The following is a 90,828-nucleotide window of genomic DNA, read 5'->3' on the forward strand; positions in this document are numbered from 1 at the left end:
ATGAACCATCATATTCTTTTGAAACATTCATAAAGAACAGTTCTTCTAAAGCTACGACACTGGGCAAGCTCGTAATGTCTCAGCTTGCATCCATCACAAATCTTCTTACTTTTATGGAAGATGAAAGAGGGAAAGTTGGTCTTTCTGTACATCTTACGGGTATAGATGATTCTTCTCTTGAGAGTGAGGAGAGTGTGAGAAGCCTATTGAAAAGCGAAAAAATAACATTTTGGTGGAATAATAAGAAGTTCTTATAGAATAGAAATAGCGACAATATATGCAGAAGAAAGCTTTAGTTTATACCATAGTTGTAGTGGCTGCCATAGCTTTGGGAGTGGCAGGTTTTATCCTTCTGAGACAAAATAATGAACTCAAGGAGTTCAAAGAGCAGATGATACTGGATAGACAACTTCTTGAAGAGGAGTTTAACGATCTATCTATGCAGTATGAAGGATATAAATTCACAGTGAGTAATGACTCCCTATTGAAAAAACTTGAGGGTGAGCAAGCAAAAGTACAGCGCTTGATGGAAGAGTTGAAAACCGTTAAGAGCAATAATGCAAAACGGATTGGAGAACTCAAGAAGGAGTTGGAAACACTCCGAAAGATCATGCGACACTATGTACAGCAGATAGACTCGTTGAACAAAGCAAATACGGAGCTTAAAGAAGAGAATACCAGAGTCCGCCAGAAGATATCTCAAGTAACTACCACTGCTCAGAGACTTCAAGCCGAGAAGACTGCCCTGAATGAGCAGGTTCAAAGAGCCAGTAAGCTTAGTGTTTCGTATATTGCAGTCTCTTTATTGGATAAGAAAGGTAAAGAGACCAAAAAGATAAAGAAAGCTGCTCAAATTCGTGTTGTTGCAAATATAGATCGTAATGTAACGGCAGAAGTAGGAGAGAAGACTATTTATGTTCGTATTTTGAAGCCTGACGGAGAAATACTGACTCTGCATGATGGCACTTTTGCTTATGAAAATGGAATGCTTGAATATTCTATGAAAAGAACTATTGAGTATGATGGTGAACCGGTTCAGGTAACTCTGTTTTGGGATATCAGTGAATATCTCTTGGAGGGTAATTATAGGGCAGACATCTTTTCGGATGGTCATTTGATAGGTAAGAAAGCATTTAGAATAGAGTAAAACATTTTCTTATGGAAGTATTCGATGGAGGATGGGGATTTTTTCTCATCTGTATAGTATCCCTTGTTACTATATCTAATCCTTTGGCTGTTATGCCGTTTTATCTTTCTCTTACAAATGGGTTAACCCAAAAGGCTAAGGGGCGAGTTATCGTAAAGGCTATAACAGCTTCTATTGTAACACTCTTGTTTTTTGCATTTCTTGGACCTCTTATGTTTAAGGTCTTTGGAATATCCATAGATGGCTTTCGTATTATTGGAGGAATTATCTTTTTTAATCTGGGATATGCAATGATGAACGATGCCGGCAGTAGGAGAAACTCTAAGCTTGTTGAAGATCACGATACGGAAAAGCAGGAGGATACCGATAATATCTCTATAATTCCATTAGCCATTCCTATTTTGTGTGGTCCCGGTATGATGACCAACGGAATTTTACTTCGAGAAGAGGCAGATACTAATGGAAAGGTAATAATATTGGTCGGGACTATCATACTGTTTTATATTTCGGCTGGTCTGATCTTAAGAACATCAGAACGCATAACTGTTTGGCTTGGAGAAACCGGGAATAAAGTTCTCTCTCGAATTATGGGCTTGATATTGATGGTGATAGCTGCGGAATTTATTATAACAGGTGTTAAGCCGATTTTGACTGAAATTATTAGAACAGCTGTTGGCAGCTGATTTTGTGAATAGAGTCTTATGCAAGAGTTTAAGAATATTGTCCCCACAGAAAAAGAGCATCCAAAGACCCCATGTTATGTCATGGAGGAGGAGAAGCTACGTTATAATCTTTCCCTCATAAAAGATGTTGCCCAAAGAAGTGGAGCAGAAATAATATTGGCATTCAAGGCTTTTGCTCTTTGGAAATCTTTTCCAATATTTCGAGAGTATATCAAATCAAGCACCGCAAGTTCCATATTTGAGGCTCGGATGGGGTATGAATATATGGGATCTTCTACATATACTTTTGCTCCTGCATACAAAGAGGATGAATTCGATGAGATTTTGAAATATAGCGATCATATTGTCTTTAACTCGCTATCTCAGTTTCAAAAATTTTATCCTCTTGTGCAAAACTATGGAGGAACACACTCTTGTGGTATTCGCATCAATCCGGAATATTCTACGGTAGGGACTGATTTATATAATCCTTGCGCTCCGGGTTCAAGATTGGGTATATTATCCTCTCAGTTGCCTCAAGAGCTTCCCCAAGGTATAGACGGCTTTCATTTTCATTCCCATTGTGAGAGTAATTCTTATGATTTAGAGGAAACTCTCAAGCACGTGGAGGAAAAGTTCGGAGAATATCTTCCTCAACTAAAGTGGCTCAATATGGGAGGAGGACATTTGATGACTCACGCAGAGTATGACGTTGAACATTTGATTACGCTGTTGCGGAGGTTCAAAGAAAAATACCCGAATCTAACTCTTATTTTAGAGCCGGGAAGTGCTTTTGCTTGGCAAACCGGTTACTTGAAGACTCAGGTATTGGACGTCGTTGAAAATAGTGGAATAAAAACTCTTATCGTAGATGCTTCTTTCACCGCTCACATGCCGGACTGTCTTGAGATGCCGTATCAGCCACGTGTCCGTGGAGCAGAGATTGGCGCATTCCCGGAGAAAGGATATGTGTATAGAATAGGGGGCAATAGCTGTTTGAGTGGAGATTTTATAGGAGATTGGACTTTTTCTCAAGAAGTTAAGATTGGAGATATTGTCTTGTTTGAGGACATGATTCATTACACTACTGTAAAGACGACAATGTTTAATGGTATTCCTCATCCAAGTATTGCTATTAAGCATACAGATGGCACGTTTGAGATTTATCGCTCATACGGATATGAAGATTACCTGAATAGGATGTGTTAGGCAGTTAAGAAGATATTAAAGGCAAAAAGGGATAGAGTTATGGGATTATTTGGTTTTTTTTCAAAGGATAAGAAGAAAACTTTGGATGAGGGTTTGGAGAACACAAGGTCCAACGTCTTTTCTAAGATCGGTCGTGCAATAGCCGGAAAAAGCACGGTTGACGATGAGGTCTTGGACGAACTGGAAGAAATCTTGGTAACATCTGATGTTGGAGTAGAAACCACTCTGAAGATCATCAAACGTATAGAAGAACGCGTTGCTCAAGACAAATATTTTGGAACCAACGAGCTGACCAAAATACTTAGAGGAGAAATAGCTGCTCTATTGGAAGAGAACAATTCCATGGATGGCGAAGCATTTTCTCTTCCGAAGGAAACAAAACCCTATGTTATAATGGTAGTGGGGGTCAATGGTGTTGGAAAAACAACGACGATAGGGAAGTTAGCATACCAATTCAAGTCTGCAGGATATAATGTCGTTCTTGGTGCAGCGGATACATTTAGAGCCGCCGCTGTTGACCAGTTGGTTATTTGGGGCGAAAGAGTGGGAGTGCCTGTTGTCAAGCAGCAAATGGGTTCGGATCCTGCTTCTGTCGCTTTCGATACACTCTCTTCTGCAAAAGCCAGTGGAGCAGACGTCGTTATCATAGACACAGCCGGCAGACTTCATAATAAGGTCGGCTTGATGAATGAGCTTACCAAGATAAAGAACGTCATGAAAAAAGTTGTACCGGATGCTCCTCATGAAGTTCTTCTCATTCTAGATGGTTCCACAGGTCAAAATGCGTTTGAACAAGCAAAGCAGTTTACGGCTGCAACGGAAGTGAATGCTTTGGCTATAACAAAGTTGGATGGAACAGCCAAAGGAGGCGTTGTAATAGGTATTTCAGACCAATTTAAGATACCTGTAAAGTACATAGGATTGGGAGAAAAAGTTACCGATTTGCAGCTTTTCCGTAAGAAAGAGTTTGTGGACTCTCTCTTCGGTGAATAACTCTCAAGGAGTATATAAGAGATTCAATTTGAATGAGAAAGAATAGAGTAGATATCATAACACTGGGATGTTCTAAAAATCTCGTAGATTCGGAGCTGTTGATGCACCATTTTATTACGGTGGGGTATCAGGTTTTTCACGATCCTGAGAGGGTTTGTGGAGAGATTGTTGTCATCAATACTTGTGGATTTATAGGAGATGCCAAGGAGGAGTCTATCGAAACTATTCTTAGAATGGTAGAGGCAAAGAAACAAGGAGCCATAGGACAGCTTTATGTCATGGGTTGCCTCTCTGAAAGATACAGGGAAGAACTGAAAAAAGAGATCCCGGAAGTCGATGCGTATTATGGAAAGTTCGACTGGAAAGACCTCGTCGGAAATCTTACCAAGGCTTTTCATGTCGATGCTTCCGGTCTTAGGAAGATTACTACACCACAGCATTACGCTTATGTGAAGATTTCGGAAGGGTGTGATAGAGCTTGTTCTTATTGTGCCATTCCTCTCATCACCGGTAAGCACAAGAGTAGGAGTATAGATAACATCATAAAAGAAGTTACATCTCTTACTGATAGTGGTGTAAAAGAAATTCAGCTCATCGCTCAAGATCTTACTTATTATGGAAAGGATCTTTACAAGAGAGCTGCTTTGGCAGACTTGCTAAGAGAGCTATGTACCATAGACAGACTGGAGTGGATACGTTTGCACTACGCCTATCCTACACAGTTCCCTTTGGATATTTTGCCGGTTATGGCAGCAGAGGATAAGATCTGCAACTACTTGGATATCGCTTTGCAACACGCTTCAGACAATATGTTGAAGATTATGAGAAGAGGTATCTCGAGAAAAGAAACAGAAGCTCTTCTAAGTCGGATTCGGCAAGAAGTTCCGGGTATTCACATCCGTACTACAATGATGGTAGGACATCCCGGAGAGACAGAGTCGGATTTTGAAGAACTCTTGGATTTTGTCGCTGCACAAAGATTTGAACGAATGGGAGCTTTTGCATACTCCCACGAAGATGACACATACTCTTGGAAGCACTATAAAGACGATATCCCCTTGAAGATAAAGAAGGATAGACTATCCAAACTAATGAAGTTACAAGAGGGTATTGCTTTTGATAATGCTCAACAGAAAGTAGGACAACAGCAAAAGGTCATTATAGACAGAGAGGATGCAGAGTATTATATCGGTCGTACAGAGTTTGACTCTCCCGATGTCGATCCGGAAGTACTAATCTCCAAGCAAGGATGCTTGTCTGTTCCTTTGGATATAGGGCAGTTTTACAAAGCTGATATTGTGGACACTATAGGTTTTGACCTTATAGCAGAGATACGAAACAAAACATAAATTGAAATTGTGGCATGAACACATACGGGAACGAATCTCGCCTCATATGCTTATGGGTGCACTGGCTTCAGACTACGCTTCTTGATGGAAATCCTTTTTGTTGGGAAGGTGTAGGTACTCTCTATGTGAAATGCGAAGATGAGTACATCGGTGTTTTAGAAGATACGCCTTACCTTTTTCCTCCTCGTATTGCTCTTGTTTTCGAGCCGGCTGAAGAGCTTATCTCTTTTCTTCAGAAGAGAGACTTGTCCCTTCTCTCATCATACTCTCAACATCATACGGCTCAGCTGCTTTCCGAGATTTACTCTACATTCTCTTGCAAAGAGTTTGCCCTTGATCTGGAAGAACACTCTCGCTCTTTCTTGTCTCTGCTTTTAGAGGGGAAAAGTGCGTACCAAGAGGGATTTGGTACACTCTCTCTGCGTAATGCTTCTGAGGGTAGCACTCTTGATTTCTCCCCTGATGCCTCTTTTGTCGAGCGACTTCAAAAACCTTTTGAGGCTTTTGAGCCAACCATACTAAAGTCTGCCTCTTTATTCCCCGATCTTTATATCAAAAAGATATCCGATATTCATATCGAAACACCGGTTCAAACTTTTTCTATTCCCCAATTTATACCGGAAGAGAAAAAGGTTGAAAGCGGTAGTTTCGATATTTCTGTTTTAGGGCAAAAAGATACACCCTCTTCTTCGGAACAAGGGATTGATGTTGTACCGGCTGTGCAAAACAAGAAGAAATGGTCTCCTGCCTTTTTGTTTATTCCCATACTCCTTCTCTTGCTTGGAGGTATTATGTTTTGGTATCTGAACTCTCATAAGGAGACAGTCCCTGAAACGCTTCCCGCTCCTCTTCCACAAACAGAGGTGGTAGAGGCTCAAAAGGTAGATGCCGAACCGGAAGAGCAGACAGACAAGATGCTTCCTCTTGCTGTGGAGACAGTAGAAAGAGGCACCACTTTAAGTGGATTGGCACAGAAACATTATGGGAATGTTATCTTTTGGGTCTGCATCTATATGGAGAACTATTCTGTCATATCGGATTACAATAATGTCCCTCTCGGACAAGAGCTCAAGATACCTCCTTTGGACAAGTACAAAATGAAAGGAGATAGAGCAGAGGATATATCCCGATGCAGAAGAATCGAGTACCTTATCTACTCCTCTCAGTACAAGCCCGGCGATGAGAATAATCTCTAAAATAATTACTCAAACTACAACACACAATATCTAAGACCGTATCCATGTTTACTCCGGAACATTTTCTTCTCGTAGGATCTTCACTCATCATATTAGGACTCATTCTTAGTCGAGCCGGCTTCAAGCTGGGCGTACCTGTACTGCTTCTCTTTTTAGGAGTTGGTATGTTGGCAGGAGAGGAAGGACTCGGGATCAGTTTTAACGACACCAAGATAGCACAGTTCGTTGGAGTGATGGCTTTAACGGTAATCCTTTTTTCAGGAGGTATGGATACCAACTTCAAGGATGTAAAGCCTCGTCTGAAAGAAGGAATATCTCTGGCTACGGTTGGGGTCTTGCTTACAACTCTGCTTACAGGAACGTTCATATACTATCTCTTTCAGCTTGAGTTCATGCCCATCCATCTTACCTATGTACAATCTTTGCTTTGTGCTGCGGTAATGTCCTCTACGGATTCTGCTTCTGTATTCTCTATCTTGAGGACGAAAGAGATTACGCTGAAACAGAATCTCCGTCCCACACTGGAGTTGGAGAGTGGAAGCAATGACCCTATGGCATATATGCTTACAGTGATACTTATTCAGCTGGCTTCGTTAGGCGATATAAGTACTTTTGAAGCAGTGTTTGACTTTTTCAGACAGTTTATCATTGGTGCTTTTGTCGGTTGGGGAATGGGAAAGATAGCCGTTTGGATGGTCAATAGGATCAATCTCCCCAATCCTTCTCTATATCCCATTTTGTTATTGGCATTTTCGGGGCTGATCTTTGCTTCTGCATACGCATTTAAGGGCAATGGATATCTGGCTGTTTATATCGGAGGGCTCATCGTAGGAAACTCTAAACTCAAGTTTCAGAAGTCTGTCAAAGGATTTTTTGATGGTTTCGCATGGCTTTGGCAGCTTATTATGTTCCTTACGTTGGGGCTGTTGGTCGTTCCTTCCGAACTCTTCCACGTTGCCATCCCGGCGATACTCATTGCTCTGTTCCTAATATTTCTTGGGCGTCCTATTGCTACATTTTTGACCCTCTTACCCATAAGAAGCTCTTTGAGTAATAAGGCAAGGCTGTATGTCTCATGGATGGGTCTTCGTGGTGCTGTCCCCATCATCTTTGCCACCTATCCCTTGGTTGCAGAAGTTCCTAATGCCACTACTATCTTCAATGTGGTCTTCTTCATTACTCTGCTTTCCCTCATTATACAAGGCTCTACCGCTACATGGATGGCAGAAAAGCTCGATTTGGTGGATGAACCGGTGCAGAAACGAGTATTTGATGTAGAGCTTCCCGAAGAGATCAAGAGTGCACTAAGCGAGATTATTGTTACGCAAGAGATGTTGGCTTATGGCAACACTCTCACAGATATACCCCTTCCACGCCATACACTTGCAGTGATGGTATTGCGTGGAGGACACTATTTTATACCAAGCGGAACTACCGAACTCCAAGTGGAAGACCATATCCTGCTCATTTCGGACGATCAGGAAGCCCTGTTGGCATACTATGAAGAGACCGGAATAGCTCCGTATAGAATGGAAGTAAACGAATAACGTTATGACCAGATCTACTTTACTTGCACTTTTTCTCTCTTTTCTCTTTCCTTTTTTCTCCTCTTCTGTTTCTGCTCGGAATAGCAAAGGGAAGTTTGTCGTGGTCATAGATCCCGGGCACGGAGGCAAGGATGCCGGAGCATTGGGAACCATTAGCAAGGAGAAAGATATTGTTCTCAAAGTAGGACTAAAAGTAAGAGAGCTTCTACGTAAGCAGGATCCCGGCATCGCTGTTTTGATGACTCGCTCCACCGATGTATTTATCGGTCTCAACGAGAGGGCAGACTATGCCAATCGTAACCATGCCGACCTTTTTGTCTCTATACATGCCAACTCCGTAAAGTCCAAGTCGGCACGAGGAATAGAAACTTATACTCTCGGTCTCGCTCGCTCGGAAGAGAATCTTCGTGTAGCAATGAAAGAAAACTCCGTTATCCTCAAAGAGGATGACTACAAGACAAAATATGAAGGTTTCGATCCCAACTCCACGGAGAGCTATATCATGTTCGAGTTCATGCAGAATAAGAATATGGAAAGCTCCATAAAGTTGGCTCAGAACGTGCAGAAGAATTTGGTTGTTGGAGGACGTAGGGTAAATAGAGGGGTTAAGCAGAATATCTTTCTGGTTTTGCGCCGTACATCCATGCCGAGCATCCTTATAGAGTTAGGATTTATATCCGATCGGCAAGAAGAGAGCTACATGAACTCCTCAGCCGGTATAGACGAAATGGCTCGTTCCATATCCTCTGCGGTGATCAAGTATAAGCAGGATTTAGATAAAAAGCTTTCCGCTCAGTCTGCGCAGTCTGCACCACAGCCGCCTGCGGAAGAGGTGAATGCTTCTACCAAAACATCTGTTCACGCAGAAACACAGAAAGCATCCGCTCCGGAAGGGGAGAAGAGATACCGCATTCAGATCCTTACTCATTCCAAAAAGATAGATCCGTCAGATGCTCGCTTCAAAGGGTATGGACAGCATCTCAAATGTTATCGGGATGGCGACCAATACAAATATACTCTTTACGACTTTGCCTCTCAAAAAGAGGCTTTGGAGCAACAAAAGAAGCTGAAGAAAGTTTTTAATGGCTGTTTTATCGTTACCTTTGTCGGAGATAAAAGGGTAGATTAGAATTATCGTTGTATTTATATTAAGCAAAACTGTATGGAAACACTCAACAAGAAGTCGCAGTTGTTAAGAATCGGAATTGTAGGACTCATTGCATTGGTCATTCTCTATTTTGGACTCAACTTCTTAAAGGGACTGAATATATTCAGTCGGGAATACGTGTACTATACCAGTTTGCAAAATGCCAAAGACGTTACCGTATCCACTCCCATCCTCATAGACGGATACCGGGTAGGCTTGGTTACGGCTGTGGAGTACGACTACAAAGACTTCACAGGTACAAAGGTCGAAATGTCCATAGATAAAAATCTGAAGATACCCAAGAGCAGCTACGTCATAGTCAAGGGTAACCCTTTAAGTGGAGCCGAGCTGGTGATTGTTCGCACCGGTACTACCGATTTTCATCAACCGGGTGAGAGGCTGAACAGTAAAGCCACAACGGATATTCTTTCTCAGTTTACCGACGAGCTTCTTCCTAAGTTGGCAGGGACGATCAACAGGATAGATACTCTTCTCATGGGTATTCATACCATTATTGACAACGGGAATATTCCCGAAACACTTGGTGAAATACATGCCACCTCTATCAACCTGAACCAAACCGTACGCACGCTCAGGCTCTCCATAGACAAGCATCTGCCCGGAATGATGACCGATTTCAGAGCCGGAGCAGCCTCCATAGCCGGCATAACATCCAAGCTCGACAGCCTCGACTATGCCGCTACTTATGCAGAGCTTCAACGTACCGTAGAGCAGCTTCATCAGCTTACCCGGAGACTTCAACAGCCCGACAATACACTCGGACTACTTCTCACAGACAAAAGACTCTACGAACAGCTCAACCGCGTAACCCTCTCTGCCGACAGTCTTCTTGTGGACATCAAGGCAAATCCCAAGCGTTATGTGAAGTTCTCTCTCTTCTGACAACAGGAGATCGAGCTGGTTCTTTCTTAGGAACAATCTTTTAAGGATATATAAAAAACCGATTCGATTTTGGTCGAATCGGTTTTTTTATTGTCGGGACAGATAAAAAGATACCTTTGAAAAGGTCTCAAAAAGAGGATCTGTCCGCTCTATTACAGCCATTGAGCCATGAAAGCATCCATCTCTTCTGCCTTCTCTTCCAGCCTTTTGAAAAACTCAAACTGAGCCAAAGAGCGTTGCAGATTATGCTTCGGACTCTCTATCTTGTAGTAAGTATCACCATTGATATAGTCTGTCAAGAAGCGCACGGTCTGCATATAAGTAAGCAGTCTTCCGCCATAAGGGAGCAGGCGGATCTCCTGAGGCGTTAGAAATGCCTGCGCACTCTCCATATATCCACGAGTGTAAGCCTCGAATATAGGCATATTGACGCCGATCTTCTCAAGCTCCGGCTCATCCTCTCTGCCTGTATTCACTGCTGTACGGATGAAGTCGCCTATATCGGAAAGAACAAATCCCGGCATAACCGTATCGAGATCCACCACGCAGAGCACCTTCTTTTCATTCTTATCGAAAAGGATATTGTTCACCTTCGTGTCGCAATGGTTCGTACGCATCGTGAGCTTACCCTCCTCATACAGTCTCTCTTGAATGCACATCTTTTCGGCACGGCTTTCAAGCTCATCCACTAACCACTGTACCTCCGACAGTCTGCCCGCTTTATCCTCTTTCACCGCATCCCTTAGCTGACCGAGGCGAAACGTCATGTTGTGGAAGTTTGGAATGGTATCGCCCAACACTCCGGCAGGAATATCCGCAAGCATCGCCTGGAACTCGCCGAACGCTTTACCTGCTTCGTAGGAAAGCTCCGGAGTAACAGCCTCGTAGCTCACGCTGTTCGGAATAAAGAGGCACACGCGCCAGTAGCTCTCGCCATCGAAATGATAGTTTTTGCCATCTTTGGTACGGAAAAATGTCAGCACCTTTCTGTCCAAATCTTTCTCTCCTCGCTCCGACAGTTTCTTGCGGATATGCTCCGTAACTGCAAAGATATTGTTCTGAAGCGTCTCCACATCCGTAAAGATCAGATGATTGATACGCTGTAAAATATACTTGAACTCTCCATCGGACATCCTCACTCCGAGAGTGTCATTGATGTGTCCGTTACCTACGGGCACCACTTCCACAACCTCTCCTTCGATAGGAAAGTGCTGAAGAATAGACGCATAGTCGGCTCTTGTATTCGTCATAAATAGAAGGGTTTATAAGGGTTTACTAAATCTTTTGTGTCCATAAACACGTGATCGTAAAGATACTATTTTTTCTCCGTATCTCTTCCTGCATTTTCCTACGGCACTTCTTCTTGCTTTTGTCTATCCTGCAACACTCCCTACCACCGAATCCCATATCTTCCTCATGGCATTGCTTCCTGCTTTTGTCTATCCTACAACATCCCCTCTACCGAATCCCATATCTTCCTCACGGCTCTCAATCTCGCTTTTGTTTCCCTTACAACACTCGCCACTACCGAACTCCATATTTTCTTCACGGCATTTCTTCCTGCCGTATAGCCGTTCAGAAGTTCCGATAACCCTGTTCACATCTTTCGTTAAACGGGATAAAGAGTTCAAATCACGCCTTGACTTCCAAAACTCACGCCTTGATTTCTCAAAACCCAATCTCGATTTCCAAAAATCTACCCTTGATTTTTATACCCCATGTCCTGACTTCCGCAATTATTTACTTTTAGACCTATTTTTATTCTTGATAAAGAATATTTATAAATACGCTTATGCCATCTTTTCATCATCAAACATCATAAGACCATTCCTTTTTATCTCTTTCCTAAACTGTATTTTCCCTCTTTTGCGAGCTGTTATTCTCTTTATCTGTTTTGTTATTAAATGATTAAGACATTCTTTTATCCTTTTGGATAAACTTCTTGTGAAGCAAACCGAACGATCTTACAATCGTCGTTATGATCATCTTATTGTTTTATAACATAGATTGGAATATTAGTGTTTATTGACTATATTTGGAAGGGAAGAAAATTTCAAAAACCAAACAATATAACATGAGAATAGAATTAAACATACGAGGGAACGACACTCTTATCCCTTTTACCCACCAGCCTTGGCTTGTCGGAACCATACACAAATGGCTGGGAGAGAACGAATGGCACGGGCATACATCTCCTTTCAGCTTTTCGCGTCTGAGTGGCGGACGGGTAGATAAGGAGAAAAAAGGGCTTATCATAGGGGAGAGAGCCAAACTGACCATAAGTGCTCATCTGCCCGACTTCCTTTCCAAACTGATAGAGGGCATTCGGAAAGATCCTTCTATGTTTAAGGACTTGGTCGTACAAGAGATAGTATTGATAGAAGATCCGGATCTTTCCAATAGAGAACTATTCTTCCCCCTAAGCCCTATCTTTCTGAAAGAGAGGCAGCCTGACGGAACGTATTCTCACATTCTCTTCGGAGACAAGCAGGCTAATGCTCTGCTGACAGACAATATCCGAACAAAACTTCAAGCAGCCGGTATAGAAGATAAGGAGGCTACTGCCGAGTTCGTAACACAGGAACAGAATGTGCAGGTGATGCTTGTGGAGTATAAGGGGATAAAGAATAGAGTGAACTGGTGTCCGGTCAGGATACAAGCCAAACCGGAGTCAAAGCTGTTCCTTTGGAACGTTGGTTTGGGACACTCTACCGGTATAGGTTTTGGATGTATTAAGTAAAAGAGAGAGGATAGAGCTATGGTATATTATGTAGTAACCTATTCAGGACCTTTCGGTTTTATAAAACCATGGTCTGCAGTACGTGATGGACTTACATATAGTCAGCAGTTTCTCTCACCTTCCACACTTGAAGGGATAGAGAAGAAACTCTTTCCGGAGCTGTTGGGAAGCAAAGGAATCGAGAAAATCGTGAGATATAAACTATCCTATTCCGATATATCGGTACAGCAAGAGAAAGTGCAGACTCGTGGTTGGGAGAAGAAGACAAAAGAGAAGTGCTTCGTTAGAGGGTTGTCTATTTTGAATAGAGGTGTTCTTCTGTATCCTGTCCTAAAGTTGGCTTTCAAATGCGAAGAGGATGCGAGAAGAGCATCCACACAGCATCTTTGTCTCTGTCGGAATGAAGATGTTCTAATGCCTTCTGCGGAGATAGAACAGATGGAAGAGTCCGACTTTAATGCTTTGAAAGGGTTTGAACTCCGTTTTGGAAAAGAGGACGAAACCGCTTTTATGGTCGGATACAATAGATATGACAATCTCAGCCCGTCCTATGGAAGTCTTGAGATTGACGGTAACGCCGTATTTGATATTCAATGAGTAGCTCTCCCCAAAATATACTTGCAAAACAGAAGACGCCGTATCGAACGGTTACTTTGACCGAACATCTTAGGCAAGTTGCTACTATGGCGGAGGTGTTTGCCAATGCTTGCGGATTGGATCCTGAGTGTGCAAGGCTCGGAGCCATCCTGCATGACATAGGAAAGACCAGCCCTCTGTTTCAACGTTCTTTGTGTCCGGGATATCTTCATGAGCCGGGAACGATAAGGTTTCGCCATGAAATAGCGTCTCTATTTTTCCTTTCCATAATAGAGGAGAGCAAGAGAGATGCCCTGATAGAGATGATTGTGGCTCATCATAAATCTGTGGAAGGAGATGTCGGAGGTAAAGGACTTATAGATCTTGATGGTAATTATCGCAACTGTTTTGACTTTCATGCGAAAGATTTTTCAGAATGGATGCCTGTCGCCATGGAGATACTTTCAGAGCTTGGACTGCCTAAAAGATCTGTCTCTCCGGAAGAAGCAAGAGAGTTGTACGACTATACTGTGGAGTATTGCGAAAATCTCAAAAGAGGTTACTCGGAATGGAAGGGATTGCTTATGGCTGCAGACCATTTGGCTTCCGCTCTTGATGAGGGAACAGAAAAGGTGGCGGAAAAACTTTTTATTACTCCGGATCTATCTTTTTATCACGGAAGAGAGAGCGAACTTTATCCTTTATCCCGAATATCGACGGAGGATAAATCTCCTCATACCATAGTAACAGCACCGACCGGAGCAGGAAAAACAGATTTTCTTCTTAGACGTTGCAAAGGAAGAGTTTTTTATACACTTCCTTTTCAAGCCTCTATCAATGCCATGTATGACAGAATCTCGAACGATCTGAGCGATACCGATGCACAGATATCTCTGCTTCATGCGGCATCCATATTGGAGAAAGGAGAGGACAATGAGTGGCAAGAGCGAATCTTGCAGAGGCATCCTGGAGCATCCGTAAAAGTGCTTACCCCACACCAAATTGCAGGACTGGCTTTTGGCATTAAGGGCTTTGAAGCTACGGCTCTTGATATAAGAGGATGCGATGTGATCCTGGATGAGATACACACTTACTCCGGAGTAACTCAATCCATAGTGTTGAAAATAGTAGAGGTATTGGTGGAACTCGGATGCAGAATCCATGTAGGAACAGCAACGATGCCAAGCTCTCTTTATACGGCAGTTCGCTCTCTTCTTAAAGGAGGAGTTTATGAGGTAAAGCTGGAACCTGAACTGCTTTCAACCTTTAACAGACATGTTGTCCATAAAGTAGAAAATCTCTCTGAAGCCAAACCCTTGTACGAGGCTGCATTTGCACGTGGAGAGAAAGTGCTGTTTGTCTGCAATACGGTAAAGAGAGCGCAAAATCTCTACATGGAGCTGGTGGATGAGTATGGAGATATTCCGAGAATGCTTATCCACAGCCGATTTAAGAGAGGAGACCGAAAGGAGTTGGAACGAAGGCTTAGAGAGGAATTTAATACGATGTCCGGTGCTTGCTTTGTGGTCTCTACACAAGTGGTGGAAGTAAGTCTTGATATCAGCTTTGATATGATGGTTACCGAGTGTGCGCCCATAGATGCTTTAATACAGAGGTTTGGTAGAATAAACCGAAAGCGTACATCTCTTAATATGCCCAAGAAACCGGTGATTGTCCTCTCTCCGGCTAAAGATAAACGGGAGAGCCTTCCCTATGATCCGGAGATACTAAAGCGGAGTTATGAAGCCCTGCCCCATGAAGAGGTCTTGGAAGAGAAAGCTCTGCAAGAGCTAATAGATATTGTCTATCCGGAGGTTGTCCCGATAAACATAGATATGCACACGATATATGAGGAGGGTGTTTGGAAGATAAGAAAGCTGAGGCACTATCCTAAATCGGTCCTTTTGGATATGTTGGAGATAGACTCTGCAACGTGTGTCATAGAAGCTGATGAGGAAGAGTATATCACAACATCGTACCTGAAAGCGGCATCCAAAGAGATACCTCTTCCTTATAATAGCATTAGGTGGAAGGAGCTCAGACAATTGGATGTCAGGATGAAACCATTTCTAATTCCTGATAGAGCTTACGATGAGGAGCTGGGAGTATTGTCGGAGTTTCTCTCTCCGGAGTTTTATGAAACATTCAAAATACTATAGATAACGCTATGATTACATCTGTAATAGGTAAGATATTTTTAGAAGCGTACAATGAGAAGTATCAAAAAAAATATGATGCTTGTACTTTTTTTGAAGAGATCTATTATCCGCTATTCTTCGATCACGACAAGTACATGATGTCGGCAGGGAACTCTCCTTTGGAAAATCCTAAATTGAGTTGGGAACCCATGTTGAAAGGAGAGAAACCTTACCAAACACCGGAAGAAAGACAGGCACGAAAGGAGAGATTTTTTGCAAAAGTGAGTGAAAGAGTTCCGGATGCTTCTATTGCGATAGGGTATCCGTCTGTGGATTTTGTTTCTACCACATCGGGGCAGGTCTGTGTCGATCTTGATCGTGTAGAAGAAGAGGAAATTTTTCTATCGTGGATTGGAAGTGGTCTTGGTGTTACCGTTAAGGGAGGACAGACTATTCTTTTTAACCATAAGACCATACTTTTGGATATTTATGAGGGATGGGCGGTTTATAGAGAGTTACTGAATAGAACTCCTTTTTTGAGAGGCAATCAGATAAATACTTGGAATGGACAGTGGTTGGCTTACAGATACAGCAATGACTACGATGAGGAGTTCAAGACAATTCCTCCTCATGCTCTGGCAGAAGCCAAAGCCCCGATAATGGAGATACAAACTCAATCGTGGACCAATGTTCTGCTAGGTATTTGTAAGAAGAATAAAAAACCTCAGATGCTGGGATGCATCTACAATGTAGGGCAAACCAACACCACGATAGGGTTTATACCTTTTGTGCTATCCCAAATAAGAAGACCATACGAGCTGTATGAAAAACTTTATGGTCCTGTTGGAGAAAAAGCAGAAGCCTATTTCGGAACGGCTTTTGGCTTTGGTAAGGCTTGTCAGCAAGGCTTTATAGGAATAAAAGCATTGGAGCCAAAAGGTCTAAGAGAGGTGATGGCTAAAGGCAAGATCCCTTCTATAAAGGCGGATAATGAGGATACAGTAATTAAGTTTAACACATATATAACATGGATTGTAGCTATGCTGAACAATGAAGAATTGTGGGAAAAATCCCAAGAAATTGCCAATGCTCTATTGGATTATGAGAGGGAGACGAAGAATGCAAAAACTACTCGAAAAAGACAAGTAGAGGCTGTAGTCGGTAGTTTGAACAAGAAGAATTTTATATCAAATCTTACTGAGATAGTGGAAACAGCCACCGAGACAGAGGCTTTAATCTCTGCTGCTGCTCTGGTTAATGGCATGCCTGCTGATAATGTGCCTTACTTTCTTACTCTCATACGTTTTCATTATGCGATAATAAATAACTCAAAACAATAATCAATCATGACACCTTTTATTTATTTACGTGCTCTCAAGCATGCCGAACACACTGTTTTCTGTGTTTCTGATGGTCAGAAAGAGTATTATGATCCTCAATTTGGTCGGTCTGTTGCTTATTCCAGTGGTCAGCAAGTAAAGAGATCCATCTTGGAATCTTTGACGGATATGCTGAATGTTCAGATGGCGCCGATCACTTTCAACTATAACATTACGAAAGATAAGAATCTGGAAAATAAAGAGCCATGGTCTCCTTGTGATCCGACCTATATAGATCAACTCATTGGAGGTTGGATGCGTGCAGGTGATGGAGTAACCAAAAAGCGCAGAAGTCCTTTATCTATTTCTGCTATGCGTCCACTACATCCTCTTCTTTGCTCTGTCGTTCGAGAAAATCTCACTTTCGACAGAAGCGACAGACCGGATAATCATCCTGTTAATGTACGTGTTGCCGGTAGTGAAACACTTCTTTCCAAAGAGGAGATAGAGGAGTTTTTGGAATCTAATGGTCGTACACTTTCTCGTCGAAACTGGATCCCGGACAATAAAAGAACCACCGGGCTGTTCGTTTATGATATTGCAATAGACTTGCGTACACTGTTTTCTGTATCGATCAATCAACATGAACCGGAAATAGATAAGGCAACGATAGAGAAGTTGGAAGCAGAGGGATGGGTAAGAAGCAGGAATGTATTTGGAGAATGTCTGGTACTTCCGAAGGGTAAAAGAGATGAAATAATCCCGGCTCTTGCTTTCGCCTTGATAGATTGGCGTATAACTTCAAATCAGGCTCGCACATTCAGTCTTATGGAAACATTGGCAGTTGCTATAAGCGATAATGCAAACACACTTGCTGCTGCTATTCGTGCCAAACTGGTGGATGATTCCGGAGAAAAACTAAAGGCAAAACCTATCATAGATGATAAAGCCGGAGCCGAGCTATTTGTGTCTCTTCCTTGTGCCAGCTATGTTGTAACGGAAATTGAATCTCCAAATGCTTTGGAAGAAGCACGAAAAGCCTTGATAGATAAAATGATGGCTTTTGATTACGAAAATCAGAAATAAAATCCTTAAATACCTCTCTTGAATTTAATATCCACTATTCAAGAGAGGTGTTTTCTTATTTCTTTTACATCTATCTGTCTTATGAATTTTATCACCGGTACTCATTTCAACTACTATTTAGTCTGTCACAGAAAGCTATGGCTATTTTCTTCCGGGATCACTATGGAGCATACATCGGATCTTGTGTACGAAGGAAAGTTGATTCATGAGAATAGCTATCCGCAACGATCCTTGCGGTACGAGGAGTTGGAGCTTGATGGCATAAAGATAGACTACTACGATGCTAAAAACAAAGTGGTACATGAGATAAAGAAATCGGATAAAATAGCACCTGCACATAGGCTTCAGCTTCTTTACTATCTCTATGTCCTCGAGCAGAATGGAGTGGTCGGTGCAACCGGGATATTGGAATATCCGAAACTCAGACGGCGCGAGGAGGTTTTGCTAACGGATATGGACAGAGAGCAGATACGGGAGATTGGAGAAGAGATAGAAAGAATAATAGAGAGTAAAGAGTGTCCTCCTGTGATATCATCTAAGATATGTAAGAATTGCAGCTACTACGATTTTTGTTTTTCCGGGAAAGAGTCAGAGCAGTTATGAAGAAAAGTTATTATCTATTCAATCCGGGAGAGTTGTCAAGGAAGGACAATACTCTTCGCTTTACTCCCATCGAAGAAGATGGCAATGGTATTGAGCATTTCGGACAGCCTCGATACATTCCGATAGAGGGCATAAACGATCTTTTTGTCTTTGGTTCTCTGAGGGCAAATAGCAGTTTATTCAACTTCCTTGGACAGAATGGCGTGGATGTTCACTTCTTTGACTATTACGAGAACTACACCGGATCTTTTATGTCAAGAGACGCTTTGCTTTCCGGTAAGATGTTACTGGCACAGACCAAAGCTCATCTGGATTTTGAGAGACGCCTGTCGCTTGCCAAAAAGTTTATAAAAGGAGCTGCTTTCAATATGCAGAAGAATCTCAGCTACTACAATAACAGAGGGAAAGATGTGCAGGATATCATAGATCAGATCGCGGCTCTTGCTTCACATTTGAATGCTGCGGACTCCATCGAAGCCGTTATGGGCATCGAGGGAAATATCAGAATTGCCTACTATGAGGCTTTCAATACCATCATAGATCATTTTGAAATGGGAGCAAGAAGCAAGCAACCACCCAGAAATGAAGTGAACGCCCTTATCTCTTTTGGTAATATGATGTGCTACTCTCAGTGTCTGAAGGCGGTACATCAGACGCAACTCAATCCCACCATCAGCTTCCTCCACACTCCCGGAGAGCGACGATACTCTCTCTGCTTGGATATCTCTGAAGTCTTCAAGCCGATACTTGTGGATAGGACGATATTTAAGGTTTTGAACAAAAGGCTCATTCAGGAGAGACATTTCGATAGAAAGCTGAACAGATGTATTCTTAATCCAAACGGGAAGAAGATTTTTGTCCAGGCTTTTGAGGAGAGACTTTCCGAGACCATCAAGCACAGAAGATTGGGGCGTTCCGTCAGCTATAAACATTTGGTAAAGTTGGAGTGTTATAAACTGGCAAAAGATCTGCTTGATATAGAGGAATACGAACCATTTAAGATGTACTGGTGATGTATGTGATCTTGGTATATGATGTGGGAGAAAAGCGAGTAGCAAAGATGCTGAAGCTGTGTCGGAAATATCTCAACTGGATTCAGAACTCCGTGTTTGAGGGAGAAATCACTGAAGTAAAGCTTCTCGAACTCAAAATGGAAGCGTCTGATATAATGGACGAAGAGGAGGACAGTGTTATCATCTTTTCCTCCCGACAGCACCGCTGGTTGGAAAAAGAGATAATAGGAAAAGAGAAAGCCTCTGTGGATATTTTCTTATGACACGGCTCAATGTCTGTTTCTGCTCTTCTTTTACTCTATTATTGTAGTTTTCGGAAAGGGATTGCAGGTGTTGATTGTCATAGAATAATAAATTCTCGAATGCTATTATGGTTTTCTGTTATCGGATTTGCTCAGCCTTTTATTCGGGATTATAGCCTTTTAGATAGCTTTTGCTTTCTGTTTTTATCTGCTTTTCTCGTAAATTTGAGAGTATCAATTGCACTTTTGCGGAATTAAAACTTCCTTGCTTCCCATTTGATTTATAATTATTTTTACTTTCAATTGTACCTAAGGGGAATTAAAACTGCTCTTTGCATCTTGCGTCAAGCATCGAAATTCTCTCTATCAATCGTACCTTAGTGGAATTAAAACATGAGCATAGGACGGTTTATGCTCCTGAAAGGGCTTGCTATTAATCGTACCTTAGTGGAATTAAAACTATCGTCTTTTACAGAACAACTTTGAGGAAATGTTACTATCAATCGTACCTTAGAGGAATTAAAACGCGAGATATGCGTTCGTTGCAAAAGTTCTTCTTGCTCTATCAATCGTACCTTAGTAGAATTAAAACGCAATCTAATCTGTAATCCTGAAAAGCTCCACGCCAATATCAATTGTACCATACAGAATTGAAATGGAGAGAGGGTAATGTCTGTATGATTGCTTTAATTCTTCTTGACTATACCCTCAGCAGTTCCAAATTTTCTTTGCATCCCCTTGGTCGTGTTTGCAAGGCTGTTTTTATCGGTGTTTTCATTCCCAACATCAAGATGTTTAATCTTTTAGAGCTGTGAAGAGAGTATTTTTGTACTTTTGTATGACCATATTTGAGAGTGGTATCGGTATCTCTAAAAATGGGAATAGTATGAAGTTAAGACAGATATTTTTTGTGGTAATCTTTCTGTTCGGATTGCTTTCCTGCTCCGGAAACAGGCAGGCGAGCAAGACTTCCGAAGCGGTGCCTGTGGAGGCTATGTCGGATATGGCTTCCTCGGTAAAGAGCCTGGCGATAGATGCGGATGGCAGCGATGTCAAGTGGACCGGCTATAAACCGACCGGTAAGCACTGGGGGGAGGTGAAGATAGCGAGTGGAGAGATCCGGATAGACCCTAAGACTCTTTTGGTACTTGGCGGTAAGATTGTGCTCGATATGAATAGCATAGAGGTGGACGACTTGGATGATAACTCTCCGGATAAGGTCAAACTGGAGACGCATCTGAAGAGTGAGGACTTTTTTAACGTGAAAGAGTTTCCGGAAGGTCTCTTTGAAGTTACCGGCAGTGAGCCTATCGAAGGCTCTAAAGCTCAGATGTTGTCCGGTAATCTGACCCTGAAAGGGGAGACGCTGAATGTCTCTTTCCGTGTAACCGTAACCAAAGGAGGTGAGGGCGAATATGAAGCCATGAGCGAGACCATCGTATTGGATCGTACAAAGTGGGGGATTAACTATGCTTCCAAAAACATCTTCAAGGATCTGAAAGATAACTTTATTGATGACCATTTCGAGGTTGTTCTGGAGATAGAAGCAAGATAGACTTTGTAGTAACCACTTTTAGTGAGGAGAAAAGAAATAGCGAGGAGAGTGTTTAAGATTTTTGGACACTCTTCTCGTTTCTGCTTCCTGCCGGGTCGGACTCTTTATTTTTATATATTCCATCCCATTTATCAGCCCGGATTTCCCCTGTTTCTATTTGGGTCGAAGCTGTTGTTTTTAGAGCAGAACCGAAATGTTAAATCGGCTTGTTTTATTTACACTTATTTGCTTTCAGGGATAGGAAAAAAGCTGAACAGATTAGGTTTTTCAACTAAACGTGTTCAGATTTTTTCTAAACACGTTTACTGTTTTCATTAAACACGTTTACTGATTCCTCTGAATACTTTTAATGGATTGCTTAAACGTATTTAGAATTTTTCTTGAAGTGTTGATTATCAGAGAAATAGCTGTTTTAACGGTTTTTGAACGGGATTTTATATGATTTTATCATTAAGAAATATTTATAGTTTGCTTGTTGGTTTTTAACGAATATTGGCTCAAAAACAGCCCTTGAAAACGATCGGAGGGCAGTTGAAACTTATTTCCGAGATTTTGTGTATTGCCTTGTTTTCCAGAGTGATATGGTCTGCTCAAGATTTTGAGAGAATAAACTCAAGAGAAAGAAGAGAGTCTTGGAAGAGGAAAAACAGCCTTCTGTTTTTATATAAAAGTACACATGAAAAAAGCTCATCTTTAAGGAGAATATCCCCAAAGATGAGCTTTCCCATTGGTTATACGAGTCTTTTTTCTGATCAGTATCTGTAAGTGACGCCTAACAATATTTGGTGAGACATCTGTTTCATATTACCCCCCTTGGATGGGAAGACATAAACGTTGTTGTCTGCCTTGTAGGAAGATGAGGTGAACGGATATGCCTTAGCCGAACGAGTGTTGTTTACATACGCCAAGTCCAGAGAGAAACCATTCTTGAATGCGTAGCCGATACCGAGTGTGTAGTACTGATTTTTTCCTTTGGTCAGGATAAAATCGGACATTGTTCCGGATGTTCCGACATCTTCTTTGAGTCCGTTTTCGTCTTCACCCAGTACATCAAGATCTTTAATCGGGTTGGAGTAGATGGCCGCTCCTCCTCGAATAGAAAGCTGACGTGTAGGTTTAAGTTCCAAACCGAATCTATGGCTTGTTACCGCTCCGTAATACTCTTTGATGTATTGGTTGTTGCTGTTTTCGACACCGTTGTCAAACTTCAGTCTGGTCGAGCCTGCATTGGAGTAGTCAAAGTCATACGTCACGGCTCCATAACCTCCCAAGTAAATCATGGCACTGGCTGTGATGACGCCGGGTCTGATCAGAGAGTATTGGGTGTAGTAGTCTTTGGGTGTGCTATAACTGAATGGGCCTTTATCTTTGTCGTATCTCCAGTTGAAACTTCTGGCTTCTGCGATATACTCATCCTTGAGTGCCAAGACTTGCGGAGTAAGATAAGAGACGCCGATACGACCGAAATCACCAAGACTTATAAGTGCTCCGAAAGTGGCACTGACGCCTTGACCGGAGGTGTTGAGGTGGTTGCTGATTTCGAGATAGTCGTTAGAGGCAGCTCCTTTGTAGTCGCTGTAGTTGTCCGTATAAAACTTATTACTATCGAATGCCTCGCCATAGTAGGTTTTCTTATTGTAGTTGATGCTGTGCAGTCTGAGCGTTGCTCCGAAGTGCAGATACTCTCCGGAAGAGAACCCAAGAGAGAAGTCGAAAGACTTATCCGCGCCTCTCTCCTGAACTTTAAGCGTGGAGTGGTCGGGAGCAGAGCTCAGATTCTCGTAGATGAACGTGCTGCGATAACGGTCTGTACCATCTACGTGTTCTATGAGACCTGCATTCTCGGCAAAGATCGGAAGCCATTCGTAGCCGGAGTTATAAGGATTGTTTTTCTTGGTATCCTGAATGGCAGCAGGAGGTATCTTGTATGCCATTCTCGCCGCATAGTCGGCAATGGAGACCGGCATACCGTCTGCTTCCATGCGATAAGCGCGTCCGAACTCTTTGTCTCTGTTGTAAGAGAATGAGAGATTCACACCACGACCCAATCTGGTCGAGGGTAGCACAAACGTAAAGTTGTTCAAGGCTCTCGGCCTGTGAGTGGTAGAGATACCGGTCTTGGTATTCATACCCCACTCGGTAGCAGTGTTGAGATTGCCAAATCCGAATGTTCCGTGTATGATGTGTGAGGTGTAGAGGTTTACACCAGCGGGATTGATCCGTATGGCAGAAGGGTCTGCTCCCAATGCTCCGACAGCTCCACCCATACCCATGGATCGGGCTGTACCATTGAGAGCACGCTCTGTAAGGTTTTGAGCATCCCGCTCATTCTGTGCCTGCAAGCCTGAGAAGGAGCATAAGACAAGCCCCAATCCCAGCATTCCTTTGATGCTATATGATACTATTCTTTTCATCAGTGTTTCTCTTTGTTGTGAAAGACTATAAGATCAAGACGCTTTATCTTCTGCCGCGTCCGCCTCCCGAACCGCTGCCGGAGTTGTGATTTCCTCCTCCGGAAGAAGAGTTGGATGAACCTGAACTGCTACTGCGTACAGAAGATGAGTTGGACGACGATGAGGACGAACCGCTTCTGTTGTAGTAGTCGTAAGAGGATCTTGATCGGTTTTCATAGCTTCCGTAGTTGCTGCCACGGTTATAGTCTGTTGCTCCCGAACGTCCACTGTTGCGATACACTCCTCCTCTGCCACTATTGTAGTTAGGGTCATTTCCGCTGCGATACCTGTCGAGCGTGCGACCATAATCCTGACCATAGCGTGAACCTAAGGAAGAACCATCGGAGCTGTATCTGCCTCTTATGTTATTGTTGCTGCCATAGCCGGAACGTCCGGTATAGGAGTGCGTTTTAGGAGTAGAGTAGTAGCCTCCGTATCCATAGTAATCGTATCCGTAGCTATAATCGTAGAAGTAGTGCGGACGATATGGGCGGTAGTAGTAGCCACCCCAATAGTCGTAGCCGTAATACGGACCACCCCAACCCCAATAATGGTGTCTCGGATAGCCCCAGAAGTCCCAATAGGAGTCGTACCAAGGATAGTAGTATCCGTAATATCTGTAATATGGATAAGGATATCCCCAGTCTCTCCATGGTCTGTAACCGAAGGAGATGTTTATGGAGACATTGTTATAGTCGTCGTAGCCGTAGTAGCTGTCTGTCCATGGGTTGTAACGGACATCGTCCACGATATAAACATCGGCATCGCTTAGCACTACCGTGTTGTCCGAATGGAATCTTTTGATTCTCTTGGAGTATTTTCCGTTTGTTTTCGGACGTTTTCCTCCTTCGAGTCTGTCAAGATTGGCTTCCATCTCTTCAGATGAAATGCCTTCCCATCCCTTTCCTCTTCTGTTGTAATAGTCTATGAGATCGCTCTCGTAAGTCTCTTCTTTCTTGAGTTGCAACAGCCTTGCTGCTCGCTCTTCTTCCAGCTTTTTCCTCTTTTCTGCTTGTCTTTTGAGGTACTCAAGATGTTCCTTCTCTTCTCTTTCTTTGAGTTTTTTCATTTGAGAAGGAGTAAGATAGGCGTCATCTTCATACTGGGCAACAGCAACCGAGCTACCCAAAAAGGCCGCCAACAGGGCAACAAGTAAAAATTTCGTCTTCATGGTTGTTACTGTTTTTATGTATTGTTTATTGATTATCTTGTTTCTTTTTGGTGGATAAGTGGGCTGTTTTGTGCCTCTTTTCCGCACGAAATATAGTGATTATTTCCGAGAAACCCTTGATTCCATCTATTTTAACCTGCTTTAGACAAGGCAAGGTATTATTTTAATGAAAAGAGTGAAGCAACAAAAAACACTCCCGAAAAAGTACTTGCCTCTTTTCGGGAGTGTTTTTAGGTTTTTATTCTTGGAAAGACCAATAATCGACGTTTCTTGCTTGATCTATTAGAAAGCAAAGTAAGTCAAGATAGCAACAAGCAGAGCCAAGATAGCGTAAAGCTCAGGGAACACTGCCATAACAAGGCTGGATACCATAACATCGTGGCCGGAAGCCAATCCCGCGATACCGTTGGCACACACTTGCGCTTGTCTGATAGCAGAGAAGAGAGCCACTACACCAAGAGCAAGCCCTGTGGCAAGGATAGCCCATGCTTGTACAGAGGTGATAGCTTCTGTAAGGAATCCTTTTGCAAAGAAGAATGCCAAGAAACCGTAGATACCTTGAGACGATGGAAGGGCGGATAGTGTAATGTATGAAGCCATCTTTGTAGGGTCTTTTTTCATCGCTCCTACCACTGCATTACCTGCGATTGTAATACCGACGCTACTTCCAATACCGGAGAGGATTACCATGAAGGCTATACCGAGCCATCCTAACATCAAATTCATTTCCATGAGATAATCGTTTTATTTAAGTGTTTATTATTTTGTTTTTATCTGTAATATCTATTTGTACAAGAAGATTTCTTACTGTACTTCTTCCGTATTCAGCTTTTGAAGAGGCTTGTACTCGACTCCTCCTCCCTCATAATCGGAGTTATTAAAGTACTCTACGAAGATGAGACGTATCGGGTGTACGAATGCTCCGATGAGACATAAGCCAAAGTTGATGGCATGACCGAGAGCCAATATAATAAGCATCGGCAACCATTTAATATATATAGGTAGTCCCCCGGTAACCTGCATGGCAAGATCGTTGAACACACCACCGAGAATACCTCCGGCAAGTCCGATCGCAAATAGACGGATATAGGATAGAGTGTCTCCTAATAGCCCGGAAGCTGTATTGTAAGCCGTCCAAACTGCACTACCGACATTGATGAGCGGATTTTTACCGGGAGAGTTGAAGAAGACAATGAATATTCCGAAGAGTGCGAGGAGTCCATATACGGCATAAGTTACCCACTGAGGAAGCTCTATCTTCAGCAACGGAAGAGAGAAAAAGAGTACTCCGGTGAGTATCAGAAATGCCCATGCAAACTGCGATACGGAATATTTGAGTCCTTTTTGCTTGGTCGTTTTTACCGCCTTTATGACTTTCGCAAAGATGATCTGTACCAATCCCAAAGCAATAGCAATGATCATGATATTATCTTGCGATAGGAAGAAGGCTTTGAAAGGAGCTAAGAATGGAATATTGACATACTGCACGCCAAAGAATGTTCCCATGAAGAACGACACTATAATGGTTGCTCCTCCAAGATATTGCAGCATAGTCATCATTGCCTGCTTGTCCGGAGAAGACTTTCTTTTTATTAGTGTGGCTGCAAGAAGCAGGATTATGCCATAACCTCCATCCCCAAAACACATTGCAAAGAACAGCATGAAGAATGGTGCTACAAACGGAGTGGGATCAAGCTCGAAGTAGTTGGGGAATGAGTGCATCTTGATGATCGGCTCAAATGCCCTTGCAAAGAAGTTGTTCTTAAGCTTGATGGGTACTCTTTCTCCTTCCTTTATTTCTATTTCTGCAAAGGCATAACCCTCTTTATCCAGAGCACTCTCCATTGCCTCTGCCTTCTTTTGAGGCAACCAGCCTTCGAGTACGACGAGCTGATCATCAAAGAGAGATACACCTTGAAGACGGGCATCATCTATCCGATAAGTCTCTTCGAGAGAGAGTTGATATGCTTGAGCAATCTCTTTGTGTTGTGCTAATGCCGAGAGTTTAAGTTGTTCCTCTTTTAATCTGACCGAGAGTGTTTCATTTTCTGCTTCAATATCCGAGATGCTTCTGTTCGGTACATCCAACAGACTACTTTCGGGAAGATCTCTCGTGGTAAGCTCTTGTAGAGAAAGTGTTACAAAGTAAAAGAGCCTTTGAGCATCCCCTATAAATACCGCTCCAAACAGATCTTCCCACTGTTCGTTATAGGCATTTGCCGGCACTGTCCAGAATTGAAGCTGAAGACCGTCCTTTCTGAATTTTTCTACGATGCTTGGATCAAAATCTCCCCAGACAGAGAGAGAAGATATGGTCTCCTTGTTTGCCGCAATCTTTTGAGAAAGCTGTTTGATCTGCTTTTGAGCCTCCAAGAATGTGGCAACATACTCTTCACCATTTTGTGGCACGACAAAATCGGAATGCCGGGCTTGCTGTTCATCTTTGGCTTCAGCTTTCCGGATGATCTCCAACTGGGTAAGAATGGTTGCAATCTCCTTTTTCTTTCCCAAAAGAGACTTGATATTTTCTATCTCATCTGTATTCCGATTCTGGAGGATATGAACCACTCCGAGTGATTTCAGCCGTTCCAGAAACGCTTCGTGTTCTTTCCTGTAGATGAGGAAAGAGTATTTACTCATAGGTACTATCATACTGCTTTCACCTCCTCTTCTGCTTTACGTTCTAAGTTTGCCCGCATGATTTTTTGTGCTGCCTTAGCCAAAGATTCTTCGTCTTCCAGATACCTTTTGATCTTCCTTATGGCATCTTGATAGCCCGGAATCTGTACCTTCTCAAAGAGATTTACTTTTTGAGTCGTTTTCTTTCTGGCATGTTCGAGCAGATTCATCTTCATGCGTTCAAATTCTGCCTGTATCCCCACTGTTGCAAGCTCCTTGACCAGAGAGAGACCCTCCATAAACCATGCAGGATGAGCAGCAAGGCTAAATGGTTTTACATTGAACTCGACATCCGATAGCAATGGAATGACCACACCTGCAATCTTTCTTGTCGCCATCTTCACATCTTTTACTTCCAAGAGTGAAGGGTCCAGTTCATTCCAAAGAGCCTTCATGTTGTCATACGTTCCGAGACGCATTTCCAACTCATTCTCAAGTCTCTCTACTTCGTCCTTGGTTCGCTTCACTTCCATACGCAGTGCACTCTCCTTGCTTTTTATTGTAGGAAGAGCTCGCACACGCACTTTGAGTTGCTTCTCCTGCTGTTGTAGTGAGGTCTTATTGTATTGGAATTTAATAGCCATTATCTCTTACTTTGAGGGCCAATACTTATCTACCAAATCTTGACGGATGTTTACCTCTTCCGGTTTGAAGTATTGAGAGAAGAGCCCCCAAGTAGTATCCAACATTTGGGTATTGTTCAAGTTGACGTCTATCGCCAACAAGTGGCGAGAGTAATCCTTGGCAAAGTCGAGCGTTCGAGAGTCATACTCGGTAAGGTCAAAACCGTTTTCCAACTTGGTCTGTGCATTGGAAGCATCGGAGTATAGACGTACAGCGGCGTTCATCACCTGAGGATGATCTTCTCGTGTTTTCTTTCCGATTACAAGCTGTTTTAGGCGAGAAAGACTCCGGAATGGGTCTACGATAACCTTTCCTACCTGAGTGTCCCTACGGAGATAGAGCTGTCCCTCGGTGATGTAACCGGTGTTGTCGGGAACGGCATGCGTAATATCTCCTCCCGATAGCGTTGTAACCGCAATGATGGTGATGGATCCTCCGTCAGGGAACTGTACTGCCTTTTCGTAGATCTTAGCCAAATCCGAATAGAGAGAACCCGGCATCGCATCTTTGGAAGGAATTTGGTCCATCTTGTTGGATACGATTGCAAGAGCATCGGCATAGTTTGTCATGTCCGTTAGCAGTACCAACACTTTCTTGTGCTCCTCTACTGCAAAATACTCTGCTGCCGTAAGAGCCATATCCGGAATAAGTACACGCTCAACCGAAGGGTCTTCTGTCGTATTGATAAAAGAGATAATACGATCCAGTGCACCTGCATTAGTGAAAGTGTTTTTGAAGTACAGGTAGTCGTCATTCGTCATACCCATTCCTCCAAGAATAATGAGATCACTTTCCGCACGAAGTGCTACCGTAGCCATCACTTGGTTAAAAGGTTGGTCAGGGTCTGCAAAGAACGGAATCTTTTGCCCTGTTACCAGAGTATTGTTAAGGTCGATACCGGCGATACCTGTGGCAATCAGTTCGGATGGCTGTTGCCGGCGAACAGGATTTACCGAAGGGCCTCCGATCTCCACCTGTTTACCTTCAAGCTGAGGACCGTCATCTATTGGTTCGCCATAGGCATTAAGGAAACGTCCGGCAAGAGACGGGCCCACTTTGAGCGATGGAGAGTTTCCGAGGAAAACCACTTCCGCATTGGTCCGAATATCTTCTGTGCCACGGAAGACCTGAAGAGTAACCTCATCGTCTTGTATCTTCACTACTTGAGCCAACTTTCCATCTATTGTTGCCAGCTCGTCATACCCTACATCCTGTGCCTTAATGGAGCAGGTTGCTTTGGTTATCTTCGTAACCTCTGTATATATTTTCTGGAATGCTTTATTCGCCATCGTCTTGAATCTTATTTAAGAGTCTTGTCATTGATAACACTCTGTAGTTCTACCTCATACTTCTTAAAGCTCTCATCTTGGAACTTTGCGTAGTTCATCTGCTTGAGCATATTGATGAGCTTTTTGAAGAATGCCGATACATCGTTGAAGTCTTCATAGTCGTATTCCCCTCTACAAATGTTTACCACGATCTCCAACATATATTTCTGTCTTTGCAGAGGAGTGATACAGTCTATCGAGTCGAAAGCATCCTGTTGGAGCAGAACAAAGTCTATGAGTTCGGATTTCCAGAATATATCGTGATACTCAACCGGCACACCATCGTCTCCGAGAATGTTTATCTGTTCGGCTATCTCCTTACCACGTTGCATTCTGGTACGGCATTCGTGTACCATTTTGAGCCACTCTTTTCCTGTTATAGCGGAGATATACTCTTCAAATTCCGGGTATTCCAGATACTTCGAGTAGGAGTCTATCGGATTCACGGCCGGGTATCTCTTCTTGTCCGCACGGTCTTGTTCGAGGGCATAGAAGCATCGAGCCACCTTCTTGGTATTTTCCGTTACAGGCTCTTTCAGGTTACCTCCGGCAGGAGATACCGTTCCGATGAATGTAACGGAGCCGCTCTCGCCATTCTTCAGCTCCACATAACCTGCACGAGAGTAGAAGTTGGCAATGATGGCAGAAAGGTCCATTGGGAATGCGTCCGGTCCCGGAAGCTCTTCCAAACGGTTAGACATTTCACGAAGAGCCTGTGCCCAACGAGAAGTAGAGTCTGCCATCAGAAGCACTTTAAGCCCCATCGCCCGGTAATATTCCGAGATAGTCATCGCCGTATATACGGATGCCTCACGAGCCGCTACCGGCATGTTGGATGTGTTGGCTATGATGATGGTACGCTCCATAAGCTTTCTTCCTGTGTGAGGGTCCACCAGTTCGGGAAACTCTTTGAAGATCTCCACCACCTCGTTGGCACGCTCACCACAAGCAGCTATCACCACTATATCCGCCTCTGCCTGCTTCGAGATGGCGTGTTGAAGTACGGTCTTACCTGTACCGAAAGGACCGGGGATGAAGCCTGTACCCCCTTCCACCATCGGGTTGAAGGTATCTATGATACGTACTCCTGTTTCAAGGAGCTTGTATGGTCTTGGTTTGTTCTTGTATCCCGGTACGGGCAGCTTCACGGGCCAGCGTTGTACCATCGTTACCTTATGCTCGTTACCGTCTTTGTCTTCAAGCACGGCAATAGTATCCGTAAGTGCATAAGTTCCGGCAGGAACGATGCTCTTCACGGAGTAGATACCCTTAAACACGAAAGGCACCATTATTTTATGGCTCTTGTAGCTCTCGTCCACTTCTCCAAGCCAAGACGCCGCTTCAACCTCATCACCTGCTTTGGCAATGGGGGTAAACTCCCACTTGGAATCCATTTCCAACGGTGGAGTATAATCGCCTCTCTTAAGAAAGACACCCTCCATCTTGTCCAAATCATTCTGCAAACCGTCAAAATTCTTGGAGAGAAGTCCGGGTCCGAGTTGCACTTCAAGCATATGTTGTTCGAAGCGAGCCTTATCTCCGACTCTCATACCGCGTGTACTGTCGAAGACCTGAACATAGGCGTTCTTTCCAATGATCTTGATAACCTCGCTCATCAGTTCGGTTCCCCGCACTGAGATATAGCAGATCTCATTTTGAGCCACCGGTCCATCTACCTCTATCGTTACGAGGTTAGACACAATGCCTCTTACTATCCCGGTTGTTTTCATGCGAATATGTTCTATCGTGTAGGTATTTATACTTTTTCTGTTTGTTGATTATCGGCAACGCTTTTCGACTTGTTTTTTGTGCTCTCCACAAAGTTTGCAAGCTTCTGTTTGCCATCGCTGTTGAGCGAACTTATCAGGGTTCGGAATGCTATTTCTCCCTGTTCTTTGTCCAGTGTAGTCCATCGTTCTATGATTCGGGTCTTGAGAAAATAGACCATCATAGCCTCTATGGAGAAGGTGTCGGAGAATACAACCTCATCGAGGAACCGCCAGCGGATCGTGTCCAAGTGGCGTTCTCTCGTGTACAGATTGCTCTCTTCCGCTACTTTTATGATCTCTTGAAGCGTGTCGCTTCCGGGTAAAAACTGCAGATCTGTCCAGGAAGAGAGGCGGAGTATCTCTGTCAAAGGAGAGGCTCCGACCAGATAAGACGAAATATCCAATCCGAACTTCTTGGCAGTGGTTGCCGCCATGATATTTGCTATATGGGCGTTCAGATCCACCCACTTCTTTACAAATCCTATTGCCTTCTTGCGGATATGGTCGTAGTATGCCACGGCAAGAAAATCTTCCGCAAACCCTTTGGCTCCATTCTGTTCAAACTTGCCCTCCAGATACTCTTCGACAAACCGAACCATATATGCCGGTACATTTTCGGGTATCGGAGTTGGCTCATCGTTCTCCTCGTCTCTGCACTCCTCTACGGCACGGATCAGCGTCCTGAGCGTATCTTCTCCGAGGGTAACCGGCACGGTCGGGATCTCTGTGGGAAGCCCTTTGAGCAGCTTGATGAGAGTCTTGTTGTCCTCCTGCAGAAAGAGCAGCTCCATCTGCCGAATGTCTCTTTTGGAAAACTGAGGACGCATCATCCCTTCCCACAACTCAAGCGAAGAGTAGGAAAGAGAGGTTTGTTCCTGTTTAAGTCCGGGTAGCTCCGCACCTAATGTATAGTAATGCGCCATTTCGCAGTCCTATGCTTTTTCCGGGAAAAGTATGGCACGGAGTCTCGGTCTGAAGAACTCTCGGAAGTACGCTTCAAGTTCCTCTTGTCCGATGACCATTTTGTAGCCTTGTCCTTCCGGCTTTAGTTCGAATGAGTGTGGTTTACCGTTGATGCTCTTGATGCTTACGCCCTTGTTCAGAGTCTCTTGTGCATGAGAAGCAAAGTAGGCTTGCAACGCATCCGCATCGGCTGTGGATATTTCCATGTTGCCTTTCGCGCTCCATGCTTTCACCATTTCCACTATGAGGTTGTATATCTTATCCGGTGTTCCGGCAGCGGCAGCCACTCCGGCAGATATGGCAGAGTCGTTGAGGATACCTGCCATTTCGCTTTTAAGAGAGTCTATCGCACGTCTTGCAGCCATCACTATCTCGGCTGTTGCTGTCTCTTTCTCCTTCACGGCATCTTGTTGTGCCTGTTGCAGTATAGCATCAGCCTCTTCTTTTGCCTGTTTTAGGATTTTCTCTTTTTGAGCTTGTGCGCTGTTCAGAATCTCTTCTGCTTCTTTCTTCGCTTTCTCTACACCATCGGCGTAAATCTTATCAGCCAAAGATTGAACTTTATTGTCTATAGAAGTCATAAACGGATATGTAATAGTTCGTAATGTTTGGTTTTCCCTAAGGCGCAAATTTAGCTTTTTCTTCTTGAAAGTAAAAATATTTTATTCGCTATTTTGAAAAACCTTAAAGAGCCTGTCTCACAAGAGGATTTTTAACATCTGTTTTTCCTGTTATTCGTTCTTTTTCCGCTCCTTCTTGCCTGCTTTTTTATTTTCAAACTCTTAGGATAGAGCCGTTTATTACTTTGGAAGGTCTCTTTATGTCGTTTTGTCCCGGTGTGCGAAAAGAGGGAATGAAAAGGAGTGAAGTAATAGAAAATCGGGCTGAATCTGTTCGGAAGTTGTACTGAATATGTTTAGAAATTATATTGTTCACGTTCAATGGTTGAAATCGGGTTTTGGTTTGTGGCATTCAAGCCTCGATTTGCAGGGGGCAAACGCCGATCTCTGCCATTCAAGTCTTGAGGCTCATTTTTGAACCTGTTAAGAGTGAGAAATAAACGTGTTTAAGACCTTTTTTATAAGGGTTAATTTCGGGATTCTCTTTCGTTTATGGAGATTTCGCCACAGACTCCATTAAAATTTATTACCTTTGCCTTGTTACAATTGCCCTTGCGCATGTATCAGACAGGCATAATAAAATAAAAATATAGAGATGTTATCCATAAAATATCTTCACGAAAACAGAGAAGAAGCTATCCGAAGACTTGCCGTTAAAGGCTTTAAGGGAGAGCAGATTATAGACGAACTTTTGGGTCTGGACAACGACCGACGCGACTCTCAACGCCGATTGGATGAAAATCTTGCCGAACAAAACAAGATTTCAAAATCCATAGGCTTGCTCATGAAAGAGGGCAAGAGGGATGACGCGGAGGTGGCAAAAGCACAGATCGCTTCTCTAAAAGAGGGCAGTAAGCAGATGGAAAGCAGGAAGAAAGAGCTGGAAGACCGGATTCTGAACCTGATAGTCCAAATCCCGAACTTGCCCGCGGACATCGTTCCGGAAGGTACAAAAGCAGAGGACAATGTATGCGTGAAGGAGGGCGGATGCATGCCCCATCTTACGGATGAGTGCAAGCTGCCTCACTGGGAAGTGGTGAAGAACTACGACTTGATAGACTTCGAGGTGGGTGTAAAGATTACCGGTGCAGGATTTCCTCTCTATAAAGGATATGGCGCAAGGCTGCAAAGAGCCCTCATATCTTTCTTCCTCGACAGTGCAAGAGAGGCAGGATATTTGGAGGTAATGCCTCCTTATGTGGTGAATGAAGATTCTGCTTACGGGACAGGTCAGTTGCCCGACAAAGAGGGACAGATGTACCATGCCCAGACAGACAATCTCTACCTTATCCCTACGGCGGAAGTTCCGGTTACGAACATCTTCAGAGATGTTATCTTGGAAGAAAAGAGTCTGCCCGTATGCCTTACAGCCTATTCGGCATGCTTCCGCAGAGAAGCCGGTAGCTATGGAAAAGATGTGCGCGGACTCAACAGACTGCATCAGTTTGACAAGGTGGAGATCGTTCGGGTAGACAAACCGGAACACTCTTACACCTCTCTTCAAGAGATGGTGGACTATGTTCAGTCTTTGGTGGATAAGCTCGAATTGCCTTGGCGAATCCTTCGTCTGTGTGGCGGAGACATGAGCTTTACATCTGCTCTTACTTATGACTTCGAGGTCTTTTCCGCTGCACAGGAGCGTTGGTTGGAGGTGAGTTCGGTCTCGAACTTCGAGAGCTTCCAGGCAAACAGACTCAAGTGCCGGTACAGAGACGCCGAGGGCAAGGTGCAAGTGGCACATACACTCAATGGTAGCGCATTGGCTCTGCCACGAATCGTGGCAGCATTGTTGGAGAACAATCAGACGCCGGAAGGCATTCGCATTCCGAAAGCTCTGGTTCCGTACACCGGCTTCGACATTATTCCATTGCCGAAAGAGCCGTCTCCATTTTAACTAAACGGATTTGAATGACAACAAAACTATCACAACGCTTTATACTGCTGTTTATCCTCCTTTTTACCTCTTCTTTCGCCTTGGCGCAGGAGAAGAAGGGAGCGGATCACTACGGATTTTATAAGGGAGAACGCTTGGAGTATGAAGTGAGATTCAAGTGGGGGATCATAAACGGACGTGCCGGTCTTGCCTCTGTTTCTACAAGAGAACTGGGTGGAGGCAAGCAGTGGTTCCGGGAACTGCACTTTCAGACTACGGGCATGATATACTCGGTCTTCCCTATGAAAGATACGCTCTCCACGCTTTATAACTCCAACTATCAACCTCTTCGCTGGGAGAAAAGGGTGAGGGAAAACGGCTACTATCTGATAGATGAGATTCAGTACGACTATTCGCCTCGCTTCACATCCATTCGCAGCAAGAGATATACACTCTCCGAAATGAAGGTGGACACACTCTTCAGCGTGCCCAAAGAGCGGATGGCTCTTGATATGGTTGCGGCTTTCGGATTTATTCGTTCGGAGGATATTCCTCTGCCCGATGGCGTTTCGGGAAAGTTCAGAGGCTACAACTTCTACGTTCCGATAGGTAAAGACCTCGTCCCGTGTAGGGTTGTGGTGGTGAGCCGAGAAGTGATCTCCATGCCGTGGTCTCCTAAAGTGCCTGCAATAAAGATGGTGCTCAGCATCAACGATGAAGCGTTCACCGGAAAGAATGATAACGTCGAGCTGTGGATTTCGGAAGATAAGTACCGAATACCGCTCATGGTAAAAGCCAAGCTGAAGCTGGGTGCGGCACACTGTATATTGCAGAAACATCCTCATCTGTAACTTTATCCCGATAGATATGAATCCGATCCAAATGCCCCTTGTCGTAGCTCCGATATTTGAGCAGTACTATCCGGAAGAGACGCTTTGCCGGCAGATCCTTGTGGAACATTCGTATAGAGTGGCACAGAAAGCTCTGGAAATAGCCGGGCTTCATCCGCATTGGGATCTCAACTTGGAGTTCATAGAAGAAGCCGCATGGCTGCACGACATTGGCGTGGATGCCTGTCACGCTCCCAAGATAGGCTGTTACGGGGAGAGACCTTATATTTATCACGGACTGGTCGGGGCGGAACGCCTTAGAGCCGCAGGCTTGGAAGCTCATGCGCTGGTGGCGGAAAGACATACGGGAACAGGTTTATATCATCACACCATCCTGCAACGAGGCTGGGACTTTCCTGTGGATAGGGTTTATGTTCCTCAGAGTCTGGAGGAGATTATTATCTGTGTGGCGGATAAGTTTTTCTCTAAAACCGAGCCGACGGAAGAGAAGTCGTACGAACAGATTTTGCGTGGACTTTCTCGCTTTGGTGAGGATGATGTGATAAGATTTAAGGCTTGGTATAAGATGTTGTTCGATACCGGAACTTCTGCCGAGGCGGTAGAGGTGTGAGACTGCTGCCGGTAAGATGAACTTCTATCTTCTCGAAAGAGATAGATAATATCCCGAAAGATAAAGTGTTGAGGCTTATCTTTCGGGACATTATTTTTATTTCTTCTGTTCTTGTATAAATCTTTTCTCCCAACGTGAAAACTTTGACATGAAAAAATAGGCAGAAGGAATGCTCAAAATCATTCCAACGAATCCTATGACAGAGTAGATAATGAGTTCTTGCACAGAGAGAAAGTTGCTATCTGAAAATATGATAAATGTATAGATGCAGTATGGAAGAGTGAGTAGGGAAGTAGCGACCACCGGAATATATCGTCGGTAGATAATCCATTGGGCTATGTGGATAAGGATATGGATGAAATATGCCATAAATCCGATAAACCAGAGTTCGGGAAGATTGAAATACAGCCCAAAGAATGTCGTGCAAGAGAGAAACAGAAACTCGTGAAAGACACCCACGGCAAAGGTTGAAGTGGAAAGCTCTGTGTAACCACGTGAATGGAGATAGCGGTAAGGTTTGTTGAAATGTTGCTTTAACACCTCTCTATTCTTATCTATCCATGATCTGAATAGAATTATTTCCTCAAAGTCGTGAATCATAAAGATTATGGGAAGCAGTGCCATGAGTAGTTGGAGTTGAGTGAACATATTTTTTCGCAGTTTATGGAGGCTTAAAAGTCTTGGCTATTAGCTTTGTCTCTCTTGTTTTGATGGTGCTTGTCATGTAAAGTTAGCCTTTATATTTTATACTTTAAGAGCTGTGTCTTAAAAGGTATAAAAGTGCCGTAAGAGGGAGTATATTCTTCTTTTTCTTCGACAGAGTGGGGGTAATGTGTTGCCGAATTAAGGAAAAGTTGTTACCTTTGTCCGGCAATTGAGTGCGGGGTGTAGCTCAGCCCGGTTAGAGTACACGTCTGGGGGGCGTGTGGTCGCTGGTTCGAATCCAGTCACCCCGACATAAAAGCATCGAAGATAGTATCTGCTACTCTTCGATGCTTTGTTTGTATGCAAATCTGTAAGGCGTAGACTTAAGAATATTTGCAATAGCCGTGTCAGCTAACGGCTATTGATATAGAAGCAAAAAGGTAATCCGAAGCAGTGTTCGCACTACTTCGGATTACCTTTTTGAAGAAAATGAGGATGGAAAGAGTTTTGATTACTTGGAGAGGAGCTTATCCACAGCTCTTTTTATCTGCTTCATGGCTTGCTCCAACCTTTTTCTTGTTGTGCCTATATTGAGTCGCATCCAGCCCTCGCCGCCTGTCCCGAATGTGATACCGGGGTTGAGCATCACGCCTGCATCTTCAAGAAGGAAGCGGTTAAGCTCCTCATCCGAAAGGTTCAGTGCCTTAAAGTTGATAAAGATCAGGAATGAAGCTTCCGGTTCGATCATCTCCAGCATTGGGAGTTGAGAGGATAAGAACTCACGGACATAAGCTATATTCTCTTGTATATAGCGTAGTGTGTCATCAAGCCACTCCTTACCATTATTATAGGCGGAAGCGATTGCCGGAAAAGCACAAGAGTTTCCGATCTGAAGACCGCTATTCTCAAGATAAGGGAACAGACGTTGTCTCAGATCAGGTTCAAGCACTATAAGCTGAGAGCCAACAACGCCCGGCATGTTGAATGCCTTGGATGGAGCTTGCAGGGTAATAACGCATTGGGCAGCTTCCGGGCAGGAAAGAACCATCGGTTGATGTTTTTTCGGGGTAAATGTAAGGTCTGCATGGATTTCATCGCAGATGATCATGACATTATGCTTACGGCATAGCTTGACGACCTTGGCGCACTCTTCCTGACTCCAGACACGGCCTCCGGGATTGTGCGGATGGCACCAGATCATCACTTTGGCAGATTTCAACTTTTCATCCAGCAAGTCAAAATCTACCTCAAATCTGTTGTTCTCAAGCTTCAAAGGTGCTTCCACGAGAGTGCGTTCGGTGTTTCGGATGACTGCCGAAAAGGGAGGATAAACAGGCGGACAGATAAGCACGCCGTCCGTTTTATCTGTCAAGAACTGCAATAGCTTGTATATCCCTGACACAATACCCGGAGTATAGCAAAACTCTTCAGGCGATACCTCCATGTTGTATTGGTTTTTCATCCAGTTGATGACCGCATTTTTATACTCATCTGTCGGGATAGAGTAGCCGAGGACAGGGTGTTCCAGCCTTTTCCTTATAGCATCCAGTACAAAAGGAGGAGTGGCAAAGTCCATGTCCGCAATCCATAGAGGGATCACTTCATGCCCTTTCGGAATGAATGGTGCAATAGCATCATATTTTGTACATCCGCTGTTTTTGCGGCAGATGTCTGCATCTATATTGTAGGTTTTCATTTTTTAGAATATTGAATAGTAAGATTTTTTGGGAAAGTAAAGATACAATAACTCCCTCGCTTTTCCAATTACGGCCCCTCGTAACCCCTTCTCTCTTTGGAAGAATATAAAAAAACATCTATATTTGCACCAAACAACACAAAATGTGCAATATTGAATCATGATTCAGCAGAACTTTATAGAGCTATACGAGAATAGCTTCAAAAAATACTGGAATCTTCCTGCGATAACCAACTATAATAATGCCACCACATATACTTATGCGAATGTCGCCAAGACCATAGCTAAAGTACATCTGTTGTTAAAGGAGGCAGGCGTTCAGAAAGGAGATAAGATCTCACTGATCGGAAAAGACTCGGCGGAGTGGTGTATGGTATATCTCGGAGTGATTACCTACGGTGCGATCATAGTGCCTATCCTTCAAGACTTTCATGCGAATGATATTCTGCATATCATCGAGCACTCAGACTCCAGAGTGGTATTCGTTTCGCAGTCTCACTACAAGGTTATGGAGCCGTCCCGGATGGGGGCTGTCAGTGTAGTTATAGATATAGATAGTCTGAAGCCATTGGAGGAGTTTTCCATCAATAAGAGTCTGGTCTCTCTTGATGTCGAGGCTCTTTTTCGGGAGAAATACCCCAACGACTTCACAAAAGAAGATATAGCGTATCCGCACATCAGTAACGATGAGGTGATGTTGATCAACTATACTTCCGGCACAACGGGTTACAGCAAAGGTGTGATTCTTACTGCGAACAATCTTGCGGGCAATGTAACGTATGCCAACTACCTTAAGCTGATGTTCGAGCAAGAGAGAGTGCTCTGCTTTTTGCCTATGGCTCATGCTTATAGCTGTGCTTTCAACTTTCTTACACCCATGCAATGCGGTACTCACATCTATGTTCTCGGTACGACTCCAACGCCATCCATCTTGGTTAAAGCCCTGAAAGATGTGAAGCCTCATCTTATTATCAGCGTTCCGCTAATCCTTGAAAAGATATACAAGAACGTTATCACGCCGAAGATCGGTAAGGGGGCAGCAAAATTTCTTATCAAGACTCCGCTGTTATCTTCTATTGTTTACAAGAAAGTTCGAGACACGTTGTTTGAAAACATGGGAGGTAATTTTCGTGAGTTTATAGTGGGAGGTGCCGCTCTGAACGAGGAAGTTGTTGCTTTTTTGAAAAAGGCTAAGTTTCCATTCACGGTAGGATACGGCATGACGGAGTGCGCTCCTCTTATCTCTTACGAACATCACCAGAAGTACGTGGCAAACTCTTGCGGCAAGCCGTTAAAGGAGATTATGGAGGTGCGTATATTTGAACCGGATTCTGCCACAGGCATTGGAGAGATACAGGTAAGAGGTGAGAATGTGTGCAAGGGCTACTACAAAAATGCGGAGGAGACAGAAAAACTCTTTACTGCAGACGGATGGTTGCGTACGGGAGACCTCGGATACATGGACAGACAGAAAAATATCTTTATCAAAGGACGGAGTAAAACGATGCTTTTGGGTCCGAGCGGACAAAATATATACACGGAGGGTATAGAAGCCAAACTCACCATGATGGAGTATGTAGGGGAGACACTGATCGTGATGAACAGCTCTCAAAAGCTTGTCGCTCTTATCTATCCCGATGTGGAAAGAGTGCAAAAGGAAAAGCTTACCACCGAACAGCTGGAGCAGATCATGAAGCAAAATATCGCTCATCTGAACGAACAGCTTGCTTCATACGAGCAAGTGGCAAGCTTTGTACTGCGTGACGAGGAGTTTGAAAAGACTCCGAAGCGTAGCATCAAGCGATTTCTATACACAGATATACTAACTAACCCATAAACCGTCAAAATCTTTTCTTTTTCGTAGATCGTTCTACGAATTTACATGAACAAATCTATGTTGTTTTTCAAGAGCATCTAACAGGTCTGTGAAGAGTGTTAGGTGCTCTTTTTTGATGGGAGCTTTTATATAAAAACGGGTGATCAGGGTCGGAACTCGACACTCTCATTTTCTTCTCCATTTCCGGATGAAAATCTTGAATTGATGCTGTAATCTTCTTGTTTTCAGGCTTATATGGAATATCTCGAATTCAGAAATTTTTTCCTCCCGGACGGATTGAGGGGCTAAATTATGGTTAAAAAACAGTCCTTTTGAGGGGTTTGATTGTTAATGAAAATCAATGCAGAAATCTGCCTGAAAACAGCCAAAAATAGAGAAGAATGGGTAATATACTAATATTCAGCGTTATAAGTGAAAATTCTAAACACGTTAATCGAATCCGGTAAACGTGTTCAATGAAATTGGTAAACGTGTTTATTGAAAAATTAAACACGTTAAGCCGAAAGAATATGCTCGTTTAGCATTTTGGCTTAACAGGTATCGAAATTAGTGTTAATGAAATGGGGCTGTTTTAACACTCTGTCCACCCTCTGAAAGCAAGGGGTCTGATCAAAATAGAGAGCGGAAATTTTGGAGTGGTCGGACGGGATGAAATATATAAAAACAGAGCTTTGTCCGAAGCGATATTCCGAACAGTTTTACCTCCGAACTTTAAGGCGGGAATGGGCGAAAGCGAAGATCACCATGAAGCAGACCGCCGGCACCACAAAAGATACCCTTACAGCCCACTCTCCGATGCTGTTTTGGAGATCTATTATGGCGGCTTGGAGTGGAGGGATTAAAGCACCACCCCCTATTGCCATCACCAAAAGAGCTCCGGCTAAGCTTTTATCCCTATTCACCTCTTCCATGGAGACGGAGAAGATTGTGGGGTACATCAGAGACATACAAGGCGATATGGCTACGATCGCAAACAGCCCGAATGGGAATGGCAGAAGCATTGCTCCGATGAGCAGAGGGATGGCAAGAGCCGCATAGAAACGGAGTAGAGCCGGGGCGGAATACCTTTTCATCAGAGAGGTATTGACAAACCGGAACAGGCAGAAAAGGATCATTGCTGCGATGTTGTAGCCTTGCGCCCGTTGCTCTGCCACGGATCGTGTAAGACCTTCTTCCATAAAGAAGAAGCTGCCATAGTGAATGATGTAGGTCCAGACCATTATCTGCGCTCCCACGTAGAAGAATTGAGCCACAACGCCTCTCCTGTAACTTGGGATGGATAGCAGTGTCCGGATGCGTTTGAAGAGCGGTTCACCCCTCTCTCTGCTCCTTGTTTGCCCCTCTATCTTAGGGAGTTTGGCTACATAAAAGAGTAGCAGCATCACCAGCACGGCAACGGTAACACCCAGGTAAGGCATCACTACAATCCACAGCTCCGGATGGGTCGAGGTCTCGGTGGAAGTGCTTACTTCTGCCAGCCTGCCCTGAATAAAGTAGATTGCCACAAACATTCCCGTCAGCGAACCTACGGGATTGAAGCTCTGAGCGAGGTTGAGTCTTCGGGACGCACTACGGCTCTCTCCCAACAAAAGGATGTACGGATTGCACGAGGTTTCCAGAAAGGAGAGTCCGCAGGTGAGAACAAAGTAGGCAAGTAAAAAGATATAGAAGTTTTCCGAAAAGGCGGCAGGCAGGAAGAGAAGTCCTCCAAGAAGATATATCCAAAGCCCCATTCGTATGCCGGAAGCGAAGTCCCGCTTGCGAATATAAAAGGCTGCCGGAAGTGCCGCCACCATATAGCCCATGTAGAAAGCTACCTGAATGAGCGAGCCATGCAGGGTGGAGATGGAGAAGATATTGGAAAAGACCTTTACCATAGGGTGGGTAAGGTCATTGGCAAATCCCCATAAGGCAAAGCAGAGAGTAACGATGAGAAAAGGGATGAAATAGGATTGTCCCTCTTTTCGGAAGATAGAGCCTGCTTTCATGACCGCTTACATTTCGGAGAGCTTAAAGAATAGCTCCGTCATTTTCCACTTTTCGGCAGATGAGCTGCCGGGGTTGCACTCTTGGAACTGTCCCATCAGAGCCTCCCACTCTTCCTGTCTCGGCATGGTGGCAAGCGTGGCAAAAGCCTCGTCCCAACAGAATCCTTCTTCGGCTTCTACTATCATCACGAGCCGATTGTCGGCTATGTATATCTCCATCTCCTCTATCCCGATGGCTCTAAGCCCCTCCACCACTTCGGGGAATATCTTTCCCTTGGTGTGCCACTGCTTATAGGTGCGGATGAGGTCGGGGTCGGGCTTTAATGTTAATATCTGTACGTATCTCCGGGTATGCTTCATGGTGGTTTCGGGATTCAGAATAGTTTTAGAATGATCAGCTCGTAAGGAGAGATCGTAAGGTTTTTCAGAGCGGAGTCGGCATATAGAGAGGTTTCACTCTCTATCTCATACACTTCAAACTGCGGGGTTTGCGGGACGGATTCCGGGTGTTTGTGCCGAAATCTTGTGATGTGCAGATGCTTGTACTCTCGCTTTGTGTTCTTGAGGTTGATCTTATAGATGAGTTCGTGACGAGTGGTATTCACCGCCTTTATATAGCACTCTCCATCATCGGCAGAGGATGTACAGGAGAGATGGAGGTCGTCTATGGTGTCGGGTATCACCTTTTTCTTGGCAGAGGGATGCAGTTTGCTTCCGCTGTTTGTGCTTGTCCGGAGGAGCAGTTCATACAGACTGCTGCCCTTGGAAACCCCTCCGTGCGTGTAGAATAACGGAAGTAGATTCCAGCGAAATCTGTCCGCAAAGAGAGGAGAAAAGGCTATCCCTTTGACCTGCTCTCTTCTTTTTTCAAGCTCGATTATCAACAACATTCTGTCTACAAGCTGAGGCCACCGAACCTGTTCGTTTTCCAGAACGGAGGGAAAGGAGATCTCTCCGTAAAGTTCCGGCTGTCTCATATAGACCAAAGAGTCTCGTTCCGGAGGGAGAGAGGCTATAAAGCTGTCGGTATGCTGTATCTCCTGTGTGGTGTGGGCGAATGAGAAGTTGGGTGTAGGCCATATCTCCAACACTCCACCCGGTATAAGCTCCACCCCGGTCGAGTCCGGCGAGAAAGCATTGTGCATCAAAAGGAATCTTCGAGTGTACTCCTCTCCACGCATACCGCTACCAAATACAATCTTCGGAAGTGATGTTTTGGAGAGAAGAGAGGTATCGGGCGGAATGAGAGAAGTGGTATTTTCGGATATGTACTTTATTGTTTTCCTCAGCTTTTCGGTTCTGTTGGGCAGTTCGGATACGCTCTCATGTCGTGGTAATGCCTTTATGGAAGTGATACCGGAGTTGACAACGTACAGAGGCATGCTCTTTGTCTCCTTGCTCAAAGAGAGGAAGTGAGAAAGCAGAAATTGTTTGGGGAACTCGTTGCCCTGCAATGTCCAAAGAGAACGGGATGAAGAGTCGGACGCCCAATCGTAATAAGTCTCTTCATAATAGCCGTCTGCCAAACCTCCTCCGGGGAATGAAGTGAAAGAGGGATTGAGTTGCTTGAGCAGCTCTAACGAGCCTTTCGGGAGGGCGTACTCCTGCTCTTTGTTGTACCCGAAGGCAAAGAGAGATACATCGTCAAGCTCTACCGCACCGGTTGTCTCTATTACAAGGTATGCACTATCTGCCGAAAGATCTGCTTTAAGCTCTTTGGAGAACGTGCCGAACTTATCCCCCCCTTCGCACATAGCTTCTATGGGAGAAGAGATGCGCAGTGAGTCTCTATGCTCTATGTAGCAACGCAGTGTCACGGAGCTGTTCAACCCACGAGCTTTGAACCGAAGTGTCATCCGGTCATCAGCGGCAACGGAAAACTTTGTATCGGCTCTGTTGGAGAGGATACGGCAAACACTCTTAACGGAATCCGAGGCTATCGGAACCGCTCTCATAAGATGATTTTGCTCTTTATCCGATACAAGGTCGAGCCTGCCCTTTTCTACTTCCCAGCCCGTACACACTCCCTGCTCCGGGTAGGGCAGTGTGTAGCCGTTGGGAGTAGTCAAACTCTTTTCCACCGAGCTGTATCGGCAAAGGGGAGGAACGTATGCTCCAAGATTGAAAGAGGAGTTGTAGATGAGATTATAATCCAGTGCCGCTCTCTCTCCACTGCCTTCATTGGTAAATACAACACCGTAAGAAAGTGCTGTGGCAGCGGCAATGGGGGAGTTGAAGTCTATTTCGATTTCTCCCGTAACCTTTGGAGAGGTTTTACAAGAGATGAGCAGAACACAACAAATAAAGAGAACCGCCGATCCCTTTACGGCTATGGTCTTCAGAGCCATAACCAAAGATTGTCGGCGGTTCTCTTTTATCTTCATTGTCAGAAGAGATAGGTCGGATTATATACCGAGTTCGGACTTTATCCTTTCCACCTTGGCACGAGCCTCTTGGCGGATAACTTCAAGATCTGATCCTTCTTTTACCTTCAAGTGTACCTCTATGTAGTACTTGATCTTCGGTTCTGTTCCGGAAGGACGTATGGATAGCTTTGTGCCGTCAGCCGTTCTATATTGTAGAACATTGCTTGTGGTCGGCATATCGAGAGTGAATTCCTCGTTTTGTTGAAGTAGTCTTCCCTTCAGGTCTACGTAGTCCAGCATTTCGGTTACAGGTGATCCATCTATGGTGTTCATAGGTCTCTCTCTGTATCCTTTCATCATTCCTTCTATCTCCTCAGCACCGGATTTACCTTTGCGGACAATGGAAACGCCCACTTCGTAAGAGAATCCGTAAGCGGTATAGATGTGATCCAGAAGTTGGTAGACAGTCATACCTTTCTCCTTTGCCCACGTTGCTATTTCGGCAAGGATGGCACAAGCAGAGACGGAGTTCTTGTCCCGGCAGAAGTCTTCCCACAGATAGCCGTAGCTCTCTTCGCCTCCGCCGAGGTACTCTTTCTTGCCCTCGTTTTGTCTTATGATGTCTGCTATCCACTTGAAACCGGTATAGCTGTCGTACAGTTCCACATTATTTGCTTCGGCAATAGTGCGGATAAGATCGGTTGTAACTATCGTCTTTACGATGTATTGGTTATCCTTGAGCTGTCCGCTCTCTCTTCGTTTCTCTATTGCATAGTAAGCATAGAGCAGACAAGTCTGGTTACCATTGACCAGTATCCACTCTCCGTTGTTGTCCTTAATAGCGGAGCCTATGCGGTCTGCATCGGGATCCGATGCCAAAACAAGGTCGGCATCCACCTCTCTTGCCTTGTCCAACGCCATCTTCAAAGCGGCAGGCTCTTCCGGATTGGGAGATACAACGGTAGGGAAATCTCCGCTGATAACTTCTTGTTCAGGTACCGAGATGATGTTTTTGAAGCCGAAAGCACGAAGCGCAGCCGGTACAAGTTTCTGTCCGCAACCATGGATAGGAGTGTAGACAATCTTCATGTCGCTGTGCGCTCTTACCGCATCGGGAGAGAGAGAAAGAGATGCGATGGCATTAAGGAACTGCTTGTCCATATCTTCTCCCAATATCTCTATCATGTCGGCAGGACCATCAAACTTTATCCCTTTCACGTCTCGTATCTGATTCACCTCTGCTATCGTGTTCTTGTCATGCGGAGGAATCATCTGCGCACCATCGCTCCAGTATGCCTTGTAGCCGTTGTACTCTTTCGGGTTGTGCGATGCCGTGATCATCACGCCGCTTTGACAGCCGAGTGTGCGAATGGCAAAAGAGACCTCCGGAGTAGGACGAAGATTTTCAAACAGGTAAACCCTTATGCCGTTTGCCGCAAATACCCCTGCCGCTATCTCTGCAAACTTACGAGAGTTGTTGCGGCAGTCGTGTCCTATGACCACCTTAATTTCGGGAAGAGATGCAAACTCTTTTTTCAGGTAGTTGGATAGCCCTTGTGTGGCAGCACCTACCGTATATCTGTTCATGCGATTGGAGCCTACGCCCATTATGCCTCGCAGCCCTCCCGTACCAAATTCGAGGTCTTTATAGAACGACTCTATGAGCAATGTTTTATCTTCTGACTCCATCATGCGGCGCACTTCCGCTTGTGTTTCCGCATCGTATCCGTCCGTGAGCCATTGCTGAGCTTTACTCGTGACGAGTTGGAGTAGCTGTTCTGTTGCCATAATCTAAAGAAATTATTGTATGTGTTTCATGTTATGTCCGTCCTGCAAAGATAACGAAATAGAGAGAGCGTACCAAAATGAAGGTAGAGGATAGCCTCTCTTGTTGTCTATATTATCTGTTGGCTTGGATGAGTCTCTCCGGTGAAAGGAACCATTTCTTTAAGTCTTCCCAAAACTATGATAAAAAAGAGGCACCACTTCAATTCCGTTTGAAGAACAAGTCTCTCCAAAAAGAAGAATATTTCGGAAAAACAACGGCTGGTTTTCTCTCTTTTGGGGAACTCGAAAATGGGGGAAACGGAGAGGCTATTTTTATATATTCCATCCCGTTGAAAACAGCTCTCTGATGGTCGCTCTCTATTTTGATCGGAGGGGTTGTTTTTAGAGCACGATCGAATTGTTAAATTCGCCTCATTTTATTAACGCTATTTTCGATACAGGTTCACTCAAAACGATAAAGCAGTATATTTTGTCGGCTTAAAGTATTAAACGAAACCGGTAAACGTATTTACCGATTTCATTTAATACGTTTACCGGATTCAATTAAAGTGTTTAGAAAATTTGGTTAGTTTGCTGATTATTAGTGATTTATCTGTTTTCTATGCTTTTTGGGCACTTTTTGAGTCATTTTGTCTTTATAGAATGTTTACAATGAATACTCCAAAATTAAACTCTATTAACGCAAAAAAGGGGCTTGAATGAGACCAAGAGGAGGGTTGACTCCGTTTTTGAGATTTTCTGTATTAGTTTGTCTTTCAGATTATTGCTTTCAGAATAGAGATCTTTATCCTTATATTGCTCTTGGCATCGCTCTCTTTTTTTCTCTTCCACGAGGTTGAAAATGAGGAGAAACGGCACTCCGTTTTTATATAAAAGTGCACGCTGAAATGACTCTGTTTTTTGCCGTTTCGAGATGAAAAATAAGGGCAAAAAATAGCTCTGTATGATGGGGTGGAGGAGTGTCCTCTTTTCCCAAAATCATACAGAGCCTTATCTCCGAAAATCCTATAAACAGGATCTTCCGATGCTATTTTATGTCTGCACTCTGACCGTTATAGATGGCGCTGATCTCCTTTTCGTACTTCTCTTGTACCACACGGCGTTTTACTTTGAGTGTATTGGTCAGCTCGCCTGTCTCTATCGAGAACGGCTGCGAAAGGATATGGAAGCGTTTGATACGCTCGAACGATGCAAGGCCTTGTTGGGCTTGCTCTATGCGACCTTCGATAAGAGTGTGTACCTCTTCTATCTTTGCAAGATCTGTTTCTGACAGATCTTTGTTCGGCACTTGGCGCTTGTCCAGTGCCGTGCGCACCGCACTCCAGTTGGGATACACCAATGCGCTCACATAGGGTCGGTTATCCGCAATCACAGTTATCTGCTCTATGTATCTGTCTGATGATAGCAAGCCCTCTATCTGTTGAGGGGATATGTACTTGCCATTGGCAGTCTTGAAGAGGTCTTTGAGCCGTTCTTCAAAGAATATGGTCTGCCCTTCCATGCGTCCTTTATCTCCTGTTTTGAACCATCCGTCGGCTGTAAAGGCGGCTTCTGTTGCTTCCGGGTTTTTATAATATCCGGGTGTTATTGTGCCTCCCTTTACTAAGATTTCTCCCGTATCGGGGTCTATCTTTACCGAAACACCGGGCAGTGTCTCGCCGATAGAGTCCAGAATGTATCTCTTTTGAGGGTAGAAGCAGACGGTGGCTGAGGTCTCACTGAGCCCGTAACCCACTACGATCGGAATGCCCATGGATTGAAGATATTCGTTGATCTTGATAGGGAGAGCCGCTCCCGCCGTTGGGAAAAGTTTTCCATGCGAGAGACCTATTGCTTTTCTTACTGCACTAAAGCCGGTTTTATTGAAGAAAGCATACTTGATGGCAAGCAATGGAGGAGGAGTGAGCCCGTGTATCTTGTATTTGAGATTGTACTCTTTACCTATCTCAAGCCCTCTTCTCAAGATTTTTTGGACAAATGGAGAGGCGGTCTCTATCTTTTCCTGTACTCCCATATACACCTTTTCCCAGAATCGTGGAACGTTGCAGAGGAAGTGCGGTTCTACTTCTTTGAGGTAGGTCAGAATCTCTTTCGGTTTGTCGCAAATGGCTATGCGTACTCCACGTTGCAGGCAGAGATAACTCCAGAGCTTCTCGAAGATGTGAGACATCGGCAGAAAGTTGATAGACCAATGAGAGTGTCCCATATCCGGTATGCGGATGATGTGCCCTTCGAGAGCTATTATAATGTTGTTGTGAGTAATGATTACTCCTTTGCTTAGTCCGGTTGTTCCGGAGGTGTATATAAGGGTCGCAATATCCGATCGAAGTGCTTTGGATCTTCTTACCTTGACTTCAGCAGCTGCATTGATGGTATCTCCGAGCTTCAGGAAGTCCGAAAAATAGAGTGATGAACTATCTTCCGGATGAAGGCGCACACTGGTTTCAAACACCACAATCTGCTTTAGAGAGTCTATCTCTTTCAGCATCTTGTAAGCAATGTTATACTGCATTTGGTCACCGACAAAGAGTATCTTGACTCCGGTTTGGTCAAGTATAAACCGAAGTTGCTCCGGAGCGGATGTAGCATATACGGGCACACATATTCCACGTATGCTGTATATTGCCAAATCTGCATAGACAACCTTGTCTTTGTTCTCGGAAAAGACTCCCACGCAATCTTGAGGAGCGACTCCAAACTCTATGAGACTTTGTGCCGTTCTCTGTACATAATCGCTAAGAGTAACCCAGCTGATCTTACTCCATTTCCCATCTTCCGAACGCACTTTAAGGGCTGCATCGGAGCCGTATTTCTGTGCTTGTATCGGAGCTAACTCTGCTAAATGGTGTATCTTTTCCTGTGCCATGTTTCTTTTTTCTTGTCTTTATTGGAAGATCACTCTTCTGTTTTTAGTCCGAAAAGCCTTTATTTCTTACGGAAGATATTGGCTATAATGAGAATGATACAAGCTCCAATGAAAGACATAACGAACTGTCCCCAGTTACTACCGCTTGTTTGGATATCCAACAGACTGTAAACCAAACTTCCGACAGCCCCGCCTACAAGACCGAGCAGAGTGTTTATGAATACTCCGAAAGAACGATCACGGAACAATTTGCCTGCTAAGAATCCGGCAACACAACCAATAATAAGTGATAAAACAAAACTCATAACCTGTAATGTTTTTGTGTGTTTTTAATAATAAGATAGCTCCAATCGGAGACCTCTACTGTACAAATATAATATAAAATAGTGAGATATCGGGGATTATTTAAGGATTGCAGAGATCGTTCCTTGCGATGTATCCACAATCTTGAACCCGAATTTTTCTGAAATTGTCTCCAATTTTTTTAGGTTGTCAGGCGTACCATTCCAATGGATGGGTGCAAAATATCGGGTGGTGGTTACCGTTTGGAGAAACTCTTCCAACCCTTGAAGATAGTTGGGACCCAGGCGAAGATCGGTAGGGAACAGGAGCAGGTCCATGGGATAGAGCTTATCGGCAGAGAGGTTTGCAAGCTCTTCTTTATATGCAGCCGCATACAGAGAGCGATAGTATTCGTTGGCTTCTTGATCCCAATGCCAATGGTTGAGATCGCCGGCGTAGAAAATTGTAAATCCATCCCGTAATCGGAGGTAAAAAGAGCCGCCTTCGTCTGTCGAGCCGTACACTTTCAGGGATAATCCAAGCCTTTTCAGAGCATACTCTTCAAGGATGGAGAGAAATATCACATCGTCTATCCGATCTGCGGGTACACTCTCTCGTACCTGTTCGCAAAAGATATAAGTGGGGTGGAAAGGCGTTAGCAGATTGAACATATCCCGGCTATAATGATCGTGATGCGAGTGTGTGCAGAAAACAACAAGAGGCTTCTCATGAGAGAGAAGCCCCATTAGCGTGGGAGTTGTTTGGGATGAGTTGTAGAAGTCGAAGAGCAGAAAGCTCTCGTCTGTCTCTATCAAACAGGTGCTGTGAGCTATAAAGTGAAGAGTCTTCATCTTAAAAATGTGTTGTTACTTCTCGTTTGCCACTTTCCATGCACCGTCTATCTCCAAAGGGTAAGGCGCGGTAATCTCTACGTCCTTGCCGGATATCGGATGAGTGAATGAGATTGTGCGTGCATGGAGACCGATACTCCCTTTTGGTCCGGATCGCTTCGCTCCATACTTCAGATCGCCTCTTATGGAAGATCCGATGGATGAAAGCTGGCAGCGGATCTGGTGATGTCTGCCGGTGAACAACTTTACTTCCAACAGCGTAAAGTGTGTACCCTGCTTTAATGTCCGGTAAGCAAGAACAGCTTCCCTGGCTCCGGGGCTGTTCTTACTTACGACATAGGATTTGTTTTGCTCTTCGTTCTTTTTGAGATAATGCACAAGCTTGGGATTCTCTTCCTGAACGGGAGGTTGCTCTACCAGTGCATGGTAAACTTTGCAAACCTTATCCTCTCTGAAAAGTTGATTGAAACGAGAAAGTCCTTTAGAGGTTTTGGCAAACAGCACAACACCGGAAGTGGGTCTGTCCAATCTGTGAATCACCCCCAAGAAAACGTTTCCCGGCTTATTGTCTCTCTTTTTGATGAAGTCCATTATCATATCCGGAAGAGTGGTATCTCCCGTTTTGTCGCCCTGAGTAATATCTCCGGGCTTTTTGTTTACCGCAATGATATGGTTGTCTTCGTAGAGAATCTCAAGCTTCATTACACTTATCTTTTAGATCAGATCTCCATCCCTCCGCAAACGGGAAGCACTTGACCTGTAACGTATGAGGATAGATCGGACGCGAAGAATACTACTGCGCCTGCAATATCTTCAGGTTGACCGGCTCTCTTGAGAGGCAATCCTGCAACCCATTGCTTCTTTGATTCTTCCGGAAGTTCGGCTGTCATGTCTGTCTCTATAAAGCCCGGAGCGATGACATTGACGCGGATGCCTCTTGAGCCCAACTCTTTTGCCACACTCTTGGAAAAGCCTATCAAACCGGCTTTAGAGGCTGCATAGTTGGCTTGTCCTGTATTCCCGGAAATTCCTACCACTGATCCGAGATTGATGATACTGCCTTGACGCGCTCTCATCATAATGGGAGTAACGGCGTGAGTAAGGTTGAAAGCAGATTTTAGGTTCACGTTCAGAACATCGTCCCATTGCGACTCTGTCATTCTCATGAGCAGTCCGTCCTGAGTGATACCGGCATTATTGACCAGAATATCTATCTTACCGAAGTCTTTCATAACCTCTTCCACCAACCGGTGAGCCGCTGTAAAGTCTGCCGCATCCGAGGCATAAGCTTTTCCTTTCACGCCAAGATTTGCTATTTCTTGCTCTACCGCTTCGGTATTGGCGTTAAGGCTTCTACCTGTAAAAGCGACACTTGCTCCATGTTTAGCCAGTTCGATTGCAATACCTTTACCTATACCTCTACTGCCACCGGTAACTAAAGCTACTTTTCCTTCTAAAAGTTTCATCTGTTTATTGGTTTTATTGTTGTGTTATTTCTGTTACTTGTAGTTGCCACACAGCCCATTCATGAAGAGTTTTCGGAGGTCGATGAGATGGTTTTTCATCTCTTCGTTGTCCAGACTAATGAATCCTTTTATAAAAGGAACCTCTAACCCCTTGAAAGCACTCTGTATAATGTATGCCATGTACTTTACATCCCGTACCACATATATCTTTTTATCCACACCTTCTTGCAGGATCTTCTCTATCAGTCTGCGCTCTTTGATGTCAAACTTCAAGCGAGTACGCTCCACAAGCATGATGTCTCTAAAGAAGTCTGCATCCAAAGAGCCGTTTCGCTTGACGATATTATCTATCGCCTGAAAGCGACGAAGAGCAAACCGGACCAGCTTATCTTGGGGAGGAAGATCTATCTCCGAAAACTCTCTAAGCTCTTCGTAAAGGGTGTCCAACTCTGTCTGCACCACAGCTGCAAATATCTCCTCCTTACTTCTAAAGTAGGTATAGAGAGTTCTTCTTCCTTTTTTTGCCGCTTGAGCTATGTCGTTCATGGTCGTTGCCTCTACTCCAATCTTCGCAAAAAGCTGGCGAGCTGTTTCTACAAATATCTTTCGTGTCTTTGATAATGCCATATCGGGAGCTGTTTAAGATAGATTAGAATTGTTGCATTTTGCATAATCTTGAGTAATGACCCTCAAGAGCAAGAAGCTGTTGATGTGTGCCTTGTTCCACGATTTTTCCTTCACTCAAAACGCATATAATATCGGCTTTCACAATTGTAGAGAGACGGTGAGCGATCACTACGGCTGTACGTCCTTTCATTAAGTTTTCCAATGCTTCCTGCACCTGCTTTTCGGAGGCGGTGTCAAGGGCGGAAGTGGCTTCATCCAGTATCAGCAGTTGCGGATTTTGAAGCACCGCTCTGGCTATGCTCAAGCGTTGCCGCTGCCCGCCGGACAGCTTTCCTCCTCTGTCGCCGATATTGGTGTGATACCCTTCTGCCATTTGAGAGATAAACTCATGGGCATTGGCAATCTTTGCAGCCCGCTCCACCTCTTCCTGTGTCGCATTAGGCACACCGAACGAAATGTTATTGAAGACGGTATCATTGAACAGAATAGCCTCCTGATTCACATTCCCCATTATCGAACGCAGGTCTGCCACCCGGAGCTGACGTATATCCTTGCCATCTATCTTTATGGAGCCTTCCGTTACATCGTAAAAGCGTGGTAGAAGATCCACGAGCGTACTCTTTCCGGAGCCGCTTTCGCCGACGAGGGCTATGGTTTTCCCTTTCGGTATCTCCAGGTTTATGTCTTGAAGCACCCACGATTGCCCGTAGCGGAACCAGACCTTATCAAACTTGATACTCCTGTCAAACGTAATCTCTTCCGGAGTTGCAGGGTCTTGTATAGGGTTTTCTGCGTTGAGGATAGAGTCTATCCGCTCTAAGGATGCCATGCCTCGCTGTACGGCATAAGCTCCTTTTGAAAGTTCTTTTGCCGGATTGATAAGATTATAGAAGATGATAAGATAGTAGATGAATGTCGCTGCTTCGAGAGAGTCGCTGCCTTCAAGAATAAGCGTACCACCATACCACAATACGATGGCTATCGTTGCCGTGCCGAGAAATTCGCTCATCGGATGAGCCAATATCTGGCGACGAGTGATGCGTATAGAGGTTCTCCGGAAGGTGTTATTAAATTCACCGAAACGTCTGTCCATCTTATCTTCTGCACGGAAAGCCTTAATAATGCGTAAGCCGCTCAGCATTTCTTCAACCATGCTCATGAGGAGTCCCCACTGTTGTTGTCCTAATAGGGAGGTGCGTTTCAGCTTCTTGCCTATTCGTCCCATGATATATCCGGCAATGGGAAGAAGTATGAACACGAAGAGGGTAAGCTGCGGAGAGATCACGATCATGCCTACGAGGAATATCGTGATCATTATCGGGTTCTTCAGCAACATATCCAAAGAGCTCATCACAGACACTTCCACTTCGTTCACATCACCTGCCACGCGTGCAATGATGTCTCCTTTGCGCTCTTCGCTGAAAAAGGAGAGCGGAAGAGAGAGCATCTTTCGGTAGAGTTGGTTTCTGATGTCCCGTACCACACCGGTGCGGATTGGAAGAAGTGCATACCCTGCAAGATAGGAGGTGCCAACCTTTAGAGCCGTCATTACCACAAGAGCCACTCCGAGAACTATCAGCGTATAGGAGCCGCCTTGGGTCTCTATCATTTGGGTCAGATAGTAGTTGAAGTTGTGTTTAAGTATTTCTGCCCCCTCTTTCAGACCACTCATAGAGCCAAGGCTGAGCTCGCTCCATGATCTCATGTCATACACTCCGGCGTCCAGCTTAAAGAGTATGCGCAGGATGGGCATGATGAGTGCAAAGGTGAAAAGATTGAGGATGGCGGATATGATATTAAGAAGAATACTCATCACCAAGTACCACTTATAGGGTGGCACAAAGCGTTTTATGAGTCCGATAAATTTCTTCATCTCTGCTGTTTTGTGGATATGAATAACAAAGATAACGATTTTTATCGTTAGGGATGTCCCTACACAGGACCATTTCAAAAGGATAGAATACGAAAAAAACTCAATCTCCTTGATGCGGAAATTGAGCTTCTCGATTTGTCGGGGTACCAGGATTCGAACCTGGGACCCCCTGCTCCCAAAGCAGGTGCGCTAACCGGACTGCGCTACACCCCGATAAGACAAGATCGTGAGACCCTTTTGTCTTTTGCTCTGCAAAGGTAAGACAACTTTTTTATTCTCGCAAGAGTCGGAGCGAAAAATCTCTTCATCTCTCTCCGCTTTCTTCAATATCGCTATCTTTGAAGCGTAAGAAGAGGCAATTTCCCCTTGATAAACAGAAATTAAACGGCAATTATCATGAATACGATAGGCACACATTTTCGTCTTACGACCTTTGGAGAGAGTCACGGCGCAGCCATTGGAGGCGTTATAGATGGCTGTCCGGCAGGAGTGGCACTGCGCTTGGATGAAGTGCAGGAAGCTTTGGACAGGAGAAGACCGGGCGGTTCGGATCTTACCACGCCCCGTAAAGAAGAGGATCGGATAGAGTTTCTTTCCGGACTCATGGATGGCATCACCACAGGAGCGCCTATCGCTTTTCTTATCAGAAATTCGGATCAACGTTCCGGTGACTACTCTTCTCTCGAACAGGTTTACCGCCCTTCTCATGCCGACTATACCTACACAGCCAAGTATGGTGTACGGGATCATCGTGGCGGAGGACGCTCTTCCGCACGAGAGACAGCCGTTCGGGTTGCTGCCGGAGCCATTGCAATGCAGATCCTTAACGATATGGGGATAGAGATAGTAGCCTATACGGCTTCTCTCGGAAAGGTCTCCATGCCTCAGATTTACTTGGATTTTGTGATGAAAGAAGAGGTGGAGGCTCATGCCGTGAGAACGCCCCTCTCCCAAACTGCCCGTGAAATGGAAGAGGAGATAAAGGCTGCAAGAGAGGAGGGAGACAGCGTTGGAGGTACTATTGCCTGCATTATTCGGGGAGTTCCTCCCGGATGGGGAGCACCTTTATATGATAAACTGAGTGCAAAACTCTCTTCTGCGATGCTCAGCATAAACGCTTGCAAGGCATTCGAGCTGGGAGACGGCTTTGCCGGATGCCATGCCAGAGGAAGCGAGCAGAACGACTCCTTTGTGCCGTGTCCGCACTCTCCTCGTGGCATAGCCACGCTTTCCAACCACTCCGGAGGTATTCAGGGAGGTATTTCCAATGGAGAAGTGATCCGTTTCAGAGTAGGATTCAAACCGGTTTCAAGTATTTCAAAGAAACAGCAGAGCGTGAATAAGGCCGGAGAACAGGTGGAGATCGAAATTGCCGGACGGCACGATCCGTGCGTCTTGCCTCGTGCAGTCCCTATCGTGGAGGCTATGGCTGCTCTGGTTTTGGCGGACTCTTACCTCGCTTCTTTGGGAGACAGACGGGAGGGATAACGCCTTGATGCTCCTTTTTCCCACTTTAACTCTTTTGGGGAGGATATTAGTAGCAGCATGGTCTCAAGGTAAAAAAGAGTGAGGAATAGGTCGTCAATACAGAACCATCTGTATCGTAACGGATGCGGAACAGGCAGAGATTCAAATTCTAAACATTGCCGTAAATGACAGATCACTTCTCGGATATGGCTGTTGCAGAGAAAAAATAGGGAATTGGTGTTGTGAGTTCAAATCTTTTGACTTATCTTTGCACAGCAAACGGCGAGATAGCTCAGATGGTTAGAGCGCATGATTCATAATCATGAGGTCCCGAGTTCAATTCTCGGTCTCGCTACTTCTTTAGAAGGTGTCGGAGAACATCTCGGTGGATGACGCTTCGACACCTTTTTTGTTACCCTCTTTCCGCTTCTCCAAACAGGGTGTCCGGATGCGATAAACAGCTCTTCCGGAGAGTTTTGGTGTGTCCGGACTCTTCTGATTTCTGCTTTCTTTTTTCTCTTTACGGCAAGAGGGTCGGGTGTGATGCTTGATGAAAAAAGAGGTAAAAGGGTTAAGAAGTTTTGCCGATACGGTTCAATAAAAGGCGTAAAGCGGTTAAAATTTTTGGATAGAGGTTCGACTTCCACAAAACAAGGCTTGGTCTCTAAAAATCAAACTACGATTTTTGGAGACCAAGCCTTGTTTTTATCCCTTGTATCTGTTTAGCGAAACTTTTGAACGGGTTTAGCCCTTTTTCCAAAAAGGTTAAAAGGAGTTTGCATACCGCTTTGGCGGTTATCGGCCCTGCTTATCCACTATCATGGTTTCACCTTTGATGTTTTGGCAGACGGGAACGACATCCCAAATGCTCTGCTTCAGGCAGTAGGCGGCATCTTCTTCCAGCCCGAGAGCTTCGAGGCGAGCGTAGTGGTCGGTAGTGGAGAGATAGAGAGCCAACTCTTCATTGTGATCGTTCCAAATGGTGTTCATGGATCTTATGGAGTCCGATAGCGGAGTGAGGTCGGCAAGTCTGCTCAGAGAGCTGTACAGCGCACCGGCAAACAGGGAGTCTTCCAAGCTCATCTTGTCTCGCCATCCGGCTGCAAGTATCAGTACCGTTCCGGAGTGTCGGGCAAGGTAGCGAGCGAGGGCTTCGATGTTGATAAATGCTCCGACCAGTACTTCTTCTTTTGCTATCTTCATCGCTTCCGCCAAGGCGTGAGTGCCATTGGTGGTCGTGAAATATATGAATCTGCCTGCCACCAAATGGGGCTGATACTCGCAGGGAGAGTTGCCGCACCGGGCAAAAGAGCATCTGCGTGCGTCTCTCTCCGCGCCTACAATCTCTCCCATTGCGGCTTTGGCTTCTGCCTTTTCCAGAGAGTCGAGCGGATAGACCGCCTTTGCACCATTGCCCAACATCGTTATGATGGTGCTGCTTGCACGCCAAACATCCACGACAACCACTCTATCCACACCTTCCGAGTAGGGCGGGAGCAGAAGGGGAGAGATGCAGAGGTCTATTTTGATTTTGTTTCTCATCATTCGTTTTTGCAAGAAAAAGCCCGAAGCAACTCTGTGGGAGAGTCTTCGGGCTTTGGATATAAGATCGGATCAGACCGATTTTAGTCGTTATCAATAGAGACAATCTCCACACGTCTGGCTTGTGCCGGAGTGGAGGAAACACTGTCTATGCCGCCCATGTAAGCATCTATGCGAGATGGTGATACGCCTTTATCCATGAGGTAACGCTTTACGGCTTCTACTCTCTTTGCGGAGAGAGCGTTGTTTTTAGCCAGATTTCCCTCAGGAGAAGCATATCCGTTGAGGCGGATGCGTTGGTCGAGATAGGTTTCCAGATAGGTAATCACCTGCTGCAGAGCTGTCTCGTACTCTCCGGAAATCTTGTGAGAACCTACGGGGAAGAAGATCTTGTGAGAGATGCGCGGTGTTCTTGCCTGTGCCACTTGGATATACTCCACAATGGTATCCTTAGGAAGATTTTTGGCATCAATCGTAAGCTCTACCTTTGCGGCTCTCTGATCTTGAGGTGATGCAGGAGCAGAAACCCTCTCTTCCACCAACGGAAGAGCTGTTTGGGGTTTCATCCGGCTCTCTTCTCTGAGTATCGGAGGCTCCACTACCGAACGAGGAGGTTGCGGAGCAGTGTTTACGATAACAGGTGCCGATGACGGCAACACAGCAGGAGCAGCACCGGACTCCGGTAAGATAAGTGTCTGGAGGACTTGCGGAGGCAGCTTGCTGTTGTTGGCTACCATTAGAAGTAAGAGCCTTTCAAGGCGATCCAGGCGAGCCTCAAGGTGTCCGCTGTAACTCTTTGCCAACGCTTCGTCTATCATCTTACGCTTGAGAGCCTCTATTTTGGTGCGCATCACAAGAGCATCCAACTCTCTTTGAGATTCGATGGAGTCTCTTTCGAGGGCGGCGGTTACAAGCTCCGTAACCAGGATTTCTGCCTGTTGGCGTGAGATCGGGATAAGCTTTTCTCCCTCTCCCGGACGTAGTACACTGGTCTTGCGAACCTTCTCTTTAGACTCTTTTTTGTGTACAACCTCCTTCTTCTGTGCCCATACAAAGCCGGGCACAGAGAGAAGAAGAATAGCTGTTATAAGTATTTTTCTCATAATCTAACATCGAATTTTGGGGTTAGAATACGAAGCGATATCCTACTGTAATCTGGTTGTTTTGGAATAAGTTGCGTGTAGAATAGTCCACGAAGATAGAGTTCTCGCCCACCTTAAGGTTGGTTCCGAGTATGATGTTACTACCGGCTCTCATCGTGTCGTATTGCTTAAACAGTCCCAATCCAAAGCCAATGTAAGGTTGGATAGGCGAATCTGCAGGAAGCGATATATTGTATATCACATTACCGGAAAGACCATAACCGGTCTTTTTGCCCAATGCTATGAACAGTTCGGGAACGAAGTCAAAGTTGGTATCGCTCACTTGCAGGTAAGCACGGAGACCAATATTGGCTGAAAGTTGTTCACCGAAGTTTACTCCGACGATAGGTGCCAAAGTGTTGTATCTGAGGAATGCGGTTTTGGTGGAAGTCTGATAAGCGTCTCCCTCCATTGACTTTGAAATCACTCGGCGTCCCTCTTTGGCATTTGGTTGTGCCGCATGTTCCGGATTGATGATTACCGGTTGGGCTGGAGCAACAAGCGGTGTGGACTGTCTCGGTTGCGTAGGCATGATGACCGTTGTAGAGGGTTGCGGCTGCACGTTGGAGCGGAGAAGTGTGTCGTAGTTTCTGTCCATCTTCTCTATGAGAGCCTTCAGTTCGGCTACCAAAGCATCGTTGGAAGATGGTGCCATACCTCTTTGATCTTGACGGAGAGCCGATAGAACCAAAGCAAAATCTGCGTCCGAAACAGCGTGGCTTCTACGTGATTTTCTTTGTGTAAGTACTTTCTCTACTACTCTGTCCACAAGCTCTTCAAACTCGCGAGCCGTCATTGTTTCACTGCTTCTCGGTTGAGATACGGTTTCTATCTTCTTGCTTGTAACGCTCTTTTCTTCCAAGACCTCTTTGCGTTGCTCCATAAGTGTTTCCACTTGTGCGTCATCTCCTGCCTTTAGAGCTTCTGCAAGCTGTTGGTTGATAGCGGCAAGCTTGTCTTCATACTCGGCACGAAGTGCATTGATCTCAGCATTGCTTCTCTCTCTCTCTCTTTCCAAAGCAGAGCCGTAAAGCGTAGAAGCACTCTTGACAGGAGCACCAAGATTGATGCGTAAACCTGCTGTGTACATCATGTTGGCTTTTACTTGAGAAGGCGTAACGATCTTTTCGGGAGAAACATCCTGCTTGGACATCAAGATGGCATTGGCTGTACCGTAAAGAGCAAAGTAGCGAGAAAGAGGTATTTCTATACCTGCTCCTGCCTGTGCAAAGAGATTGTTTTTGTTGAAATCGGTTTGATTGATTTCCTTTTCATCTTTTCTTGCATCAAGATAGCCGGCACCAAACTGCAAGTAAGGTACAACGCCGCGAGGCTGATTGAGGCGTGCAATCACGTTAGCCCCGTACATGCGCAACTCTTTATTGAACTTCGTGGAGAGTTTTCCCGGTTCCTCTGTTGCCTGATAGTAGTAACCACGTATGCCGACAAGGGAAGAGAAGTCTATTCCGGCAGAACCTCCCACAAACCATTGGTCTTTATACGGGAAGTTTTCATTGAAGTCCATGAAGGCTACACCCGGTTCAAGAACAAATTTGAGTCCGCGTGCAAAACCTCCTGTATAACTGTCACGGACACGTCTGTCCAAGGATGTGTTCAATCTTGGATTGGATCCGCCAAGGTATATATCCAGGGATGCAAGAGCGGAGTAGTTCTTCAAAAACTCGTTCTTATTCTGTGTATGCGGATTCAGATACGCATTCGTCGGGTCCATATTGAACAGCAACTGCTTCGCTTCCAAAGAGAAAACCACGCGCGGGGAGATATTCATCTTGAGACCTGCACCCAAAGAGGCATAGATCTGTTGCTCTTTATGCGCTCTGGCGTCCGTGCCTTCTGTCAATGGGTTATAGTCGAAATACTGAATACCGGTCCCTGCCAATATATAAGGAGAGAACGATACGCCGGAGAATATATTGAGCTTGGCTTCTCCTCCAATGCGTGTAATATCCAACGAGTGATTAGGTAGCTTTTCTGCAAGATTATCTGCAACATTCCAATTGAGACTCTTGAGTTTCCCTTTGAGGTCAAAAGATTTTTCAGCAATAGCTCTCAGTTCGAAATGCGGACCAAATCCAAATCCGGCACGAAGCCCATAGAACATATTGTTTTCAAGATTGATATTTTTATTCCACCACTGGTACTCGATCAAGGGAGAAACGGTTACGCTGACGTCTCTTACCTGAGCATTTGTAATTCCAAAAGCGGAAGCCCCAATCAGAAGGGCAGTCAGTAGATGTTTTCTTTTCATGGTTATAAAATTTAGAACATTACGAATGTGTTTATCGTAGTAGATAACTCCTTCAGTATAGTACAAAGATAGTAAAAATATATAAAAGGAAAGCGGTATTCTTAAATTAAACACCGCTTTTCCTCTTTTTATATACAGAAACCTCTCTCGGTTTTGAGCGTTTTATCAGATTCTTTCCAATACAATCCGGATAAGGTTTTGTAAAGATTGTTTATAGTCGACATTCATTTTTTGAGCCTTTCTTCCTGCTATTATACAACAGACTGTGAGGACATTGTGTCCCAGTACAGCCCCTATGCCGGCAAGGGCAGAAGACTCCATTTCAAAGTTTGTGATGATCCGGTTATTCCATGAAAATGCCTGAATCTTCCTGTTTAGATCCGGGTCTGCAAGTTCAAAGCGTAACTTTCTACCCTGTGGAGCATAAAATCCGTTTGCGGCAATGGTAACGCCTTTTAGTATATCATCTTTACAGATTCTGTCTACAAGCGGATCCGGAGCCTCTACAACGTATGGAAGAAGTCCTTTTATTTTCCAGTCCAATTGTTTCATAAGCTCTTTTTCAAACGCCAAATCGCAAACTTGATCCCGACCGGCATAGAAGTTCAATACGCCATCAAAACCTATTGCATACTTTGCCGCCACGTATGTCCCTATCGGAGAGATGTCCTGAAGCCCTCCGGATGTTCCGATACGTATGATATCGAGCTTGCGAAATTCATCTTTAACCAAACGGGTATCAAAGTCCACATTAGCCAACATATCGAGTTCGTTCATTACGATCTCTATATTGTCTCCACCGATTCCATGGGACAAGACTGTGATGCGTTTGCCTTGATACTTTCCGGTAATCGAATGAAACTCCCGGCTGCTAATATTACACTCAATATCTGTAAGGAATGAAGCGATGTTGTCTACACGTGCCGGATCTCCGCAGACAATGACTTTATCTGCAAGATGTTCGGGTTTCATGTGCAGGTGGAATATGGATCCATCGCTGTTTATGATCAGTTCCGACGGCGGAATAGGCTGCTTACTGTTGTTAAGCATCTTTTTCGTGATTTTTGGGTTTAACATCAAGCGGTTTCGCTATACTCTCTCTCATGGAAGTGTCAGCCTGAATATTTTTCAAGTGATAATAGTCCATGATACCGAGATTTCCGCTTCTGAATGCTTCGGCGATGGCTTTGGGCACTTCTGCTTCTGCTTCTATCACCTTCGCTCTGGCTTGTTGGGCAAGAGCTTTCATCTCTTGTTCGCTTGCCACAGCCATGGCTCTACGCTCTTCTGCCTTTGCTTGTGCGATGTTCTTGTCCGCTTGAGCTTGGTCCATCTGCAGTACCGCACCGATGTTTCGACCTATATCTATATCCGCTATATCTATGGAGAGGATTTCAAAAGCCGTTCCGGCATCGAGACCTTTACGAAGAACCAGTTTTGAGATAGAGTCCGGATTTTCGAGGACACTCTTATGGCTTTCGGATGAACCGATAGAAGAGACGATACCTTCGCCTACACGAGCCAAAACGGTCTCTTCTCCAGCTCCCCCTACAAGTTGTTTTATGCTTGCACGAACGGTTACACGAGCTTTGGCAATGAGTTGGATACCATCTTTAGCCACGGCTGTTACCGGAGGAGTATCTATCACTTTCGGATTTACAGACATCTGAACCGCTTGGAAGACATCTCTACCGGCAAGGTCTATTGCGGTAGCCATTTGGAATGGGAGGTCTATGTTTGCCTTGGAAGCAGATACCAGAGCATGTACCACCTGCTCTACGTGTCCTCCTGCAAGGTAGTGGGCTTCGAGTTCATCGCGTGTGAGTTGGAGGTCTGCCTTGTGCGACTCGATCATCGCTCTCGTTATCACATGAGGAGGAACATTTCTGATGCGCATCAGAAAGAGTTGCAACAGAGAAATTCTCACTCCCGACACACGTGCGGATATCCATAGCAGCACAGGGAAATAGATAAGAAAAATGGAAAGGAGGATGATAGCCACAAAGGCAACCCCTATCCAGAGATAAAATGTTTCTTGCATAGTTATATGATTTATATGTTGAGTTTTTAATGTTGATCGGCTATTCTTCTGACGAGGATCTTACCACTTTCGAGGCGTACAATCTCCACTCTTTCGTTTTCATCTATCAAACCTTCGAGCGATGTAGCCTCTACAATCTTTTCCGTATCGTCTAAGAGAATGTTTCCGGAGAGAGCAAGTCGGCTTGTGGTCTTGCCTGTCATTCCCACTGCAACGCTTCCTGCTTCATTCGGACTCTTACCTTCTATTTTAGAGCTAAGCCCTATCTTATCCAATGTTTTCGTCTTCGATATCCAGTATGCGCCAATGAAGAAGAGCAGCAGGCTGAGAAACAGCAGCGATAAAGCCACTATCGGAGAGATGGTATAGGAAAAATAGAGCAACCATATAAGCAGTGCCACAGAGAGTGTTCCGGCTATGCCCCAGCCCGGAATGAAGAACAATTCTGCCAAAGCCAGTGCCACCGCAAGCAGCGTAAACAGCAGCAGAATAAGAATAGTGGTTACAGGAAGTATCATGATCTTTGTATTTTGGTGTGGTGTTTATATTACGATTCTATGGAAGATATTATCATGTTCTTCAAGGATTTGAGTCTCTTTTGCAGCTCTTCCCTTTTTCCCTCCAGATGGAGAATGGATTGGCTCAAGCTCTTATATCGGGGACTCTCTTTGGAGATCGTTTTATACTCTTCCCTCAAACGCTTTAGCCGTTCGGCATCGGTCTGCATCTCTCTCAATGTCCTGCTGTACTCTTGTGTCAGCTTAGAGTGTGAGATATATACCGCTCTTCCGGATGCTGTGTAAAACAGAGGTTGTTCGGACTTTGAAGTATCATTGTAGCTCTCTCTCTTTTTGCCCGAAGCCTCTCTTAACGATACTCTCCGGTCGCTCCAAGATATACGCTCCATCATTCGGTGTTCTCGGAGTGTTGCAAAATCTGTATCCGGAGAAGCCGACTTTGTTTCGGATGGTCTGAAAGCATATAATATATATGATGGTTCTCCTTCATCCTTCAAGGTGTTTCTGTTGGAGAGGAAGAATGCGAAGTCGTTCTCTTCATCATTCATGTAGGCAATGTCGTCCGCATAGCCGGTGAACGGCATCGGGAGCTTTTGAGAACGCAGAAAGCTGTTATCGCTTTCGCGGAACATGGTTACATACAGATTGCTTCTGCTCCCCGGAATGGTATCCTTATAGGAGTAGTAGAGTGTCTGTCCGTCAGGCATCAGACATAGCCAGGAGATCTCTCCATCGGTGGGAAGACCTTCGGGTACAGAGCTATATCCGGTGTCTCCACTCTCTTTGTCGGGAGACTCGAACCAGACTACCACTCGGTCTGTCCCCGTTTCGGGATTTCGTTCCACTTTCCACGTCCGGTAGTCTCCGTGGATATGGAAAGACTTTTCTCTGAACGAAACACTCTTAGCCCCTGTTTGGGCAGCCAATATTTCCGGCAAAACGTCTCCTATTTCCGAGGCAGAAAGATGCAGCGTATCTATCAAAGAGAGTATCTTGATGCTTTGCAGCGCTCTCTTTTCCTGTTCGATCATCCGTTCTGTCTCTTGAATTTTCTTTTTGATGGCGTCGGAAGCTCTTCTGTTCTTCTTTATATCGGTCAGCTGAGCTTCTGCCTGTGCGAACAGATGACTTTTCACAAGGATCTGTACCACATCCAGACGCTCCATCGGTTTCCTTTTCAAGGAGGGCAGAAGCTTTAACCCTGCCTCTGCGGCTTCGTCTACCCGCCCTTGTTGAGCAAGAGTCTCTATCTGATCGAGCGTTTGAGCATTCATGCTCATCGGTGTAAGGAATAGCAGCCCCGACAGCAAGAGCAATGCCCAAGCCTTTATACCTGTTTTGGCTGAAGCATTGCCTATGATATTTGTTTCTATATTTTGTCCTTTCATAGCTTTCCAAAGTTAATTAAATCTTTTGAAGAATAGAGCTATTTTGCCTCTTCATTTGGTGAGGCAAAAGCTCATGTCTGCTCTCTTTACCCTGTGCCTCCATATAGAAGAAAGGGTATCGAAGACAGTGCTCCGATACCCTTTCCGGTTATTTATGAGGAAAAATCTTTTTCTTATCCCAGATAAGACTTCAGAAGGACACTTCTATTGCCCTGTCTTAGTCTGCGGATGGCTTTCTCTTTAATCTGCCTTACGCGCTCTCTTGTAAGCCCGAAACGCACACCGATTTCCTCCAATGTCATTTCCGGACAACCGCCTATTCCGAAGAACATCTTGATTATATCGCTCTCTCTTGGAGTGAGTGTCGAAAGAGCTCGTTCTATTTCCAACGATAGAGAGTCGTTAATCAGAGTTCGGTCTGCATTAGGAGCATCATCATTCACAAGTACGTCCAGCAGGCTGTTATCCTCTCCTTCCACGAAAGGCGCATCTACAGAAAGCTGTCGTCCGTTTATTTTCATTGTTTCGTTTACCTTGTCTTCCGACATCTCCAGTGCTGCTGCAAGCTCTTCGGATGATGGTTTGCGCTCGTGCTCTTGCTCGAACTTCATCACCGCTTTCTGAATCTTGGAGATATTGCCGACCTGGTTGAGAGGCAGACGAACTATTCTCGACTGTTCTGCCAATGCTTGAAGAATGGATTGGCGGATCCACCACACGGCATAAGATATAAACTTAAAACCTCTGGTTTCATCGAACTTCTCTGCTGCTTTGATCAAGCCTAAGTTCCCTTCGTTGATAAGGTCGGGAAGGCTCAATCCCTGGTTTTGGTACTGTTTTGCCACAGACACAACAAAACGAAGATTCGCTCTCGTTAGTTTTTCCAATGCGGCTTGGGAGTTTTCATCATTGCGATGAATGGCTTGCGCCAACTTTACCTCCTCTTCCACCGTGATAAGTTCTTCGCGTCCGATCTCTTGCAGATACTTGTCCAAAGAAGCACTTTCACGATTGGTTATAGACTTCTGAATCTTGAGTTGTCTCATTATCTAATGATAGTTATACGTAGTAGGGGAAAATTACTGCAAAGGTAGTAAATAACGAACAATTAACCAAAAGCAAAATGGCAGTATGGATAAACCTCTTTTTCTACCGAACCGGAGCTTCGGATCATTGTGGAAAAAACATTCCGAACATTGGTTTCAAGCTCTTGCAATGAGGAAGAAGAGCCTTTTTGCACTCCTGAAAAAGATAAGCATGAACGGGGAAAACGCCTGTTTGAAGGGTGGCAAATTTCTGCTTATGCCGTTTAAGAAAAGCTTTTATATCCGTTCGGAAACTGTTTTTAATCCGTTTACAAATCTGTCCGAACAGCTAAAGATCTTCTTTTCAAGGTTTGACTTGCAGAGGTCGTGTCTCTGTTTTTGGAAGTCAAGTCTTGTCTTGTGGAAACCAAGGCGTAATTTTCACGAATTTAGACGAGATTTCCGGAAAACAGCAGAAGATGGCAACATTTTGAAGCGTTTGGCAGAACCTCCGAACAGGGCAAACTACTTTTGTGATCGCATTAACCATAACTTCAAAAACAGAACAATCATGGCAGAGTACAGAATGAGAGAGATGCCCGACCTGGGCAAGACCGGCAAGCAAGTGAAATACCCCAAAATGGTCATCATACAACAGCTTGGATTGGAACATCTTGCAAAAGAGATCAGTGAGAGTTCGAGCTTCACTCCGGGAGATGTGAAAGGAATCGTTACCGCTCTTTCACAGAGCATTGCCCGCCTTATAGCGCAAGGCTTTTCCGTAAAGGTGGATGGTCTGGGTACATTTTCCGCTTCTTTGGGACTGAAAGAGGGAACAGAGCCGGAGAGTGTTGCCGGTAAACGAAATGCGACAAGCATAGAGATGAGGGGTGTTAATTATCGGGCAGATAAGGAACTTATACGGAGAGGAAACAATATCTGCTCCTTGAAACGAGGGCATAGCCGCATCTATACGGATGCTTCCACCGGAGAGGCAGAGCGTCTTGCTGCTGCGCTGAAACATATTCGGGAGGAGGGTTTTCTGAAAGTAAAAGTCTATGCCGTCCTTACCGGACTCTCGGCTTCTACCGCAGGACGGGAGCTGAAAGCCTTTGCGCTCTCCGGCAGACTGCGATGCCGAGGACAGGGGTCGCATATCTACTACCTCTCTCCTGCGGAAGAATAGGTCTCTAAGATGCGGATGCTTCTACATTTGTGCGTATAAAAAAGCTCTCTCACAAAGCCGGCGTCTACCATGGAGGTGGACAAACTTTGTGAGAGAGCCGTCTGTCTTGTCAAGGATCTCTCTTTCCTGAACCTCTAAAGGTTTAGGAGAGATCTATTGCAAAGTATTTTCTTTCGCCATTAGGCTGCAACCCTTTGATGAACAGTACTTTGTCCGAAGAAGATGAAGCGATTACCTCGTTCACGATACGCTCCATGTCTTCCGGTGTCTGCACTGCAACATTGTTCACGGAAAGGATGATGAAGCCTTTGCGAATGCCTGCCTTGCTGAGTCTGCCGTCGTCCACGCCGGCAACTTCCACGCCGAAATCTATGCCGAGGCTCTTTCTCTTTTCGGCAGAAAGTGCTCTGAACGCAGCACCAAGCGAGTCGAAAGAGGCTTTTCTTACCACTTCCGTGTTGCCTTTGCTGTTTTTAAGGGCAACATTCAGCTCCATGCTCTTGCCTTTTCTATCTATTCGGAGCTTCACCTGATCGCCCGGACGATATTTGGAGATCTGCTCTTGCAGTTCGGAGATACTGCGAATCTTGGCACCATTAACCTCTGTGATGACGTCTCCGACCTGAACACCTGCCGCTTTGGCCGGGCTGAAATCGGCAAACTCCTGCACTACCGCTCCCTCGGAAACCTTGAGACCGAACTTCTCTTTAGAGTCCGAATCTATATTGCTTCCGACCACTCCGAGTATCGCACGCTGTACCGCTCCATACTGCTTGAGGTCTGTAACCACCTTGGAGGCAATGGATACGGGAATAGCAAAGGAGTAGCCGGCAAACTGTCCGTTTTGAGAGTAAATCATGGTATTGATTCCCACCAACTCTCCTCGTGTATTGACGAGAGCGCCACCACTGTTACCGGAGTTTACCGCTGCATCCGTCTGGATGAACGAAGAGATTTGCTGAAGATTGCCGGAAGGCATACCGTTTCGTCCCTTCGCACTCACGATGCCGGCAGTTACCGTAGAGGTCAGATTGAAAGGGTTTCCGACAGCCAATACCCACTCTCCCACTTTCAGTGCTTCGGAGTCTCCGAACGGGATTACAGGCAGATCTTTGGCTTCTATCTTGAGAAGAGCCAAATCGGTAGCCTTGTCCGTTCCGATGATCGAAGCGTTGTACTCCTTGTTGTCATTGAGTGTGATGGTGAGCTTGTTCGAGCCTTCTACCACGTGGTTATTGGTTATGATGTATCCATCGGAAGATATAATCACTCCCGATCCCATGGAATAAGAGGGTTGTGGCTGTATTCGACGAGAACCTTGTCCCGGACCGAAGAAAAACTCAAACGGGTCTATAAACTCTTCTTGTGCCCTGCGACCGGAACGAGAAGTGTTTCTGGAAAGTTCTGCACGGATATGCACTACTCCGTGCACACTCCTTTCTGCCGCTTCCACAAAGTCTTTGGGCAGTCCGGCAGGAGCGAGTGCCACCTGCTGCATATTACCTTCAAAAGCAGCTGAAGGCGTTCCGCTGTTTCCGATAGCGTGAGTGTCTCCCACGTGTGTCCCTCTCAGACCTGTATATCCCGCATATAAGCCCACTGCCAATACTGCACTGAGGCAGGAAGATCCGATGATGGCAAGAACAAATTTGGTGTTTGTCTTCATGATTAAAGCTTTTCTTAGTTATGTGTTTTTGTTGTCTGTTATAGGTTTCAAATCTTTCTTTTGATCGATTGGATGCAAAGTAAGCAAATAAAATGATAGATTTAACATAGTAAAGACCTATTTTTAGCATTTAATAACTACGTTGTTCCCATCTTTATGGTTGTTTAGCAAGGTACCTGATTCGTACCAATGAGATTAACAAAGAATAATATCGGAACCACTTTCAGAGGGGATAAAAGAGGAGTGAAAAGTGGATTCTATTCCATTTTTGTACCTTTGGAGGCGAGTATGCTCTCGTAATACATTCTATATATAAGTAAAGATGATTCTCTGTATCGCCGAAAAACCCTCTGCCGCAAGGGATATTGCCGCCGTGCTTGGAGCTACACAAAGACGTGATGGCTACCTTGAAGGGCAGGGCTATTGCGTTACGTGGACATTCGGACATCTGTGCACTCTTAAAGAACCGCACGACTACAAGCCGGAATGGCAGAGGTGGTCTCTGGAGCAGCTGCCGATGATTCCGGAGAAGTTCGGTATCAAGCTGATAGAAGGAAAAGGTATAGAGTCACAGTTCAATGTCATCAAGCACCTTGTCGCACAGGCATCGGAGGTTGTAAACTGCGGTGATGCCGGACAGGAGGGAGAGCTTATACAGAGATGGGTGCTCCAGTTGGCAGAGTGCAAAGTACCCGTAAAGAGACTTTGGCTTTCGTCCATGACGGAGGAGGCGATAAGGGAGGCGTTCAAAAATCTCAAGCCTGAGAGCGACTATCGGAACCTTTACATGGCAGGGCTGAGCCGGGCAGTGGGCGACTGGATACTGGGTCTCAATGCCACACGCCTGTACACCCAACGGTTCAAACCGGCTCACGAGAAAGGAATACTCTCCGTAGGACGAGTGCAGACGCCTACTCTTGCTCTGCTTGTGGAGCGTCATCTGGAGATCGAACAGTTTGTCTCGAAGCCTTATTGGGAGATAAAGACAACATATAGAGATACTCTGTTCAACTCTACAAAAGGGAAGTATGAGGAGGCATCCGAGGCTCAAAAAGTGCTCGAACAGATCCTTTCCGAACCGCTTCGCGTAACCAAAGTGGAGAAAAAAGCTGCCAAAGAGGGACCTCCTCGCCTTTTCGACCTCACTTCTCTGCAGATAGAGTGTAACAAGAAATGGGGTTTGACGGCAGACGATACACTGAAATGCGCACAATCTTTGTACGAAAAGAGGCTGCTCACATACCCTCGTGTGGATACGACATACCTTACTGATGACATCTTTTCCAAGTGTCCGAACGTGCTTCAGAACCTTGCAAACATTCCGGATTTGAGAGATATTGTTGCTCCGTTATTGGGTAAGGCTCTAAAGAAGAATAAGAAGTTTGTGGATAACAGTAAGGTAACAGACCACCATGCGATAATACCTACCGGAGAGACTCCACGCTTCTTGAATGAAAACGAAGAGCGTGTTTATTATCTTGTATCAAAGCGTTTCATCGCATCTTTTTACCCGGATGCAGAGATCAAAAATACCACTATATCGGCAGAGGTAGCCTCTATCCCATTCCGTGCGACAGGCAAAGAGATCACATCTTTAGGCTGGAGAGCGGTCTTTGCAGACTCTCCGGCAGATAAGGAGGAGTCTGTAAAAGATGAAGAGGAAACAGGTCTCCTGCCCGTTTTTACTGAGGGAGAGTCTGGTCCTCATAAGCCGGACTTGCAGGAGAAACAGACTCAACCGCCAAAACCATATACGGAAGCAACTCTGCTGAATGCCATGGAGACAGCCGGAAAGTTGGTTGAAGACGAAGAGCTGAAAGAGGCCATGAAGCAGAAAGGTATCGGAAGGCCTTCTACGCGATCCGCTATCATCGAAACCATTCAAAAGCGCGGCTATGTGGAGAAGAAGAGAAAGAATCTGATTCCGACGGCAAAAGGAATAGCCCTCATCCGGATCATCAAGAGCGATCTTCTGAAAAGCGTTCGTCTGACAGGCGAATGGGAGTACAAGCTGCAGCTTATAGACAAAGGGAAATACTCTCCTCATACTTTCATGGAAGAGATGAAAGTATTGGTAAAAGACCTTGTCCAAGAGGTGATCTACGGCTCTTCCATCATGAAGTCCGCCGATAATGCCTATAAAAGCATAGATACTTCGGTGGTCTGTCCGGCTTGTCTTTCCGGGACATTGCTGAGAGGGAATGGAGCTTATGGGTGTTCTCTTTTTCGGGAAGGGTGTTCTTTCCGGATCGGTTATGACTCTCTTCCTGCCACTGCTACCGTAGAGGAGATCCGGGAAGCGGTATCGAAATTGTACAACAAATAAGCCCCTTTCTCTTATGAAACTTATCTATCGGGTTGTTATAAGGCTATCTATCTCTTTGAGTATCATCCTTACGATATGGGCTGGACTCTTTTATGCTGCGATGATAGATGAGTTGAACGATGAGATTGATGACTCTTTGGATGACTATTCGGAGCTTATCATGGCTCGATTTCTCGCAGGAGAGAGTATTCCGACAGTGAGTACCAACTCGAACAATCAGTACTATTTGAAAGAGATTTCAAGGGAGGAGGCACTGAATAGACGGCGTGTGAGGTATATAGATACCATGGTCTATCTTCCGCTTAAAAAGGAAACAGAACCTGCCAGAGTGCGTTCGGCTGTTTATCACAAGGGTATGGGAGAGAAATATTATCGTTTGGATGTTTATACCCCAACCGTGGAAAAGCACGACCTTAAAGAGTCTATACTTTCATGGATCATATTCTTATATATATGTCTTCTGCTTACGATCATTGCCGTAAATATCTGGATCTATGAGCGAATCAATAGACCTTTGTACAGATTGCTCTCTTGGATGGATGGATATAAAGTAGGAGAGGCTAATCCGGCTCTTAACAATCCGACCATTATATTGGAATTTGATAAACTGAATAAGGCAGCAGTGCGTAACATGGAGAGGGCAGAGGAGCTGTTTGAGTCTCAAAAGCTGTTTATCGGAAATGCTTCACATGAGATGCAGACTCCTATTGCCGTTTGCCTTAATCGCATAGACACGCTGATGGAAGACGAGACACTCTCTGAAGAACAGCTGGCTGAACTTGCAAAGACTCAGCAGATGTTGGATTATCTTTCCAAGCTAAACAAAGCTCTTATGCTCTTGTTCAAGATAGACAATCATCAGTTTGTGGAGAAAAAAGAGCTGGACTTCAATACCCTTGTTCATCAAATGCTACCGAACTATTCGGATGCTTATGAACACATGAGTATATCTTTGAAGATTGTGGAGAGTGGTGTGTTTCGAACCGAAATGAATGAAATCTTGGGCTCTATCCTGATCGGCAACTTTATTAAGAACGGCTATGTGCACAACATACAGGGGGGGGAGTTTGTGGTTGAGCTTTCGGATAATAAGATTGTGTTCCGTAATAGCGGAGTAGATACACCATTAGATCCTCTTCAGATCTTTAATAAATTCTATCAGGGTAGTAAGAAACAAGGCTCTTTAGGCTTGGGATTGGCTTTGGTTAAATCTATCTGCGAGGTAGAACATCTGCAAGTAAGCTACTATTTTGATGCTCAAAGCAGACACTGTTTCGAGCTTTCTCGTCAGAATAAAGTATAGAAAGATCTCTTTCTGATGGGGAACAATGCAGGTGTAATCCTCTATATAGAATGAAAACAATATAAATCTCACTTTTTTATTTCATTCCAGATTCTTTTCAGGTTTCGTTTCGATATTTGCAGTACAATCATCAAAACTATATGCCATGAAGAAAGAAATGAAAAAGATTGGATTTATACTTTTTACTGCAACTCTTGGAGGAGCATTGGTATTCTCTTCTTGTACGAAGAATGAAGACGTTAAGCAAGATCTTCCTATAGTTCAAGAAGAAACAGAAAGACTGCCTGAGAGTGCTTCTCAGTTTGTCTCCACTTACTTTGAAGACTATACCGTCGAGAAAGTGGTAAAGAGAGAGAAAGAGAATGAATTCGGTGCTCTTTATGCAGGAGTGTTGAAAAAGAAAAACAACACTATTGTTACAGATAATGTCAAGATCGAATTTGACAGAAATGGTCAGTGGATAGAGATTGAAAGTCTTATAGATGGTCGTCCTATTCCACGTAATCTACTCGGACTTCTACCTGCTGCTATCGTACAGTATGTAGATACAAACTATCCTAACATCGGTTTACAGGAGATAGAAAGAAAGGCTTATGGCTTCAAGGTTGAGCTTGTAAATGACAAAGAGTTGCTCTTTGACAAAAGCGGAGCACTACTTAACGACAATTCTCAAGGAACGAATCCTAACCCTGGAGAAGCCGATACAAACACTACAATAGATCAGTTTGTAAGCACTCACTTTCCGGGATACAGAATCGTTTATACCAAGATCGAACGTGAAAAAGGTCAGATCAGAAAGAAAGTTTATCTGAAGCAAGGATACTTCAAGAGCTATAAAGTTGTATTTGATCGACAAGATCGTTGGATCGAAGTAGAGGGAGATGACGATTACTATCTACCGGTTCCGGAGTCTATCATGAGACTTATCCCTGCAAGTATCTCTGAGTATGTCAAGAGAACTTACCCAAGAACTTTTATCGTAGAACTAAAGAAAAAGAGCTACGGATTTGAATTGGAATTGGCGAATGATGTTGAACTTCGTTTCGATGCAAACGGTTCTTTGATAGGTCCGGATAATGATCAAGGCGGAAACAATCCGGGTAACGGAGGCGATGCTCCTATTGTAGACGACAGACTCCCTCGTATTGCAAACGACTTCCTTGCTACTCATTTCCCTAACGTACGTATCAAAGAGATCAAGATTAAGCGTCGCAGCAACAATCCTTACGTTACTATGTACGATGTAGATCTTGTAAATGGTGTTGACATTAACTTTAACAGCAATGGCGAGTGGATTGAAGTAGACGGAGATGAGCGTGCATTGCCAAACTCATTCATCGAAACTCTTCCTGCCAATATCAGAAACTATATCAGTGCAAGGTTTCCAAGAGCTTATATTTCTACTGTTGAAAAGAAATCCAACGGATATAAGGTAGAAATCATGCACAGAGGTGATGATGTTGAAATCTACTTCGACAGAAACGGACAGTTTGTAAGAATCGATGACTAACCTTTAGAATTAAAACCAGAAAACACACAGAAAAGAGATCCGATATGGAAGCCTTCCATATCGGATCTCTTTTTTATATCGTCAGCAAGTTTTTTGCTATTTGTTGCCGTACTTGCTTTTTACCAAAATCAATATAAAGGCTGCTCCTCCAATGATACCGGTTATCACTCCGATAGGCAATTCATTGGGGGCTATTATCGTTCGAGCAACAACATCAGAGAGTATCAGGAATACGCTTCCTGCCAAATATGATGTCAAGAGCAGTTTACGGTAATCCGTACCAACCCATAGTCGGACAATATGAGGAATAACCAATCCGACAAATCCAATCACTCCCGCAACAGCAATACAGGCACCGGTGAGGAGCGAAGTGGTTATAAAGAGAATACGTATAGTGGTATTGGCATTGATGCCGAGGTGCATTGCTTTCTCTTCTCCAAGCCTTAGAGCATTCAGGGGCGTGGTAAAAAGGTAGGTGATACCCAAAGAGAGGATGGACAGAATAAGCATCGAGGCCCAAAGCATCGTGTTGCTTTCATTCAGAGATCCCATAATCCAGAACACTATTCCGTGAATGTTTTCCACATCCGTCACACTCATCAGAAACATCATTAGGGAAGAGGAGATAAAGCTGATCATGACACCGATCAGAAGCATCCTTGTAATGTTGAGATAGCCACGCTGCAAGCTGAGAGTATAGACCAGAAAGATTGTGAGCAGAGCACCGATAAATCCGGCAAGCGGCAGAAATAATATCGTGACGGCATGCAGTCCGGAGACAATTGCAAAAGTTACCCCCAAAGATGCTCCCCCCGATATTCCCAAAGTGTAAGGCTCTACCAACGGATTCCTGTATATCCCTTGCAGCACCACTCCGGCGAGGGAGAGAGCACCACCCACAGCCAATCCCAAGAGAGCACGAGGCAGTCGGATATAAGTAAGAATGCCATACTCCATACTGTCCGGATCCTGCAATATCTTTTCCCATTCCCAAAAAGGGATGGAGATTTCCCCGATACTCAGAGAGAGTAGCAGTACTCCCACAAGACTTACAATAAGGATCGGGATGGCAAAGGTTGAGCCATACTTCGCTGTTCGCATACGGGTATTCAATATTCTATCCCTTTTCGAGAGCGTATCTTACTATCGAAAGGGTGTTTCACTTTCTTGCAGTAGGTAACATAATGAGCAAGCTCCATGAGATTTTCCGTAGCACCTCTTCCGGTGAGTACCAGTTCAAGATGTTCGGGCTTGGTGCGGATAAAGTCGAGCAGCAACTCTTCTTCTATGTAGTGATCTCGTACCGAAATGAGTATCTCATCCATGATAAGAAGGTCGAATGTCTCGTGTCGGACAAGATCCTTAAGGAAGTTCACAGCTTCTTTTGCCTCTTGTGCAACGGCTCCGGGAGATATTGATTTATCCAAGTGTGGGTGTCCTTTGGCAAAGTTATAGACGGATGCTCCCAATTTTTTCAAGCTCTCCATTTCTGTGTATCCATACTTTTCGGGGCGCTTGTGAAAGGAGCAGTAGCACACCTTAAAGCCTCCGCCCAATGCGCGAGTAGCGAGTCCTATCGCTGCTGTTGTCTTACCTTTTCCGTCTCCGGTGTATATGTGTATAAGTCCGAAATTGTTTTTCATCTTCTGTTATCTGATATACTTGTCCAAAACTTCGAGTGTCTTTTTGAATGCGATAGGGGATGGCTGACACGCTATTGTAGAGTCCACGATATATATATGTCCGTTTTTCGTGGCGGTCATGGTCTTATGTTTTAGCCATGTATCTCGCTCTTCTTCTCCCACTACTCCCATTGTTACCACTATGATATAGTCGGGATTCTTAGCCACAACAAACTCTCTCGTCAGAGTGCCTTTGGTCTCTTTTTCGGCTATATTCTCCACGCCGAGAAAAGAGAGGTAGTCTGCCATGAATGTATTCGGAAGAACCGCAAAGATCGGATTGGCTCCGATCTGCATGAAAACCTTGGAACGTCTCGTTTTCTCCTTTTTTCTTTTTTCCTGGATCTCCCGGATCACCTTTTGGCTATCCTTTACTATTTTCTCAGCCTGCTCCGTGTAGCCTAAGGTGCGTCCCAGTTGGAGAAACTGGCTGCAAATCTCTGCATAACTTTTCGGAGTGGGTTGCATCTGTATCTTTACTCCCATCCGTTTCAGCGTTTCCATATCTTTCGCATTGGTGAGCCCCGACACAAAGACAATGTCAGGCTTAAGACGAAGGATCTTCTCCACATTCATCTTTACGGCGGAAGATACCACTTCAGCCTTTACTCCCTTGGGAACATTGCAGTAAGAAGTGATTCCGACCAGATATTTTTCAGCCTTGAGGTCTACGATACTTTGGGTTACCGATGGGACGAGAGAGACTACTCTCACAGGCTTTTGAGCTATAACCGAGAGGAGAGAGCTGCATATTATGAACAATAGCAGTATCTGTTTGCGAAGCCGAATCATAAGAGTTGAAGTGTGTTAAAGTAGTGTTTATCGTTTTCGGTCTGATCTGTTATCCGGAAAGATAGTGGCTTTTGGAACAGAGGACCGTCGTAAACAAAAGTGTGGTACTCTCCATTCTCTCCGCACGGATCTATTCCCGGCATGACCTTAAGCGTATCGAGGAGCGGATGAGAAAGATCTTTTCCCAAGAACTCTTCGGGCGAAAGCTTGCCTTTGCGTATGGATACGATGGTGGTTCTGAACTTTTCGTCTATCAGCGAACGCACCACCTCTTCGCTTTTCATCCCCCAAAGAGGGAATATGGGGGTGATGCCGCACTCTTGGCATACTCTTTCCACCCATGAGCGATGGGTTTCCAGATAGATGTCCCCAAAGACACCATGCGTAACGCCCTTGACCATCAGTTCGGCGACACCTTTTTTGAAAGAGGCTTCATACCCTCCGCCATCTCGTTGTACCGCTATTTGCAGAAGATGGAGACCCATTGCTTCTGCCTGCCTTTGCATAAGCAGAGCACTCAATCCATGCGAACGAGACATGGAACCATCCTCATCGCACATATTCAGCAGATAGACTTCCGATGGAGAGTGAGTCTGTATAGCTTTATGGAGAGCCAGCATACAATCTTTGCCTCCACTCCAAGAAACCAATATTTTCATTCTGTAATGTGTTATCGTTTATTACGACAGAAACAGAGTCTGCCACGCTTTGGCAAGAACTCTGTTTCTATTTTTCTTAGATAGGAGAGTACTTACACTTTGGTAACACCCTTTTTGCGCTTGTGATACTTTACGATCATTCTCTTGATGAAGAGGTAATATCCCGTAATAGGTAAGGTGGCACCAATGAGAGCAGCCAAGGCTGTGAGTACTCTTGTTATCGTTCCTCCCCAGCTTCCTACGTGTACGTTGTAGATGATGCTGCGGAACTTGTTCTGTTTGGGTACATCTTTGTAGAGGTTACGTTCCGTTATGGCTCCGCTCTCTCTGTCAAAACTGTATTTGTTGGCTGCGTTAGCATTCCCGAATTCTCCTATTATGGCAGAGACAGAACCATCGGACACGTTGATCTGCTTGTGCTTAGGATTTTCTGCCAATACAGACTTGTAAGCTTTTTCCCATGCAATGAATGGATTTTCCGGAGAGATTTCGGCATCTTTTTTATCACCTCTTGTTCCATGTCTGTTACCGCCCTGTTCCGACGGCTGTTGAGACATACCGAAAACGGCATAAAATCCTTTCTTATACCACGAGTAGCTCCAATTCAGCCCCGTAAGAGCCATGGCAAGAAGGAAGATAAGGGCATACATTCCTGCTGCATTATGAAACGAATACCAAAATTTCCATGCACCTTTCCCGACAACTATCTTTAGATTTTTTGCCAGATACTTCCTCGAACGAGGCCACCAGAGAACAATACCCGTAATAAGAGCTATGACAAACACGATGGTACTGATACCCACAAGCTCGTTACCCCAGAAGATTTCATCCTTACTCTCTACTTTGTCCAGCAGTGTATAGTGAAGCTTCACCATGGTATAGAAGAAAGCCGGACGCTTTATAAAGCCCTTTATCTCTCCCGTATATTGATCTATAAACAGCAGAGTACGGCGAGGCTCGGATATGGCAAGTTCGTAGCTTCTCTTCGGATTGGATGAGATGCGAAGCGAAGTGATTTTTACTCCTTCGGGCAGACTCTTTTGTGCCAGGTTCATAAGCGAATCCATAGGCAAAGTCTCTGCTTTCACTTCGGCTACTTTGAATATTTTCGGATTAGACCACTCCGTAATCTCTCTTTCAAATACCAGCATAGCTCCGCTGAAACAAATGATTGAAATGATCACTCCGAACGGTAGCGAAAGCCAAAGGTGGGTCTCTTTGATTAGTTTTTTCAATGTCATGTTAGTCTATGATTTTAATTTTGAGACAAATATACAGAAAAAGTACCTTCTTTATCTATTTGGGTTCTCAAGTTTGAGATTGGAGAGTGGGAGAAACAGGTAAGACAGCTCAAAAAACGGTGTGGATATTTTCTCCTCCGGAAAGAGACAATACAGCCCTTTTCCGGAAGCTCTGTTTTTATATATTTCATCCCGAAAAATGCTCGCTTTTTTTCTGCTCTCTATTTTGATCGGAGGGGTCGTTTTCAGAGCACGACCGAATTGTTAAATTCGCGCTATTTTATTAACACAAATTCCGATAGCTGTTAAGCGAAAACACTAAACGAGCATATTGTTTCGGCTTAACGTGTTTAATTTTTCAATGAACACGTTTACCGATTTCATTTAATACGTTTACTGGATTCTATTAACGTGTTTAGAATTTTTGCTTATGGTGTTGATATGTAGTGTTTTATGCGTTTTCGGCTCTTTTTTGTCGTTTTTTGTCCCGAAAGTGCATTAGGATTTATTTACGATTGACGGTGTTAAAATTCACAGCTATTAACGCGAAAAAGCCCCATCAAATGGCTTGGAGAAAAATTTTTCCCAAAGATGGGCTGTTTTATATGCGCTTGATGGACAGTGTTTTATCTCTTATTGGAGATCTCTTTCTTTAGATTGGAGGTTTTTGGGGGAGCTGTCCGCTCCGATTTTTGACCATTCGTTTTTATATAAAAATTCCGCTTTGAAGCCGCTTTTTTTTCTTTGACCGGGCATCGGGTAAAAACGGCTTTTTCTCCTTTTCGTCCCTCTATTTTCTCTTTTGAAATGGCTTGATCTTCTCCCTTTGGTATAGTGTGAGAAAAGTCGTATTTTTGTAGCCAACTTATTCATAGAATAGATATGATCAATCGTACACTGATACGTATAAAAGCCCTCCAAATACTGTACAGTTTTTACCTTTCCGGAGGCACAAAGGCTTCTGTGGCATCCAACAATCTGACCATGGCATTGGACAAATCTTATCACTTATACAAGCTGATGGTGCTGGTGCCATACTATGTGAAAGTAAAGGCTGAGAGGAGAAAGGAGATCGAACTGGAGAAGAGATCTTCGGATATGGAGTTGGTGAAAAAGCTGGATATTATCATCGCTTCCCCATACGTGGCAATCTTGGAAGCCGATCCCGACTTCATTGCAGAGTGTGAGACGCTGATTCCGGCAAGGGAAGAGTTTACGGACTACTTCTCTAACATTCTCTCTTTCCTGCTTCGAGAAGAAGAGGAGGATAGCATACCGCTTCCGGCAGAAGACTTCGACTCTCATAAAGAGTTCTGGAAGCGCATCTACAAACGCTTCATCTTGGATAACGATGAGTGGTTCGCTATTTTGCAAGACTCTTCTATCTTCTGGAACGATGATATTGAGATCGTGATGAGCTTTGTATTAAAGGTGGTGAATGGTATGAAAGAGGACACCGCTTTATCACGGCTTCTTCGTCCGCAATATAACGGCAACGAGGAGCGTGAGTTCGGTACACAGCTCGTCTCTCAGGCTATCCTGAACGAGGAAGAGTATAGAGCACTCATTAGCAAATACTTCCGCAACTGGGACAAGGAGCGTGTCGCCGAGATAGAATACCTTATCTTGCAACTCGCCATAACGGAAGCGATACACTTCCCAACCATAGCAACCAGCGTGACGATGAACGAGTACCTTAACCTCGTTAAGTATTATAGCAATCCGAACAACACGAACTACATCAACGGTATTCTGCATCAAGCCATAATGGATCTGAAAGCAGAGGGACGCATTCTCGGAGCATGATGAACCGTTTGGGACGTTCGGAATAAAAGAAAAACAATTTTAACTTTCAAATAACTTCAAACAACTATGAACATGGTATTTTTACAAGCAGCACCTGCCGGCGGCTCATATATGCAGTTTATCTTCATAGGTGTGATGGTGCTCGTCTTCTGGCTCTTCATCATCCGTCCTAACAGCAAGCGCCAAAAAGAGGTACAGCGTCAGAGAGAAAGCCTCAAGACCGGAGACAAAGTGATCATTTCGGATGGTATCATGGGTACGCTCAAGGAGATCAACAAAGAAAACGGATACGTTGTCGTAGAGATAGCCGAAGGCGTAAAGGTGCGTGTAACCTTCTCCAGCATATTCCCTCTTGTGGTAGAAGAGAAGAAAAAGTAAGCAGCAAAGAGATCATCGGAAAAGAGTAATGTCTCGCAGGCAAAAGTTATCGAAGAAGATGAACTCCCTTCTTGGGCGTATAGGTATGCGCAAACTGATGGCATACCTCTTCTTTTTTGTGCTTAGTTTTGCTTTTTGGTTTATACGGGCAGTGCAGGATACCTATACGGATAATGTTACTTTCAAGCTCGTGGCGCCGGAGATACCTGCAGACATCTCTCTTTCGGAGCCTATACCCGAAACCGTAACCGTAACCATCACAGACACGGGAAGTGCTTTCTTGAGATATATATGGCTTCAGAGGGCACGGGAGATCGTTTTGCCGATAGAGTTTTCCGAGAAAAGATATGGTGCTGTGGATATATCTGCCGAACAGTTGGAGAAGTTGATCTATTCGCAAGCACTCTCATCGTCCCGTATAGACCGCATCGTGCCGGCAAGTATAGGGTTCAGCTATACCGCAAAGGCGAAGAAGCAGCTTCCCATAAAGCTCTCCACGAAGATAGAACCGGAGATAGGAAGTATTTTGGACTCTGTCTCCATGAGTCAGACCTCCGCTATCGTCTATGGCGGAAAGCATCTTTTGGATCTCTTGACGGAGGTGGAGACCGATACTATCGTATTCAGCAATGTCAAAGACTCCACTATCTTTACGGTGCGACTCCTTTCTCGCAACGGGATTACCATTACTCCCAATGAGATAACGCTTTGTGCTCACACCCAGAAACTGGTTCAGAAAGAGTTTGAAGTGCCTATCTCCATGAATGATGAAGAGCTTCCTTTCTATGTGCGTACGTTTCCCTCTTTTATCCGTGTTACCTGTTTTATTCCGGAGAATATGTTCAAAGAGCTCTCTCCAAAGGATATTGTGGTAACGATAGACAAGGCAGAGCTGGGAGGCAGCAGGTCCGGAAAGGCGGATATAATCATACAGCAGAAGCCGTTTTACGTGCAGATGATCCAGACCGACCCTACCACTGTGGAGTATCTTTTGGAAGAAAAAGAGGCACAAGAATGAAAAAAGAGACGCGTGTCCTCGGTATCTGTGGCGGCATAGGCAGTGGAAAAAGCATTCTAAGCAGGCTTGTTGCTCTTTATGGTATCCCTGTTTTCGATACTGATAGCGTTGCAAAAGCTGTTTATTTCGATTCCGGCGTTGCGGCTCAGCTGGAAAAACTACTCGGCAGATCCGTTTTGAACGAGCAGGGAGAGATAGACAGACCTTTTCTAAGCTCAATCATTTTCGGGACACCTTCTGTTAAAAAGATAGAAATGGAGCGGATCATCCATTCGGCAGTAGAGGAGAAGTTTCTCTCTTGGAAGGCACAGTCTCCATGCGAATGGGTCGGGATGGAGTCCGGCATACTTTACTCCAGCAGAATGAACCGGTTTTGTGATGCCGTTATTCTGGTTGATGCTCCGGAAGCAGTAAGAACAGAGAGAGTGATGCTCCGCAATAAGATGCCGAAAGAAGAAGTAGAAAGACGTATCAGAACGCAAAGCGATGAAATAGAAACGGCAAAATTTCGTGCCTTATACACAATAAAAAACTATTCCCCACACTCTGTTATAGAACAGTGGGAAGAGATATTCAACTTAATTATCACCTAATAAAACATTAAAAATAAAGAATAATGTCACTGAAACAAATTCTCTCCATAAGCGGTAAACCGGGATTGTTCAAAATCTTGACCGGAAACAGAACTCCAATAGTCATTCAAGATCTTACCACTAAAGTGAAGCGTCAGCTTTTCCCAAAAGATAAAGTTGTTTCCCTGTACGATATTTCCATCTACACCGAAGAGGGCGATCTGCCTCTAAGAACACTGCTCACCACTATTTTTGAAAAGCAGAGCGGTAAAGAGTTGGACGCTGAAAACGTTGCTGCAACACCGGAATCTCTCAAAAGTTTCATGGAAGAAGTGTTGCCGAACTACGATAAGGAGAGAGTCTATCCCACAGATATCAGAAAGGTTGTACTTTGGTACAATATGCTTGTAAAGGATGGATTCACCACGTTTGAAGAGCAGGAAGAGGAAAAAGAGGCTTAATGGATAGTCGGTTTTAGAGATTATATCTTTTTTACTCATTTGTTAGCATTGCGAGGGCAATCGGTATGGCGAAAAGAGTAGATAGATTGCGGACTACTATTTGAATAATCTGACTTATTTTCTTACATTTGTGAGTGTAAAAACCAAATTGAATAAGAACATGAAAAGAATCATCATTGCCATTACAGGACTACTTCTTGTTGGAGGTCTTACTTCTTGTAAACCTAAACAAAGTGCATATCGTGAAGCTTGGGAAAAAGCTAAACAGCGTGAAATGGCACAGGCCGGAAATCAGGGAGCTATGGATGATATCAAGCCGATAGCTCGTACAACCGAGCATACTGCTGTGGTTCGTGAAAGAATTGTTCCTGCACAAGGAGAAGATGCAACAGGGCTTCGCGCTTTCAGTGTAGTGATTGGCAGCTTCCAAAATGTGACTAATGCAAAGTCATTGAAAGAGAGAATGACAGCTGAAGGATACAATGTTCTTCTTGCGCAAAACGAGATGGGCATGTATCGTGTTATTGTTGCGAGCTATGACACAAAGGAAGAAGCCGTGGCAACAAGAGAGTCTATCAAGAGACGTTACTCTCAGTTCAATGACGCTTGGATCCTGCACAAACAGTAAATTTGAGATAATATCGTTCCGGATTACGCACGTTAGGGCAGAATTCCTAACGGACAGTTTTTTACCGGAAAGGTGAACCTCAATACATTTTAAGGTCATACCCTCATCGCATAGTCCCTTTTCTCTTAGAGTCCGGGGGTATATGCCGTGGGGGTTTGGTCTTTTTTATAAATATGAAGATACATACAGACTATAACGTAGAGCCTCTCAACACCTTTAGTGTGGGAGCACAGGTTTCGTACTATGTGGAGATAGAGTCGGAAGAAGATATTTTAACTTTGCTTCGTGACGAGTACTTCTGCCATGCCGACAAACATATCATCGGAGGAGGATCCAATCTCCTGTTTACGGTAAACGTGAATGGAGTTTTGATCAAGTACATCTCCGATGAGATACGACTGCTTTCCGAAGACGAGTCGAGCGTGCTTTTGCAGCTGGATGCAGGTGTGGAATGGGATCGCGCAGTAGCTTACTGTTGTGAACGTAACTGGTGGGGAATAGAAAATCTTTCCCTTATACCGGGAGTGGCAGGTGCTGCTGCGGTACAGAATATTGGTGCTTACGGTGTTGAGATTGCCGATGTCCTTGTCTCCGTGGAGGGGTATGACCTTGTGAATGGAGAGCATCGGATTTATATGCAGAAAGAGTGCGACTATGCTTACAGACACTCTCGCTTCAAGAGGGCAGAAGAGATGGATCGTTTCCTCATCACCAAGGTTATTCTTCGTTTGAGCAAGCAACCGAAGCCCATTCTCTCTTACAACGGATTGCAAGACTTGGAAACGGCAGGTGCTGCTCTTACTCCGTTGCAGGTGCGAGAGCGTGTCATCTCCATCAGAGAAAGCAAACTGCCGGATCCTAAAGTGCTTGGAAATGCCGGAAGTTACTTTATGAATCCGGTAGTGGACGCCGATAAACTTCAGTCTTTACTGCAGGAGTATCCGGACTTGTCGTATCATCTTCAAGATGACGGACGGGGAAAGCTATCTGCCGCATGGCTTATAGACCGCTGTGGTTACAAAGGATACCGCTCCGGAAATGTGGGAACGTACGAAAAGCATGCTCTTATCATTGTCAATTATGGAGGAGCATCGGGGAGAGAAGTGGCAAGGTTGGCGGAAGAGATACAGGAGAGCGTGTGGAAAAAGTATGGTGTTCGCCTCATCCCCGAAGTGAAATACGTTGCAGCTCCCACATATAATCATCCGCAAGAGTAATCGTATGAAAGGAAAGATTACATTCTTGGGAACCGGTACATCTACCGGTATTCCGGAGATTGGTTGCAGCTGCTCCACCTGTGTTTCGACAGATGTCAGAGATAAACGTTTAAGGGCTTCCATTCTTCTCTCTTTCGGGGAAAAGGAAGATGCCGATGCCGCTCATTATGTAATAGATTGCGGGCCCGACTTCAGAGAGCAAATGATACGAGAGAATGTCTCTTCCTTAGAAGGGATATTCCTTACACACGAGCACTATGACCACGTAGGCGGACTGGACGATATTCGTCCTCTGTTTCGAGGACAGACGGACTGCCCTCTATATACAGAGGAGTACCTTTCGACCATTCTTAAAGAGCGTATGCCGTATGCGTTTAGAGCCGTTGCCTATCCGGGTGTTCCGCATTATAGCTTCACGATAATAGAACCCAATGTTCCTTTTTCTCTGCCTAAACCGAAAGGGATAGAGATACTGCCGCTCCGTGTGATCCACGGCAAACTGCCGATATTGGGTTTCAAAATGGGCAATGCAGCCTATCTTACGGATGTGAAAGTAGTACCGAAGGAGACACTGGAAGCCATTCAAGGGGTGGAACATCTGATCATAGATGGTCTGCGCTTCTATACTCATCCCACACATTTTTGCGTTCAAGAGGCAGTAGAGGTGGGCAACAGCATCAGGGCAAAGCAGATCTATCTCACCCACTTGGCACATACCATCGGCAGACATACAGAGGCGGAAGCGGTTCTGAAAGCTCTCGATACTCGCACCCATCTGGCTTACGACGGGATGAGTTTTGAGGTCAGTTTCTGATCTGCACTCTGCTTTTCGATGTTATAAGAACTTTCGAGCTGAAATATAAGCTGTGTTACGGAGCGGATCCGTGGCACAGCTTTCTTTTTGTATGCAAGTCTGCCGAAGAGAGCCGCCGTCGGTTCATTTTTACGGATGCTCTTTCCCATCTTTGATTATACCTGTTCGGAAAAGGAGTTATAAGTGAATAAAACTTCCTTTTATCCTGAAAAGAATTGGTTTTCAAGCCTTGTTTTGAGGGAATCGAAGGCTGACTTCCACAAACCAAGCCTTGTTGTTTGCAAATCAAGGCTTGATTGCAAGATTTTAATCCGTTAAGACTTGAAATTTAATCCGTTCAGAGACAATTTCATACAGGTTCAGACGAGAAAAGAGAGCCTCCGGGCAAGATGCTCCTATGCAGGGAGCAGAACAGATATCATGCTTCCCTCCACGGTTATAGTGCCGTTGGCTATCAGCCGAAGCTCCATGGAGACTTTCCTTGCCGTTGTCTCCACGACACGTGCTCTCAGCTCCAGATCCACACCCATAGGGGTAGGCTTTTTGTAGTTGAGGTTCAGATTGGCGGTTACATACCTCAGAGCCGGCAGGGTATCCATGGCTCTCATCTCTCTTTTATAGCCTGCCGCGGCGGCAGTTCCGTTGCCATGGCAGTCGAGTATCGCGGCAATAAGACCTCCGTAAACAAATCCCGGAAACCCTCCGGTATGATGACCTTCCGGTCGGTAATATGCTACGCTTTCGTTTTCTGTACCGTCCACCCAGTAGCTTTTTACGTGAAGACCCTGTTCATTTGCCGTTCCGCAGCCGAAGCAGTGGCTGAACTCCGGAGCATAATATTCCTGAAAAGATTTTTTGTTCATTCTGTCAAGTGTCTATTTTGGAGTAAATATACGACTTTATGAGAGAAATTTTTCGGAACTTTGAGCCATGGAACAGTTAGAAAGAGATGGTTTGGTACTTTCCGTCATTACGGTCTGCTACAATGCCGCACCCTTGCTCAAGCGCACCATTAAGAGTGTTAAGGATCAGAGCTATAGGCATATAGAGTACATCGTGATAGATGGTGCGTCCAAGGATGATACTGCAAAACTTGCCCGGGATCATGGAGATACGATTTCGGTTTTCGTATCCGAAAAAGACAATGGCATCTATGACGCAATGAACAAAGGGCTGAAAAGAGCTTCCGGCGACTATGTTCTCTTCATGAATGCAGGGGATACGTTTTATGATTCGGATACCGTCTCGCGTGTGATGGATAAAGCAGTGGAGTATCTCAGAGAGCCTGTGAACGCAGGCAGGCTGCCTGCTGTGCTCTACGGACATACGGAGATCGTCGATTATGATGGATGCAGTATGGGTCCGAGAAAACTCTCTCCACCACGAAAGCTGACTTGGAAAAGCTTCAAGAACGGTATGCTTGTGTGTCATCAGTCATTCTATGCCGGTCGAGAACTTGTACCTTTTTATAATGATGAGAAGTACAGGCTCTCTGCCGATTTTGACTGGTGCATACGTATCCTTCGCCGTGCCGAAGAGGTGGGGGCAGAGTGTCTGAAAGTGGAGGGTTTCCTTACAAAGTATCTCCATGAGGGTGCCACAACCAAGCATCATAAAGCCTCTTTGAAGGAGCGATTCATGATCATGAGTGCCTATTATGGTACCATCCCCACGCTGTTTCGGCATCTCTACTTCCTATTTTTCAAGAAGAGATGAGAGTTTAAGTCTAAGAGTTTTTTTATTTTTCAAATACAGATTGTCGTGTACAAAAGATTACTTCCTGTTTTTATGTCGCTCTCTTTCTTGCTTCTGCTCTCCTGCGGAGTGAGAAAGCCTTATAAGAGTTCTCAACCCGTTACTCTCACGCTGGAGGAGTATGGCGGTCGTTCGGAAAAAGATTTTGACAACTCTCCCGCTCTTCGCCGTTTGCTTCAAACATCGCACCGGATGGCTCAGGAGGGTAAGAGTGTGAAGATCTCGTTGAAGAACGGTTCTTATCACTTCTATCCGGACAGTCTGCCGAGTTATGAGCTGTTTATCTCCAATCATGACCACGTAAAGGATAGAAAGGTGGCGTTTATGTTTGAGGGAATAACAGGCGGAAAGGTTGTGGTGGAAGGTGACGGACAGACCAAGCTGCTCTTTCACGGCAGACAGATACCGTTTGTGGTGAAAGGGTGTTCCGGGGTTGTCCTGCAAGGTTTTTCCATAGACGATCCTCGTCCGGCACTGATGCAGATAGAGGTGTTGGAGATGAGAGATGAAGATAAGTCGATGCTTGTAAGAGTTCCGGAGGAGACCCGGTTTGAGGTAAGAGAGAACAAGATAGTCTTGCAAGGAGAAGACTTTGAAGTTACACCCTTTGTAGCCATGCCGTTTGAGGAGGACAGAAGAATGGTTTGGGGCAGAGCAGATGTCGCTTTTAACCCGGCTCAGATAATACGTCAAAGCGAACGAAACCTGATCTTGAAAGGGTGGGGCGAGTATCCCTATGCTTCTCAGCATAACAGATATGTGCTGAGGTCGTATTACAGACCTGCTCCGGGTATCGTGGTGATGGATAGCAAGAATATTGAACTTAAGGATGTCGTTGTGCATTATGCCGAAGGAATGGGACTTATAGCACAAGACACCGAGAATATATCGCTGGATGGCTTTAAGGTGGAAGTGGCACAAGGCTCTGAACGTTACTTTACACTACAAGCCGATGCCACACATTTCTCGGGTTGCAGAGGGTATATCTCTTCCGTTAATGGGTTATACGAGCAGATGGCAGATGATGCCATCAATGTGCATGGAACCTATTTGAGGGTGGACTCCGTGCTGAATGCTTCCGAAGTGCAAGCCTCTTTTGCACATGGGCAGAGCTTTGGGCTTCGCTGGTATGAGAGTGGAGACTCTATCCGTTTCATTGATCGTAAAACGCTTTTGCCGGTACATACATCTAAAATACAATCATTTTTCCCTCTCTCTGAAGGAGATCAGAAAAGAAGGATGATCGCTTTTGAGGATCCGCTTCCATTGGATAAAATAGAGGGCAAACAGCTTGCGGTGGAGAATCTTTCTGCCTATCCTACGGTGCTGTTCAGTAAGAATATCGTTAGGAACAATAGGGCAAGAGGGGCTTTATTCTCTACAATCAAAAAGGTGGTCTGCGAAGAAAATCTGTTCGACCATACTCACGGCAGTGCCATACTTCTTTGCGGAGACTCCAATGGCTGGTACGAGAGTGGTCCGTGCGAGGAGGTGATCATCTCTAAAAACCGTTTTGTGAATCCGCTTACGGGGATGTATCAGTTTACCAATGGTATCATTTCTGTAGATCCGGTAATTCGGGAACTTGACTCGAAAGATCGGTACTATCACGGGAGAATAGTGGTGGAGGACAATATCTTTGAAACATTCGACTCTCCTCTCTATTATGCCAAGAGTGTCAGAGAGTTTGTTTTCAGAAGAAACAAGGTCATTCCGAACAACGACTATCGTCCCCTGTTTGAGGATACAAGAAGCAGGCGGATCCATGTAGGGAATGTTATAGAGGAGTAATGCCTTCTCTGAAAGTTTGCAATGCGCTCTTTTATAGATCAATAATTATTTCTAACTTTGCCGTCAAAATATATTATTGTAAATGGATAAAATAAGCTATGCGTTAGGCCTGAGCATCGGGCATAATTTTACAGCAACAGGAATTAAAGAACTTAATACAGAAGAGTTTGTGAAAGGATTGGACGTGGCATTGAAAGGTGCTACTCCACAAATCTCAATAGAGGAAGCACAAAAACTTCTTAAAGAATATTTTGAGAAATTGCAGGAGGATAAGTTTACTCTCAATAAGGAAGCCGGAGAAGAGTTCTTGCGTATCAACAAAGAGAAAGCAGGAGTCGTAACGCTGCCTTCAGGTGCTCAATATCAGATTTTGACCAAAGGAGAGGGCGAGAAACCCAAGGCAACGGATAAGGTAAAGTGTCATTATCATGGTACACTCATCAATGGAACGGTCTTTGACTCTTCTTATCAGAGAGGCGAACCGGCTACATTCCCATTGAATGGTGTCATCAAGGGCTGGACGGAAGTGGTACAACTGATGCCCGTAGGCTCTAAGTGGAGAGTGTTTCTTCCTTATCAGCTCGCTTACGGAGAGCAAGGAGCCGGTCAAAGCATCGAGCCTTACAGCACCCTTATATTTGACATAGAGCTTCTAAGTATAGAGAAGTAAAAGCGTCTTGACGAGAATATAGGATATAATTATTAAATAAACGGAAATGAAAAAGATTCTTCTTACAGCAGCTCTTATAGGAGGTGCATTTGCCTTTACTGCTTGTAACGGCACAAAGAACTCTGTGCCTCTAAGCGCACAAAAGACAACAAAAGACTCTATGGCATACCTTATCGGTTTCTACCAAGGTCAGCAAATGAAGTTCCAAATAGATATGATGAAGGGCCAAGTAGGTTCTGTCATACCTGGAGACTCTCTTGATGTAGCACTCTTTACAGCGGGTCTTGAAACAGCTTTGAAGGGTGATACTATCGAAATGAATAGCATGGCTGTTCAAGAGTTCTTGGAAACTGCTTTTGAAAAACTTCGCAAGGTGGCTGCTGATGCAAATAAGGCAAAAGGCGAAGAGTTCATGGCTAAGAATGCAAAAGAAGAAGGCGTTATCACAACTGAATCCGGTCTTCAGTATAAGATCGAAACAGAAGGTGAAGGTGCTATGCCAACAGTTGAAGATATGGTCGTAGTTCACTATAAGGGAACACTTCTTAACGGTGAAGTGTTCGACTCTTCTTACGATCGTGGAGAGCCTGCTACTTTCCCATTGAACGGTGTTATCAAGGGATGGACAGAAGGTCTTCAACTTGTAAAGGTTGGATCTAAGTTTACTCTTTGGGTCCCGGCTGAACTTGCTTACGGAGAAAATGGCTCAGGTAACAAGATCGGTCCTAACGAAACACTGAGATTCGATTGCGAGCTTATTGAAATCAAAGCAAAAGAACAATAAGAACGTAGCTTTAGCATAAATTGAAAGGCTGTATCAGGATTGAATTCCCGATACAGCCTTTTTGCTTTCCCTTTCTGCTTTTAATGAAGAAAATAAAAGGGTGATACATTAGTAATATACATAGGGGAGGGCTGTTCGGAAGGACAAAGAATGCTTTTCGATAAAATATTTCTTTGTCTTCAGGCTTGAAAACAAGCGGATTAAATGCTGTTTCGGGAGTGCTGTTTGATATGTTTGTCTATCTTTTGTTAGTAAAGTTTGGTAGAATGAAAAACTCTTTCTAACTTTGCACCCACAAAACGGGAGAGCGGATCTCCTGTGAGGAATACGAGATCATAGACATATCGGAAGAGAAGAATATAGTAGGATTTTCCTGTACTCAAGTATGGGATGATATAAAACTACAATAGCCGTATTGTACCGTTAGGGGTATGATATGCGAGAGCAAAAAAATATAAGCAAAAGAAGGGCAGACGGTGGATGCCTTGGCTCTAAGAGGCGATGAAGGACGTGATAAGCTGCGAAA

General features: G+C 44.6%; 80 protein-coding genes and 3 tRNA genes (1 of these 83 cut by a window edge). 42 read left to right on the forward strand and 41 right to left on the reverse strand.

Annotation, left to right across the window (positions count from 1 at the left end):
- The 10 genes in view from HQ39_RS06025 to HQ39_RS06070 are tightly spaced (at most 44 nt apart) and all read left to right on the forward strand, a layout consistent with a single transcriptional unit that may run on beyond the window.
- A protein-coding gene (locus HQ39_RS06025; protein ID WP_036864672.1) for a DUF3256 family protein crosses the window boundary here: on the forward strand, positions 1 to 257 show its final stretch. The gene continues 424 nt to the left of window position 1, outside the view; only the last 257 of its 681 coding nucleotides appear in the window; its start codon lies off the left edge, out of view; its stop codon occupies positions 255 to 257.
- 20 nt (positions 258 to 277) lie between these two features.
- The gene (locus HQ39_RS06030; RefSeq protein ID WP_036864674.1) at positions 278 to 1,147 is read left to right on the forward strand and encodes a hypothetical protein; all 870 of its coding nucleotides are present in this window, start codon (positions 278 to 280) and stop codon (positions 1,145 to 1,147) included.
- Between the two features lie 11 nt (positions 1,148 to 1,158).
- Entirely contained in the window at positions 1,159 to 1,830 is a 672-nt protein-coding gene (locus HQ39_RS06035) for a MarC family protein (protein ID WP_036864676.1), read from the forward strand.
- 18 nt (positions 1,831 to 1,848) lie between these two features.
- The gene (gene nspC, locus HQ39_RS06040) at positions 1,849 to 3,018 is read left to right on the forward strand and encodes a carboxynorspermidine decarboxylase (protein ID WP_052079497.1); all 1,170 of its coding nucleotides are present in this window, start codon (positions 1,849 to 1,851) and stop codon (positions 3,016 to 3,018) included.
- A gap of 39 nt (positions 3,019 to 3,057) precedes the next feature.
- The gene (gene ftsY / locus HQ39_RS06045; protein ID WP_036864679.1) at positions 3,058 to 4,011 is read left to right on the forward strand and encodes a signal recognition particle-docking protein FtsY; all 954 of its coding nucleotides are present in this window, start codon (positions 3,058 to 3,060) and stop codon (positions 4,009 to 4,011) included.
- A gap of 32 nt (positions 4,012 to 4,043) precedes the next feature.
- Positions 4,044 to 5,360, forward strand: coding sequence for a 30S ribosomal protein S12 methylthiotransferase RimO (rimO, locus tag HQ39_RS06050; protein ID WP_036864682.1), 1,317 nt, complete (start codon positions 4,044 to 4,046; stop codon positions 5,358 to 5,360).
- A gap of 14 nt (positions 5,361 to 5,374) precedes the next feature.
- Complete coding sequence (locus HQ39_RS06055; RefSeq protein WP_036864685.1) at positions 5,375 to 6,556, forward strand: LysM peptidoglycan-binding domain-containing protein; 1,182 nt, start codon at positions 5,375 to 5,377, stop codon at positions 6,554 to 6,556.
- Positions 6,557 to 6,600: 44 nt separating this feature from the next.
- Positions 6,601 to 8,103: a potassium/proton antiporter gene (locus tag HQ39_RS06060; RefSeq protein WP_036790428.1), complete on the forward strand. Its 1,503-nt coding sequence runs from the start codon at positions 6,601 to 6,603 to the stop codon at positions 8,101 to 8,103.
- A gap of 4 nt (positions 8,104 to 8,107) precedes the next feature.
- Positions 8,108 to 9,232: an N-acetylmuramoyl-L-alanine amidase gene (locus tag HQ39_RS06065; protein WP_036864688.1), complete on the forward strand. Its 1,125-nt coding sequence runs from the start codon at positions 8,108 to 8,110 to the stop codon at positions 9,230 to 9,232.
- Positions 9,233 to 9,265: 33 nt separating this feature from the next.
- Positions 9,266 to 10,153 carry an MlaD family protein gene (locus tag HQ39_RS06070; protein ID WP_036790422.1) on the forward strand — a complete coding sequence of 296 codons (888 nt, stop codon included), beginning with the start codon at positions 9,266 to 9,268 and terminating at the stop codon, positions 10,151 to 10,153.
- A 152-nt stretch (positions 10,154 to 10,305) separates the two neighbouring features.
- Here HQ39_RS06070 and HQ39_RS06075 read toward each other — a convergent pair whose 3' ends face one another.
- Together HQ39_RS06075 and HQ39_RS09595 are read right to left on the reverse strand one after the other, a co-directional pair.
- A complete protein-coding gene (locus HQ39_RS06075; protein WP_036864691.1) occupies positions 10,306 to 11,403 on the reverse strand; it encodes a phosphotransferase enzyme family protein in 1,098 nt (365 codons plus the stop codon).
- Between the two features lie 189 nt (positions 11,404 to 11,592).
- Complete coding sequence (locus HQ39_RS09595; protein ID WP_160216113.1) at positions 11,593 to 11,754, reverse strand: hypothetical protein; 162 nt, start codon at positions 11,752 to 11,754, stop codon at positions 11,593 to 11,595.
- Positions 11,755 to 12,227: 473 nt separating this feature from the next.
- Between HQ39_RS09595 and cas6 the strand changes: the two genes are divergently transcribed.
- The 9 genes from cas6 (at position 12,228) to HQ39_RS06120 (ending at position 21,425) form a co-directional block, all read left to right on the forward strand.
- Positions 12,228 to 12,893, forward strand: coding sequence for a CRISPR-associated endoribonuclease Cas6 (gene cas6 / locus HQ39_RS06080; RefSeq protein ID WP_036864693.1), 666 nt, complete (start codon positions 12,228 to 12,230; stop codon positions 12,891 to 12,893).
- Between the two features lie 18 nt (positions 12,894 to 12,911).
- Entirely contained in the window at positions 12,912 to 13,490 is a 579-nt protein-coding gene (locus HQ39_RS06085) for a hypothetical protein (protein WP_036864695.1), read from the forward strand.
- Positions 13,487 to 15,628 carry a CRISPR-associated helicase/endonuclease Cas3 gene (locus HQ39_RS06090; protein WP_036864697.1) on the forward strand — a complete coding sequence of 714 codons (2,142 nt, stop codon included), beginning with the start codon at positions 13,487 to 13,489 and terminating at the stop codon, positions 15,626 to 15,628. Before HQ39_RS06085 ends, HQ39_RS06090 begins: the two co-directional genes overlap by 4 nt.
- An 8-nt stretch (positions 15,629 to 15,636) precedes the next feature.
- A complete protein-coding gene (locus HQ39_RS06095) occupies positions 15,637 to 16,947 on the forward strand; it encodes a hypothetical protein (RefSeq protein ID WP_036864699.1) in 1,311 nt (436 codons plus the stop codon).
- Positions 16,948 to 16,953: 6 nt separating this feature from the next.
- Positions 16,954 to 18,012, forward strand: a complete 1,059-nt coding sequence (locus HQ39_RS06100; RefSeq protein ID WP_036864700.1) for a CRISPR-associated protein Cas7/Cst2/DevR, subtype I-B/TNEAP — start codon at positions 16,954 to 16,956, stop codon at positions 18,010 to 18,012.
- A gap of 81 nt (positions 18,013 to 18,093) precedes the next feature.
- A complete protein-coding gene (gene cas4 / locus HQ39_RS06105) occupies positions 18,094 to 18,615 on the forward strand; it encodes a CRISPR-associated protein Cas4 (RefSeq protein ID WP_036864701.1) in 522 nt (173 codons plus the stop codon).
- Positions 18,612 to 19,628, forward strand: coding sequence for a type I-B CRISPR-associated endonuclease Cas1b (gene cas1b, locus HQ39_RS06110; protein ID WP_036864702.1), 1,017 nt, complete (start codon positions 18,612 to 18,614; stop codon positions 19,626 to 19,628). Before cas4 ends, cas1b begins: the two co-directional genes overlap by 4 nt.
- Positions 19,628 to 19,891 (forward strand): CRISPR-associated endonuclease Cas2, encoded by a 264-nt coding sequence (cas2, locus tag HQ39_RS06115; protein ID WP_036790397.1) that lies wholly within the window; start codon positions 19,628 to 19,630, stop codon positions 19,889 to 19,891. The genes cas1b and cas2 overlap by 1 nt, the downstream gene beginning before the upstream one ends.
- Before the next feature lie 865 nt (positions 19,892 to 20,756).
- A complete protein-coding gene (locus HQ39_RS06120) occupies positions 20,757 to 21,425 on the forward strand; it encodes a YceI family protein (protein ID WP_036790501.1) in 669 nt (222 codons plus the stop codon).
- A gap of 752 nt (positions 21,426 to 22,177) precedes the next feature.
- On the opposite strand, the gene HQ39_RS06125 is transcribed toward HQ39_RS06120, so the two are convergent.
- From HQ39_RS06125 to HQ39_RS06175, 9 genes are all read right to left on the reverse strand, one after another.
- Positions 22,178 to 23,839: a hypothetical protein gene (locus HQ39_RS06125; RefSeq protein ID WP_036864705.1), complete on the reverse strand. Its 1,662-nt coding sequence runs from the start codon at positions 23,837 to 23,839 to the stop codon at positions 22,178 to 22,180.
- A 43-nt stretch (positions 23,840 to 23,882) separates the two neighbouring features.
- Positions 23,883 to 25,049: a hypothetical protein gene (locus HQ39_RS09240; RefSeq protein WP_052079499.1), complete on the reverse strand. Its 1,167-nt coding sequence runs from the start codon at positions 25,047 to 25,049 to the stop codon at positions 23,883 to 23,885.
- Positions 25,050 to 25,331: 282 nt separating this feature from the next.
- The gene (locus HQ39_RS06135) at positions 25,332 to 25,781 is read right to left on the reverse strand and encodes a hypothetical protein (protein ID WP_036790391.1); all 450 of its coding nucleotides are present in this window, start codon (positions 25,779 to 25,781) and stop codon (positions 25,332 to 25,334) included.
- Between the two features lie 72 nt (positions 25,782 to 25,853).
- Complete coding sequence (locus HQ39_RS06140; protein WP_036864708.1) at positions 25,854 to 27,701, reverse strand: V-type ATP synthase subunit I; 1,848 nt, start codon at positions 27,699 to 27,701, stop codon at positions 25,854 to 25,856.
- Positions 27,698 to 28,312, reverse strand: coding sequence for a V-type ATP synthase subunit D (locus HQ39_RS06145; RefSeq protein WP_036790385.1), 615 nt, complete (start codon positions 28,310 to 28,312; stop codon positions 27,698 to 27,700). Before HQ39_RS06145 ends, HQ39_RS06140 begins: the two co-directional genes overlap by 4 nt.
- A 6-nt stretch (positions 28,313 to 28,318) precedes the next feature.
- A complete protein-coding gene (locus HQ39_RS06150) occupies positions 28,319 to 29,641 on the reverse strand; it encodes a V-type ATP synthase subunit B (RefSeq protein ID WP_036864710.1) in 1,323 nt (440 codons plus the stop codon).
- Between the two features lie 11 nt (positions 29,642 to 29,652).
- Positions 29,653 to 31,410 carry a V-type ATP synthase subunit A gene (locus tag HQ39_RS09245; RefSeq protein WP_052079500.1) on the reverse strand — a complete coding sequence of 586 codons (1,758 nt, stop codon included), beginning with the start codon at positions 31,408 to 31,410 and terminating at the stop codon, positions 29,653 to 29,655.
- Positions 31,411 to 31,436: 26 nt separating this feature from the next.
- Positions 31,437 to 32,372, reverse strand: coding sequence for a DUF2764 family protein (locus tag HQ39_RS06170; protein WP_036864713.1), 936 nt, complete (start codon positions 32,370 to 32,372; stop codon positions 31,437 to 31,439).
- A 9-nt stretch (positions 32,373 to 32,381) separates the two neighbouring features.
- Positions 32,382 to 32,993, reverse strand: a complete 612-nt coding sequence (locus HQ39_RS06175; protein WP_052079501.1) for a hypothetical protein — start codon at positions 32,991 to 32,993, stop codon at positions 32,382 to 32,384.
- A 634-nt stretch (positions 32,994 to 33,627) separates the two neighbouring features.
- Between HQ39_RS06175 and serS the strand changes: the two genes are divergently transcribed.
- The 3 genes from serS to HQ39_RS06190 are packed head-to-tail and all read left to right on the forward strand — an operon-like array spanning position 33,628 to position 36,366.
- Positions 33,628 to 34,926: a serine--tRNA ligase gene (gene serS, locus HQ39_RS06180; RefSeq protein WP_036864716.1), complete on the forward strand. Its 1,299-nt coding sequence runs from the start codon at positions 33,628 to 33,630 to the stop codon at positions 34,924 to 34,926.
- A gap of 14 nt (positions 34,927 to 34,940) precedes the next feature.
- On the forward strand, positions 34,941 to 35,756 hold the full coding sequence (locus HQ39_RS06185) for a DUF3108 domain-containing protein (protein ID WP_036847274.1): 816 nt from the start codon (positions 34,941 to 34,943) through the stop codon (positions 35,754 to 35,756).
- A 16-nt stretch (positions 35,757 to 35,772) separates the two neighbouring features.
- Positions 35,773 to 36,366 carry an HD domain-containing protein gene (locus HQ39_RS06190; RefSeq protein ID WP_052079502.1) on the forward strand — a complete coding sequence of 198 codons (594 nt, stop codon included), beginning with the start codon at positions 35,773 to 35,775 and terminating at the stop codon, positions 36,364 to 36,366.
- 96 nt (positions 36,367 to 36,462) lie between these two features.
- On the opposite strand, the gene HQ39_RS06195 is transcribed toward HQ39_RS06190, so the two are convergent.
- Positions 36,463 to 37,014, reverse strand: coding sequence for an HXXEE domain-containing protein (locus tag HQ39_RS06195; protein WP_036864719.1), 552 nt, complete (start codon positions 37,012 to 37,014; stop codon positions 36,463 to 36,465).
- 233 nt (positions 37,015 to 37,247) lie between these two features.
- Between HQ39_RS06195 and HQ39_RS06200 the strand changes: the two genes are divergently transcribed.
- A tRNA-Pro gene (locus HQ39_RS06200) sits at positions 37,248 to 37,322 on the forward strand.
- A 200-nt stretch (positions 37,323 to 37,522) separates the two neighbouring features.
- Here the strand turns inward: HQ39_RS06200 and HQ39_RS06205 are convergent.
- Positions 37,523 to 38,707: a MalY/PatB family protein gene (locus HQ39_RS06205; RefSeq protein ID WP_036864723.1), complete on the reverse strand. Its 1,185-nt coding sequence runs from the start codon at positions 38,705 to 38,707 to the stop codon at positions 37,523 to 37,525.
- 160 nt (positions 38,708 to 38,867) lie between these two features.
- On the opposite strand from HQ39_RS06205, the gene HQ39_RS06210 reads away from it, so the two are divergent.
- On the forward strand, positions 38,868 to 40,544 hold the full coding sequence (locus HQ39_RS06210; RefSeq protein ID WP_036864725.1) for an AMP-binding protein: 1,677 nt from the start codon (positions 38,868 to 38,870) through the stop codon (positions 40,542 to 40,544).
- Between the two features lie 698 nt (positions 40,545 to 41,242).
- Here HQ39_RS06210 and fucP read toward each other — a convergent pair.
- From fucP to HQ39_RS06280, 12 genes are all read right to left on the reverse strand, one after another.
- Positions 41,243 to 42,532 (reverse strand): L-fucose:H+ symporter permease, encoded by a 1,290-nt coding sequence (fucP, locus tag HQ39_RS06215; RefSeq protein ID WP_036864727.1) that lies wholly within the window; start codon positions 42,530 to 42,532, stop codon positions 41,243 to 41,245.
- Positions 42,533 to 42,538: 6 nt separating this feature from the next.
- Positions 42,539 to 42,892, reverse strand: coding sequence for an L-rhamnose mutarotase (locus tag HQ39_RS06220; RefSeq protein WP_036847258.1), 354 nt, complete (start codon positions 42,890 to 42,892; stop codon positions 42,539 to 42,541).
- Between the two features lie 14 nt (positions 42,893 to 42,906).
- Positions 42,907 to 44,916, reverse strand: a complete 2,010-nt coding sequence (locus HQ39_RS06225; RefSeq protein WP_152565520.1) for a hypothetical protein — start codon at positions 44,914 to 44,916, stop codon at positions 42,907 to 42,909.
- A 21-nt stretch (positions 44,917 to 44,937) separates the two neighbouring features.
- A complete protein-coding gene (locus HQ39_RS06230; RefSeq protein WP_036864732.1) occupies positions 44,938 to 46,686 on the reverse strand; it encodes a phospho-sugar mutase in 1,749 nt (582 codons plus the stop codon).
- A 1,027-nt stretch (positions 46,687 to 47,713) separates the two neighbouring features.
- A complete protein-coding gene (locus HQ39_RS06245) occupies positions 47,714 to 49,552 on the reverse strand; it encodes an AMP-dependent synthetase/ligase (RefSeq protein WP_036864738.1) in 1,839 nt (612 codons plus the stop codon).
- A 59-nt stretch (positions 49,553 to 49,611) separates the two neighbouring features.
- On the reverse strand, positions 49,612 to 49,857 hold the full coding sequence (locus tag HQ39_RS06250) for a GlsB/YeaQ/YmgE family stress response membrane protein (protein WP_036864740.1): 246 nt from the start codon (positions 49,855 to 49,857) through the stop codon (positions 49,612 to 49,614).
- A gap of 96 nt (positions 49,858 to 49,953) precedes the next feature.
- A complete protein-coding gene (locus HQ39_RS06255; protein ID WP_036864743.1) occupies positions 49,954 to 50,685 on the reverse strand; it encodes an MBL fold metallo-hydrolase in 732 nt (243 codons plus the stop codon).
- 15 nt (positions 50,686 to 50,700) lie between these two features.
- Complete coding sequence (locus HQ39_RS06260; RefSeq protein ID WP_036864745.1) at positions 50,701 to 51,387, reverse strand: RluA family pseudouridine synthase; 687 nt, start codon at positions 51,385 to 51,387, stop codon at positions 50,701 to 50,703.
- Between the two features lie 17 nt (positions 51,388 to 51,404).
- Entirely contained in the window at positions 51,405 to 52,151 is a 747-nt protein-coding gene (fabG, locus tag HQ39_RS06265; RefSeq protein ID WP_036864746.1) for a 3-oxoacyl-[acyl-carrier-protein] reductase, read from the reverse strand.
- Between the two features lie 33 nt (positions 52,152 to 52,184).
- Positions 52,185 to 52,778 (reverse strand): TetR/AcrR family transcriptional regulator, encoded by a 594-nt coding sequence (locus HQ39_RS06270; RefSeq protein ID WP_052079503.1) that lies wholly within the window; start codon positions 52,776 to 52,778, stop codon positions 52,185 to 52,187.
- A 22-nt stretch (positions 52,779 to 52,800) separates the two neighbouring features.
- Positions 52,801 to 54,651 (reverse strand): ABC transporter ATP-binding protein, encoded by a 1,851-nt coding sequence (locus HQ39_RS06275; protein ID WP_036847400.1) that lies wholly within the window; start codon positions 54,649 to 54,651, stop codon positions 52,801 to 52,803.
- A gap of 138 nt (positions 54,652 to 54,789) precedes the next feature.
- A tRNA-Pro gene (locus HQ39_RS06280) sits at positions 54,790 to 54,864 on the reverse strand.
- Positions 54,865 to 55,047: 183 nt separating this feature from the next.
- Between HQ39_RS06280 and aroC the strand changes: the two genes are divergently transcribed.
- Together aroC and HQ39_RS06290 are read left to right on the forward strand one after the other, a co-directional pair.
- On the forward strand, positions 55,048 to 56,139 hold the full coding sequence (gene aroC / locus HQ39_RS06285; protein WP_036864749.1) for a chorismate synthase: 1,092 nt from the start codon (positions 55,048 to 55,050) through the stop codon (positions 56,137 to 56,139).
- A 260-nt stretch (positions 56,140 to 56,399) separates the two neighbouring features.
- Positions 56,400 to 56,473, forward strand: a tRNA-Met gene (locus HQ39_RS06290).
- 440 nt (positions 56,474 to 56,913) lie between these two features.
- On the opposite strand, the gene HQ39_RS06295 is transcribed toward HQ39_RS06290, so the two are convergent.
- From HQ39_RS06295 to HQ39_RS06330, 8 genes are all read right to left on the reverse strand, one after another.
- Positions 56,914 to 57,663, reverse strand: coding sequence for a 2-phosphosulfolactate phosphatase (locus tag HQ39_RS06295; protein ID WP_081965402.1), 750 nt, complete (start codon positions 57,661 to 57,663; stop codon positions 56,914 to 56,916).
- An 80-nt stretch (positions 57,664 to 57,743) separates the two neighbouring features.
- Complete coding sequence (locus HQ39_RS09250) at positions 57,744 to 58,763, reverse strand: OmpA family protein (protein ID WP_052079505.1); 1,020 nt, start codon at positions 58,761 to 58,763, stop codon at positions 57,744 to 57,746.
- Positions 58,764 to 58,785: 22 nt separating this feature from the next.
- Entirely contained in the window at positions 58,786 to 61,071 is a 2,286-nt protein-coding gene (locus HQ39_RS06305) for an outer membrane beta-barrel protein (protein WP_036864752.1), read from the reverse strand.
- A gap of 165 nt (positions 61,072 to 61,236) precedes the next feature.
- Positions 61,237 to 62,121 (reverse strand): nucleoside phosphorylase, encoded by an 885-nt coding sequence (locus HQ39_RS06310; protein ID WP_036864754.1) that lies wholly within the window; start codon positions 62,119 to 62,121, stop codon positions 61,237 to 61,239.
- A complete protein-coding gene (floA, locus tag HQ39_RS06315; RefSeq protein ID WP_036847235.1) occupies positions 62,114 to 63,112 on the reverse strand; it encodes a flotillin-like protein FloA in 999 nt (332 codons plus the stop codon). Before floA ends, HQ39_RS06310 begins: the two co-directional genes overlap by 8 nt.
- A 26-nt stretch (positions 63,113 to 63,138) precedes the next feature.
- The gene (locus HQ39_RS06320) at positions 63,139 to 63,630 is read right to left on the reverse strand and encodes an NfeD family protein (RefSeq protein WP_036864757.1); all 492 of its coding nucleotides are present in this window, start codon (positions 63,628 to 63,630) and stop codon (positions 63,139 to 63,141) included.
- Between the two features lie 29 nt (positions 63,631 to 63,659).
- Positions 63,660 to 65,018 carry a hypothetical protein gene (locus HQ39_RS06325; RefSeq protein WP_036864760.1) on the reverse strand — a complete coding sequence of 453 codons (1,359 nt, stop codon included), beginning with the start codon at positions 65,016 to 65,018 and terminating at the stop codon, positions 63,660 to 63,662.
- Positions 65,019 to 65,191: 173 nt separating this feature from the next.
- A complete protein-coding gene (locus HQ39_RS06330; protein ID WP_036790302.1) occupies positions 65,192 to 66,064 on the reverse strand; it encodes an RNA polymerase sigma factor RpoD/SigA in 873 nt (290 codons plus the stop codon).
- A 550-nt stretch (positions 66,065 to 66,614) separates the two neighbouring features.
- On the opposite strand from HQ39_RS06330, the gene HQ39_RS09600 reads away from it, so the two are divergent.
- Complete coding sequence (locus HQ39_RS09600) at positions 66,615 to 67,229, forward strand: HU family DNA-binding protein (protein ID WP_036864813.1); 615 nt, start codon at positions 66,615 to 66,617, stop codon at positions 67,227 to 67,229.
- A gap of 142 nt (positions 67,230 to 67,371) precedes the next feature.
- Here the strand turns inward: HQ39_RS09600 and HQ39_RS06340 are convergent, their stop codons facing one another.
- Positions 67,372 to 68,895 carry a Do family serine endopeptidase gene (locus tag HQ39_RS06340; RefSeq protein ID WP_036864762.1) on the reverse strand — a complete coding sequence of 508 codons (1,524 nt, stop codon included), beginning with the start codon at positions 68,893 to 68,895 and terminating at the stop codon, positions 67,372 to 67,374.
- A 322-nt stretch (positions 68,896 to 69,217) separates the two neighbouring features.
- Here HQ39_RS06340 and HQ39_RS06345 point away from each other — a divergent pair, with 322 nt between their 5' ends.
- From HQ39_RS06345 to HQ39_RS06355, 3 genes are all read left to right on the forward strand, one after another.
- The gene (locus HQ39_RS06345; RefSeq protein WP_036864764.1) at positions 69,218 to 71,221 is read left to right on the forward strand and encodes a DNA topoisomerase 3; all 2,004 of its coding nucleotides are present in this window, start codon (positions 69,218 to 69,220) and stop codon (positions 71,219 to 71,221) included.
- A gap of 13 nt (positions 71,222 to 71,234) precedes the next feature.
- The gene (locus HQ39_RS06350; RefSeq protein ID WP_036864766.1) at positions 71,235 to 72,524 is read left to right on the forward strand and encodes a sensor histidine kinase; all 1,290 of its coding nucleotides are present in this window, start codon (positions 71,235 to 71,237) and stop codon (positions 72,522 to 72,524) included.
- Positions 72,525 to 72,681: 157 nt separating this feature from the next.
- Positions 72,682 to 74,034 carry a PepSY-like domain-containing protein gene (locus HQ39_RS06355; RefSeq protein WP_160216114.1) on the forward strand — a complete coding sequence of 451 codons (1,353 nt, stop codon included), beginning with the start codon at positions 72,682 to 72,684 and terminating at the stop codon, positions 74,032 to 74,034.
- Positions 74,035 to 74,130: 96 nt separating this feature from the next.
- On the opposite strand, the gene HQ39_RS06360 is transcribed toward HQ39_RS06355, so the two are convergent.
- From HQ39_RS06360 to HQ39_RS06380, 5 genes are all read right to left on the reverse strand, one after another.
- The gene (locus tag HQ39_RS06360; RefSeq protein ID WP_036864772.1) at positions 74,131 to 75,135 is read right to left on the reverse strand and encodes a FecCD family ABC transporter permease; all 1,005 of its coding nucleotides are present in this window, start codon (positions 75,133 to 75,135) and stop codon (positions 74,131 to 74,133) included.
- Positions 75,136 to 75,143: 8 nt separating this feature from the next.
- Positions 75,144 to 75,677 (reverse strand): cob(I)yrinic acid a,c-diamide adenosyltransferase, encoded by a 534-nt coding sequence (locus HQ39_RS06365; protein WP_036864774.1) that lies wholly within the window; start codon positions 75,675 to 75,677, stop codon positions 75,144 to 75,146.
- Positions 75,678 to 75,683: 6 nt separating this feature from the next.
- Positions 75,684 to 76,508 carry an ABC transporter substrate-binding protein gene (locus tag HQ39_RS06370; protein ID WP_036864776.1) on the reverse strand — a complete coding sequence of 275 codons (825 nt, stop codon included), beginning with the start codon at positions 76,506 to 76,508 and terminating at the stop codon, positions 75,684 to 75,686.
- A complete protein-coding gene (locus HQ39_RS06375) occupies positions 76,505 to 77,167 on the reverse strand; it encodes a diphthine--ammonia ligase (RefSeq protein WP_036864778.1) in 663 nt (220 codons plus the stop codon). Before HQ39_RS06375 ends, HQ39_RS06370 begins: the two co-directional genes overlap by 4 nt.
- Positions 77,168 to 77,259: 92 nt before the next feature.
- Entirely contained in the window at positions 77,260 to 78,408 is a 1,149-nt protein-coding gene (locus HQ39_RS06380; protein ID WP_052079507.1) for a PepSY-associated TM helix domain-containing protein, read from the reverse strand.
- 882 nt (positions 78,409 to 79,290) lie between these two features.
- Here HQ39_RS06380 and HQ39_RS06385 point away from each other — a divergent pair.
- The 8 genes from HQ39_RS06385 to HQ39_RS06420 all read left to right on the forward strand — a co-directional run bounded on the left by HQ39_RS06385 (position 79,291) and on the right by HQ39_RS06420 (position 85,302).
- Positions 79,291 to 80,214 (forward strand): transcription antitermination protein NusB, encoded by a 924-nt coding sequence (locus HQ39_RS06385; RefSeq protein WP_036864780.1) that lies wholly within the window; start codon positions 79,291 to 79,293, stop codon positions 80,212 to 80,214.
- 72 nt (positions 80,215 to 80,286) lie between these two features.
- Complete coding sequence (gene yajC / locus HQ39_RS06390; RefSeq protein WP_235305944.1) at positions 80,287 to 80,592, forward strand: preprotein translocase subunit YajC; 306 nt, start codon at positions 80,287 to 80,289, stop codon at positions 80,590 to 80,592.
- Positions 80,593 to 80,620: 28 nt separating this feature from the next.
- On the forward strand, positions 80,621 to 81,610 hold the full coding sequence (locus tag HQ39_RS06395; RefSeq protein ID WP_036864781.1) for a hypothetical protein: 990 nt from the start codon (positions 80,621 to 80,623) through the stop codon (positions 81,608 to 81,610).
- On the forward strand, positions 81,607 to 82,203 hold the full coding sequence (gene coaE / locus HQ39_RS06400) for a dephospho-CoA kinase (RefSeq protein ID WP_036864783.1): 597 nt from the start codon (positions 81,607 to 81,609) through the stop codon (positions 82,201 to 82,203). The genes HQ39_RS06395 and coaE overlap by 4 nt, the downstream gene beginning before the upstream one ends.
- 23 nt (positions 82,204 to 82,226) lie before the next feature.
- On the forward strand, positions 82,227 to 82,643 hold the full coding sequence (locus HQ39_RS06405; protein ID WP_036864784.1) for a DUF5606 domain-containing protein: 417 nt from the start codon (positions 82,227 to 82,229) through the stop codon (positions 82,641 to 82,643).
- A 160-nt stretch (positions 82,644 to 82,803) separates the two neighbouring features.
- Positions 82,804 to 83,271 (forward strand): SPOR domain-containing protein, encoded by a 468-nt coding sequence (locus HQ39_RS06410; protein ID WP_036864815.1) that lies wholly within the window; start codon positions 82,804 to 82,806, stop codon positions 83,269 to 83,271.
- Positions 83,272 to 83,444: 173 nt separating this feature from the next.
- A complete protein-coding gene (murB, locus tag HQ39_RS06415; RefSeq protein ID WP_036864785.1) occupies positions 83,445 to 84,488 on the forward strand; it encodes a UDP-N-acetylmuramate dehydrogenase in 1,044 nt (347 codons plus the stop codon).
- Positions 84,489 to 84,492: 4 nt separating this feature from the next.
- Positions 84,493 to 85,302 (forward strand): MBL fold metallo-hydrolase, encoded by an 810-nt coding sequence (locus HQ39_RS06420; RefSeq protein WP_036864786.1) that lies wholly within the window; start codon positions 84,493 to 84,495, stop codon positions 85,300 to 85,302.
- Here HQ39_RS06420 and HQ39_RS06425 read toward each other — a convergent pair.
- Positions 85,269 to 85,451 carry a hypothetical protein gene (locus HQ39_RS06425; RefSeq protein ID WP_036790249.1) on the reverse strand — a complete coding sequence of 61 codons (183 nt, stop codon included), beginning with the start codon at positions 85,449 to 85,451 and terminating at the stop codon, positions 85,269 to 85,271. The two genes, HQ39_RS06420 and HQ39_RS06425, sit on opposite strands and share 34 nt — an antisense overlap.
- Before the next feature lie 246 nt (positions 85,452 to 85,697).
- Complete coding sequence (locus tag HQ39_RS06430) at positions 85,698 to 86,165, reverse strand: PaaI family thioesterase (protein WP_036864788.1); 468 nt, start codon at positions 86,163 to 86,165, stop codon at positions 85,698 to 85,700.
- 67 nt (positions 86,166 to 86,232) lie between these two features.
- Between HQ39_RS06430 and HQ39_RS06435 the strand changes: the two genes are divergently transcribed.
- From HQ39_RS06435 to HQ39_RS06450, 4 genes are all read left to right on the forward strand, one after another.
- Positions 86,233 to 87,018, forward strand: coding sequence for a glycosyltransferase family 2 protein (locus tag HQ39_RS06435; protein ID WP_036864790.1), 786 nt, complete (start codon positions 86,233 to 86,235; stop codon positions 87,016 to 87,018).
- A 45-nt stretch (positions 87,019 to 87,063) separates the two neighbouring features.
- Positions 87,064 to 88,848 (forward strand): alpha-1,3-galactosidase B, encoded by a 1,785-nt coding sequence (locus HQ39_RS06440; RefSeq protein WP_152565522.1) that lies wholly within the window; start codon positions 87,064 to 87,066, stop codon positions 88,846 to 88,848.
- A gap of 82 nt (positions 88,849 to 88,930) precedes the next feature.
- Complete coding sequence (locus tag HQ39_RS06445; RefSeq protein WP_036790241.1) at positions 88,931 to 89,518, forward strand: FKBP-type peptidyl-prolyl cis-trans isomerase; 588 nt, start codon at positions 88,931 to 88,933, stop codon at positions 89,516 to 89,518.
- A gap of 46 nt (positions 89,519 to 89,564) precedes the next feature.
- The gene (locus HQ39_RS06450) at positions 89,565 to 90,302 is read left to right on the forward strand and encodes an FKBP-type peptidyl-prolyl cis-trans isomerase (RefSeq protein WP_036790239.1); all 738 of its coding nucleotides are present in this window, start codon (positions 89,565 to 89,567) and stop codon (positions 90,300 to 90,302) included.
- Positions 90,303 to 90,828 lie beyond the last annotated feature (526 nt).

Origin of the sequence: Porphyromonas sp. COT-108 OH2963, assembly GCF_000768895.1 — a bacterium.
GTDB classification, from domain to species: Bacteria; Bacteroidota; Bacteroidia; order Bacteroidales; family Porphyromonadaceae; genus Porphyromonas_A; species Porphyromonas_A canoris.

What these genes read in the sequence shown, in the direction of transcription:
- nspC (WP_052079497.1), top strand. Translation starts at nt 1,849, where the DNA reads ATGCAAGAGTTTAAGAATATTGTCCCCACAGAAAAAGAGCATCCAAAG.
- HQ39_RS06170 (WP_036864713.1), bottom strand. Translation starts at nt 32,372, where the DNA reads ATGGCGCATTACTATACATTAGGTGCGGAGCTACCCGGACTTAAACAG.
- HQ39_RS06035 (WP_036864676.1), top strand. Translation starts at nt 1,159, where the DNA reads ATGGAAGTATTCGATGGAGGATGGGGATTTTTTCTCATCTGTATAGTA.
- HQ39_RS09250 (WP_052079505.1), bottom strand. Translation starts at nt 58,763, where the DNA reads ATGAGAAAAATACTTATAACAGCTATTCTTCTTCTCTCTGTGCCCGGC.
- cas1b (WP_036864702.1), top strand. Translation starts at nt 18,612, where the DNA reads ATGAAGAAAAGTTATTATCTATTCAATCCGGGAGAGTTGTCAAGGAAG.
- cas2 (WP_036790397.1), top strand. Translation starts at nt 19,628, where the DNA reads ATGTATGTGATCTTGGTATATGATGTGGGAGAAAAGCGAGTAGCAAAG.
- HQ39_RS06395 (WP_036864781.1), top strand. Translation starts at nt 80,621, where the DNA reads ATGTCTCGCAGGCAAAAGTTATCGAAGAAGATGAACTCCCTTCTTGGG.
- HQ39_RS06120 (WP_036790501.1), top strand. Translation starts at nt 20,757, where the DNA reads ATGAAGTTAAGACAGATATTTTTTGTGGTAATCTTTCTGTTCGGATTG.
- HQ39_RS06270 (WP_052079503.1), bottom strand. Translation starts at nt 52,778, where the DNA reads ATGGCATTATCAAAGACACGAAAGATATTTGTAGAAACAGCTCGCCAG.
- HQ39_RS06330 (WP_036790302.1), bottom strand. Translation starts at nt 66,064, where the DNA reads ATGAGACAACTCAAGATTCAGAAGTCTATAACCAATCGTGAAAGTGCT.
- HQ39_RS06150 (WP_036864710.1), bottom strand. Translation starts at nt 29,641, where the DNA reads ATGGCGAATAAAGCATTCCAGAAAATATATACAGAGGTTACGAAGATA.
- HQ39_RS06100 (WP_036864700.1), top strand. Translation starts at nt 16,954, where the DNA reads ATGACACCTTTTATTTATTTACGTGCTCTCAAGCATGCCGAACACACT.
- HQ39_RS06445 (WP_036790241.1), top strand. Translation starts at nt 88,931, where the DNA reads ATGGATAAAATAAGCTATGCGTTAGGCCTGAGCATCGGGCATAATTTT.
- HQ39_RS06060 (WP_036790428.1), top strand. Translation starts at nt 6,601, where the DNA reads ATGTTTACTCCGGAACATTTTCTTCTCGTAGGATCTTCACTCATCATA.
- HQ39_RS06305 (WP_036864752.1), bottom strand. Translation starts at nt 61,071, where the DNA reads ATGAAAAGAAAACATCTACTGACTGCCCTTCTGATTGGGGCTTCCGCT.
- HQ39_RS06125 (WP_036864705.1), bottom strand. Translation starts at nt 23,839, where the DNA reads ATGAAAAGAATAGTATCATATAGCATCAAAGGAATGCTGGGATTGGGG.
- HQ39_RS06135 (WP_036790391.1), bottom strand. Translation starts at nt 25,781, where the DNA reads ATGGAAATGAATTTGATGTTAGGATGGCTCGGTATAGCCTTCATGGTA.
- HQ39_RS06250 (WP_036864740.1), bottom strand. Translation starts at nt 49,857, where the DNA reads ATGAGTTTTGTTTTATCACTTATTATTGGTTGTGTTGCCGGATTCTTA.
- HQ39_RS06405 (WP_036864784.1), top strand. Translation starts at nt 82,227, where the DNA reads ATGTCACTGAAACAAATTCTCTCCATAAGCGGTAAACCGGGATTGTTC.
- HQ39_RS06370 (WP_036864776.1), bottom strand. Translation starts at nt 76,508, where the DNA reads ATGATTCGGCTTCGCAAACAGATACTGCTATTGTTCATAATATGCAGC.
- HQ39_RS06430 (WP_036864788.1), bottom strand. Translation starts at nt 86,165, where the DNA reads ATGAACAAAAAATCTTTTCAGGAATATTATGCTCCGGAGTTCAGCCAC.
- HQ39_RS06420 (WP_036864786.1), top strand. Translation starts at nt 84,493, where the DNA reads ATGAAAGGAAAGATTACATTCTTGGGAACCGGTACATCTACCGGTATT.
- HQ39_RS06055 (WP_036864685.1), top strand. Translation starts at nt 5,375, where the DNA reads ATGAACACATACGGGAACGAATCTCGCCTCATATGCTTATGGGTGCAC.
- HQ39_RS06435 (WP_036864790.1), top strand. Translation starts at nt 86,233, where the DNA reads ATGGAACAGTTAGAAAGAGATGGTTTGGTACTTTCCGTCATTACGGTC.
- HQ39_RS06375 (WP_036864778.1), bottom strand. Translation starts at nt 77,167, where the DNA reads ATGAAAATATTGGTTTCTTGGAGTGGAGGCAAAGATTGTATGCTGGCT.
- HQ39_RS06210 (WP_036864725.1), top strand. Translation starts at nt 38,868, where the DNA reads ATGATTCAGCAGAACTTTATAGAGCTATACGAGAATAGCTTCAAAAAA.
- fabG (WP_036864746.1), bottom strand. Translation starts at nt 52,151, where the DNA reads ATGAAACTTTTAGAAGGAAAAGTAGCTTTAGTTACCGGTGGCAGTAGA.
- HQ39_RS06225 (WP_152565520.1), bottom strand. Translation starts at nt 44,916, where the DNA reads ATGAAGATAAAAGAGAACCGCCGACAATCTTTGGTTATGGCTCTGAAG.
- HQ39_RS06345 (WP_036864764.1), top strand. Translation starts at nt 69,218, where the DNA reads ATGATTCTCTGTATCGCCGAAAAACCCTCTGCCGCAAGGGATATTGCC.
- HQ39_RS06325 (WP_036864760.1), bottom strand. Translation starts at nt 65,018, where the DNA reads ATGAAAGGACAAAATATAGAAACAAATATCATAGGCAATGCTTCAGCC.
- HQ39_RS06310 (WP_036864754.1), bottom strand. Translation starts at nt 62,121, where the DNA reads ATGCTTAACAACAGTAAGCAGCCTATTCCGCCGTCGGAACTGATCATA.
- HQ39_RS06175 (WP_052079501.1), bottom strand. Translation starts at nt 32,993, where the DNA reads ATGACTTCTATAGACAATAAAGTTCAATCTTTGGCTGATAAGATTTAC.
- HQ39_RS09600 (WP_036864813.1), top strand. Translation starts at nt 66,615, where the DNA reads ATGGCAGAGTACAGAATGAGAGAGATGCCCGACCTGGGCAAGACCGGC.
- HQ39_RS06230 (WP_036864732.1), bottom strand. Translation starts at nt 46,686, where the DNA reads ATGGCAACAGAACAGCTACTCCAACTCGTCACGAGTAAAGCTCAGCAA.
- cas6 (WP_036864693.1), top strand. Translation starts at nt 12,228, where the DNA reads ATGAGAATAGAATTAAACATACGAGGGAACGACACTCTTATCCCTTTT.
- HQ39_RS06365 (WP_036864774.1), bottom strand. Translation starts at nt 75,677, where the DNA reads ATGAAAAACAATTTCGGACTTATACACATATACACCGGAGACGGAAAA.
- HQ39_RS06075 (WP_036864691.1), bottom strand. Translation starts at nt 11,403, where the DNA reads ATGACGAATACAAGAGCCGACTATGCGTCTATTCTTCAGCACTTTCCT.
- HQ39_RS06090 (WP_036864697.1), top strand. Translation starts at nt 13,487, where the DNA reads ATGAGTAGCTCTCCCCAAAATATACTTGCAAAACAGAAGACGCCGTAT.
- HQ39_RS06425 (WP_036790249.1), bottom strand. Translation starts at nt 85,451, where the DNA reads ATGGGAAAGAGCATCCGTAAAAATGAACCGACGGCGGCTCTCTTCGGC.
- HQ39_RS06385 (WP_036864780.1), top strand. Translation starts at nt 79,291, where the DNA reads ATGATCAATCGTACACTGATACGTATAAAAGCCCTCCAAATACTGTAC.
- HQ39_RS06145 (WP_036790385.1), bottom strand. Translation starts at nt 28,312, where the DNA reads ATGGCTATTAAATTCCAATACAATAAGACCTCACTACAACAGCAGGAG.
- HQ39_RS06220 (WP_036847258.1), bottom strand. Translation starts at nt 42,892, where the DNA reads ATGAAGCATACCCGGAGATACGTACAGATATTAACATTAAAGCCCGAC.
- HQ39_RS06185 (WP_036847274.1), top strand. Translation starts at nt 34,941, where the DNA reads ATGACAACAAAACTATCACAACGCTTTATACTGCTGTTTATCCTCCTT.
- yajC (WP_235305944.1), top strand. Translation starts at nt 80,287, where the DNA reads ATGGTATTTTTACAAGCAGCACCTGCCGGCGGCTCATATATGCAGTTT.
- HQ39_RS06205 (WP_036864723.1), bottom strand. Translation starts at nt 38,707, where the DNA reads ATGAAAACCTACAATATAGATGCAGACATCTGCCGCAAAAACAGCGGA.
- HQ39_RS06380 (WP_052079507.1), bottom strand. Translation starts at nt 78,408, where the DNA reads ATGACATTGAAAAAACTAATCAAAGAGACCCACCTTTGGCTTTCGCTA.
- HQ39_RS06355 (WP_160216114.1), top strand. Translation starts at nt 72,682, where the DNA reads ATGAAAAAGATTGGATTTATACTTTTTACTGCAACTCTTGGAGGAGCA.
- HQ39_RS06360 (WP_036864772.1), bottom strand. Translation starts at nt 75,135, where the DNA reads ATGCGAACAGCGAAGTATGGCTCAACCTTTGCCATCCCGATCCTTATT.
- floA (WP_036847235.1), bottom strand. Translation starts at nt 63,112, where the DNA reads ATGCAAGAAACATTTTATCTCTGGATAGGGGTTGCCTTTGTGGCTATC.
- HQ39_RS06140 (WP_036864708.1), bottom strand. Translation starts at nt 27,701, where the DNA reads ATGATAGTACCTATGAGTAAATACTCTTTCCTCATCTACAGGAAAGAA.
- HQ39_RS06030 (WP_036864674.1), top strand. Translation starts at nt 278, where the DNA reads ATGCAGAAGAAAGCTTTAGTTTATACCATAGTTGTAGTGGCTGCCATA.
- rimO (WP_036864682.1), top strand. Translation starts at nt 4,044, where the DNA reads ATGAGAAAGAATAGAGTAGATATCATAACACTGGGATGTTCTAAAAAT.
- HQ39_RS06070 (WP_036790422.1), top strand. Translation starts at nt 9,266, where the DNA reads ATGGAAACACTCAACAAGAAGTCGCAGTTGTTAAGAATCGGAATTGTA.
- HQ39_RS06350 (WP_036864766.1), top strand. Translation starts at nt 71,235, where the DNA reads ATGAAACTTATCTATCGGGTTGTTATAAGGCTATCTATCTCTTTGAGT.
- HQ39_RS06085 (WP_036864695.1), top strand. Translation starts at nt 12,912, where the DNA reads ATGGTATATTATGTAGTAACCTATTCAGGACCTTTCGGTTTTATAAAA.
- coaE (WP_036864783.1), top strand. Translation starts at nt 81,607, where the DNA reads ATGAAAAAAGAGACGCGTGTCCTCGGTATCTGTGGCGGCATAGGCAGT.
- cas4 (WP_036864701.1), top strand. Translation starts at nt 18,094, where the DNA reads ATGAATTTTATCACCGGTACTCATTTCAACTACTATTTAGTCTGTCAC.
- aroC (WP_036864749.1), top strand. Translation starts at nt 55,048, where the DNA reads ATGAATACGATAGGCACACATTTTCGTCTTACGACCTTTGGAGAGAGT.
- HQ39_RS06340 (WP_036864762.1), bottom strand. Translation starts at nt 68,895, where the DNA reads ATGAAGACAAACACCAAATTTGTTCTTGCCATCATCGGATCTTCCTGC.
- HQ39_RS06320 (WP_036864757.1), bottom strand. Translation starts at nt 63,630, where the DNA reads ATGATACTTCCTGTAACCACTATTCTTATTCTGCTGCTGTTTACGCTG.
- murB (WP_036864785.1), top strand. Translation starts at nt 83,445, where the DNA reads ATGAAGATACATACAGACTATAACGTAGAGCCTCTCAACACCTTTAGT.
- fucP (WP_036864727.1), bottom strand. Translation starts at nt 42,532, where the DNA reads ATGAAAGCAGGCTCTATCTTCCGAAAAGAGGGACAATCCTATTTCATC.
- HQ39_RS06410 (WP_036864815.1), top strand. Translation starts at nt 82,804, where the DNA reads ATGAAAAGAATCATCATTGCCATTACAGGACTACTTCTTGTTGGAGGT.
- HQ39_RS06245 (WP_036864738.1), bottom strand. Translation starts at nt 49,552, where the DNA reads ATGGCACAGGAAAAGATACACCATTTAGCAGAGTTAGCTCCGATACAA.
- HQ39_RS06195 (WP_036864719.1), bottom strand. Translation starts at nt 37,014, where the DNA reads ATGTTCACTCAACTCCAACTACTCATGGCACTGCTTCCCATAATCTTT.
- HQ39_RS06065 (WP_036864688.1), top strand. Translation starts at nt 8,108, where the DNA reads ATGACCAGATCTACTTTACTTGCACTTTTTCTCTCTTTTCTCTTTCCT.
- HQ39_RS06095 (WP_036864699.1), top strand. Translation starts at nt 15,637, where the DNA reads ATGATTACATCTGTAATAGGTAAGATATTTTTAGAAGCGTACAATGAG.
- HQ39_RS06450 (WP_036790239.1), top strand. Translation starts at nt 89,565, where the DNA reads ATGAAAAAGATTCTTCTTACAGCAGCTCTTATAGGAGGTGCATTTGCC.
- ftsY (WP_036864679.1), top strand. Translation starts at nt 3,058, where the DNA reads ATGGGATTATTTGGTTTTTTTTCAAAGGATAAGAAGAAAACTTTGGAT.
- HQ39_RS06255 (WP_036864743.1), bottom strand. Translation starts at nt 50,685, where the DNA reads ATGAAGACTCTTCACTTTATAGCTCACAGCACCTGTTTGATAGAGACA.
- HQ39_RS06260 (WP_036864745.1), bottom strand. Translation starts at nt 51,387, where the DNA reads ATGAAGCTTGAGATTCTCTACGAAGACAACCATATCATTGCGGTAAAC.
- serS (WP_036864716.1), top strand. Translation starts at nt 33,628, where the DNA reads ATGTTATCCATAAAATATCTTCACGAAAACAGAGAAGAAGCTATCCGA.
- HQ39_RS09245 (WP_052079500.1), bottom strand. Translation starts at nt 31,410, where the DNA reads ATGAAAACAACCGGGATAGTAAGAGGCATTGTGTCTAACCTCGTAACG.
- HQ39_RS06295 (WP_081965402.1), bottom strand. Translation starts at nt 57,663, where the DNA reads ATGATGAGAAACAAAATCAAAATAGACCTCTGCATCTCTCCCCTTCTG.
- HQ39_RS06275 (WP_036847400.1), bottom strand. Translation starts at nt 54,651, where the DNA reads ATGAAGAAATTTATCGGACTCATAAAACGCTTTGTGCCACCCTATAAG.
- HQ39_RS06190 (WP_052079502.1), top strand. Translation starts at nt 35,773, where the DNA reads ATGAATCCGATCCAAATGCCCCTTGTCGTAGCTCCGATATTTGAGCAG.
- HQ39_RS09240 (WP_052079499.1), bottom strand. Translation starts at nt 25,049, where the DNA reads ATGAAGACGAAATTTTTACTTGTTGCCCTGTTGGCGGCCTTTTTGGGT.